The organism is Rhodoferax sp. TS-BS-61-7, assembly GCF_002943465.1.
GTDB lineage: Bacteria > Pseudomonadota > Gammaproteobacteria > Burkholderiales > Burkholderiaceae_C > Allorhodoferax.
Genome location: NZ_PTQY01000004.1, coordinates 278,608 through 391,808 on the forward strand (window position 1 = coordinate 278,608; position 113,201 = coordinate 391,808).

The window sequence follows — 113,201 nt, forward strand, 5'->3', positions numbered from 1 at the left end:
GTATTACCGTCAATTTGGCCCCAGCGGACCTGCCCAAGGACTCCGGGCGGCTGGATTTGCCGATTGCCTTGGGCATTCTGGCGGCCAGCGGTCAGATCGACGGAGCTGCCTTGGCCCAGTACGAGTTTGCCGGCGAGCTGTCCTTGTCTGGCGCACTACGGCCGGTGCGCGGCGCCCTGGCCATGGCACTGGCCTTGCGAACCGCCCAAGTAAGCACCCGTTTGGTGCTTCCGCCCGAGAGTGCGGAAGAAGCGGCGCTGGTGCCAGACTCCCATGTGGTGCGCGCACGCCACCTGCTCGACGTGGTGCGCCACTTTGCCCCGCCGCCCACCGGCGATGCGCCAGCCCTGCCAGAAGACCCCGAGGGCTGGGTGCGCATCCAGGGTGCGCCACCCGGCCTGCAGCTGCGCGGCCCCGACATGGCCGACGTGAAAGGCCAGGCCGGCGCCAAACGCGCCCTGGAAATTGCCGCCGCTGGCGGCCATTCATTGTTGTTGGTAGGTCCGCCAGGCTCGGGCAAGTCCATGCTGGCGCAGCGGTTTGCCGGGCTTTTGCCCAACATGGACACCGACGAGGCCCTGCAAAGCGCCGCCATTGGCAGCCTGTGCGGCCGTTTTGCCATGGAGCGCTGGGGCCAGCGGCCCACCTGCAGCCCGCATCACACCGCCAGTGCCGTGGCCCTGGTGGGCGGTGGTTCACCACCGCGCCCGGGTGAAATTTCGCTGGCCCATCACGGGGTCCTGTTTTTGGACGAGTTACCCGAATTTCCGAGAGCAGCATTGGAAGCCCTGCGTGAACCGCTGGAGACCGGCAGCATCACCATCGCCCGGGCGGCGCGGCGGGCCGAGTTCCCCGCACGTTTTCAGCTGATTGCGGCCATGAACCCCTGCCCCTGCGGCTACCAGGGCTCGCCCAGCCACAGCTGCCGCTGCACACCCGACCAGGTGCACCGTTACCAGGCCAAGCTCAGCGGCCCCTTGATGGACCGCATCGACCTGCACATCGAGGTGCCCGCCCTGCCCGCCCACGAGTTGCTGGGCAGTCCGGCTGGCGAGTCGACCGACCGCATTCGCGCCCGCAGCAGCGACGCACGCCAACGCGCGGTGGCACGCCAAGGCGTCCCCAACCAGGCCCTGAACGGTCAAGCCATCGACACCCACACCCAGCTCGATGCGGCGGCCAGCAAATTCCTACAGGCCGCGGCCGCCCAACTGGGCTGGTCGGCCCGCAGCACCCACCGCACGCTGAAGATCGCCCGCACCATTGCCGACCTGGCCGGCGCCGACAGCACGGGCCTAGCCCATGTGGCCGAGGCCATGCAGTACCGCCGGGTGTTGCGTGCAAGCAGTTAGCTGGGTCGCATAAACGCTATCTTATTGATAGCTGTTTGCGCAGCATCCATGCGGGCTAGATGCCTATTTTTCTTGCATTTTGTGCCGCGCAAGAATTTTGGCATACGTGCCGTTCTTCTGGATGCGGGCCAGGCCGCTGTTGAAACGCGCCAGCCACTGCTGCGCCTGCGGCAGCTGGCGCGAAATGATGAGGTACAGCTCCACCGGGTACTCCAGCCCTAAGGTCAGGGGCTTGAAACGCAGCCCCTCGCGGCGCAGGTCGCGGGTCACAAATTCGGCCACCGTTTCGCTGCTCCACACCGCTTGCACCCGCCCACGCTGCAGCATCTGGAAGCAGTTGAGCATGTCTGGTGGACGCTCCACGCGGGCTTGCTGGCTCTCGATAAAAGGCGCCACACGCGCCATGTTGTAGCCCTGGGGCACGCAGATGGACTTGCCGGACCAGTCCATCGGCACTTCGGCTTCAGACGGTACAAAGATACGCACCACGTCGGGATACAGGGGCTGGGAAAACCAGAAGTCGCGCTGGCGTTCTTCGTTCTTGACGTAGGGGAAGGTGGCGGTGTGCAGGCCGTTGCGGGTTTCCATATAGCCGCGCTGCCAGGGCATGAAACGCAGCTGGGCGGCAACACCCTGCTCCTTGAACGCCGCCACCACGACTTCAGACAAGACCCCCATGGCAGGGGCCTCTTCACTGGAAAACGGTGGGTAGTCACCCGTCACCAGTTCCACGCTGGCGGTTTGGGCCTGCACTGGCAGCGCCAGGCCCCAAGCAGTGGCACAGAGCGCAAGAAACCGGGCCCCGGCAAACAGGCAATGGCGCATCGCAAACCTCACGGTCGGTCGGTCAACGGTACTCCCTGTTGGCGCAAGTATGCCAGCACCTCGCGGCTCACAGGGCCAACGGCGCGGGCCTTGTCGGCCATCTCGGCCGCGGGTGCGGTTTGACCCAACGCGGCCAATGACACCGCCGCCCCCAGAAGCCAACGCTGCTCGCTGGGGCGCGATTGCAAGGCCGTGGTGTAGGCAAACACACTGTCCTGGTGGCGGCCCAGACGTTGGGCCGCATTGGCCCGCAGCGCCCATAATTCAGGCTGGTTGGCCAGCAAAGGCTCCAGGCGCAACAACATGTCCCACACCGCGGCGGGCCGGCCCTCGGCCAGCTCCATGCGGGCGAGTTCACGGACCATGGGTACCAGCGTATTGGCAATACCGCCACCCTGGTTGCTGCGCTCTGCCGTCGCCACCGCCTCCTGCAGGGTGCTGATGGCGGTGTCGCGAGAGCCACTCGCCCACAAGGCTTGGGCTTGGGCCAGCGCCTCTCGCCCGGCCTGCTGTTGGCGTGCACCCGCAGGCACAGCCTCGGCCACAGGCAGCGGGGGCTTGGCTGGTATCTGGGCGGCCACAGGAGCCACGAGGGTGGGTGGCACTGCGGCACTGGCGCTCGCCACCGCCGCTTTGACCGCAGAAGCTGCGGGCAGGGTCACCGGTGTTGCCTGCGGCAGCGCGGAGGACGGGCTGGACAAGGTCGCATCCATGCGCAAACCCACACTGAGTGGCGCCTTGGCAGAGGCTGGTGCGGTAGGCAAAGGTGGTACGGTGCTCACGGCCACGGGCGCAGGCATCGGGGAGGCAAGTGCAGCGGGCTCCGGTGCGGGGGGCACAGGCTCCACTACAGGAGCAACAGCAGGAGCCGGGCTAGGCGCTTGAACGACAGGTGCGGGCACGGACGGTGCGGCCGGGAGCTGCTGCTGAAAACTCCACCAAACCAAGCCGCCAGCCAACATGGCAGCCACAGGCAACAACGCGGTGGCCCAGCGCAGGGCGGGTGAGCGGCGACGCACCGTGGGCGGTGTGGCCACGCTGGTGGTGTCACGGCGCAACAGATCGGCAGCGCCTGCGGCCGGGGTCTGGCGCTGGTCCAGGTCGCGCAGCATTTTGTTGATCACACTCATTCCGACTCTCCTTGTGCGCTACGCAGCCCACGCGCTCCAGCTCCGGGCCACAGGCTGCGCCACCAAGGGCGGCGCAGCAGCACACCCGGTGTGTCCCGCGCAGCCAAACGCGCGTGCGCAGCGCTGACCCGGTGCTGGTCCTCCCCATATGCCAGCATCAGGCATTTGTGCGCGAGGATATTGATCAGCCGCGGCACACCACCGCTGGCTTGCGCAATCGCGCGAGCCGCCGCTGGCGTGAACACCTGGGTGTCGGTGGACTCGCCCAAGGCGGCCCGCTGCAAGCGGTGCGCCAAGTAGCCCGGCACGCGCTGGGCTTGCATGGGGCCCAGGTACTCGCTGAAAGTAATGCGCTGCAGTAGCTGGCGAATTTCGGGCCGCGCCAGCTTGTCGTCCAGGTCTGGCTGGCCCAGCAGCACCAGCTGCAGCAGCTTGCGTTTTTCGGTCTCCAGGTTGGAAAGCAGGCGCAGGCTCTCGACGGTACGCACCGGTATGGCCTGCGCCTCGTCGATACACACCACCACCCGGCGCCCCTGTGCGGCCTGCTCCAGCAGGCACTGGTTCAGCGTGGCCATGATCTGGTGGCGTTGGGGCGGTGAGGTGATGGGAAGCTTGAGCTCGGTGGCCAGGGCCAGCAAGAGCTCGTCCGGGCCCATATTCGGGTTGGGGATGTAGGCCGTCAGGCACTCGCCCTGCAGGGTCTTGAGCAGTTGGCGGCACAGCACGGTTTTGCCACAGCCCAGCTCGCCCACCACCTTAAGAAAGCCCTCACCGCTGCGCAAGGCCACCAGCAGCATGTTGAGTGAGGCCTGCGCGCCCTCGTGGGCGAAGAAAAAATCCGTATCCGGTGTGATGGAAAACGGGGCCTCCCGCAGCGAAAAGTGCCCCAGGTACATTATTTGGCTTGGTTGCCGTCGATCTGGATCACCCGGGCACGGGTGGCGTCCATGTCGTCCAGCGCGGCACGGGCGCGGCGGCCCTGAGCGTCCCAGTCGGCCGCGGTGCGGATGATGGTGGGCTTGATCAGCACGATCACTTCTTTCTTGCGGCCTTGCGTGGCGCGGTTGCCAAACAGGGCGCCCAGGCCCGGCATGCCGGTGGTACCCGGAATGCCCGATGCGTTGCGGCTGGACTCCAGTTGCATCAGACCACCAATCGCCACAATGTTGCCGTCCTGGATACGCACCAGCGTGTCGGTTTCATTCACCGCGCTCGACGCCAGCGGCAGGCGGTAGTTGCCCACACTGCCCAGGTCCACCTGTTTGGTTTTTTCGGTCACTGTGGTGAGTGAGGGATGCACGTGCAGGGTCACATTCACACCGTCGTCAATTTGGGGGGTCACGTCCAGCGAGATGCCTGAGAAAAACGGCGTCAGAGTGACCGTGGGCATGGTCGTCGTCGTGCCCGAACTGGAAGAACCGCTGCTGGAGGTGCTGCCACTGGTGACGGCGGTCACATAAAAATCGTCCGACCCCACCTTGAGCACAGCCTTCTGGTTGTTCATCGTCGCCAAGCGCGGGCTGGACAGGGTCTGCACATCGCCCTGGGTTTCCAGGAAACCCAGCACTGCACCAAACTGGCTGGTGGCCAGTGCCAAGCCGAACAGGCCACCACCGCTGGCAACGGCCGGAAAAGCCACTGCACCGTTGATGGTGGTGGTTCCCTGCACAAACGCGTTGGTGCTGGAAACACCGCTGCCAATGACGCCCACGGCGGCCTGCCCGTTCACATCACTGCCCATGGCGCCCCAGTTCACACCGCTCTGGTAACCATCGCGCAACTCCACCTCCACCACTTTGGCTTCGAGCATGACCTGCCGCTCCACCGAAGCCTGGGTAGCTTTCAGAAACTTGTCGACCTGGCGCAGCTCTTCTGGCATGGCGCGCACGGCCAAAATGCCGGCCTGCGGGCTGGAGACCACATTGCGTCCTTCGCCGGTACCCACCAGGCTGCGTACGGAGGCGGCCAGCTCACCCCAAAAATCGGAACGCGAGGTGGTGGAGACGCGGCTGTTCTCGGGCTGCTGTGCTGCTGTGCCGGCATTGCTGCTGGAGGCCGTGGTACCGGTCGCAGAGCTTTGCAGTGCGGCGCCCGAAGACACACGCAGCTCACTGCTGCCCGAGCGCAAGGAGGTCGGGTAGTTGATGGTGAAAATTCGTGTTTGCAAGGTCGGTGCATACACAGTGATGCGACGGCCATCGACTTTGAAGTCATAACCATAAACATCGCGAATCGCCTCCAACGCCTCGGTCACCGTGACACCACGTAGCGTGACCGACAGCGTGCCCGACACGTCAGGGTGCATCAGCATGCTGTAGCGGGTGTCGGCCACGATGGCCAAAAACACCTCACGCGCCTGCGCATTGTTTACCAGCAAGTCCAAACGGGGTTCGGGTGGCAGGGCCACGGGAGGCGCTGCGGGCTCGGCTAGCGCGTCGGATACCTTGGCTGGCACGACCGTCGTAGGCATGGGAGCCGGAAGCTCGGCACGCACCGCGGCACTCACATCAGGGGTCCGCAAAGGGCGGTCCAGCGCCGCGCAGCCGCTAAGCAGGCTCACCCCCAGCAGGGACCACAGAGCCAGCGGGGGGCGGAGCACGGGTGTCAGGGTGGACGTGTCAAATTCATTCATGGGGCGGGACTTCACGGTTGCACTCCTTCGCAGGGAGCTGCGGGTGTCACGGCTTGCTTGGCGGTCGCAGACGATGATTTGGTTCGGATGCCGGATTTGGCGACGGGTGTTTTGCAGGGGCCCAAGGGCTTGGCAACGCTGCGCTGGATGCCGCTGAAGCGTGATTGTTTGGTGATCTGTTTGCCCTCACGCAACCAGATTTCAGTTTCAGTAATGCGCTCCAGCCTCGCATTGCCAACTTTTTGACCAACCGCCACCAGCCGCGTGCCCACCACCAAATAGGGTTTCCCATCCTGTACCACCACGGCCGTTGCAGGGGCTGGGGCCACTTTGCCAGGCTCATCGGGAAGCGTGTTGGCCTCGGGCGGTGCCAGCGTGGGGTCGCGCAACTCTTGGGCAGACACCAGACACGCCAGCCACAGCATGCAAGCACCCGCTAACATGCGCGCTGCACCGCGCCCCATCCGCGTCATGGCTGCACCTCCAGTACAAACACTTGCAGGGTCAGCTCGGGCGGCTGCTTTTCGCTACGCAGTTGCATGGGGCCCCAGCGCAAATTGGGCAAGGCCTGTTCCAGGCTCGTTACATACTTCACCAGCTCCGTATAGGGGCCAGACACCTTGAGTTCGACACCGCGGCGGACGACGCCAGTGACCGCAGCGTCTTTGCCCGCGGCAGCATCGGCGGCCAGCGTGGCAGTGGACACTAGACTCAGCCCGGGGCGACGGCGCAAAAACTCCGCCAGTACGGGTTCCAGGGCCGGACTGCTGCCACCCGCGGCCGCGGCCACCTGGCTCTGTATTTCAGCCAATTGTTGCTGCAGCGCCGCCAGCTCGGTGCGCAGGGGCAAGTTCACATCGATCGGCGTAGGCGTGCTTTGCAACTCGGTACGCAAGCGCTGCAATTCGGCGTTTTGTGCCGCATGCTGCTGGGCTTGCAGTTGGTGTGCCCCCATGGCGGGCGACAACCAGAGCGCATCGGCCAGGGCCAGGCAAAGAGCGATGAGCGAGACAAATATGAACGCCCGTTCGCGCAAGCTCAGCGCATTGATGCGCGTACTTTGCTGCAACCACCACTGCTTCATGGGGTACTCCCTTTGGCAGGTGCAGCCTTGGCCGTCGGCTGGGCACTCACCAGGGTGAAGGACCAGACCTCACGCCCAGCAGGCGCGGTGCCAGCAGCTACCGGCAGCAGACGCGCACTTTGCACTTTCACAGTTGCCAGGCGCAGTCCCTGCATCAAGGGACTGAAGGACAAGCGGTTGACCCATTCGTTCAGGGCAGAAGGCTCCAACGTGTAGCCAGCTACTTCGAAACGCGTTGCGTCCGCCTCCACACCGGTGACCCAGACTTGCCCGGGAATACTGCGCGACACCAGGACCAGACGGTCTGAGTGCGCGGAGCCGGATGTCATGCGACCGTCTTGCAGTGCCAGCAGCACCTTTTGCTGGGCTTGCACCTGGGCGCGCACGTCTTGCACTTGGGTTTGCAGCTCCGGACTCAAGGGGGCAGCGCTGACCGCATGGGCTTGCAATGCAGCCTTGAGATCCGTCAGCTCCTTGGCCTGGGTTTGCATGAGCTGCTGCAGCCCGGTGGCCGCACGGTTCAGGTTCCAGACCCAGGCACCGCACAGCACACCACCAACCACCACGAAGATGGTGAGGGCTTGCACCATGGTTTGCGCAGAGAAATAGCGCTTGGGCGCCAACAGGAGCGGGGTACACAGATTGATTTGCTGCGGCATGGCGGGCTCTACAGAGTACGGCCTTCGGTGCGCAACAGCACGCCAGCCAAAGGCAAGCAGTACGCGGCATCGGCTGTGTCAGCGGGCGTCAGCCCCTTGAGGTGGGGGGTGGCGTCCAGCACGCCTACGGTTTGGCCAATTTCACGGCTCAGCCATTCAGCCAGTTCTTGCGAACGCGCACCAGCAAAAACACGCACGCCAGCGAGGGGCAGTTGGGTCCAGGAACGCTCCCACAGGTCCAGCGAGCGCTGCACTTCAACCACCAGCCGTTGGGCGCGCTCGTAGTCCGCTTGCGCGCCACTGTTGGCAGCAGCACCGCCCACAGCAGACGCACCGCGCGCATCGGAGTAGTCGTTTCCGTAGGCCACGCCACCCACGCTGTAGTCGGGCACGTACTCACTGACCGGGGTGTAACTCTCGGTGGGAGCAGCAGCATCGCCCTGCCCCCAGGCCATGGTCATAAAGCCTTCCTGCAACTCCAGGCGGCGGGTGTAATACAGCTCCTCGTTGGCACTGATGGTCAACATCGCCTGCTTGTTATCGGTTAGCACCAGCGCCGCCGTAGCCCGCTCCAAGCGGCCTTCACTCTGGGCCACCAGGCTCTGCAGGTTGCGCTGTGCGGTTTCCTGCACATCAATGACGCTCACATCCCAATGCAGTGCCTCGGCCAGCGCCATGGCGTCGCGCACCACGGCACTTTTGGCAGCCACCACAAACAGGTGTGCCTGGCCTTTTTCCTGGCCATCACCCAGGCGCATCACGTCCAGAGTGATGTCGTCCAGGTGGGCATCGACCAGCTCTCTCACTTGGTAGCGGGCGGCGGAGCGCAGTTCCTCCGGCGGAACGGCGGGGGCATCAATCTGCAGGAATTGGTACTGCTCTGGGCGCAGCATGATGTGGGTACGCAAGCCCTTGAGCCCCAGGGCCTGTAGGCGGTGCACCAAGTCTTCGCGACTGTCGATGCCTTGGCGCTCGACCCCCACGCGGGTGACCTCATATCCTTTGCCGGCAGGGCGTGCCTGCAGATACGCCAGGGTTTGGTCGGCCCACGACACGATCAACAGGTCACCGGAAGACTTGCGTTGCCACGGCCAGCGCATGGTTAGCGGGCCCTCCGGGCGGGAGCAGGCAGTGTGTGGTGGAGCGTTGCTTCGATCATGTGAGGTGACAGGCAGAGCGACTTGCTCTCATTTTAATGAGCTGGTTGCGCAATCATGACAGCCTTCGGAGGCAGTATTTCACATGAATTGAGAAATACTGGACCAGATTCAATAGTTCTCCCGGCGATACAGCAAGGGACTGCGATAGACGCCAAAAGTAGCGCGCCCTTTGGGGTTGGCAACCGTACCGGTCCAATTGAACTGCAACCAGGCCGGCACGGTGGCCGTGACATCCACGGAGCCTGCGATCCCCGCACCCGGGGCTTTGAGCCAAAGATTGAAGTCGCCCGCAAAACCAGCCACCCCACCCTCAAGATAACTGCGGCCGGCCACCGAAGGGGCTGCAGCACAACCAGCGCCACTGTTGTTGCCCGCCTCCATGACACAGGTGTTTGCCACGATGTCGGGGGTCCCCACCGCAGTCAAAGCCAATGCGGCGGTTGTACAGCTGTCTGCCGTGTGGGTAACCCAGCCGCTGGCGGCGCTGGCCCAGTACTCGGCGCGAAAGACCATGGGCAAATCCAGCCGGTCCGAGCCCAGGGCGTTGGCGAGCCGGGCACGTCCGCTACGAATTTCGGTCGTGCCCTCGGTAGCAGTGGCTGCTGTGCCATCGGTCCCCGTGGCAGAAGACACGCCATCCGTGTCAGTCGCACGCAGCTTGAGCGCCCCCGGAGCCGTGGTCTTGCTGGTAAAGGTAAACACAGGCGCCAGGGTTGCCACACCCGCAGTGAAGCTCGATGCAGCCAATGTGGCGGGCACCATGCCCCCCACCAGGCCATTCGCATCAGACAAAGTCACCACCCTGGCAAAAGTGGGGGTGGTATTGGCCGTTCCATCGTAGTTCACGGTCACATTGCCGGCACGGTTACGGGCACGCACGATCGATGCAAAGGGCTGCGCAGAGTAGGAGTAACTTCCTGCTGCGCACCCCTGAGTGACCAGCGTCGCAAAGTGGTCTGGAACAAAGGTGCCCACCGCGCCTGCAGTGCCCGTGTTGCCTGTCGCTGTGATAGCACTCCCCAGGTAGCTGGCACTGCTCAGCGTGGCGCTCAGATCGATGGTGCCCACTTCGCTCCAGTTCAAATTGCTCGCAGTTGCGCTACCCGCGGTGAAGGTGCCCAATGCGCCCGAGAAACTGCCGTTGGACGCCCCCACCCCCGTGGGGGAGGCCTTGGCAAAAGCCAGAACCACGCTCTCTGGGGAAGTTTCTTTGCCAAAGTTCGGGGTCGCAGCGTTCACATTGTTCTGCGCAGACACCGTGGCACTGAAGTTCACCCCGGCTTTGAGCGGTGCCGGGGTGATGCCACTAAAAGCGAATTTGGCCGGGGCTGCAATAAAGATGTCAGAACCGGTCATGGTGACGCCAGCGGTAGTCTCCTGGGCCGACAGGGTGACCCGCCCCACATCAGCGTATTGCACGCTGGTGGTAGCCACACCCGTGGCATTGAATGCCAAACTCACCGCCTGCCCCGTGGCATCGCAGGCGGAGGTGGCTGAGTTTGCGGCATTCAAGGCACTGCCGCCCACCCGCACTGGCAGGGTGCCGGTGGTCGGGTTGGTGTAGGCACAGGTAAAGCTCAAGCTGCGGCTGGTGTTGGCATAGGCCGGCACACAGGCAGCGCTGCTGTCTGACTTTTTGACCGCTCTTACCGTCACAGACTGGCTGATTTCAGCGACATGGTTGGGTACGTCAAACAGGTACCCAGCCTCGACAAAGTTCAGGTTGGCATCGCAGCTGGTGCCCACGGTGTAGTCCTGCGACACACACACGGCGGCAGTTCCCGAACTCTCGGTGATGCCGCCGGAGTTGAGGTTGATGTTGAGGCTTTCTAAAAAAGTATTGGACAAGCCCAGTACCACGGTGGACTCGTTGCTGAAGGTGTAGCTGCCATTGCCGCTGCCGGAGTTCACCACCGGGTTGATCGTGGAGACACTGGACCAGTTGCCATGCCCGGTGTTGGTGGACATCTGCATGGTGGTACCCGCCAGGCTGATCAGACCGTGCGTGGCATCGTGGGCCTCCACGGTGATACTGGCCACTGCACCGCCGCAACCCACCTGCTCCCCCGTATGCACGATGTGAAAGTGATCCAGCGAGGTGCACACAGGGCGTGTCAGCGCCATGTCGGCCGCGGCCTGGGTGGCATTGATGTCGATGGGGTAGATATACACCTCGTCAATCGTGCCGTTGGCACCATTGGCTGACCCGGTGTTGGGCAGTACGCCCGAGGTACGGTTGTCTCCGATATAGAGCGTGCCAGGGGTTGCAATGGCGCCGGTGGTGGTGGTGCGGTAGGGCGTGGTGCCGGTCGTGTTGGCCAGCACCCCATCGACAATGATTTGTTGCACCGTCTGGTTGGTACCCGGCGTAAAGGCCCAGCTCACGGCAATGTGGTGCCAAGTGCCCGCGCCAAAAGTGTACGCCGTGGAGGTCTCCGCCGTGCGCACCGTTCCGCCACTGTCTGTGACCGCAAAACGCAGGGCACCGGTAGAACGCTTCATGAGGAAAAAAGGCTGCGCCGCCGTGGTGGTTGCATCCAACAGCATGGCGTTTGCGGAGTTCCACGCCGCATTCGATTTAAACCAAAAACTGACCGCCCCACGGTTGACCGGAACGATGGGCGTGGATACGGCATCCACCGTCAGGTTCAGGGTGTTGTTGGTAAAACTACCGCCCCGGCACAACCTGCCCGCCGCGACACTGGAACTGAGCCCAACTTTGCTGGCGTGCTGCGCATTGCCGGAGGTGTCTTTGATCTCCCCCGCCACACCCAACCACACCCCTTCGTCAAAACGGTATTCGGCGCTCTTGCCCGCCAGCTGATTGGCCGGATACCAAAGAATGGCCGTCCCCACCGCTGTATCAATGAAGTTTTGGTTATAGGCGTATTGCGTGTAGTCGGTGGTACTGAGCTGCACACCTACCGCCGCCCCCACCCCGGTGGTGGAGCCGGTGGTGTACTGGTAGCGGAAATTCCCATTCACGCCGCTGAGACTGGAATACAAAGCGATCTGAAAGCTGTAACGAGTGCCCGCATTGCCGTACAGGGCTACGTTGTTCCAGGTGATCACAAATCGCTTTTGCCCCGACCCATCGGTGAGAAGCTCATGCTTGACGGACGCATTGGTAATGCCGCTGGCCGTGCCGGCAATGATGTCGACCCAATACCCAATCATGAGTTTGCTGGGAACGGCATTGGCACAGCCGGTGAAAGCGGCACCGGCAGCGGTGATGGGCAGGGCCTGCGGCGTGTAATCCCGGTGAAAACCCGACACATCGGCGCCAAAAGCCAATATGCCGTTGGAATAGGCCCTCACACTGGAGTAGTTGACACCGCCAAACGTAAAAGTGAATCCGGCCGGGAAAGTAATGTCGGCCCAATCGTCATCCCCGTTCGGATAGGAGGTACAGGCTGGTGAAGCTCCGCTGGCATGCCAGGCCACACTGGCCGCGGTGCCCGAGGGCGTGTCGTACGCAAACGTGTCCGAGCGGTAGGCGTAGGTTGAGGTCTGCGCCACGGCACCTAGCCCCAGCATAAGCATCACCGCCCCAACGCCCAGATGCCGGAGCCCGCGACCGATCAAACCCGCAAGTGTCGGAATGTGCATCTCATCGCTCCATGGCAGCGGAAACACTGCGTTCTATATTGCCGGCTGCCGCAGTGGCCCGGAACTGGTAAATCACCCGATTGCCGCTGTCGACATAAGTATCAGAGGTGCAGGTGACCGCCACATTGAATCCTTCAATCGTCAGATTATTGATAGCCGCCGGACAGGCGTTGTTCTGCATCACGATGCCAACGCCCCACTCCAACCCGGCACGGGCCGCCCAGTAGGCACGCGTGCCCTGCACATCCTGGGCGTGGGTGAGGTGCTGTGCATTGGAAAAGCTGACCATAAATCCACCCAGAGCCGCCAGCACCACCAGCAAAAACAATGCGGCCATGGCGGCAAACCCCTGCTGAAACCGCGATGTGGTCATGGCGTGCTGCTCACATGGACTTCGCTTTGTAGCGATACAGTTTCCGCCGAGTCAGTAATCTGCACACTCAGCGAAATCAGTGCGTTGCGCTGCAGGTCCACCGCCGCGGCCACAAAGCTGCAGGCCGTGACATTGCGCGCTAGGCTTGGCGATGCGGCTAGCGCCGCGGCGGTCGGACACGCCGCAGGTGCCGGGTACGGCAGGTTGCGCACGTAGCGGCGCAGCGTGCCGTCGCCAGGGCAGGCATAGCCCACCACTGGCTCTGCAGCGGGCACCACATGGAAGCGGTTGCTGGCAGAGGCCAGGGGAAATTTTTTGGCGCTGATCGGAATCGAGGTTTCAGGCGGTGTGCCCGCCACCACCGGTGCCCCCGACACGGTGGCCGTATTGTCATTGGCATATGCTGTGGCACCGGCCACGTCCAGGTTGTACACCACCACCAGATCGCCCGCTGCAATGCGCTGGTCCGCAGGCAAGGCGCTATTGCTGCCTAGCAGGTTGAACGCGGTGTCCGCCGTTGAAAAGTCCAGGCTTGTGTTGTCCCCCGCCACCAGCTCCTCGGTACGGTAGCGGCCTCCGGTTTTGGTGGGAATGAACTCGATGCACTGCGCTGCAGGGGTACGAATGCTGTTGGGCAAGGCCACGCGCAAATCACGTGACACGCGCCGCAAGGTGGTGTCCGCCACATCCGTGAGACCGGCGCGGCGGCCGCTGGCCAGATACGCTTCGATGGGGTTGCGCATAAACACCGCCACCATCCCCCCCACCACGCCCATGATCACAATCACCATAATCAATTCGATCAGGGTGAACCCCTGTGCACGATGGAATGGTCGAGACCGGGGGATCAATTGTTGCTCCTGTAGCCGACCAGGGATACCGTGCCCCCAGGACCGGTGATCGACACCGTGACGCGCAAGGCCGGTATGCCATTCCAGTTGGCCACGGCCAGCACAGCCACCGCAGGTGAGGCGTTGTAGCTTGCCAACGCAGCAATCGCAGTGCCTTGGGCATCCACCATGCCGGCAGCAGTGGTGTAGCCGTTGTAGTCGGCCACGTCATCGAACAGGGCACGATTGGCACCTCCATAGCCGCCCACTGGATTGGCGAAATCTTTTTGCAGAATCTCTTCCATCAGCGACTCGGCCAACGCCACGGACTGCTTGGTGAGCATGGGGTCGGCACTGGTGCGTACGACCTGGTCCGACACCGCCAGAATGCCGGCCAAACCGGTGCCCACCACCACAATGAAGAAGATCAGCTCAAGCAGGGTAAAGCCTCGATGCGAGCGCTTAGTCATGCACATAACCGGTCACCTCTTCCACCGTGATGGTGCGGCCCGCATTCACCACCTGCATGCTGCGCACCAAAGGAAGCGCGATTGCCGGCAGCGCCTGGCCCAGGCCATCAAAACGAAAAGCGGCAGGCGCGGCCGTAAACGCTACATTCACCGGCGCCTGCAGCACCAGCTCTCCAGCCGGCCCCGCCACTGCGGTGTCACAAACATTGCTGGCCTCCACCGAGGCACGCGTCAGGGTCACCGTGTTGATAGTGAAGGCCACGCAAACCACTCGGCGCTGCGCAATCGCGGTCTTCTGCGCAAAGCGCAGGGCCGCCAGGGTCTGGTCATGAAACCCGCGAGCCTCAAAGTCACTGCGGTTGAACACGCGCGGCGCCGCAAACACCGCCAGTACCCCCAGCATCACCATCACCATCACCAGCTCCACGAGGGTGAAGCCGCCTTGGAATAGGCCGCGCTGTCGCACCGCGGGTGCGGCCAACCATCGGGTAATCACAGGCTGGAAGTTCATTTGTTTGCTATGTTTTTACTAGCTGTTCGCGCAATATCCACGCTGCGCAGAGCCCTATTTAATCACTTTTTTGGCGGACAATGTGCGGTCCAACGCAGCAGGCGCACAGCTTAACCAATCCATGACCCCCGTGCCGAATTCTTCACCCCCCGCACCGCCAGCCAGCCTTGTGACTCCTGCAGACTCGGGTGGTTCCCGCGCGGTCACTGGGGTGCTGGCCGTCATGCTGGCACTGGTACCCATAGCGGGCATGCCCTCAGAGCTGGTGCTGCAAGACACACTGAAGTCCGCCATCGTCAGCACCGGCACGCTGGCGGGCCTGTGGGTATGGTGGTGGGCGCAGCGCAAGCAGGACTATCTGACCATTCAGTGGCACGGCATTTTGCTGCTGCCACTGGCCTTGATGGCCTATGCCTTGGGCAGCATGCTGTGGTCGCACACCTACCTGGCGGGCGTGGAGGCGGCGCGCTGGGCTGTGCTGGGACTGCTGATGTGGCTGGTAGTGCAGGCCGCGCATCCCGGCCACTGGATGCGCCTGGTCTGGGGCATCCACTGGGGGGCAGTGGGTGCGAGTACCTGGGCAGCCGCGCAGTTTTGGGGCAATTTGGAGTGGTTTCCGCAGGCGGCAGCACCCGCGTCCACATTCGCCAACAGGAACTTCTTTGCGGAGTATGCGGTATGCGCGCTTCCATTCTCCGTGTTGGCACTGGGGCAGACCTCCAAGCCCGCTTGGCGCCAACCCATGGCCTTGCTCGTGGCATTCCAAGTGGTTGCACTGATGGCAACCGGCACCCGCTCCGCGCTCCTGGCCTTGTTGTGCATCACACCAGCACTCCTGTTGGTGTTGTGGCGCTACCGCAGCCAGCTCGCGTGGGGGCAATGGAGCAAGAGATCATTGGTCGCTGTGCTGATCGTGGGGGTGATTGACGTGCTGGCCCTGGGCAGCCTTCACTCCCAGCATCCAGAGAGCCTGGGACAAAACGCCTTGAACCGCAGCTGGATGCGCGCAGCCAGCATGGCCGAAAAGACGGAGTACGTCGAGGGATCTTTTTCCTACCGCAGCATGATGTGGAAGGGCACCGCCCGCATGCTCATGGGCGAACCCTGGCTGGGTGTAGGAGCTGGCGCATGGGAGGTCTACATACCGCTGTTCCAAGGGCCGTCTGCAGACGAAGAGCCCGATTACTACGCCCACAATGAATACCTGCAACTGCTGGCCGAGTACGGATTGCCGGTTGGCGGAGGCGTACTCGCTGTGCTACTGGCCTATCTTTTGGCGGCGGCGCGCAACACTTGGCGGCTGCCCCTGAGCACCCCGGACGCCCCCTTGCGTGCAATTGCACTAACCAGCTTGCTGGCGCTGTTGGTCGTCAGCTTGGCGGGATTCCCCTGGCGACTGGCGGGCACAGGGGCCTTGCTGGCAATCTGCCTGGGGTTGCTGGCTTGCACAGACCGACGCTTGGTGTTGCCCGATTCGCTAGGAGGCGGCACACGCCACTTGGCGTTTGGCGCACGCACCTTGATGGGTGCGGGCTTGGTGGGTGCCAGCCTGCTGACCCTTAGCATTGCGGTGCAAGCCATGCGCGCTGAAACACTGATCATGCGCAGCATTTATGCCCTCAACCAGGCGGAACGGCGCAAGACCAGCGACCCCTCAGTCTCCGAACACTGGCACACGCAGGGCGTCGCTCTGTTGCAGTCCGGCCTGGCCATCAACAGCGACTACCGCAAGCTGATATCCATTCCCGCGGAGCAGTTGGCCAGCCTGGGAGATTGGCGAACGACTGCCGCGGTTTTGGAAAGCATTGCTCACTCGCGGCCCCATATTGCCAATGTGTGGAGCAATCTGGTGCGGGCGCATGCAGAGCTCGGACAGGCAGAGCCCGCTTTGGCGGCATGGCGAGAACTGGAAAGATTGCAACCCAACACCCCGCGTACGCGGGCCATGGAGCTGGTGGCGCTAAGCCGCACGGGACACGAGGAAGAAGCCGTCAATAAGTTGGCGGCGTATCTGGACCAGGGTGTGGTGGAGCCCGACCTGGTTTTGCTGGCCTACAGCCTGGGGCAGCGGAAGCGCCAATGGGCGCTGGTCGAGCAGGGCCTCACCTTGCGTGCAAACACCTGGCCGGACACGGCGGCGGACAGTTACTTCCGGCTTGGGAAAGTGTTTGCAGACGCTGGCAAAGGTTTTGAGGACCGTGCGCTGGCGGCATTCCAACGCGGTCTGCAGGCGGCGCCCCAGGGGGAGGTGTCCAACTACCGAAGGCAGGTCCCTTCCCCCTACCGCGAACAGCTATAAAAAAACCGCCCAACGGGGCGGTTTTGGGAGGCCATTCAAAGAAATCAGTTGATACCGATTGCCGAGAACGACGCGGTAACGTTCGGTGACACAGAGGTGTTTCTCAATTCACAGTTGACCGTGGCACCGGCAGCAACAACGGCAGCGGTAACTTGATAGTCCGCCGGCAAAGCGCCCTGGAGTGCATTTGGAACACTCGTGCAATTGCTGATTGCAACCCCAGTCGCAGTTCCTTTAGCACTACGTGCTGCATAGTTCACTGCAGATGCAGAAGAGAGTCCACCAGCAACGCCCTGCGTGGATGCAATCACGGCATCACCCTTCAAATCCACAAACTTCGGAATAGCCACGGCGGCCAGCACGCCCAAAATCACAATGACCATCACCAATTCAATCAGCGTAAAGCCGCGTTGTACTTGTTTCATGTTGTCCGCCTTTCGTTTGAAAAATCTTGCAGCGCTGCCGGTTGGCAGGGCCCCCAACGTCATCTCGATCGTTGCATGACGAATTAATTCTATTGCAATGAACTATTGTTGTGCATGAAGTTTGCGGCCTAAGTGTGTGAGCTAACTCACCATTTCCGCGTTTTTGTTCCGTTTGCAGGCATGGACTGTCTCTCAGTCAACCGTATGCCCCATCCACACATAGGGCTGCTGGGCGGTGATCTGCAGAGGCCCGTTGAGGGATGCCACGCGGAACCACATGGCCCCCACGCCCTCGGGGGACTGTAGCCAGGCGGCCTCGGTAGGGCGGTAGCCAATGCAGCTGCACTCGGGGTCAAACACCCAACTGCCGCCCGGCAGAGCGGCCAACGCGTCCGGACTGGCCAGTCCCGCGTAATTGGGGGGCAGCTGCTGCAGCGCAGCAAAAGGATTGCGTTGTGCTTGCACCACAAGTGCTCTCTTTGCACGGGTGCTGTTCACGGCTTCTTCCAGGTGCGCCACCACCATCGCGGTGCGCAAGGCTCCCAAGGTGCTTTTGATCTGTGCCAGCTCGGCTTGCCCGCGCACCTCGCGCGCTTGGTGGGCAAACACCGCGCCCAAAATAATCACCAGCGCCACCATCACCCCCCATTCGGTGAGGCGCGCACTCCACACCGGCGACGGCTGGGCAGCGGGGCGCAGCGCGGCCACGGCCTAGCCGCCGCCTCGGCCCATGGCGGCCTGGCCCATGTTCCACAAAGGCAGGAACACGCCCAGCGCGAGCAGGAGCACCAGCACCCCAATCACGGCCAGCAATATGGGCTCAATGGAGGCCGACAGGCCCTTGATGCTGTAGTCGGTGTCGCGCTCGTACATGGCGGCAATCTCGAACAGCAGGTTGTCCAGCTCGCCAGTCTCTTCACCCACATTGATCATCTGCAGCACCACGGGTGTGAACACGCCCGTGGCTGCCGCGCAGCGCGAGATGCTTTCGCCGCGCTCGATGCCATCGCGCATCTGCTCAATACGGCTGCCAATGAAGGCGTTGTCCACCGTTTGTGCCACCACGGTGAGGGCCTGCACCAGCGGCACACCGCTCTGGCTAGAGAGCGCAAAGCTGCGCGCAAAACGCGCCAGCGTGGCCTTCAGAATGATGTCGCCCACGATGGGCAGCTTGAGCTTGCGGGAGTCCCAGCGGTAACGCCCCTCGGGCGTACGCAGGTAGGCGCGCACGCCCACTACCGAGCCCGCCACCAGCACCAACAACATCGGCCACCAGGCAATCATCCAGCCAGAGAAGGCCAGCAGCCCGCGCGTGATCAGTGGCAGCTGGGTGTTGAAGCCGGCAAACACCTTGGCGAACACCGGGATCACAAAAATGTTCAGGATCACGACGGCAATCGCCATGGCAATCATCACAAACAGGGGGTAACGCATGGCCTGCTTGATGCGCTCACGCACATCGCGTTCAAACTCCATGTGCTCAGTCAGGCGCAAGAACACCTCGGTCAGCCGCCCGGTCATCTCGCCGACACGGATCATGGAAATGTAAAACCCGCCAAACAAGTCGCTATGGCGCGCCAGTGCGGCAGACAGCTCGCGCCCCTGGTCCAGACTGGCACGGATGTCCTTGAGCATGTCCACCATGGCGGGTTTGGTGGCCGAGGCTTCCAGCCCGGCAAAGGCGCGCAGGATGGGCACGCCCGCCTTGTTCAAGGTGTACATCTGGCGCGAGAAGATCAGCAGGTCTTCCACCACCACGGGTTTGCGGTTGAGCCAGGCCAGTACCGAACCGGTGGACTTCTCATCCTTGACCTCGGCCAGCGCAATGTGCACGGGGGAGACACCGATGGACAGCAGCTGATCCGCCACACCGCCCTCGGTCAAGGCTTCGAGCTGGCCGTTGACGGCCTCGCCCCGGTTGTTGCGGCCGCGCCAGGAATAAACGGCCATGCTCAGGCGCCCTGGGGCTCTTCGTCATCGTCCGCATCAAAACCGATGCGCAAGGCCTCGGCCAGCGATGTGCGGCCCTGGCGCACCAGCTCCAGCGCATGGTGGGCCATGGTGTGGCCCTTCATGCGGTCGCGTGCCGTGCGCATAAAACTGGCGGGATCGGAATGCGAGGCCGCGTGTGTGAGCACTGCGTCCATCTCCAGCAATTCATACACACCCTGGCGCCCGGCATAACCCGTGCCGTTGCAAGAAGAGCAACCCAAACCGCGCTTGGGGGTGAGCGTGCTCCCGGGCTCCAACATCGAGTCCAGCCAAGACTGCTCTTGGGGCGTGGGCGCGTGCGGTGCCGAACACTCGGAACAATTCATGCGCACCAAACGCTGGGCAATCACCGCCTGCAGGCTGGTGGCCACCATGAAAGGGGGCACCCCCATGTCGAGCAAGCGGAATGGGGTGCTGATGGCATCGCGCGTGTGCAAGGTGGACAACACCAAATGCCCGGTAATGGCGGCGCGCAGGCCAATCTCGGCCGTCTCTGCGTCGCGCATTTCGCCCACCAAAATCACGTCCGGATCTTGGCGCAAACAGGCACGCAGCACGCGGGCAAAGGTCAGCTCAATCTTGTCATTGACCTGCACCTGGGTGATGGCGGGCAGGCGGTATTCCACCGGGTCTTCCACGGTAATAACTTTGAGCTCGGCGGCATTGATTTCGGCCAGCGCCGCATACAGCGTGGTGGTTTTGCCCGAGCCCGTGGGGCCGGTGACCAGCACCATGCCGGAGGTACGCGCCAACACTTCCCGAAAACGCTTGAGCATCTCGGCGGGCATGCCAATGCTGTCCAGTCGGCGCATGCCGGCACCCTGGTTTAGCAAGCGCATAACCGCCGACTCGCCATAGGTCGTGGGCAAGGTGGAGAGCCGCACATCAATGGTGTTGTCCTTCAGGCGCACGCTGAAACGGCCGTCCTGGGGCAGGCGTTTTTCGGAAATATCCAACCCCGCCATGAGCTTGAGGCGCTGGGCCAGGGCACCGCCAATGCGTTTATCGGCCTGCGTCTGGGTCTGCAGCACCCCGTCCACGCGCACCCGGATTTGCAAAAACCCCTCTTGCGGCTCGATGTGCACGTCCGACGCGCCGACCTGCATGGCGTCTTCAAACAGCGACTGCAGCAGGCGCACCACGGGTGCGCCTTCAATGCCTACCGTGGCGGTCAGCTCGCCAAAGTCCACCGCGTCGCCCAGGTCTTTTTCCAGGGCGCGGGCCAGTCCGCTGATTTCTTCAGTGCGGCGGTACAGGCGGTCAAACGCCAGCGCCAACTGGCTCTCGGGCACCGCAGCGATGCCAATGTTGCGCTTGAGCAGGCGGGTCAGCTCGTCGTAGGCAAACAGGTCCAGCGGGTCGCCCAGCGCCACCAAGAGACTGTCGCCCTTGTCTTCCAGCACCAGCGCCCGAAAACGCCGTGCTGCGCTTTCGGGCAACAGTTTGGTAACTTCCGCACGAAACGGAAAGGTCTTGAGGTTGACGAAGGGGATGCGCAGCTGGCGTGCTAGGCCATTGGCCAGCAGCTCTTCGGTGATGACACCGGTCTCGATCAGCAGGCGCCCCACCTTTTTGCCGGTGGTGCGCTGCAACTCCAGGGTTTGCTGCAGTTGCTCTTGGGAAATCAGGCGCTGCTGGACCAGCACGTCACCCAGCCGCAGTTTCTCAGGGCGGCCCGGTGGCGGAGGCGGGGACGGGCGAGACCCGTCGGGCGCACCGGGCGCTGCCGTTGCCATGTTCATGCGCTATTCCTTTTGCGGTTTGCAAAAATAATAGCACGCAAGGCACGTCAGGTGGCGGTACGCGCGCCTGGCAAGGGTGTTGGTGCAGGCGCTGCAGCCGGATTCAGGGTGTTGCCCTCCACCGTCACCCGGGCGCCCACGGCCACCGGGCTGCTCTGCTCCAGGCGGCGCAAGGAGCCGTCTTCCATGCGCACGCCCACCTGGTAGACGGTTTCTTTCTTCATGTTCTTCTCCACCGCGTTCCCGGCGATACCACCGCCAAAAATGCCGGCAATGGTGGCCAAGGTCTTGCCATCCCCGCCACCCACCTGGTTGCCCAGCAGCCCACCCAGCACGGCACCCACGGCGGCGCCCGCACCACTGGGGGCAGCCTCGCGCTGGACCGGCGTCACGGTTTCTACGGTGCCACAGCTGGCGCACACCACTTTGGGGGCGGGCAGGGGCGCCGCAGCCACGGGCTCCCAGGACTGGTCGCGGCCAGGCAGGCTGTCTACCACTGCCGGTTCCACAGCAGTCGTTGTTTTTGCTACTGTTTTAGGAGCTGCTTGCGCATATTTCACGGGGGGTTTGGCTATTTTTTGCACCTTTTCTGGTGCTGGAGTAATCGGTTTGGCTGGTGCCGCTTGCACCACGGGCAACTCGGGCACAGGCAAAACCGCAGCCACCGTGGCGGCGGGGGTCAGTGGTGTGGCGGGCGCCACCTCGTCCGCACTGCGGTGGTTAACCTGCACCAGCGCGGCCCCCAGGGCCAGCGTGGTGGCGCCCAAGGCGCCGACCGAGGCCCACAAGAAACGGTTGGTAGACGAAACGGCGGCCGGCACGGCACCGGGCATAGACATGGCACTGCTCATAGATCACTCCTTTGGCAAGGGACGGAATCGCCCTTTCACACCTTGGTCGCCTTACAACGACCAGGGCAGGCCAAAGGTACACAGCGCAGGGCTCGCCAAGGTGTCTGATTTGTAACGCTGGGTAAAGCAGCGCCCAGCCGGACCCCAGGCCCGGCGACGGTTTACAAATTAGGCGCCAGCAGGCGCTCCAGCTCGGCCTGATTCAGGTTGCGGCGCTGGGCCAAGTCGTGCACCTGGTCGTCGCTGATCTTGCCGACGTTGAAGTAGGTCGCGTCCGGATGCCCGATGTAGAAGCCGCTCACGCTGGCCGCCGGCGTCATCGCCAGGCTTTCGGTCACCGCCATGCCAATTTCTGCGCACTGCAGCAGGTCAAACATGTCTTTCTTGACGCTGTGGTCCGGGCAGGCCGGGTAACCGGGCGCGGGGCGGATGCCTTTGTACTGCTCGGCAATCAGGGCCTCGTTGCTCAGCGCCTCGTCGGCCGCGTAGCCCCACAGGTCGGTGCGCACGCGGTGGTGCAGCGCCTCGGCAAAGGCTTCAGCCAGGCGGTCGGCAATCGACTTGAGCATGATGGCCGAGTAGTCGTCCAGGTCGTCCAGAAAGTATTTTTCCTTTTTGTCCACGCCAATGCCCGCGGTCACTGCGAACAGGCCCGCGTAGTCCGCCTTCACCCCCTTGGGCGCGACAAAGTCGGCCAGGCAGCGGCTGGGGCGCATCACGCCGTCAATCTCTTGCTTCTCGGTCTGCTGGCGCAGGCCGTACCAGGTCATGGCGACCTCGCTGCGGCTCTCGTCGGTATAGAACTCGATGTCATCGTCGTTCACCGTGTTGGCCGGGTACAGCGCCACCACCGCGTTAGCGGTCAGCCAACGGCCCTCGATCAGGCGCTTGAGCATGCGCTGGCCGTCGGCATACACACGCACGGCCTCGGTGCCCACCACCTCGTCCTTCAGGATGGCGGGGAACGGTCCTGCCAAGTCCCAGGTCTGGAAGAACGGGCCCCAGTCGATGTATTTGGCCAGCTCGCCAAGGTCAAAGTTCTTGAAAACACGGCGACCAATGAACTTCGGCACCGTGGGCTGGTGGGCGGCCCAGTCGATCCGCGTCTTGTTGGCACGCGCCTTGGCCAGCGGCCACATCGGTGTCTGCTTCTTGTTAGCGTGTTGGTGGCGCACCTTGTCGTAGTCGGTGTTGAGCTCGTCGATGTACTTGGCCGCCTGCTCGCTCAGCAGGCTCTGCGCCACGCTCACGCTGCGCGAGGCATCGGGCACATAGACCACCGGGCCTTCGTAATGCGGGGAAATCTTCACCGCCGTGTGCACGCGGCTGCAGGTAGCGCCACCGATGAGCAGCGGGATTTTCTTGATGCGAAAGTAGTCGTCCTTTTGCATCTCGCCGGCCACGTACTGCATCTCTTCCAAGCTGGGGGTGATCAGGCCGGACAGGCCAATGATGTCCGCCCCTTCAATCTTGGCGCGCGCCAAAATCTCATGGCAAGGCACCATCACACCCATGTTGACCACGTCAAAGTTGTTGCACTGCAAAACCACGGTCACGATGTTTTTGCCAATGTCGTGCACATCGCCTTTGACGGTAGCGATGACGATCTTGCCCTTGGCCTTGGCTTCGCCACCGGCCTCCACCATCGCCAGCTTTTCGGCCTCGATGTACGGCAGCAAATGCGCCACGGCGCTTTTCATCACGCGCGCGCTTTTCACCACCTGGGGCAGGAACATCTTGCCCTGGCCAAACAGATCACCCACCACGTTCATGCCGTCCATCAGCGGGCCTTCGATCACATGCAGCGGGCGCCCGCCCTTGGCCAACACATCCTGGTAGGCCTCTTCAGTGTCCTGGGTGATGAAGTCAGTGATGCCGTGCACCAGCGCGTGGCTCAGGCGCGCTCCTACCGACGCGGGGGCCTCGGCTGTACCGCGCCACTCCAGCTTCTTGCTTTCGTCCTTGGCGCCGCTCTTGGCGGTCTCGGCAATCTCCACCAGGCGTTCGCCCGCGTCGTCGCGGCGATTCAGCACCACGTCTTCCACGCGCTCGCGCAACACCGGCTCCAGGTCGTCGTACACGCCCACCATGCCGGCGTTCACAATGCCCATGTCCATACCCGCCTGGATGGCGTGGTACAGGAACACGGTGTGGATAGCCTCGCGCACCGGGTCGTTGCCGCGGAAGCTAAAGGACACGTTACTCACACCACCGCTCACCTTGGCGCCGGGCAGGTTCTGCTTGATCCAGCGGGTGGCGTTGATGAAGTCCACCGCGTAGTTGTTGTGCTCTTCAATGCCGGTGGCGATAGCGAAGATGTTGGGGTCGAAGATGATGTCCTCAGGCGGAAAATCCACCTCGTCCACCAGAATGCGGTAGGCGCGCTCGCAAATCTCGACCTTGCGCTCGTAGGTGTCGGCCTGGCCCTTTTCGTCAAAGGCCATGACCACGGCGGCCGCGCCATACCGGCGCAGCAGCTTGGCCTGGTGCTTGAAGGCGTCCACGCCCTCTTTCATGCTGATGGAGTTCACCACCGCCTTGCCCTGCACGCAGCGCAGGCCGGCCTCGATCACGCTCCACTTGGAGCTGTCGATCATGATGGGCACGCGGGAAATATCGGGCTCGGAGGCGATCAGGTTCAGGAAGCGCACCATGGCGGCCTGGCTGTCCAGCATGGCCTCGTCCATGTTGATATCGATGATCTGCGCGCCGTTTTCCACCTGCTGGCGTGCTACGGCCAAGGCTTCCTCGAACTGCCCGTTCAGAATCATGCGGGCAAAGGCTTTGGAACCGGTGACGTTGGTGCGCTCACCCACGTTGACGAACAGGCTGCTGCTGTCGATCAACACCGGCTCCAGGCCGGACAACATCATGGGCGCTACGTTTTTAATAGCTGCTTGCGCAGTATTCGCGGGTGCTTGGGGCATAAAAGACCTCTAATGGTGTGTATGGCGGCCTAGACCGATTCCCAGCGGCCGCTGGCCTGCGAGGCAAACAGCGCGTCGATGATGCGCATGTTCTGGATGGCGTCTTCCACGCCGTACTGCAGGGGGTGCGTGCCGCGGATGGCCAGCGAGAAAGCATCGCCCTCCAGGCTGTACTGGTCGCAGGCGGCAAAGGTTTCGGTAACGGCCGAACCACCACCTGGCACCTTGCCGTCGTCCACAAGAATACGGGTTTCCTGGCCCTGGGGCGCGTTGAACGGAATTTCGATCTCCACCCGCTTCTCGGTGCCTATGGCCTGCACGCGCTGGTAGGGCGTGGTTTGCATGGAAACTGTGAAATCCAGGCGGCGACCATTGCCAAAGTCCAGCAGGGCACTGAACCCACGGTCCACGCCAAAGTCGGGGTCCATATCTGCCAATGCCATCACACGCAGCGGCTCTGCCCCAAACAAAAAGCGCCCTGCGACGATGGGGTAACAGCCGATGTCCATCAAGGCGCCGCCGCCTTTGCTCGCATCGTTGCGGATGTTGGCCGCATTGCGGTTGAAGTAGGAGAACCACACCTGCACGGTACGCAAATCCCCCAAGGCGCCACTTTGCACCAGCTCGCGCGTGCGCAACCACTGCGGGTGAAAGCGCACCATGAAGGCTTCCATGATGTGCACTTTGCCCGCCACCTCGCGCAGCTGCGCGGCCTCATTCGCGTTGAGCGCAATCGGCTTCTCGCACAACACATGTTTGCCCGCGCGCGCAGCGGCCAGCGTCATGGGCACATGCAGGTCGTTGGGCAAGGGGTTGTAGATCGCCTCAATGGTCGGATCCGTCAGTAACTCTTCGTAGGAACCATAGGCCTTGGGAATGCCCAGCTTGCCTGCCGCAGCCTGCGCACTCTCCAGCGAGCGAGACGCAATCGCCTGCACATCACACCACTGGCTGCGCATAAGCGCGGGGGTGACCTTTTCCATACCAATCTTGGCGGTGCTCAGCACGCCCCAGGTGACTTTTTTCATGGCTGTGTTCTCGCTTCAGGCGGCTTCTTTGTAGAAGAAATTGCGCTGCACGTTGCGCGCAGCCACCGGATTCACCGCATGGGCGATGGCGCCAATGTGGTCGGGCGTGGTGCCGCAGCAGCCGCCCACGATGTTGACCAGGCCCTCTTCGGCGAACTCGCGCACCAGGCGGCTGGTCACGTCGGGGGTTTCGTCAAAGCCGGTGTCACTCATGGGGTTGGGCAGGCCGGCGTTGGGGTAGCAGCTGATAAAGGTGTCGGGCGCCACCTTGTTCAGCTCCTGGATGTAGGGGCGCATCAGCGCGGCACCTAGTGCGCAGTTCAGGCCAATCGCCAGGGGCTGCGCGTGGCGCACGCTGTGCCAGAAGGCTGTCACCGTCTGACCACTCAGGATGCGGCCCGACGCATCGGTCACCGTGCCGCTGATGATGATGGGTAGGCGCTCGCCGCTGGCCTCGAAGTACTCGTCCACGGCAAACAGGGCGGCCTTGGCATTGAGCGTGTCAAAGATGGTTTCCACCAAAATTACGTCGCTGCCGCCTTCCACCAGCGCCTTGGTCTGGTCGTAGTAGGCGGCGCGCAGTTCCTCGAACGTCACATTGCGGGCGCCAGGGTCGTTTACATCGGGGCTGATGCTGGCGGTCTTGGGCGTGGGCCCCAGGGCGCCGCACACAAAGCGGGGCTTGTCGGGCGTGCTGTATTTGTCGCAGGCGGCGCGTGCCAGTTGGGCGGACACCAAGTTCATCTCGATGGCCAGGTCGGCCATGTCGTAGTCGGCCTGGGCCACGGTGGTAGCGCCAAAGGTGTTGGTCTCAATCAGGTCGGCACCCGCAGCCAGGTAACGCTCATGGATGTCGCTGATCACGTCGGGCCGCGTCAGGCTCAGCAACTCGTTGTTGCCTTTCACGTCTTTATGGAAGCCCTTGAAACGGTCGCCCTGGCTGCCGGGGCCGCTGTAACCCTCGCCGCGGTACTGCGCCTCGCCCAGCTTGAAACGCTGGATCATGGTGCCCATGGCGCCGTCCAAAATGGCGATGCGCTGCGCCAGAATGCCTGGCAAGGCTTGTGCACGGGTGTAGGTGATGGGCTTCATTCGGCGGCTCACTGTGTGGTTTTAAACAAGTGAGCGCGGTTGGAGTCCCCAAGCCTGACTGGAGGCCTGCCTGCACACGATGAACCGGTGAAGACAGGCGCCAGCTGCAGCGCCCCTTGGGAAGCCGTGATTTTAGTCGACAAGCGCCATCGCTGCTGCTGCACCATCTCGCTTGCACGACAATAGAGCGCACCTCCGTCGGCACAAATATTGGTCTTTTAGTGCCCTAGCCCTTATAGATATTGCGCAAGCAGCTCTCATTTTTATAGCATTCCCGTGCCCCAATTGCAGATCCTCCGCGATGTATTCGGCTACGAGCAGTTCCGTGGCCCCCAAGCGGCCATCGTGGAGCACGTCATTGCCGGTGGTGACGCGCTGGTGCTCATGCCCACAGGCGGCGGCAAATCGCTGTGTTACCAGATCCCCGCAATTGCGCGACAACAGAGCGGGCTGGGCGCCACGCTGGTCATTTCGCCACTGATTGCGCTGATGCACGACCAGGTGGGTGCGCTGCACGAGGCGGGCGTGAGCGCCGCCTTCCTGAACTCCACGTTGAGTGGCGACGAGGCCTACCAGATCGAGCAACAACTGCTGCGCGGCGAAATCACCATGCTCTACGCCGCGCCCGAGCGGGTCAACAACGCACGTTTTTTAGCGCTGCTGGATTCGCTGTTCGAGCGCGGCAAGCTCAGCCTGTTCGCGATTGACGAAGCGCATTGCGTGAGCCAGTGGGGCCATGACTTCCGGCCCGACTACCGCAACCTCACGGTGCTGCACGAGCGTTACCCCGGCATTCCGCGCATCGCGCTCACCGCCACCGCCGACGACCTGACGCGCGCCGACATTCTGGAGCGGCTGCAGCTCGAAGACGCGCGCGCCTTTGTCAGCAGCTTTGACCGCCCCAACATCCGTTACACCATCGTCGAGAAGAAAGACTCCACCACCCAGCTGCTGCGTTTTATTGAGCGCGAACACGAGGGAGAGGCCGGCATCGTCTACTGCCAGAGCCGCAAAAAGGTGGAAGACATGGCGCAGACCCTGGTGGATGCAGGCATCAAGGCCTTGCCTTACCACGCCGGGCTGGACCAGAAGGTGCGCCAGACCAACCAGGACCGCTTTCTGCGCGAGGAAGGCATCGTGATGGTGGCCACCATTGCGTTTGGCATGGGCATCGACAAGCCCGATGTGCGTTTTGTAGCCCACCGCGACATGCCCAAGAACATCGAAGGCTACTACCAGGAGACCGGCCGCGCCGGGCGCGACGGCCAGGCCGCCGACGCCTGGATGGCCTATGGCCTGCAAGACGTCGTGAACCAGCGCCGCATGATTGACGAGAGCCCGGCCAGCGAGGAATTCAAACAAGTCATGCGCGGCAAGCTGGATGCTTTGCTGGGCCTGGCCGAGGCCACCGACTGCCGCCGTGTGCGGCTGCTAAGTTACTTTGGCGAAGCCAGTCAGCCCTGTGGCAACTGCGACAACTGCCTGAACCCACCCGCCGTGTGGGACGGCACGGATGCGGCCCGCAAGCTGCTGTCCACCATCTACCGCATTCAGCAGATGAATGGTGTCAGTTTTGGCGCCGGCCACCTGATGGACATCGTACGTGGCAAGACCACGGAAAAAGTCACCCAGTACGGCCACACCAGCCTCAGCACTTTTGGATTGGGCGCCGATTTTTCGGAACTGCAATTACGCGGCGTGCTGCGCCAGCTGATTGCCATGGGCGCGGTGGCGGTACAAGGGGGGGAGTTCAGCACGCTGCAACTGACGGCCGAATCGCGTGCGGTGCTCAAAGGCGAGGTGCCGGTGATGTTGCGCGAGTCGGTCTCGGCCCCGGCCGACCGCAAGAGCCGGCGCAACCCGCGCCTGGGTGCGGTGGTCAAGGCGCCCATCAACCTGGACAGCGAAGGCCTGCTGCGTTATTCGGCCCTCAAGGCCTGGCGGGCCGAGGTGGCCAAAGAGCACAACCTGCCCGCCTATGTGATTTTTCATGACGCCACGCTGGCGGCCATTGCCCAGCGTGCGCCCCAGAGCCTGGATGACCTGCAGGGCATCAGCGGCATAGGCGCCAAAAAACTGGAAGCCTATGCCAGCGATGTGCTGCGGGTGGTGGCGCTGGAATAAGGGACAGAGCCAAGGCCAGTCCTTTGGGGCCGGCCCAGCGCAGGGGCTCAATGGCGGTGAAAACCGCTCTCGTAGGCCATGGCCGCGCCGGACATGGTGTTTTGCAAGCGTTCCATCGCACGCATGTGGCGGGCGGCACAGGCCGTATCGGCAGCCTTGGCGCGGTGGTGCTGCATCAGCGCCTGGAATTTGGTGCGGCAGGCCTCCAGGGCACCGGCAAAGTTCAGGGCGATATAGGCCGAATGGTCCGCATGGGTTTGGCGGAATTCACCAGACCAGTAGTTAAACAGCTGCCACTTGTAGGTGCCTTTTTCAGGCACTTGAATCGTGTCTCGGTGCATAGTTGCCGCGCTAAGAGAATGAAATAGACGCCGGTGCGGCCCCTGTATGTCCAACGTGGGCTGCGGTTTGGCGTCCGCATGAGCCTTTCACGCACCAAGGGGGGGATTGGTTGACAGCAGGTTCAAATAATTACAAATGGGTTACCAAAACCGTGCATTTGCACCCTGGCGCGCGGCTGGGCGGGCCCGCCCGCGCTTGTTTTAGTGCACAAACCCCATGGACCGGCGCTCGCGTACCTCGGGTTTGATCCGGTGTTCCGCCTCCAGCTGCTCCAAGAATTCTTCGGGCCCCAACACGGTGCCCAGAATGTCGGCCTGGCGCCGCACCGCGGCCACATCGCCCAGGCACAGCTGGTCCAAAGCCCCCAAACGGCTGGCCCAAGCCGGTGGCAAACTGTCTTGCCCCGGGCAGGCCTCGGCCAAAAACACCGACTCGCGCTGGGCCGGGCTTAGCGGCAAAAACTCAATCTTGAAGGTGAACCGGCGCAGCGCGGCTGGGTCCAGCCGGTCCATCAGGTTGGTGGTGCAGATAAAAACACCCCGGTAACGCTCCATGCCCTGCAGCATCTCGTTGACCTCACTCACCTCGTAATTGCGCTGGGCGCCGCGGCGATCCTGCAAAAAGCTGTCGGCTTCGTCCAGCAGCAGCACCGCCCCTTCGGATTCGGCCTCGCGGAACATGGCAGCCATGGCCTGCTCGGTTTCACCAATATATTTACTCAGCAGGTCGCTGGCCTGGCGCACCAGCAGCGGGCGACCCAGCGCCAGGGCCATGTGTTCGGCCAGCGCAGTTTTGCCGCTGCCGGGCGGGCCATAAAAACACAGGGTGCCGTGGCCACGGGTTTTCAGGGCCTGCACCACACGGGCAATGTCGTAGCGGCTTTGCAGGTGCAGCAGCTCCAGCCGGTAGGCGCTGAGTGCGGTCGGCGTGGCCAGCACCGGGGCGGCATTGCCCAGTGCCAAATCGGCGTTTTTTAGTTGCCGCTCAATCAGGGCCTCCAAAGCCGGGCCGGCCGTTAAGGTGTCTGCGGTGTCGGTAGCCAGCGTCGCAAAACGGGCGGCGGTGCGAATTTGTGCCGGCGTCAGGCCCTTGCGGCTGCTCAGGCGGGCCACAAAACCTTCGGACACCGGTACCTCTGCCAGGGTCTTGCGCACCAAACTTTCGCGGGCACCCGGAGGTGGGGACTTGAGTTCCAGGTGGTAGGCAAACCGGCGGCGAAACGCGGGGTCGATCTGCTCGATGCGGTTGGTCACCCACAGCGTGGGCACGGCGTTGGACTCCAGAATCTGGTTCACCCAGGCCTTGCCACTCACGCTGCCGCTGGCGGGTGTGGGCGAAGCATCGGCACGTGCAATCAGATGCGCCGCCTCGCTGGACAGGGGCGGGAACACGTCCTCCACCTCGTCAAACAGCAGCGCCGCCTGGGCGCTGCCCTTGAGGAATACCTGGGCGATTTGCAGCGAACGGTAGCGGTCGCGCCCGCTCAGCGAGTTGCCGTCGCGGTCCGCGTACTCCACCTCAAACAGCTCTAGCCCCGCGTGCTGAGCCACCACCTTGGCGAGTTCGGTCTTGCCGGTCCCGGGCGGGCCGTAAAGCAAAACGTTAATGCCGGCTTCCTTGCGGGCCACTGCGTTGGCCAGCAGGCTGCACAACACGGCGGCGTCCTCCGCCACAAAACTGAAATCCTGCAGGCCCAGCTGGCTTTTGGTGGACAGGCGGGTGAACACCGCCATCAGCTCGGCCTGGTCGCGGTACTGGCGCATCAGCACTGGGGGTAGCTTTTCACTCACCTTCATCAGGTCGGCCAGGTCGGTGATGTTGTGTTCGGAGATCAGGTTTTCCACCAAGCCAATACGCTCCAGGCGCGAGCCCGCACGCAGCGCCTCGCCCAGCTCCTGCGCGCTCACACCCGCCACTTCGGCAATCGCGGCATACGCCTCGGGGGCGTTGTTGACCTTGAACTCCACCAGAATGCTGCGCATGTCGCGCTGGTACCGGGCCAGCGTGCCGTAAAGCAGCAGCGCGCGTTCGGCCTTGTTGAGCTGCAACAGGCCGGCCAGGGCGTTGATGTTTTTTTCTACCAGCGTGGACTGCTTTTTGAGTGCATGGCGCAACCACTCGCCGGTGACCGAGAGCACCGAAATCAGGTCTTTGGGTTGGTCTTTGGCGTATTCGTCCAGAAAGAAGAACAGGGTGGCTTCGTCATACGGGCCGCACCACACACCGTAACGTGCCAGAAACTCGGTCGCCTCCAGCGCCTCGTGGCCCCGCCAAAGCTCGTTGCCCTGGCAGCGGCGCGCCAGAAACTCGCGCAAGCGGCCCAGCACCGACACCGGCCAGACCAAATGCCGCCCGGCCAGGCCCACCACGCCATTGAAATCGCGGCGCACATTGAAGTTGGCCCCCTGGCGCGCGGCCAGGGTGAGCACAAAGTGGGAGCACATCAGGTCCAGCACCGGCGCCTCTTGCAGGCCCGGTGAGGGAATGAGATGCCCACCCAGAGGATGGAACAGCGTACGCTTGACCATTCAAACGCCTCCAGCACAGTGACGTGCTGAAATGACGATAGCGCAGTCTGGGCCAAGATGGAAGACATGGGCCCAGATTTCCATACCGGCACGCCCAAGTGACCAAGTGAGGGCCCAACCGCGGGTGGTGTGGGTAAAATTCGCGTTTTGCAATCGAAGAACCCAAGGATTCCGCCATGTCCGCACCTGACAACCACACCGACCACCATGCCGCAGACCCCGTGGACGACGTGGTGCCTTTGATGCCCATCGTGTTGCCTATCGTGGGCGGCGTGCTGATGTTCCTGCTGGCATTTATTGCAGTGTCCATGGCCTAAACCCCACCCGTCCGCACGCCCAGCCCTGCACCGGGGCAAGCATCCATTGCGGACGTGGTCGCGTCTGGCGCCACGGCGCGTCGGACGTCTGTATCTGGCCCCTGCCGCGCTGCAGGCTGCCGCTTTCTCCCCTCTCCTATTTTTTGTCATGGCCCGGCCCCATGTGCTGCGGCCCTGCGACGCACACAGCCCTATCATTCCGCATTGCAACAAACAATGGTGTTTTGAGCATTTTGTGATGTTATTTATGCATAGTTATTCGATGTAATCGCTTCGTAACTTCGGTACCAGTTCTTAGAATTCGGGAGAAGCGCTTCAGTGGGCGTGCGCATCGCACACCTTCCGGAGCCGTCTTCTCAAAGCTGCAGGCTGCCGGCCCCGTGGACCCTGGTTTTGAAAAGACGATTTTCAAACTTAGGAGCTTTTCATGAACTCACCGGTAATGCAGGGGTTGAACCTCAACACCCCCAGCTACGTTAAGAACGCCCGCCTAATCGCATGGGTCGCCGACATGGTGGCCCTGTGCAAACCCAAAGATGTGGTCTGGTGCGATGGCTCCGAAGAGGAATACCAGCGTCTCTGCCAGCAACTGGTGGACGCCGGCACCTTCAAAAAGCTCAATCCTGCCAAGCGCCCCAACAGCTTTTTGGCCTGCTCCGACCCCAGCGATGTGGCCCGTGTGGAAGACCGCACCTATATCTGCTCCGAGAAAAAAGAAAACGCCGGCCCCACCAACAACTGGATGGCCCCCGCCGAGATGCGCACGCTGCTGCAAACCGGCAAAGCGGGCGAAAAGGCCCTGTTCGACGGCTGCATGAAAGGCCGCACCATGTATGTCGTGCCCTTCTCCATGGGCCCGCTGGGTTCGCACATTGCGCACATTGGCATCGAGCTGTCGGACAGTGCGTACGTGGCGGTGAACCAGCGCATCATGACGCGCATGGGCAAAGCCGTTTACGACGTATTGGGTGTGGACGGGGCTTTTGTGCCCTGCGTGCACACCGTCGGGGCGCCGTTAGAGGCGGGCCAGGCCGATGTGAAATGGCCTTGCAGCAAAACCAAATACATCGTGCATTACCCCGAGACGCGCGAGATCTGGAGCTACGGCTCGGGTTACGGCGGCAACGCGCTGCTGGGCAAGAAGTGTTTTGCGCTGCGTATCGCCTCCAACATGGGCCGCGACCAAGGCTGGCTGGCCGAACACATGCTCATCTTGGGCGTGACAAATCCCGAAGGCAAGAAGTACCACGTGGCAGCCGCTTTCCCCAGCGCCTGTGGCAAGACCAACTTCTCGATGCTGGTACCGCCCGCCGGTTTTGAAGGCTGGAAGGTCACCACGATTGGTGACGACATCGCCTGGATCAAACCCGGTACCGACGGCAAGCTGTACGCCATCAACCCCGAAGCGGGTTATTTTGGTGTAGCCCCCGGCACGAACTTCCATACCAACCCCAACTGCATGGCCAGCCTGGACAAAAACGTGATCTTCACGAACGTGGCACTGACCGACGATGGCGACGTGTGGTGGGAAGGCATGGAAAAAGACACTGGTGGCCTGCCCGACCATTTGATCGACTGGCAAGGCAAGAACTGGACACCCGCGATTGCCAAGGAAACCGGAGCCAAGGCCGCACACCCCAACGCCCGCTTTACTGTGGCCGCTGGCAACAACCCCGCGCTGGACAGCCAGTGGGACGACGCCAATGGCGTGCCGATCGACGCCTTCATCTTCGGTGGCCGCCGCTCCACCACGGTGCCGCTGGTGACCGAAGCCCGCAGCTGGACAGAAGGTGTCTACATGGCCGCGACCATGGGGTCGGAAACCACCGCCGCCGCCGTGGGGCAAATGGGTGTGGTGCGCCGCGACCCGTTCGCCATGCTGCCCTTCATGGGCTACAACATGAGCGACTACTTCCAGCACTGGCTCAACATCGGCAACAAGCTGGGTACCTCCGGCGCCAAACAGCCCAAGATCTTCACGACCAACTGGTTCCGCAAGGGTGAGGACGGCAAGTTCGTCTGGCCCGGCTACGGCGAAAACATGCGTGTGTTGAAGTGGATGATCGACCGCCTGGAAGGCAAGGCCACCGGCACCGAGACCGGTTTTGGCGTCGCACCCCAGTATTCCGAGATCAACTGGACCGGCCTGGACTTCAGCCAGGCCCAGTTTGACTCTGTGACCAGCCTGAACAAGGACGACTGGAAGGCCGAATTTGCCCTGCACACCGAGCTGTTCACCCAGCTCGCCTACCATTTGCCGAAGGAACTCGAAGAGACCCAAGCCCAACTGGCGCAGCGTTTGGCTGCCTGAAGGGCGATACAAGACCTGGCCCGGCGCACCCCGCCGAGGCCAGGCGTCGGCTCGCCAACCACCCGTTTGCGGCCGCACAACGCAAAAAGCCACCGAACCGGTGGCTTTTTTTTGCCCGCCTGCATGGCGGGCTTGCGACGAAAACCGTTTAGGCTTCGTTGCGGCTGCGCATCACAGCGTGTTGCAGTTCGGCCATGATGCGGGGGTCGCGGTGGGCGTATTCCCACATTTTTTCTTCCATGCGGCGCTCTTGGGCAGCGTGCACCCAACCCATGATCACGGCAGATGCGGTAGCCGACATTTTGCGCAGGGGAGGTGCCAACAAGGCCAGGGCAGCAAAGGCCACGGTCCACAAAGCAACCCAACCCACCAACAAGTGGCCGTCGACCCAGGTATCGATCACCTGGTCTGCCACCACCAACAGGGCGGACAACACCGCGGCGAGCAACATGCCCGCCAGAGTGCGCGAGCCCTCGGCCTTGGGGGCCGACAACACGGCGGGGGCAGAAGCAAAATACGAGGAAGAGAGTACGGTGGTCATGGTCAACTCCTTAAAAAGGTTGAAGCTCACTGGGTTAAATCTTTTGGATGGACGAATCATAGGGTTTTCCCTTATGCGATTCAACTTTTGGTTGGTGATGTTTGGTATTCACCAAAGTTATGATTGGCCATGTCGCCCCCAGCCCTCAACCTGCGCACCTTTGACCTGAACCTACTCAAGGTGTTTGACACGGTCATGGCCGAGCGCAGCCTGACCAAGGCCGCCGAACAGCTGGCGCTGACCCAGCCGGCGGTGAGCAACGCCCTGCGCCGCCTGCGCGATGCCCTCGGTGACGAGCTGCTGGTGCGCAAGGGCCGCAGCCTGGAGCCCACACCGCGTGGCCAGGAACTCTGGCCTGCCGTGCGCGAAACCCTGCAAAAACTGCAGGCCTCGCTGGCGCCCAGTGTGTTTGACCCCGCCACCGCCACCAACACCTTTGTGCTGACCATGGCCGACGCCACAGCGGCCGAACTCATGCCGCCGCTGGTGGAAGTGTTGGCGCGTGACGCACCCGGTGTCTCGCTGCGTGTGGTGCCACTCACCACCCGCGACCCGCGCCGCGTACTGGACGAAGGAGCGGCCGACCTGGCCATTGGCCACTTCCCGGCCGTGCTGACCGACCTCACCGCGCGCGCGCAGGCCGGCGCGGGCGAGTCCTTCCGCCACCACCGCCTGTTTGTAGGCGACTATGTGTGTGTGATGCGCAAGGACCACGCGATGACCCAGGGCAAGTTCACGCTGGACCGCTTTTGTGAGGCCCACCACATGCTGGTGAGTTTTTCGGGCCGGGCCTTTGGGTTTATTGACGAATCGCTGGTCAGCCTCAAACGCACGCGGCGTGTGGTGCTGACGGTGAACCAGTTTTTCACCGCGGGCCGCGTGGTGGTGCACTCCGACCTGCTCACCGTGCTGCCACGCCACTTTGTGCATGTGACGGGTTATGCCGACCAACTGGTGATTCGCGAGCTGCCGTTTAATGTGCCGCCCATCCAGGTGGATGCGCTGTGGCACCAGCGCCTGGACGCGGCCGCCCCACATGCCTGGCTGCGCCAGCAAATTGCCCTGCTGGGTGACCGCCTGTTTTCCGCATGAAGATCCAGCTGCTGTCCGACCTGCACCTCGAAGGCAACCCGCACTGGCAGGCCCAGCCGATACCCGGTGCCGACCTGCTGGTGCTGGCCGGCGATGTGGGCTCGTACCAAACCGGCTCGCAGCTGACGGACGAGGACTTTGGCCTGGGCCGCTTTTCCCCCTTGCAGGGCTGGCCCACACCCGTGGTGTTTGTGCCTGGCAACCACGAGTACGACACGTTTGACTTTGACACCGCCCACGCCCGGCTGCGCGCCACCTGCGAGCGGCTGGGCATTCTCTGGCTGGAGCGTGAAACCCTGGTGATACACGGCGTGCGCCTGGTGGGCACCACACTGTGGACCGACTTTGACGCGCTGGCCATGCATGCGCCCGAGGCCCAGCGCCTGAAGGCGCGCGACAAGGCCTACCGCGCCGCCAACTACTACCTGAAGAAAACCCTGACCACACGCCACGGCGAGCCCTGGCTGGCCGAGGGCCTGCGCGCCCAGGCACTGGAATGCCAGGCCTGGCTGCGTGCCGCGTTGGCCACGCCGTTTGACGGACCGACGGTGGTCATCACCCACTTTGCGCCCAGCCTGCACAGCGCCGACCCGCGCTACGGCCTGGTACCCGGCACGGCAGGCTTTTGCAATGGCCTGGACGAACTGCTGCCCTACGCACAGCTGTGGCTGCACGGCCACCTGCACGCGCCCAGCGACTACCGCGTGGGCCACTGCCGCGTGGTGGCCAACCCGCTGGGGTATGCGCGCAAAAACGAACAGCTGGGCTACCGGGCCGACTTTTTGATCGAAATCAGCCCCTAGCCCCCGTGGATATTGCGCAAGCAGCTATCTATTTAATAGCGACCTGCGGCCTACCACCGCCGGTTGTTGCCGCTTGTCAGAGGCCAGGCTCGGGCGCCACCCGCACAAAACTGGCAAAACGGGGCACACCTTTGTCGGTCAACCCACGGTAGCGGTAAGTCACCCAGCTGCCCACAGACGGTGGGGCAGCACGCTCGGCATCGCTGAACCCCGTGCCGAGTTTGAAGCGCTGCGCGGGCTGCCCGGCCTGCGCCGGCAACTCCAGCCACAAGGCGCCCAGGCGGCCCACATGTTTGCCCTGCCCCGGCACATGGGCCAGCACACGGGCTTCGGCGTCGGCATGGGGTTTGAGTTTGCGCAGCGCCTCGCTACGCTGCGGCGTGTAACGTGCGTCGCCTTGGTGCAGCATCAGGCCCTCGCCACCGGCACGCACGGTGTCGTCGAGCAAACGCTGCAGGGCCCGGGCATCGGGGGCCGGAGTTTGCGCCACCGCTTGCACCCAGGGCTGGGCAATCTGCTGCACGGTGGTTTGCAGGGCGGGCAGGCGTTCGTCAAAAGTGCCTCCATGGGCCGGCAGGTCAAACACCATGTACCGCACGGCGCGCCAGGCCGCCTCGTCGGGGCGCTGGTCGCGCACCGTGGCCACGGCCCGGGCAAACTGCCCGCGCCCGGCCCACAACTCGCCGTCCATCGGCTGCGCGGGCCAGCCTGCGGTAAACCAGGGCGGCGCGGCAATGGCATGGCCGCCGCGTGTGCGCAGGTGTTGGCCATCCCAGTAGCCGCGCACACCGTCGTATTTTTCGCTCACCCACACACCGGCCAGCGGCTGGCCAGCCTCGTGCAACCGGGCCAGCATCAGCGCAGGCGGCAGGGTTTGCGCGTCGCTGCGCCGCGAGGCGGCTCCCAGCGCCAGGCACACCGCACTGACTTTGAGCAGCACCCGGCGCGTGACATTTTTCTGCATGGGCATGCGTGTCTCCTCCCTGTTGTGCGCGGAGTTTGATATACCGCACGCACTTGCGCAATAGCACCACTACACTGGCGTTTTTACCGAGGAGCTCTCCATGAAAATTCTGTTGGCCGTTGACGGCAGTGCGTACAGCAAAAAAATGCTCGCTTACCTGAGCACCCACCCAGCCCTGCTGTCGGCCGACCACGACTACACCGTGTTCACCGCCCAGCCCGACTTGCCACCCCGCGCCAAAGCGGCGGTGGGCAAAGAGGTGGTCAAGAGTTACCAGTCGGAAGAGGCAGAAAAAGTGCTGGCCCCCGTCAGCAAATTCCTGCTGCGCCACGGTATCAATGCCAAGACGGACTGGAAAATCGGCCATGCCGGCGCCCTGATTGCCAAGACCGCTGACAGCGGCAAGTTCGACCTGCTGGTGATGGGCAGCCACGGCCATGGCGCGCTGGCCAAACTGGTGATGGGCTCGGTCACCACGCAGGTGTTGGCACACTGCGGGGTGCCCGTACTGCTAGTCCGCTAAGGCTACGCGGCCCCCCCTGCGTTGGGTTTACCAGCGCTGGTGCACCAGCGGCTTGGCGTAACGGGCGTACACGTCGGCCAGGGCCTGCATGGTGGCGTCGCTCAGCGGCGGTAAGTCTGCCGCAGCCACGTTGTCTGCCACCTGCGTGGGGGTTTTGCCGCCGGGGATGGTGCAGGTCACGGCCGGGTGCATCTGGATCCAGCGCAGCGCCATTTGCGCCATGCTCTGGCCAGCCGGCACCAGGGGGCGCATGGCCTCCACCGCCTGCAGACCCACGTGGTAGTCCAGCCCCGAAAACGTCTCACCCTTGTCAAAGGCCGCACCTTCGCGGTTGAAGCCGCGGTGGTCGTCTGCGCCAAAGGTGCTTTGCGCCGTCATCTTGCCGCTGAGCAGCCCGCTGGACAGCGGCAGGCGCGCCAGAATGCCCACGCCGCGTTTTTGGGTTTGCTCAAACAACAGCTCGGCCGGGCGTTGGCGGAACAGGTTGTAGATGATCTGCACACTTTGCACGCCGGGGTACTCGATGGCCTTGAGCGCCTCTTCCACCTTCTCCACACTCACACCGTAGTGGCGCAGCTTGCCGGCCGCCACCAGGTCATCCAACACGCCAAACACTTCGGGCATGTAAAACACCTCGGTAGGTGGGCAGTGCAGCTGCAGCAGGTCGATGGCTTCGGTGTTGAGGTTCTGCAGGCTGCGCTCCACAAATGCCGTCAGATTGGCACGCGTGAAGCCCGCGGCTACGTGCGGGTCGAGCCGACGGCCGGCCTTGGTGGCCACATAGAAGGGTTCGCTGCGCTCCTGGCGCAGGCGCGCCAGCAGGCGCTCGCTGCGGCCGTCGCCATACACATCGGCCGTGTCAAAGAAGTTGACGCCCAGGTCCAGCGCGCGGTGCAGCGCGGCCATGGAGTCGGCATCGTCCACGGCGCCCCAGGTGCCGCCAATAGCCCAGGCGCCGAAGCTGACGGTCGAGATGTTCCAGCCAGTGCGGCCGAGGGGACGGTATTGCATGTGTTGCCTTCGTTTAAATTGCTATGATTTCAGGAGCTGCTTGCGCAACATCCACGGGCGCTAGAGGCCTATTTGATCCCAAACTCTAAGCCCCTGGCTTGCGCCCGGCTTCAAACACCCGTTGCAGCACGCAGAACACAAACAGCAGTGCGCCAATCACGATGCGTGTCCACCAGGAGCTCAAGCTGCCGTCAAACATGATGAGCGTCTGGATCACACCCAGGGTGAGTACGCCGAACAAGGTGCCTGCCATATAACCCACACCACCACTGAGCAGGGTTCCGCCAATCACCACGGCGGCGATGGCGTCCAGCTCCAGCCCCACGGCATGCAGGCCATAACCCGACAGCATGTAGAAGGTGAACACCACGCCGCCCAGCGCCGCGCAGAAACCACTCAGCGCATACACCGCCACATTGGTGCGCGCCACCGGCAGGCCCATCAGCACGGCCGAATGCTCGGACCCGCCAATGGCATACACGGTGCGGCCAAACTGGGTGCAATGCGCGATGAACACCGCACCCGCCAGGACCAGCAGCGCCAGAACCGCGCTGATGGACACCATGGGGCCTTCGGGCCAGAGGTGGATACGCGTCTGCGCCAGCACGGTGTAGGCCTCGTCGGTGATGCTGATGGAGTCGATGCTGATGAGGTAACACAGGCCGCGTGCCAAAAACATGCCCGCCAGCGTGACGATGAAGGGTTGCAGGCGGAAACGCTGGATCAGCCAACCCATGAAGGCGCCAAACAGCGTGCCCATACACAACACCAGCGGAATCGCCACCATCAGGTCCCAGTGCAGATGCTGCACCAGCTTGGCCAGCACAATCGTGCTGAGCGCCACCACCGAGCCCACCGACAGGTCGATGCCGCCGGACAGGATCACAAAGGTCATGCCCACCGCCACGATGACCAGGAAGGCGTTGTCGATCAGCAGGTTGAGAAACACCTGGGCCGAGAAAAATCCGGTGTACGACACCGAACCAAACACCGACATGGCCGTGAACAGCGACACGGTGGCCGCCAGGGGAATAAATTTGCTTTGCAGCTTCATGCTTGGCTCCCTGCGTTGGGACGCACCACCCAGCCGCGCACCGCACGGCGAAACTCCGCCGATTGCATCAGCATGACCACAAACACCACCGCGGCCTTGACCACGAGGTTGATTTCCGGCGGCACACCAATCGAATAAATGGTGGAAGTCAGCGTCTGGATGATGAGCGCACCAATCATGCTGCCGGCCAGGCTGAAACGCCCACCGGTGAGCAGGGTGCCACCCAGAGTCACCGCCAAGATGGCGTCCAGCTCCAGCAGGTTGCCGGCGTTGTTGCCGTCCGCACTCTTCACGTTGGAGCTGATGATCAGCCCGGCAATGCCCGCGGTGAGGCCGCAGAATGCGTAGACACAGATGCTGATAAGCCGCTCGCGTACACCGGCCACACGGGCCGCCGCGGGGTTGATGCCAATGGCCTGGATGAACAAGCCCAGCGCCGTGCGTGTGACGGCCAGGTGCATCAACAGGTAAACAAAGGCCGCAATGAACAGCGCAAATGGCAAGCCCCACAGGTAACCGCTGCCAATGTAGAAGTAGGGCGGGTAATACACCGTGACAATTTGCCCGTCGGTGAGCAGCTGCGCCACGCCCCGGCCGGCCACCATCAGGATCAACGTGGCAATGATGGGCTGCAGGCCGATTTTGGCCACCAGCACCCCGTTCCACAACCCACACGCCAGCGCGGTGAGCAGTGCACACACAATCGCCAGCCACATGGGGAAACGGCTGATGTGTTGTGCCACACCGTCGGTGATGACCAGCTTGCCGCCCACCATCAGGGCGGCCACGGCCGCGCTGATGGCCACGGTGGCACCGACCGAGATGTCAATCCCGCGCGTCGCAATCACCAGCGTCATGCCCAGCGACACCAGCATCAGCGGTGCGGCACGGTTCAGGATGTCGATGATGCTGCCGTACAGGTGGCCATCGCGCCACTGCAGCATCCAGAAGCCGGGGTTCAGGCTGGCGTTGACCATCAGGATCAGCACCAGCGTGACCACCGGCCACAACAAATGGTGCGTCTGCACCCGCTTCCACAAAGAAGGCGTCGTAGAGGTACTCATGCCTGCCCCGCAATCATGGCGTAGACCGCCTGGTCGCTCGTGCCGCCGGGCAGCTCGCCCACCTTGGCGCGATCGCGCAGTACCACGATGCGGTCAGAGACGCGCACCACCTCGTCCATCTCGGAGGAGATGAACAGCACGGCCATCCCCTGTTTGGCCAGTGCCAGTATCTCGTTCATGATTTCCTGCTTGGCGGCAATGTCGATGCCGCGGGTGGGTTCGTCCAATATCAACAAGCTGGGCTGCGTGGCCAGCCAGCGCGCCAGCACGGCTTTTTGCTGGTTGCCGCCCGACAGCTGCCCGATGGGAGTGTCCACATCGGCGGTTTTGATGCCCAGGGCTTTCACGTAGCCCTCGGCCAGCGTGGTTTGCTGCACCCGGCCGATGGCGGGCCACAGGCCTTGGCGGGCCTGCAAGGCCAGCACAATGTTTTCGCGCACCGAAAGCTCGGCGATGATGCCCTCGGCCTTGCGGTCCTCCGGGCACAGGGCCAGCCCCAGCTGGATGGCGGTGGCGGGTGAATCCATGCGCACGGCCTTGCCGCCCAGCAGAATTTCGCCCGCATCGCTGCGGTCCAGCCCAAACAGCAGGCGCGCCAGCTCGGTACGGCCCGAGCCCAGCAGGCCGCCCAGCCCCACCACCTCGCCGCGGCGGATGCCGAGGTCTACCGCTTTCACATGGCCGCGGCGGTTTAGCGCCTTGGTTTGCAGCCATTCCGGTTCCGCCGCACGGGCCTCGCCATCGGCAGCCTCTGCACTGTGGGCGGCCACCAGCTCGCGGCCCACCATGGCCGCGATCAGGGCGTTGTGACCCAGCTCGGCGGCCGGGTATTCACCCACCAGCTCGCCATTGCGCAGCACGGTGATGCGGTCGCACAAGGCATACACCTGGTCCAGAAAGTGGGTGACAAACAAAATCGCCATGCCCTGGTCGCGCAGCTGGCGCAGCACGCCGTACAGGCGCTCCACCTCTTCATCGTCCAGGCTCGATGTGGGCTCGTCCAATATGAGCACCTGGGCCGAGATGCTCAGGCCGCGCGCAATCGCCACCATCTGCTGCACAGCGACCGAGTAGCTGGAGAGTGTCTGGGTGACGTCAATGTCCAGATTCAGGCGGGCCAGCAGTTCGCGCGCCTCGCGGTGCATGCGGGTCCAGTCGATCGACCATGCGCCGGTCAGGCCCCTGCGCGGGTAACGGCCGGCAAAAATGTTCTCGGCCACCGACAGGTTGGGGCAGAGGTTCACTTCCTGGTAGACGGTGCTGATGCCCAGGCGCTGCGCGTCTAGCGTGGACGTGGCGCGGATGGACTGGCCGTTCAGGCGCATATCGCCCTGGTCGGCCGGGTAGACGCCGGTCAGGACCTTGATGAGCGTGGACTTGCCCGCGCCGTTCTGGCCCATGAGGGCGTGGACTTCGCCGGCAAACAAGCGCAAGTTCACGCCCGAGAGGGCCCGCACGGCGCCGAACTGCTTGGCCACGCCGGAAAGCTCCAGCACGGGCGCAGCGGCATCGCGGGCCGGTGGTGTGTGTGTCATGGTGTCGTGTAAAAAAGGCCTGCAGCGCGAGCCGCAGGCCAAGACCTGGTAACTAAATGGAGAAGTCGTCGCGATCAGTACTGGCGGCTGGGGAACTCTTTGGCCGCAGTTTCCATGGGGTACACACCGTCTTTGCCGATGATGCGGCGAGGCACGGTTTTACCTGCAGCGATGTCTTTGGCGGTGGCCATGACCAGCGGTCCCAGCAGGGGGCTGCATTCCACGCTGACATTCAGTTTGCCGGCGATCATGGCTTCAAACGCGCCCTTCACACCGTCCACCGAAATGACCAAGATGTCTTTAGCGGGCTTGAGACCGGCTTCCTCGATGGCCTGGATGGCACCAATCGCCATGTCGTCGTTGTGTGCGTAGAGCACATTGATCTTCTTGCCTTCCGCCTTCAGGAAGGCTTCCATGACTTCCTTGCCCTTGGCACGGGTGAAGTCACCAGTTTGCGAACGGATGATCTTGATGTTGGCATTGCCCTTGATGGCAGTCTCGAAACCCTTCTTGCGGTCAATGGCGGGCGCAGAACCCACGGTGCCTTGCAGCTCGACCACATTGATGTCGCCCTTCATGGTCTTGGCTTTTTCCACCAACCACTGGCCCGCCATTTCACCTTGTTTGACAAAGTCAAAACCGATGTGGGTGGCGTACAAAGACGTGTCTTTGGAGTCCACCGAACGGTCCATCAGGATCAAAGGAATCTTGGCATCCTTGATTTCCTTCAGCACGGTGTCCCAGCCGGACTCGACCACGGGCGTCAGGGCAATCACGTCCACTTTTTGGGCGATGAAGGAGCGCAGGGCCTTGATCTGGTTTTCCTGCTTTTGTTGCGCGTCGGAAAACTTCAGCTCAATGCCGGCGGCCGCAGCGGCAGACTTCATGGAGTTGGTGTTGGCAGTGCGCCATTCACTCTCGGCACCAATCTGGCTGAAGCCGACCACAATTTTCTTTTGTGCGAATGCGCTCAGGGGCATGGCCATGGCCAGGGATGCGGCGGCCGCAGTGGCCAGCAGGGTACGTCGGTTGTTTTTCATGTCTGTGTCTCCTCGTTTTGTAAGTGGATGCGGGCCCACGGATGTCAGAAGGGCCACCCGCGTCCGGCCTGCTTCTGTGCCTCTTGTGCCTCACCAGAAATTCCCTGAAATCGGTACCAAGAAGTGAGCGGATAGTAAGCAGCGAATTGATATTGATCTAATAGAGATTTGCGTATCTCACATACAGAACTTCGGATTCAGGTTAACCCTAGGCCCTTGTAATTCAACGTTTGTTTAGTCTGGTTGTGTGATTTAGTCTGCGCAGTGTCGTAAGCATCTATTGCAAAAGAGATAAGTCAGACGGCGAACTTTCTATTTCTCAAGCGCCTGCCACGTCCTTAGCATGCGAGACCTGCCGCCCTTTGTGGCTGCGTTTCTGACCTCCTGCACCGGACCCCCATGACACCCACTGCCCCCCCCACCATCCATTGGCTGCAACACGCCGGCCAACGCCTGGGCTTGCTGCCCACCCTGGGCGGCAGCGTCGCCAGCTGGCAACGCGACACGGCGCAAGGCGCACTGGACCTGTGGCGCCCCTGGGGCGGTGTGGCCGACCTCTACACCACGGCCTCCTTCCCGCTGGTGCCCTGGTCCAACCGCATTGGCCACGGTGGCTTTACCCACCAAGGCGTGACCCACCCCATGCGCCCCAACCGCGAGGGCGAGCCTTATCCCATCCATGGCGACGGCTGGCTGCAGCCCTGGGCGATCCGCCAGCCGCGGCTGGACACGCTGGAGATGGCGCTCGAATCCAAAGGCTTTGATGGCAACCCCTATCACTACCGCGCGTTGCAGCGTTTTGTGCTGCGCGAGGACGGCATGGACCAGCTGCTGGAAGTCACCCACCTGGGCGCGGACAGCCTGCCCTACGGCCTGGGCCAGCACCCGGCGTTTTTGCGTACGCCGAATGCGCGTTTGCATGGGGCGGTGCAGGGCGTGTGGCTCAGCGGGGCCGACCCCATGCCCACGGTCCACACCAGCGACTTTCCGCCCAGCTGGGACCCACGCCAAGGCATGGGCGTGAGTGGCAGCCTGATCGACAACGCCTACACCGGCTGGAGCGGCCAGTCCCACATCGACTGGCCCGAGCACGGCCTGCGCCTGCACATGCGCGACCCAGCCGTGGTGGCGCGCGGCAAGAACGATGGGTTTTGCCTGCTGTACCGCCCGCCGCAAGGCCAGCACTTTTGTTTTGAACCGGTGACCCACCCGATCGACGCCTTCCACGCCGAAGGTCAGCCGGGCTTGCAGGTACTGCAGACCAGGCAGACATTGGCGCTGCAGGTGGAATGGCGGTTTGAAGTATTGACTTAAAACGCTATCAATTCAGGAGCTGCTTGCGCAATAGCTATAAGGGCTAGCGGGCATTTAGGCCATCAAAACAGGTGGACAATACGAGCTCGATAATTTCATCGTCCGTCTGCAGTTCACCCATCTTGAGGAATTCCAGCACCGGGTCGCACGCGCGTGCGTACAAGGTGTAGAGCACCGCAATGGCCGGCAGTTTGGGGTTGATCAGGCCTTGCGCCTGCGCCGCCACAATCCAGGCGCCCAGGCGGTCGCTCACGTCCATCAGCCCGTCCATATAGGCCTTGTGGCCCATGAGGGTGGCGCGCAGCGTGGAGTTCTGGCTCGGCAGCGACGGCATCTCGCCGCCCAGCTTCAGGCCCATGGTCCAGCGCACCACGGCGCGCAGCTTGTCCAGCGGCGCTTGATCCTCAGGCAAGGTGTCCAGAAAGGCCTGGGCCTGGCCCATGAGGTGGGCCATGGCGGCAGCGGCCAGGTCTTCTTTGCTGGGAAAGTGTTTGTACAGGCTGGCCTTGGCAATGCCCACATTGGCGGCCACCTCGTCCACCGTCATCGCCTCAAACCCCTTCTCGGCCAGTAACAGGTTCACGGCGCGGATGATGGCGTCCTCCCGCGCCTGCAGCATCTGCTGTTTGAAAGAGATTTTGGCGGGGGCGGCGGTGTTCATGCGGCCATTCTATTCGGCGGCGTCAAATTGCAGAGAGGCCGCCCAGTTTGTGACTAAGCAGTCTTCTCCACCAGAATGCGCCCCGCCGCTTGCGACAGCGCGGCCGTCAGCCGGTCAATCACCTCGGAATTCAGGTTCCAGCAGTGCCAGTACAGGTTCACCGGCAGCGTGACCGTGGGTACCAGGTTCACCAGTTGGCCGTTGTCGATCAGGCCGCGCACCAGCAGCTCCGGCACCACGCTGGCGCCCCAGCCGGCCAACACGGCGCGTACCATGCCCTCGGAGCTGGGCACAAACCGCTGGCTGACCGAGACGCGGCGCAGGTTCAGTGCCCGGCCCACAAATTCAGACGGCAAGTCGTCCTTGCGGTTGAAGGCTACGAACGGAATGCTGCGGAAGTTGTGCGGCGTAAGGCCTTGTGGGCAGTGCGCCTGCGCATAGGCCTGGCTCACCACCGCCACGTAGTGCATGGCACCCAGTGGCAGCACCTTGCAGCCGCGCAGCGCCTGTTTGAGCGTGGTCACACAGCCCAGCACCTGGCCTTCGCGCAGCCATTCGTGGGTGAAATCCTGGTCGTCGGTAATGATTTCCAGCGGCAGTCCGGCGTGCACCAGCGGGTCCAGCGCCGACAGCGCCCAGGTGGCAATGCTGTCGGCGTTCACCGCAATCGAGATGCGTTCGTCCTCGCGCGTCGCGCCTGTGTTGGGGGCCAGCTCCTGCAGATCACCCTCCAGGTCGGCGCGCAGCAGGCGCATCTGCATGGCATGTTTGATCAGCAGGCGGCCCGCTGTGGTGGCCTTGACCGGGCGGCTGCGCACCAACAGCACGGTGCCCACCTGCGCCTCCAGCGCGCGCAGGCGCTGCGACACGGCAGACTGGGTGATGGACAGGCGCACGGCGGCGCGCTCAAAACCGCCCTCTTCCACAATGGCGGCCAGGCATTCCAGGGCATCGGTATCAAAGGTTCGCATGGCCCACATTATTAGCGCTGCTAATGTTTTCGCAAACGCTTTCATTTCGCTTTTGCAGGCGCGCCCCTTGCATCACACTGGCACTATGAAAATCATTGTTCTCGGCGCCGGCACCATCGGCATTTGCACCGCCTGGCACCTGTTGGAGCTGGGCCACGAGGTGACTGTGGTGGAGCGCCAGCCTGACGCCGCCATGGAAACCAGCTTTGCCAACGGCGCGCAAATTTCGGTGAGCTACTGCGAACCCTGGGCGAATAAGGAAGCCCCGCTGAAGGCCCTGAAATGGATGCTGAGCAAGGAAGCGCCGCTGCTGTTCCGCCCGCAAAACCCGTTTGGCCCCGGCCTGCACCAGTACACCTGGGGCCTGCAGTTCCTGGCCAACTGCAACGACACCGCGTTTGAGCGCAATGTGCAGCAGCTCGTCGCCCTGGGCGCCTACAGCCACGCGGCACTGAAAGACGTGGTGGCCGCCACCGGCATCGAATACAACCGGCTGGAGCGTGGCATTGCCCACTACTACTGCGACCAAAAGTCCTTCGACACGGCAGGCGACGCCGCCGCGCTGATGCGCAAATACGGCGTGAACCGCCAGGTCATCAGCAAGGAAGAGCTGCTGAAGATCGAGCCCGCGTTCACGTCGTTCAGCAGCAACATCGTGGGCGGCACCATCACCCCCAGCGACGAGTCGGGCGACTGCCGCGTGTTCACCCAGGAACTGGCCAAGTTGTGTGAAGCGCGCGGCGCCGAGTTTTTGTACGAACACAGCGTGGATGGTTTGAACGTCAGCCTGGGCGCTATCAAATCAGCAGCTGTTCGCGCACTATCCACCGGCCCAAAAGGCAAAAAAGTGCCTGGATCGCTGCGCACACTGCAAGCCGACCACATCGTGGTGGCGGCCGGTTCGTACACCGCACCGCTTTTGCGCACCGTGGGTGTGGACCTGCCCATCTACCCCGGCAAGGGCTACAGCGCCACCTTCAAGATCCTGAAGCCCGAACTGGCCCCCTTGGTCTCCACCATCGACGACGCCAAGAAGATCGCCATCAGCCGCCTGGGCGACCAGCTGCGCGTGGCCGGCACCATCGAGGTAGGCGGGTTCGACCTGTCACTGGACACTCCCGTGGCCCAGGCGCGCTGCAACATGCTGGCACGCCGCATTGAGGAAGTGTTGCCCGGCGTGTGCGACACCCGCAGCGAGGCCGAAGGCGGCCAGCCCAACTACTGGACTGGCCTGCGCCCCGCCACCCCCACCAACATCCCCTACATCGGCCAAAGCCCGGTGCGCGGCCTGTGGGTCAACGCCGGCCATGGCACGCTTGGGTGGACGCATGGCGCGGGGTCGGGCAAGGCGATTGCCGAGCTGATCCATGGCGAGAAGCCGGCGATGGATTTCAGGTTTTATGGTGTCTGAAGCGGCGCGTAGCCTAGTGCACTCCTGCCGGATGCGCCACGCCAAATCGCTGTGCCAGGCCTGCCAAGCGCTTGTCCAGCGTCCATAAGGTTGCACCAGGCGTGATGCGGGTGGATGCCAGCAGCACCAAGTCCACCAGGCCACACCCCAGACCAAACAGCTTGTCACGCTCGATCATGGCGACGACCTCCTCCAAACCTGCTTGATTGGCGACTCGCAACAGGCCAATGTCTCCCAGTGTTCGCTCTCGCGGGGCAGGTGGGGTCCCGCACGCCAGCTCGGCAACGACCATCGGATGCGTCAGCGCTTGGTCCAGCACCACCAAGTCGACCAAGGCTGCATTGCCTTGGCGAAAGTGGTCTACCCATACCGAGGTGTCAATAAGAACGCTCACTGCGACAGCGGCTCTACACTGCGACGGGGCACGTCCGGCATCTGCGGCACACTGCCGCCCAGTGCGGCAAGACGCTTAGCCGCTTGAACGCGCACAAAGGTCTTCATGGCCTCACGAAAAATGTCGGCCTTGTCCACGGACGGGTCTGCGACCCGGAGCGCCTGCTCGTACAACGCATCGTCGATAGTGACTGTAGTTCTCATTAAAAGACGGCTCCTTATTTGATGCAAATTATCATCAAAATTTACATCAATGCAAGACCCATCGTCAGACCGGGGGATGCGCCAAGGCTAAACACGCCTGAAACGCCCGCGTCGCCCGGCTCGGCTGTGGTGATTTCCGTGTAATAGCGAAAAACTGGCAGGCATAGTTCAGCAGGTCCGGCCGCACGGCCTGCATCAGGCCGCGGCGCACAAAACTCTCCGCATAGTGGTCGGGCAGAAAGCCTAAAAACTGGCCCGAGAGGATCAGCGTGGCGATCGACTCCTGGTCAAAGCCCGTGGCGCGGCGCGGCAGGCGCATGCGCTGGCTCAGCTCCATATTCGGCGAGTGGTAGCCCAGCCCTGCGAACGCATGCTTGGGCAAGGTGTCCCAGGCCAGGGTGCGGTGGTCGGCGTTCCACAGCGGGTGGCGCGTGCCACAGTACAGCAGCATGTGTTCATCAAACAGTGGGGTGTATTCCAATACGTCAGAGGCACGGTGGCCAGGGATGATGCCCACGTGGAACTGCCCGTCGAGTACGCCGCGCTCAATGGCGGTAAGGGTGGCCACATGCAGGTTGAGCCCCACGTCCGGCGCCTCTAGATGAAAGTGAGCGATAGCTTCGGCAATGTGGCTGGCCGGGTTGCTGGCGGTTTTGTCAAACACCGCCATCTGCAGCTGCCCGCCCATGCGCTGGTGGATTTCGTCCACGCTGCTCCGAAACGCGTCAGTAGCAGCCAGCAGCTGGCTGGTCTGGGCGTAGATCTTTTCGCCCTCGGGCGTGAGCGCAAAGCCGGCCCGGCCGCGCCGGCACAGGGTCAGGCCCAGCCGGGTTTCCAGATCTTTGATGTGGCGGCTGACCGTGGATGTGCCTATATTGAGCTCGAGCTCGGCCGCAGCCATGCCACCGCAGTCGACCACGGCCTTGAACACGCGCAACAGGCGCAGGTCCATGTCGCCGATCTGGCCCAGAACGGCCTTGTTTTTAGAGGGCGAAGCTTTCATCGCCGGGCCGCCCCAAGATGGGGATTTGGGGTTTTGCCAAAGGCGCCCCCTTGGGGGGCAGCGACCCACATGCAATGGGGGAGCGTGGGGGCAAAAGTTACTTTCATAGTTTGCGAAGTAAATAGTGATATTTGTGACTTTATAAGAGTAACAGAGCTACCCACAATGCACCATCGCCCCTAAGGCTTAACAACCTCATCCCCTGGAGTTCCCCATGAAGCTCAACGACACCAGCAGCCCCGCCATTGGCGAAGCCGTCACCAGCGCATCCACCTTCCCCATGAGCCGTGAATGGATGGAGTCGCACTGGATGGCCTTTACCGGCAACCGCGATTTCAAAGCCAACCCGCGCATGATGGTGAGCGCCCAAGGCGCCTACTTCACCGACTCCAACGGCAAGAAGATTTTTGACGGCCTCTCCGGCCTGTGGTGTGCGGGCCTGGGCCACGGCCGCCGCGAGATCACCGAGGCGGTGAGCAAACAAATGGCGACCATGGACTACTCGCCCGCTTTCCAGTTTGGCCACCCGCTGTCGTTTGAGCTGGCTAACAAGATTGTGGAACTGACCCCCGAAGGCCTGGACTATGTGTTCTACACCGGCTCCGGCTCCGAGTCCGCGGACACCGCGCTGAAGATGGCCCGCGCTTACTGGCGCGCCAAAGGTATGGGTAGCAAGACCCGACTGATCGGCCGCGAGAAGGGTTACCATGGTGTGAACTTTGGCGGCATCTCGGTGGGCGGCCTGCCCGCCAACCGCAAGACCTTCGGCCAGGGCATTGAGGCCGACCACCTGGCCCACACCCAGCTGGCATCCAACGCCTTCAGCAAGGGCCTGCCTGAAAAAGGCGGTGACATGGCCGACGAGCTGCTGCGCCTGATTGCTCTGCACGACGCCTCCAACATTGCCGCTGTCATCGTGGAGCCCATGTCCGGCTCTGCCGGCATTGTGGTGCCGCCCGTGGGCTACCTGCAGCGCCTGCGCGAGATCTGCACCCAGAACAACATCCTGCTGATTTTTGACGAAGTGATCACCGGCTTTGGCCGCCTGGGTGCCTACACCGGTGCGGCCTACTTTGGCGTGGTGCCGGACATCCTGAACGCCGCCAAACAAATCACCAACGGCGCACAGCCCCTGGGCGTGACGGTGGCCAAGAAAGAGATTTACGACACCTTCATCAACCAGGGCGGCCCGGACTACATGCTGGAATTCCCCCACGGCTACACCTACTCCGCCCACCCCGTGGCCTGCGCGGCCGGCATTGCGGCGCTGGACCTGCTGGTCAAGGAAAACATGATTGAGCGGGTGAACGCTTTGGCCCCCTACTTCGAAAAAGCGGTGCACAGCCTGCGCGGCACCAAACACATCACCGACATCCGCAACCTGGGCTTGTCGGCCGGCTTCACGCTGGCCGCCGTGCCCGGCGAACCCGCCAAGCGCCCCTACGAAGTGGCTATGCGCTGCCTGGACAAGGGCTTTTACGTGCGTTACGCCGGCGACTGCATTGCGCTGGCACCCCCCTTTATCAGCACCGAGGCCGAGATCGACAGCTTGGTCAACGCGCTGGGTGAGGCCATCAACGAGACGGCATAAGCCGATTGACGTTAGTTTCAAGCGCATCCACTTACTATTATTTTTATAGCTGCTTGCGAACACCCCATAAGCGCTAGCGGCATTTTTGGCACTTAAACCACTCCCATGTCCCAACTCCCCACCGTAGGCCACCTCATCGGCGGCAAGATCATCACCACCAGCGAACGCGCCCAGGACGTCTTCAACCCCGCCACCGGCCGCGCCGAGAAACGTGTACTGCTGGCCCCCAAAGCCACCGTAGAAGACGCCATCGCCAATGCGCAGGCTGCCTTCCCAGCCTGGCGCAACACGCCGCCGCTCAAGCGCGCCCGCGTGATGGGCAACCTGAAGGTGCTGCTGGAGAAACATGCCGAAGAACTCTGCGCTTTGATCACCGCCGAACACGGCAAGGTGCTGAGCGACGCGCTGGGTGAACTGCAGCGCGGCATTGAAAACGTGGAATACGCGTCTTACGCGCCCGAACTGCTCAAGGGCGAGCACAGCAAAAACGTAGGCCCGGCCATCGACAGCTGGTCCGAATTCCAGGCGCTGGGCGTCACCGCCGGCATCACCCCCTTCAACTTCCCTGCCATGGTGCCCCTGTGGATGTGGCCCATGGCCGTGGCCTGCGGCAACACCTTCATCCTGAAGCCGTCAGAGCGCGACCCCAGCTCCACGCTGCGTATTGCCGAGTTAGCACTGGAAGCCGGCCTGCCACCCGGCGTGCTGAACGTGGTCAACGGCGACAAGGAAGCCGTGGACACGCTGCTGACCGACCCACGCGTGAAAGCCGTGAGTTTTGTGGGCTCCACACCGATTGCCGAATACATCTACGCCACAGGCTGCGCACACGGCAAGCGCGTGCAGGCGCTGGGTGGCGCCAAGAACCACGCCGTGGTGATGCCCGATGCCGACGTGGCCAACGCGGTGAGCGCACTCATGGGCGCGGCCTATGGCTCGTGCGGCGAGCGCTGCATGGCGATTCCGCTGGTGGTGGCCGTGGGCGACGCCACGGCGGACGCCGTGATTGCCGGCCTGAAGGTTGAGATCGCCAAGATGAAAGTCGGCCCCGGCACTGCGCCCGGCATGGACATGGGTCCACTGGTGACCAAGCCGCACTTCGAGAAGGTGAAGGGCTATGTGGACCAGGGCGTGAAGGAAGGCGCCACACTGGTGGTGGATGGCCGCGGCCTGACGGTGGCCGGCCACGAAGACGGCTACTACCTGGGCCCCTGCCTATTTGACAACGTGAAGCCCGGCATGGTGATCTACCAAGAAGAAATTTTTGGCCCGGTATTGGGCGTGGTGCGCGTCAAAACCTTGCAAGAGGCCATGGACATGATCGACGCGCATGAATACGGCAACGGCACCTGCATCTTCACGCGGGATGGTGAAGCGGCCCGTTACTTCAGCGACAACATCTTGGTTGGCATGGTGGGGGTCAACGTGCCGTTGCCCGTACCCGTGGCCTACCACTCGTTTGGCGGCTGGAAGCGCAGCCTGTTTGGCGACCTGCACGCCTACGGCCCGGATGCCGTGCGCTTTTACACCAAGCGCAAGACGATCACGCAGCGCTGGCCTTCGGCCGGCGTGCGCGAAGGCGCGGTGTTCAGCTTCCCCAGCAGCCGCTAATCTTTAGCCGACCGCCAAAACAAAAGGGCTTGCCAACTGGCAAGCCCTTTTTGCTGGGGTGAACCGGGAATCAGGCTTCGGCCGAGGCTTTCATGCGGCGGCGGGCGATGGTGCCCACCAGACCCAGACCCGCCAGCAACAGCGCGTAGGACTCGGGCTCTGGCACCGGAGTAACGGTGTAGTTGGCGGCTACCAGAGACACGCCGGGCAGCTGGCCGCCCGTCACGTAACCACTGGCTTTGACAATGTAATTGCCGATGGCCACGTTTTTGAACGAGAAACCGGCCGCACTGGCGTCCAGGTCAGTTCCCAGGGTGCCAACGGTGCCGCTGGTGAAAGTCACCGAACCCAGAGTCAGGGTAATGGGCCCATAAGCCACCGAGCTGGCGCCAAAAAAACTGCCCACCAGGTCGGACAGGGTTGCAATGTAAATGCTCCCGACCTCCAGATCGGAGAACGACGCACCTGCAGGAGGTGCGTAAATGGTGCCCGTCGCCGCATTGGCGCCCAGGGATGCACCGGCCAACACGGCTGCGGTAGCGGCAGTGCCAAGAATGGACTTGAGTTTCATAAAACACCTCTAAAGGTTGGAAAGGTGGACTCAGTATTAACCCTGTGCTGCATTGCAACAATAGTTCCATCGGACTAGCGGGAGCAAGGTTTTAGGGTTCTTATGACAATTGCTTACATGAATGCTCTGAAAAACACCCGTTTGTCGCTGTTGGACCTGGTTGCCGTGCGTGAAGGCGGCACGGTGGCGGAAGCCCTGCAAATTGCCCTGCGCACCGCGCAACATGCCGAAAAACTGGGTTTTAGCCGCTATTGGCTGGCCGAACACCACAACATGCCCGGCATTGCCAGCTCGGCCACGGCGGTGCTGGTGGGCCACATTGCGGGCGGCACCGAGCGCATCCGCGTGGGGTCGGGCGGCATCATGCTGCCCAACCATGCGCCGCTGGTGGTGGCCGAGGCCTTTGGCACGCTGGCCGAGCTGTACCCCGGCCGCATCGACCTGGGCCTGGGCCGCGCGCCTGGCACCGACCAGGCCACCATGCGCGCCCTGCGCCGCAGCAAGGTGGAGAACGAGGAAGACTTTCCGCGCGATGTGATGGAGCTGCAAACCCTGTTGGGCCCACTTCAGCCGGGGCAAAAGCTGGTGGCCATGCCGGGTGCGGACACCAACGTACCCATCTGGTTGCTAGGCTCCAGCCTGTACTCAGCCCAGCTGGCCGCGCACATGGGACTGCCCTACGCGTTTGCCTCGCACTTTGCGCCGCGCTTTTTGCACCAGGCCGTCAGCATGTACCGCAGCCTGTTCAAGCCCTCGGCCACGCTGGCCAAGCCCTATGTGATGGTGGGCGTGCCGCTGGTGGCGGCGCCTACGGATGAGGAGGCCGAATTGCTGGCCAGCAGCATTTACCAGCGCGTGCTGGGAATCCTGACCGGCCAGCGCAAGGCCTTGCCAGCCCCGGTACCGAACTTTTTGGCCCAGTGCCCGGCCGACGCGCGTGCCGCGATTGCCGACTTTTTGGGTGAGGCCGTGATTGGCGGGCCCGATACCGTGCGCGACGGCCTGCTTGCCATGGCCGAGGCCACGCAGGCCGACGAACTGATGCTGGTGTGTGATGTGTATGACCCTGCGCTGCGCCTGCGTTCGCTGGACATTGCCGCCCAGGCATTGAAGGACGCGCAGGCCGATGCGGCTAAGGGCGCCGTGCTGGCAGCGGGATAAATTCGGTCTCGCCGGGCACGGTGGGAAAACGCTGCGCCTCCCAGTCGTCCTGCGCCTGCACGATGCGCTCTTTGCGGCTGGAGACAAAGTTCCACACCATGTGGCGGTGCCCCAGCGGCGCGCCACCCACCAGCATCACGCGCGTGGTCTCGCGGGCGCACAGCGTGGGGGTGCTGCCCGCCTCCAGCACCAGCATCTCACCGGGCTCCAGCAGTTCTCCGTCCACTTCCAGCGGGCCGTCCACGCTGTAAATGCCGCGCTCCTGCGCCGCATCGGGAATAGTGACTAGTGCACCCGCCTGCAACTCCAGCGCCAGGTACAGCGTGGGCGAGAGCGTGGCCACGGGCGAGGTGGCGCCAAACGCCGTACCGATCAGCACACGCACCGTGGCACCCGGCAGTTGCACTTCAGGGATCGCGCTGGCCGGTGTGTGGGCAAACGACGGCGCGTCCTCTTCACGCTCGGCCGGCAACGCCGACCAGAGCTGGAAGCCATGGCTGCGGCGGGTGATGCTGCGCAAATCATCAGGCGTGCGTTCGGAGTGCACGATGCCGCGGCCCGCCGTCATCCAGTTGATGGCGCCGGGCTCGATACGCTGCACCACGCCCGTGGAGTCACGGTGCATCATCGCGCCCTCCAGCAAATAGGTCACCGTAGCCAGGCCGATATGGGGGTGCGGACGCACATCGTGGTTATCGGTGGGTTGCGCGGTCACCGGGCCGAAATGGTCAAAGAACACAAAGGGGCCGATGGCCTGGCGTTGCATGGCGGGCAGCACGCGCCGTACGGTGAAGCCGCCGCCCAGATCGTGGGCGCGGGGGATGATGCGTTCCGGCATGGTTGTCCTTGCGGTTGGTGGGATGCGGGCATCCTACCAATCCTGCGGGGCTGGAGGCAGTTTTGTCACACCGTGGCTGCTACAGTCTTTGGTTCAGCCATGGACCAAATCTTCCTATATTCCCTGCGAAAGACGACTGCGCGCTGGCGCGCCGAAGATGCCCAGGTCGCAGACGACGCCACCGGCGTCAATCTGTTCCGGCTGCGCATGCTGTGGCCCGTGGCCGCCGGGTTCAACGGCTTGTTCCTGATCGGATTTTTGTGGCGCCTGCTGGACGCGTCGCTCCCGCCAGCCGTGGCGGCATGGAACCTGCGGCTCGTCTGGGCCCATGCCTTCATTGTCAGTGCCGCACTGGCCATGGGCTGGCTGGTTCACCGGGCAGGGCAAATCCGCCACACGCGCACAGCCCGCTGGCTGGCCACGGCCAATGCCGCACTCATCATGGTCGACGGCCTGATTCTGGTGGCGGTAGACCAGCCCATCACGCCCAACATCACGGCTTACCTCATCGCCTGCCTAGTGGCGGGTGGTGCTGTGTACCTGCAACCCCGCATGGCAGCAGCGGTGTATGCCCTGTCTTATCTGGCCTTTTTCAAGCTCATGGGGTGGGCCCAGGTCCACCCCGAGCTGCTGCTGTCCAACCGCCTCAATGGTTTCGCGGCCTGTGTGCTGGGTTGCCTGTGTTCTTGCTTCATGTGGCGCCAGTTCTGCACCCTCACCCTGCAACAACGGCAGCTGGAAAAAGCCAACGCCGAGCTCAGCCAAAAGCAGCGTGACCTGGAGCGCCTGACGCGGCAAGACGGCCTCACCGGCCTGTTCAACCGCAACACCTTTGTCGAACTGAGCCGCAGCGAGCTCAAGCGCGCCCAGCGCCAGGGCAGTGCCACCACCATCCTGCTGCTGGACCTGGACCACTTCAAGCGGGTGAACGACACCTGGGGCCACCCTGCGGGCGATGCCGTGCTGCGCCATGTGGCCACGCTGGCCAGCACCACCGTGCGCAGTACCGACCTGGTGGGCCGTCTGGGAGGCGAAGAATTCATCGTGCTGCTGCCCAACACCTCGGCCGAGGCTGGGCGCAAGCTGGCCGAAAAGCTGCGTTTCCGGCTGGAAAGCACGCCCGTGCAATGGGAGAAGACCACCATTGCCGTCACCGCCAGCTTTGGCCTGGCCAGCACCACGGCGCAAGAGAAGCGCGACTTCGACACGCTCTATACCGAGGCGGACAAGGCCCTCTACCTGGCCAAGCAGCGCGGGCGTAATAGAGTGGTCTGAACCTCCGCAGCGGAGGGGCAAACAGCCCACAAGGGATAATCGGGGGCTACACCGGATCCTTATGGCACTTATTACCCTTCTCGACGCCCAGCTGGCATTTGGGCACGTCCCCCTGCTCGACCACGCTGACTTTTCCCTTGAAACGCAGGAGCGCGTGGGCCTGATCGGCCGCAACGGCGCGGGTAAATCCTCCATGCTCAAGATTTTGGGCGGTATGGAACGGCCCGACGATGGCACCCTGCAGGTACAAGGCGGCACCCGCATTTCTTACGTGGCCCAAGAGCCGCAGCTGGATGGCGACGCTACGGTTTTCATAGCTGTTCGCGCAGGTTTGGAGCGGGTTATTGGCCTGATTGAGCAGTATTGCGCGGGCGAAGGTGACCTGGACGCGATGCAAAGCGAGATCGAAACCCTGGACGGCTGGAACTGGGAACAGCGCGTGAATGAAACGCTGCAGCGCCTGCACCTGAACCCCGACGCTATCGTTAGCACCTTGTCCGGCGGTACCAAAAAGCGTGTGGCCCTGGCCCAGGCATTGGTGGCCCAGCCCGATGTGCTGCTGCTCGACGAGCCGACCAACCATTTGGACTTGGACTCCATCGAATGGCTGGAAGGCCTGCTGGTCGATTTCAAAGGCTCCATCATCACCATCACCCACGACCGGTCCTTCCTCGATAACGTGGCCACGCGCATCGTTGAGCTGGACCGCGGCAAGCTGATGAGTTACCCCGGCAACTTTGCCGCCTACCTGCTGCAAAAAGAAGAACAGCTGGCGCAAGAAGCCGTCATCAATGCCAAGGCAGACAAGCTGCTGGCGCAAGAAGAAGTGTGGATTCGCAAGGGCGTCGAAGCGCGCCGCACCCGTGCCACCGCGCGCATCGTGCGCCTGGACGAGCTGCGCAGCAAACGCGAAGCGCGCCGCGATGTGGTTGGCAGCGTGAACATGGATGTGAACACCGGCGACAAGAGCGGCAAGCTGGTGGCTGAACTCACGCACGTGTCCAAAACTTTTGGCGACCGCAAGATCGTCGACAACTTCACCGCCACGATTCTGCGCGGCGACAAGATTGGCCTGCTAGGCCCCAACGGCGCGGGCAAGACCACGCTGCTCAAACTCATTCTGGGCGACCACAAGGCTGACCCGGCACCGGCCAATTCCCCCAAGCCCGAACCCGGCCACAGCCCCTGGGGCACGGTGCGCCAGGGTGCGAACATCACCGTCGCCTACTTCGACCAGATGCGCAACGCGCTGGACCTGGACGCCACGCTGGAAGACTTCATCAGTCCCGGCAGTGAGTGGATCGAGATTGGCAACCAGAAGAAGCACCGCAAGAGTTACCTGGGCGACTTTTTGTTCTCGCCGGCCCGCGCCACCTCACCTGTACGCAGCTTGAGCGGTGGCGAACGCAACCGCCTGCTGCTGGCCCGCCTGTTCGCCCGCCCGGCCAACGTGCTGGTGCTGGACGAGCCGACCAACGATCTGGACATCGACACACTGGAACTGCTGGAAGACCTGCTGCAAAACTACGACGGCACGGTGTTCCTGGTCAGCCACGACCGGACCTTCTTGGACAACGTCGTCACCAGCACCATTGCCTACGAAGGCGACGCCAAGTGGCGCGAATACGAAGGCGGCGTCAGCGACTGGTTGATACAGACCAAACGGGCCAACGCCATCAATGCAGCGCAAGGCAAAACCACGGCCAAGCCCTTTAACTACGAGCGCGAGCAGCTACAAAAACAGGAGCAAGCCACCGCCCAAGTGAGTGCGGCTGCGCCGGCGGCGCCCGCGCCCACGAAGGCCAAAAAGCTCAGCTTCAAGGAACAACGCGAGCTGGACGCCCTGCCCGAGCAGATTGCGGCGCTGGAAGCCGAGCAGAAAGACATCACCGAGGCCCTGGCCGACGGCAGCCTCTACGCCAGCGACAACGCGCGCGCCATCGCCCTGTCCGAGCGCAATGCGCAGATCGACGAAGAACTGATGAACGCGCTGGAGCGTTGGGAAGTGCTGGGCAAGGCCTAAGGCGGTTTCGGCGCAAGGTCGGCTAGACCACCTTGGCTGCGCGCAGCGCGGCAATGGCTGCCGCGTCCAGCCCCAGCCCCGCCAACACGTCGTCGGTGTGCTCGCCCAGCGCGGGCGGCGCATGGCGCAGCTGTACTGGTGCGTCGCCCAGGCGTAGCGGGCTGGCCACGGTTGCTATGCTTTCAATAGCTGTTTGCGCAGTAGCTACGGGCGCTAGGGCCTGTTTTTGCACCAAACCACGGGCCTGCACCTGGGCGTCGGCAAAGGCCTGGTCCACGGTGTTGATGGGGCCACAGGGCACGGCCTTGTCCTCCAGCAGCGTTATCCACTCGGCCGTGGTGCGCCAGCGCGTGACCTCCCGCAAGATCGGAATCAGCGTGGCGCGGTGCGCCACACGTTCGGTGTTGGTGCCAAAGCGCGGGTCTTGCGCCCACTCGGGGTGGCCCGCCGCCGCGCTGAAACGGGCAAACTGCCCGTCGTTGCCGATAGCCAGCAGCATGGCGCCATCCGCCGTGGGGAAGTCCTGGTAGGGCACCAGGCTGGGGTGGGCGTTGCCCATGCGCTGCGGCACCTGGCCGGTGTTCAAAAAGCCCGCGGCCTGGTTGGCCAAGATGGCCATGCCCACGTCTAACAGCGCCATGTCGATGTGCTGGCCCTGCCCCGTGCGGTGCCGCATTTCCACCGCTGCCAGGATGGCGCTGGTGGCATAGATGCCGGTGAACACATCGGTAATGGCCACGCCCGCGCGCTGCGGGCCGCCACCGGGTTCACCATCGGCTCGGCCGGTGATGCTCATCATGCCGCTCATGGCCTGCACCATGAGGTCGTAACCCGCGCGCTCGGCGTAGGGGCCTGTCTGGCCAAAGCCCGTGATGGAGCAATAAATCAGGCGCGGGTTCACTTCTTTGAGGCTGGCGTAATCCAACCCGTAATGCGCGAGGCCTCCCACCTTGAAGTTCTCCACCAGGATGTCGCTCTGCAGCGCCATCTGGCGGATCAGCGCCTGGCCCTCGGGCTTGGCGATGTCGATGGTGATGGAGCGTTTGTTGCGGTTGCAAGCCGTGAAGTAACTGGCGTGCGCCGTGTCGTGGCCGCGCGCGTCCTGCAAAAAGGGCGGACCCCAGTGGCGGGTGTCATCGCCCACCTCGGGCCGCTCCACCTTCACCACATCGGCGCCCAGGTCGGCCAGCATTTGTGTGCACCAGGGGCCGGCCAGCACGCGGGACAGGTCCAGCACCTTGAGGTGGCTCAGGGCACCGGTGGGCACAGGGCTTGGGGGGGAAGTGGCTTGCATGGTGAAGAACTCGCGAAAGGCGGAAAAGCCCATGTTACCCGCCCAAAACGCTCGGTGTTTTCCCTGAGTTTGGCAACCGGAAGCGGTTTTGGCGTTGACAGGTAACTGCATAAATTCTTTAATTTCTATCTTGAAAACGTTTTCAAGCGTTCTTTTTGCCGATTGGCAACGATTTCATGTGGTCCCGTGTTTTCGTACCCAACAACTTTTCAGGAGACAGCGATGCGCACTTTCAAACACAGCACCCTGGCCGTATTGGCCGCCAGCATGGGCCTGGCCGGTAGCGCCATGGCCCAAACTGCCGAAGTGATCCACTGGTGGACCTCGGGCGGCGAATCTGCCGCCGTGCAAGAGCTGGCAGCCGCCTACAAGGCCGCTGGCGGCACCTGGGTAGACACCGCCATTGCCGGCGGCGACAACGCCCGCAACACCACGCTGAACCGTATTGCTGGCGGCAAGCCGCCCACCGTGGCCCAGTTCAACACCTCCAAGCAGTACCACGAAGTGGTGGCCGAAGGCCTGTTGAACGATATCGACGCCGTGGCCGTGAAAGAGGGCTGGGACAAGATCTTTCCCGAGCCATTGAAGAAGTTCGTCAAGATCAACGGCAAGTACTTCGCCATGCCGGTGAACATCCACAACCCCTCGTGGTTCTGGTACTCCAAGGCGGTGCTGGCCAAGGCCGGCGTTACCGCCGAGCCACAGAGCATGGAGCAGTTTTTCGCCGCGCTGGACAAGATCAAGGCCTCGGGTGCTATTCCCTTGGCTCTGGGTGGCCAGACTTGGCAAGAAGGCATTCTGTTCAACGCCATCTTGCACACTGCTGGTGGCGCCGACCTGTACCGCAAGTTCTACGCTAGCACCGACGGTGCCGTGGCCACCTCGGCCGAGTTCAAGAAGATCCTGAGCGACTTCAAGCGCCTCAAGGGTTATGTGGATGCAGGCTCCCCCAACCGCGACTGGAACGTGGCCACCGCCATGGTGATCTCCAACAAGGCCGGTTTCCAAGTCATGGGTGACTGGGCCAAGGGCGAATTCGCCGTGGCCAAACAAACCGCCGGCAAGGACTTTGGCTGCTTCCCCGGCTGGGGTGCCAAGGCGCCCTACATGATTGAAGGCGATGTGTTTGTGTTCCCCAAGACCAAAGACGCCAACGCCATCAAAGCCCAGCAACTGTTCGCCACCGTGGCCACATCGCCAGCCGTGCAAGTGGCCTTCAACGCCAAGAAGGGCTCCATCCCCATCCGTACCGATGTGGACATGGGCAAGCTCGACATCTGCAGCCAGCAGGGTGTAACCGCGCTGAAAGACCCCGCACGCCATCTCGCGTCGCCCAACCAGTCAGTAGCCCCCGAAAAGAAGGGCCAGATTGACGACGCCATCACCAAGTTCTGGAACACCGACCAGTCTGTGGACGACGCAGCCAAGGCCTTTGCGGCCATCCTGAAGGGCTAAACCCCTCACCTTCACCGCAGTGCGCTGCCCCGGTGGTGCACTGCGGTGTGTTTTGACTTTGACTCTGTAGGTTCTCTGTATATGCACAAGCTCAAGCGGGGGCGACCACCGAACTGGTGGCTCATGGTGGCCCTGCTGCCCATGGCCGTGACGGCCCTGGTTGGCTACCTGACCACCGTGGTGTGGTCCATCGGTATTTCGTTTACCAGTTCCCGGATGTTTCCCAAGGCCGAGTTCGTCGGCCTGCTGCAGTACAACAAGCTCTTTGCCAATGAGCGCTGGCTCATCTCGGTGAACAACCTGGTGGTGTACGGCGTGCTGGCCATCAGCCTGTGCATGGTGCTGGGCTTTTTGATGGCGGTCTTCATCGACCAGAAAATCCGGGCCGAGAGCCTGTTTCGCAGCATTTTTCTCTACCCCTACGCCATGTCCTTTGTGGTCACCGGCCTGGTCTGGCAGTGGATGCTGAACCCGACCATGGGCCTGCAGTCCGCTCTGCGCAGCCTGGGCTTTGCCAATGCCACGGTCGACTGGATCGTGAGCCAAGACAAGGTGATGTACTGCATCGTTATCGCCGCCGTCTGGCAGGCCTCGGGCCTGGTCATGGCCATTTTGCTGGCCGGCCTGCGCGGGGTGGATGCCGAAATCTGGAAGGCCAGCCGGCTGGACGGCATTCCCACTTGGCGCGTCTACGTGAGCATCGTGCTACCCATGATCCGCGGCGCCGTGGCCACCGCTTTCATCTTGCAAGCCATTGCGGCCATCAAGGTCTACGACACCGTCAACTCCATGACCGGCGGCGGCCCCGGCCTGGCCAGCGAGGTGCCGGCCAAATTCATCCTGGACCACCTGTTCCAACGCGGCGCCATTGGCCTGGCATCCGCCGCCTCGGTGGTGATGCTGGCCACGGTGCTCGCGCTGCTAGTGCCCTACTATTTTGTGCGCAAGCACCAGGCCCAGGGAGGCCGCGCATGACCACTACAAAAACCATAGCACATCGCGCACGTTCCACCTGGACTCCGGCCCGAATTGGCACTTATGCCTTCTTGCTGAGCGCAGCTGCGTTTTTCTTGCTGCCGCTATACGTGATGCTGGTCACGTCGTTCAAGACGATGCCCGAAATCCAGGACAGCTCCATCTTCGCCCTGCCCATGGCCCCCACGCTGGACGCCTGGGTCACCGCCTGGTCCAGCGCCTGCACCGGGCTGGAATGCAAAGGCCTGCAAGTGGGCTTCTGGAACTCGGTGCAAATCGTGGTGCCCAGCACCATCGTCTCCATCCTGATTGGTGCCATCAACGGCTACGCACTCTCGTTCTGGAAATCACGCTATGCCAACGCCCTGTTTGCCATCCTGCTGATTGCGGTGTTTGTGCCCTACCAGGTCATCCTCTACCCGCTGGTGCGCATGCTGTCGGCGGTAGGCCTGTTTGGCTCCTTGCCCGCCATCGTGGTCATCCACACCATCTTTGGCATGCCAGTCATGACGCTGCTGTTCCGCAACTACTACAGCGCCATCCCGGACGAGTTGTTCAAGGCCGCCCGCATTGATGGTGGTGGTTTTTGGCGCATTTTTCTGGAGCTGATGTTGCCCATGTCGGCCCCGATCGCCATCGTGGCCACCATCATGCAGGTCACCAACATCTGGAACGACTACCTGCTGGGCCTCACCTTCGGCGGCACCGAGTTTTCGCCTATGACGGTGCAGCTCAACAACATCGTCAACAGCACGTTTGGCGAGCGCACCTACAACGTCAACATGGCCGCCACCATCCTCACCTCGGCGGTTCCTCTCCTCATTTACCTCGTCTCCGGGCGCTGGTTTGTTCGCGGCATTGCCTCCGGCGCCGTCAAAGGTTGATTTCTCCATGGCTTCCATTTCCATCCAATCCCTCGACATCACGCTGGGCCACAACCCTGTCATCAGCCAGCTCAACCTGGAGGTGCAGGAAGGCGAGTTCCTGGTGCTGCTGGGCCCTTCAGGCTGCGGCAAGTCCACCCTGCTGCACAGCATTGCAGGGCTGATTGACGTGACCGACGGCAGCATTGCCATTGGTGGCCAGGACGTGACTTGGGCCGACCCCAAGGACCGTGGCATCGGCATGGTGTTCCAGAGTTACGCGCTCTACCCCACCATGACGGTGGAGAAAAACATGGCCTTCGGCCCCCGCATCAGTGGCGTGCCCAAGGCCGAGATCGCCAAACGCGTGGAGCGCGCCGCCAGCATGCTGCACCTGACCGAGCTGCTGCAGCGCAAGCCCGCCAACCTCTCGGGCGGCCAGCGCCAGCGCGTGGCCATTGGTCGGGCCTTGGTGCGCGAGGCCGCGGTGTTTCTGTTTGACGAACCGCTCTCCAACCTGGACGCCAAGCTGCGCTCCGAATTGCGCCGCGAGCTCAAGGAACTACACGCCAGCCTGGGCGCCACCATGGTCTACGTGACCCACGACCAGGTGGAAGCCATGACACTGGCCAGCCGCATTGCGGTGATGCGCGGCGGCAAGATCCAGCAGATCGACGCCCCCGCCGTGGTCTACGGCAAACCGGCCAATATGTACGTGGCCGGCTTCCTGGGTTCGCCCAGCATGAACTTCATCGAAGGCCGCCTGCACAACGGCGACCAGGGCGTGCGCTTTGTCAACGACACGGTGAGCCTGGATGTGTCGGCCTACGCCTTTGCGCAGGTCCCCCTGGACGGCCAGGCCGTGGTGCTGGGCATCCGCCCGGAGGACCTGAGCGCGGCCACGCAGCCCGGCAACCACCACCTACAGGCGCGCGTGCGCTTGGTCGAACCCATGGGCCCCAACCAGGTGTTGTGGCTGCAGGTCGGTGCACAGCAGCTGGGCCTGACCACCGACAGCACGCTGGCAGCGCCCGCTGGCGCCGAGGTGTACGTGACGCTGGCAGCGCACCGCGTCTCGCTGTTTGACCCCAGCACCCAGGACCGCCTGTGATGCCAGCACACACCCTGCCAGACCCACAGGCCTTTCCGAAGGAATTCCTCTTCGGCGCGGCCACCAGCGCCTACCAGATCGAGGGCGCTGTGCATGCCGACGGCCGTGGCTTGAGCATGTGGGACAGCTTTGCCCACAACAGCGGCCGCATTGCCGATGGCAGCACCGGCGACGTGGCCTGCGACCACTACCACCGCATGGAAAGTGATGTGGCGCTCATCCAGTCGCTGGGCCACACGGCCTACCGCTTCTCGGTAGCCTGGCCACGTGTGCTGCCCACCGGGCGCGGCACCGTCAACACCCCGGGCCTGGACTTTTACGACCGCCTGGTGGACCAACTGCTGGCACGTGGCATCACGCCCTACGCCACGCTGTACCACTGGGACCTGCCGTTGGCCCTGCACGCGCAGGGCGGCTGGCTGCGCCGTGATACCTGCCACGCCTTTGCCGAATTTGCCGAGGTGGTGGCGCGCCGCCTGGGCGACCGGGTGCACAGCTATGCCACGCTAAACGAGCCACGCTGCAGCGCCACCGTGGGTTACCAAGAGGGCCGCCACGCGCCCGGCCTGCAAGACCGCGGCATGGCCCTGCAGGCCGCCCACCACCTGATGCTGGCGCACGGCCTGGCAGTGCCCGCCCTGCGCGCCCACACCCGTACGGCGCAAGTCGGCGTGGTGCTGGACGTGAAGCCCTACTACGCGGCTGACACCCGCACTGAGACCACCCACGCCGTGCAGATGGCCGATGGGGTGTTCAACCGCTGGTTTCTGGACCCGATCTTCCACGGCCACTACCCGCAGGACGTGTGGCAAGCCCATGGCGACCTGGTGCCCGTGGTGCACGCCGATGACCTGCAGACTATCTGCCAGCCGCTGGACGCACTGGGCATCAACTACTACACGCGTGGCCATGTCGTGCACGACGGCGCCCTGCCTTTCCCCCATGCGCGCGAGGTGCCGGTGGACGGTGCCACCTACACCACCATGGGTTGGGAGGTGTTTCCCGAAGGCCTGCGCCAGATGCTGGTGCGCATCCACCGCGAATACGCGCCTGCCAACCTGTACGTGGCCGAGAACGGTGCCGCGCTGGACGACCACGTGCACGCAGGCCGCGTGCACGATCCGGTGCGTGTGCGTTACCTGCAAGAACATCTGGAGGCTTGCGCCCAGGCTCTGGCCCAGGGTGTTCCGTTGCAGGCCTGGTTGGGCTGGAGCCTGATGGACAACTACGAATGGGGCAAGGGCTACACCCAACGCTTTGGCCTGTGCCATGTGGACTACGCCACCCAGACCCGAACCCCCAAAGACAGTGCCCTCTGGCTGCGTGAGTTCATTACGCGCCACCGGGCAATCTGATACCTTTCAACTTCACCACTTGGTTTACCTATGAGCACTCTGAACTTTCCCTCTACCTTCCACTGGGGCGTGGCCACCAGTGCCTACCAAATCGAGGGCGCCGCCAACGAAGGCGGCCGTGGCCCGTCGATCTGGGACACCTATTCGCACACCCCCGGCAAAGTGCTGAACGGCGACACCGGCGATGTGGCCTGCGACCACTACCACCGCCTGGAAGAAGACCTGAACCTGATCCAGAGCTTGGGCGTGGACAGCTACCGCTTCTCCATTGCCTGGCCACGCGTGCAGCCCCTGGGCTACGGCGCCTGGAACCCTGAAGGCCTGGCTTTTTACGACCGCCTGGTCGACGGCCTGCTGGCACGTGGCATTGCGCCCCACATCACGCTTTACCACTGGGACCTGCCCCAGGGCCTGCAAGACCGCGGTGGTTGGGAGTCGCGCGAAACAGCGCTGCACTTTGCCGAATACGCCCGCGTGATGGGCGAGCGCCTGGGCGACCGCGCCGCCAGCATCTGCACCCACAACGAACCCTGGTGCACCGCGGTGCTGGGCAACGAGTTGGGCCGCTTTGCACCGGGTATCCAAGACCAGAAGGTCATGCTGCGCGTGGCGCACCACCTGCTGCTTTCACACGGCCTGGCACTGCAGGCCATGCGCGGCGCGGGTGTGAAAGCGCCGCTGGGCATTGTGCTGAACCAGTCGCCCGCCACCCCAGCCACCGACAGTGCCGCCGACAAAGCCCTGGCCGCCAAGGAATACGCCATGTTTGTGCGCTGGTACATGGACCCGCTGTTCAAGAAGGCCTACCCCGAAGGCGCCGACCTGCCGGTATGCGACGTGGTGCAGGCCGGTGACATGGACACCATTGCGCAACCCATGGATTTCCTGGGCATCAATTACTACACCCGCATCTGGAGCTCCGCGGCAACCCCCCCCGTGCCTGCGCCCAATGCCCACGGCGTGTCTGACATGGGCTGGGAAAACTACGCCCAGGGCCTGCGCGATCTGCTCGTGCAAATCCACACCGACTACACCCTGCCCCCCATCTTCATCACCGAGAACGGCTTTGCATCCCCCGATGCGGTGGTAGACGGCACAGTGGCTGACCCACGCCGCATTGACTACATGCGCACCCATTTGCAAGCGCTGTTGGACGCCATGGCTGCGGGTGTCAACGTGCAAGGCTTCTTTTACTGGAGCCTGATGGACAACTTCGAGTGGGATTCGGGTTACGACAAGCGTTTTGGCCTGTTTTATGTGGACTATGCCACCCAGGTGCGCACCGCCAAGGACAGCGCACACTGGTACCGCGCCCTGATTGCGCAGCACCGCGCCGCATAAAGGTATTCGCACAGGGCCGCCCCATGCCGGGGGGCCTTTATGTGGTGGGCAGGGCCCGCGTGGTCTGGCGAACCATCAGCTCCAGTGGCGGCACCTGCACCGCCTCGCTGGGGTAACCCATCATCTCCAGCAGGGTGTGGGCCGCGTACAGGCCCACCTCGTACACCGGCTGGCGCACGCTGGTCAGCGGTGGCGTCATGTAGTTGCACATGGGCAGATCGTCAAACCCCACCAGCGATACGTCTTCGGGCACCCGGATGCCGCGCTGGTACAGCGCCAAGCGCGCGCCCAGGGCAGACTCGTCGTTGGCACAAAAAATGGCGGTAAAGGACTCACCGCTGTCCAGCAGCTTTTGCGCGGCCAGGTAACCCCCCTTGTCGGTGAAGTTGCCACGCACCACACAGCGGGGGTTGGGCGTTACACCCGCTTCCTCGTGCGCCTGCAGGTAACCCAAGTAGCGTTGCTGGGCATCAGGCCGGTCTTCTACGCCAGCCAGGTGGGCAATGCGGGTGTGGCCCAGGGCCAGCAGGTGCTGCGTCGCCAGGTAACCGCCACGCTGTTGGTCCAGGTTGATGGAGCGCACATTCGGGCCTTCCAGCTGCCGCTCGGTAATCACCACCGGCTGCTGCTGTGCCACCGCCAGCACCTCGCTGTCTGCAATGTTGCCGGTCAGGATGATCACACCGTCCACACGGCGCGAGGTCAGCAGCTTTAGACTGGCCACGTCGGCCTCGGCATTCCAGTGGCCGCTCACAATGATGGACGAATGGCCACTCTCGGCCAGCCCCATCTCGATACCCTTGAGCGCACGCGAGTAAAACTGGCTTTCGATGGCCTGCGTGAGCACACCCACCGTCATGGTGATGCCGGTCTTCAGGCTGCGTGCAAACAGATTGGGTTTGAAGTGGAGGCGGCGGATGGCCTCTTCCACCGCTTCACGCTTGGCTGGCGCTACTTTGGCCGTGCCATTGAGAATGCGCGACACCGTGCTGGCCGACACTCCCGCCGCGCGGGCCACATCCAGCAAGGTGACCGGCTCAGGAGCGATGGGAAACGTATCGGAAGGAGAGGCCATAACTCTGGCGAGTTTATGCGATGCGCATGGCCATGCGCAGCCCCACCCTCTCAGTTGGCAAAGGCTGCAATCCCCGTCTGTGCCCGTCCCAAAATCAGCGCATGGATGTCGTGTGTGCCCTCGTAGGTGTTCACCACTTCCAGGTTCACCAGATGGCGTGCCACGCCAAACTCGTCGCTAATGCCATTGCCGCCCATCATGTCGCGCGCCAGGCGCGCAATGTCCAGCGCCTTGCCGCAGCTGTTGCGCTTGAGAATGGAGGTAATCTCCACCGACGCTGTGCCCTCGTCCTTCATGCGGCCCAGGCGCAGACAGCCTTGCAGACCCAGCGCGATTTCGGTTTGCATGTCGGCCAGCTTCTTTTGGATGAGTTGGTTGGCGGCAAGTGGGCGGCCAAACTGTTTGCGGTCCAGCGTGTACTGGCGGGAGCGAAACCAGCAGTCTTCTGCCGCGCCCAGTGCACCCCAGGCAATGCCGTAGCGCGCACTGTTCAGGCAGGTGAACGGACCTTTAAGGCCCTGCACTTCAGGGAAGGCGTTCTCTTCGGGGCAAAACACACCGTCCATCACGATCTCGCCGGTAATGCTGGCGCGCAGGCCCACCTTGCCATGGATGGCGGGTGCAGAGAGGCCAGCCATGCCTTTTTCGAGTACAAAGCCGCGGATGGGACCGACCTTGCCGCCCTCACTCACCTCTTTGGCCCAGACCACAAACACATCGGCAATCGGGCTGTTGCTGATCCACATCTTGCTGCCGCTGAGCTTGTAGCCACCGGCCACCTTGTGGGCGCGCGTGGCCATGCTGCCGGGGTCGGAGCCGTGGTCGGGTTCGGTCAGGCCGAAGCAGCCGATGTATTCGCCGGTGGCCAGCTTGGGCAGGTACTTTTGTTTTTGCGCCTCGGTGCCAAATTCAAAAATCGGCACCATCACCAAGCTGCTCTGCACGCTCATCATGCTGCGGTAGCCGCTGTCCACGCGCTCCACTTCACGGGCAATCAGGCCATAGGCCACGTAGTTGAGGCCGGGGCCGCCGTATTGCTCGGGGATGGTGGGGCCCAAGAGGCCCAGCTCGCCCATCTCTCTAAAAATAGCCGGATCCGTGCTGCCATCGCGAAATGCCTGCGTCACGCGCGGTAGCAGCTTGTCCTGGCAATAGGCCGCAGCGGCGTCCCGCACCATGCGTTCGTCATCGCTGAGCTGGCTGTCCAGCAGAAAGGGGTCTTGCCAGTTAAAAGCGGCGTGCGGCATAGGGGGCTCCAGGCGATCATCGGGATGGCTATGGTAGCCCGTGGGCCCGGTTCACACAATCAAGGCTTTTGCACTTAGGTATGCATTAATGACATTTTTAACCCTTGAACACGCATTGCTGTACCAATACACCCCATCAACAATCTTGCGATTCACGCATGCCTATGCCATAGTGTGTTTTTGTTTCGGGGCTTCTTGCCATGGGCAACACCACTCAGACCACTACGACCGAAAAACGCCCACCGGTCACTATTTTTGGGCCGGACTTCCCCTTCGCGTTCGACGACTGGATTGCCCACCCCGCGGGTCTTGGCCAGCTGCCTGCCGCGCGCCTGGGCGAAGAGGTCGCCATTGTGGGCGCAGGCATGGCCGGCATGGTGGCGGCCTACGAGCTCATGAAGCTGGGCCTCAAGCCCGTGATCTACGAAGCCTCGAAGATGGGCGGCCGCCTGCGTTCTCAGGTCTTTGAAGGCACAAAGGCCACGGTGGCCGAGCTGGGTGGTATGCGCTTCCCGGTGTCGGGCACGGCCTTCTACCATTACGTGAATCAACTGGGCCTGCAGACACGCCCCTTTCCCAACCCACTAACACCCGCATCGGGCAGCACGGTGATTGATCTGGAAGGCGAAACCCATTACGCGGAGTCGCTGGCCGATTTGCCGGCCGTGTTCCGCGAGGTGGCCGAGGCCTGGGCCCAGGCGCTGGAAGACGATGCCCGCTTTTCGGACATGCAGAACGCCATCCGTACGCGCGACGTGCCCACCCTCAAACGCCTGTGGAACACGCTGGTGCCGCTGTGGGACGACCGCACGTTTTACGACTTCATCGCCAGCTCCCAGGCGTTCTCCAAGCTGTCGTTCCGCCACCGCGAGATTTTTGGCCAGGTGGGTTTTGGCACGGGTGGCTGGGATTCGGACTTTCCCAACTCCATGCTCGAAATCTTGCGCGTGGTGCTGACCAACTGTGACGACGAGCAGCGCCTGATTGTCGGTGGGGCTGACCAAGTGCCCCACGGCCTGTGGCGCCATGCGCCCACGCAGCTGGCGCACTGGCCACAGGGCACTACGCTGGCCAGCCTGCACGCGGGCGCCACCCGTGCCGGGGTGGCCGGCATTGCGCGCACCGCCGATGGCCGCCTGGCCGTCACCGACTGCTGGGGCGACACACGCCACTACAGCGCCGTGCTGACCACCTGCCAAAGCTGGCTGCTCACCACGCAAATTGCGGTGGAAGAGTCGCTGTTCTCGCAAAAGATGTGGATGGCGCTGGACCGCACGCGCTACATGCAATCCAGCAAGACCTTTGTCATGGTGGACCGCCCGTTCTGGAAAGACAAAGACCCCGAAACCGGCCGCGATGTGATGAGCATGACACTGACCGACCGGCTCACGCGCGGCACTTATCTGTTTGACAACGGGCCGGACCAACCTGCCGTCATCTGCCTGTCGTATGCGTGGATGGGTGATGCGCTCAAGATGCTGCCCCAGTCGCCCGAGAAGCGCGTGAAGCTTGCGCTACAAGCGCTCAAGAAGATCTACCCCAAGGTGGACATAACCAGCCACATCATTGGCGATCCCATTTGTGTGTCGTGGGAGGCGGACCCGTATTTTCTGGGCGCCTTCAAGGGCGCGTTGCCCGGCCACTACCGCTACAACCAGCGCATGTACGCCCACTTCATGCAGGACGCGTTTCCGGCCGAACAGAAAGGCCTGTTCATCGCGGGTGACGATGTGTCGTGGACGCCGGCTTGGGTGGAGGGCGCAGTACAGACCTCGCTGAACGCGGTATGGGGCATCGTCCACCACCTGGGCGGCCGCACGCACGCCAGCAACCCAGGCCCCGGCGATGTGTTTGCCGAACTGGGCCCCATGGCCCTGCCGGACTAATGGCCATGCGCACGCCCCTGACCCTGGCCCTGCTGCAATGCGCACCTGCCCCGCTGGACGTGGCCGGCAACCTGCAACGCCTGGACCAAGCCGCGCAGCAAGCCGCCGCAGCCGGCGCCCAAGTGCTGGTATGCCCCGAGATGTTTATCAGCGGCTACGCCATTGGGGCCGCGGCGGTGCAACAGTTGGCCCAGCCGGCCGATGGCGCCTGGGCCCAGGCCGTGGCTGCCATTGCACAACGTCACCACATTGCCGTGGTCTATGGCTACCCGGAGCAGGACGCCAGTGGCGCGGTATTCAACGCCGCACAGTGGATCAGCGCGCAAGGCCAGCGCTGCCTCAGTTACCGCAAGACCTATCTGTTTGGTGACTTGGACAGTAACCAGTTTGCAGCGGGCGCGCCCAGCGCCGCCACCTTCATGTTGCAGGGCTGGACCATTGGCTTGCTGATTTGTTACGACGTGGAGTTTCCCGAGGCTACGCGGCGCTTGGCGCTGGCCGGTGCCGACCTCATCGTGGTGCCCACGGCCAATATGCCGGCATACGACTTTGTGGCCCAAGCGCTGGTGCCCGTGCGCGCTTACGAGAACCAGATGTATGTGGCCTACGCCAACTACATGGGCGCCGAAGGTGATGTGCACTACGGCGGCCTGAGCCTGCTGGCCGCACCCGATGGTCAGGCCGTGGCGCAGGCGGACCGGCAGCCTACGCTGCTGATTGCCACGCTGGACGATGCGCGCCTGAGCACCGCCCGCGCGGCAAACCGCCATGTGCGAGACGCCGCTGCACTGCCACCCCACACCCTCTGACACCAATACATGCGCCGCAAAATCCCCGCCACCCAGGCCCTGCTGTGTTTTGACGCCGCGGCCCGCCACGAAAGTTTTACCCGCGCCGCGCAAGAGCTGGCGCTGACGCAGAGCGCCGTCTCGCGCCAGATCACCGCGCTGGAAGAGCTGGTGGGCACGCCGCTGTTTCGCCGCACGCGCCATGGCGTGGCGCTGACCACGGCCGGCGCGCGCTACGCCCAACAGGTGGCGCTGCGCCTGCGCGGGCTGGAGCAGGACACGCTGGACCTGATGTCCACCCAAGGGCGCGGCGGCACCGTGCAACTGGCCAGCGTGCCTACGTTTGCGGCGCGCTGGCTGATTCCGCGCTTGCAGGCCTTTCAGGCACTGCACCCGGACAGCACGGTGCACATCGAAACGCGCACCCGCCCTTTTTTGTTTGCCGACACGCCGTTCGACGCGGCCATCTTTGCGGGTACCGAGGCCCAGGTGCAGCACTGGGCGGGCACCCACGCCATGCCGCTGATGGCAGAAGAAGTGGTGGCGGTGTGCAGCCCCGTGCTATTGGCAGGCCGCAAAAGCCTGAGCGCCAAGGCCCTGGCCACCCTGCCCTTGCTGCAGCAAAGCACTCGGCCCGACAGCTGGCAGGCCTGGTTTGCCGCGCAAGAGGTGGAGGCGCCGCTGGCCTTGTCCGGCCCACGTTACGAGCAGTTCTCCATGACCACGGCCGCCGCCGCCCAGGGCATGGGCGTGGCGTTGGTTCCACGCCTGTTGATAGAGGCCGAGCTGGCACGGGGCGAACTGGTGCTGGCCCACCCGGCCCCGCTCCCCGGCGCACGCCACTATTACCTGGTGCTGCCGGAAGGCAGCGACGACAAACCCGCCTTGCAACACTTCAGCACCTGGCTGCAACAGGCCAGCCAAGCTTAGTCAAGACGCTTTTTTTGGGTCAATTTGCAATTTCGCACAATTGTGCTAAATTTGCGCCATGGACGCCAAGACCCATAAAAGTGAACTGACCCGCGCCGCCATCGTGGATGCGGCGCTGCACCTGGCTGCAGACGAAGGGCTGGAGGCCATCAACCTGCAGGTGGTAGCAGACCGCGCCGGTTTGTCCAAGAGCGGGGTGTTCTCCCGCGTGGGTTCGCGCGAGGCGCTGCAGAAGGCCGTGATCGAAGAGTACGGCCGCCGCTTCCTGGCCGATGTGTTTGTGCCAGCCATGCAAGCCCCCAAGGGCCTGCCGCGACTGGACGGCATTGTGCAGCGCTGGATTGTGCGCATGCGCGATGTGGAGGTGCACACCGGCTGCCTGTACACCGCGGGCGCCTTTGAGTTGGACGACCGCGAAGGCGAGCTGCGCGACCTGCTGTTCCAGGAAGTGACCCGCTGGCGCGCTGCGCTGCGCCGCACCGTGCTGCAGGCCGTGGACGCCGGCCACCTGCGCCCCGACACCGACCCCGGCCAACTGGTGGCCGAACTCAACGGCATGGCCATGGCCCTGCTGCACGATGCGCGCTTTCTGCGCGACAACCACGCCGCCCAGCACGCCCAAGCCACTTGGCAGCGCATGCTGGCCAGCTACCGCACCTGAGGTTTTTCTGCATGCCCACCTGTTCCCTTGGTTTGTTTTAATTTCGCACGACTGTGCGAAGAAAGGAAGTTCCATGCTGATCGTTGCCCTGCTTGCCGCCGTCACCGCCGCGGTGTTTTACCTGGGCTTGCGCCTGTGCCGGCTGTTGGATGGATTGCCCCGCAGCAATGCGGATTGGATTTACTACTGACACGAAACGGAGCCCACCATGTCCACGACAACCACCGCCCTGCAAGCCACCTCTGACTTCTATTCCAGCAACCCCGCCACCCGCGTGTTGCGCCTGGCCCTGGGCACCTCCCAGCGGCTGTGGCCGGCGCTGGGCCTGCGCCTGGCCTACCGCCTGTTTGGCACACCGCTGCCCCCGCGCTGGCTGCGCCGCGACCGCCCCTGGCCCGGCCACTGGACCCAGGAACGCTGGGCCTTTGAAGACGCCAGCCTGACCTTGCACCACCCTTTGCGCCATCCCGCAGCACCCGCCAGTAGCGCACCAGCCGAGGGCGCGTGCGTGCTGTTGGTGCACGGCTGGGGTGGCCATGCGGGCCAAATGCTGCCGCTGGCCCAGGCGCTGATCGTGCGGGGCCTTCGCCCGGTACTGCTGGATTTGCCGGCCCACGGCAAGAATGCCGGCCGGGTGAGCAACCTGCCACAGTTCGCCCGAGCTATGGAGTACACGCTGGCTAGGCTCGCCCAGCAGGGCCACACCGTACAAGGCGTGGTGGCCCATTCGCTGGCGGCCAACGGCCTGGCTTTTGCCGCGGCGCGCGGCCTACCAACCCAGCGCCTGGTGTTGCTGGCGCCCCCTGCCTCCCCACGTGAATACACGCGCCTGTTTGCCCAGGTATTTGGTCTGCACGAACCTATGCGCGCCGCTCTGCAGCGCCGCATCGAGGCGCGCGAAGGCATTGTGATGGCCCAGTTTGAGCCCGATGCCAGCGGCCCGCGCATCACCCAGCCCACGCTGGTGGTGCATGACCGGGGCGACCGCATCAACCCCTTTGCCGATGGTGCCGCCTTTGCCGAGGCCATTCCCGGTGCGCAGCTGCTAGCCACCGACGGCCTGGGCCACACCCGCTTGCTGCGCGATGCCCTGGTGGCGCAGGCTGTGGTTAATTTTTTGGCCTGACCGGCCAACCGGCCCGCAACCCCGGTGCCACGGGGTTGCGGGGTTGCGGGCAAACCCCTAGTTACAGCGTGGCACGTGGATTGCTAGCATGCACTTCATGACTTGACCAAACGGTCAGTTTTTAAAGGAGTTGCCAGCGTGTCCACCCCCTCACCCTCTCCCGCCGACGTTCGTGCAGGCCGCCTCGCCAGCGAGGAATACGCCAAAGCGTTTGCCGACGCCACCCCGCGTTTCACCAATACACAAGCCCTGCTGGAAGCCGAGCGCTGTCTGTATTGCTATGACGCGCCCTGCGCCACGGCCTGCCCCACCAGCATTGATGTGCCGTCCTTCATCAAGCGCATTGCCGACGGCAACCTGCGCGGCTCGGCCAAGGCGATTCTGGAGAGCAACCCCCTGGGCGGCATGTGCGCCCGTGTCTGCCCCACCGAGAACCTGTGCGAAGCCGTCTGCGTGCGCAACACACAAGAAGACCGCCCCGTGGCCATTGGCCGCCTGCAGCGCCACGCCGTGGACGCACTGATGGAGAGCGACAAGCCCCAAATCTTTACCCGCGCCCCATCCACCGGCAAAAAGGTGGCCGTGGTGGGCGCTGGCCCCGCGGGCCTGGCCTGTGCCTACACGCTGGCGCGTGAAGGGCACGACGTAGTGGTGTTTGACGCCAAGCCCAAGGCCGGTGGCCTGAACGAATACGGCCTGGCCAGCTACAAAACGCCCGGCGACTTTGCCCAGCGCGAAGTGCAATGGCTGCTGGACATTGGCGGCATCACCATCCAGACCGGCTGGAAACTGGAAACCGTGGCGCAACTGGAAGCGCTGCGCAAAGACTTTGGCGCCGTATTTTTGGGCATGGGCCTGGCCACCACGCACCAGCTTGGCGTGCCCGGTGAAGACCTGGAGGGTGTGCAAGACGCGGTGGACTTTATTGCCACGCTGCGCCAGACCGAAGACAAGGCCACCCTGCCCGTGGGCCGCCGCGTGGTGGTGATTGGCGGCGGCATGACTGCGGTGGACGCCGCGGTGCAAAGCAAGCTGCTGGGCGCCAAGGTGGTGCACATGGTGTACCGCCGCGGGCGCGACGCCATGGGCGCGTCGCAGGCCGAACAAGACTGGGCGCAAACCAATGGCGTGGTGCTGCACCAATGGCTGGCGCCGGTAGAAATTGTGGGCCGTGACGGCCACGTGGCTGGCGTGCGCTTTGCCGACCAGGCGCTGGTGGGCGGCAAGCTGCAGCCCACAGGCCGCGAGATCACCTTTGAGGCCGACACCGTGCTCAAGGCCATTGGCCAGAAGCTGGGCAACCCCGTGCTGCTGGACGCCGGCCTGACGCTGAGCGGTGGAAAGATTGGCACCGATGCCGAGGGCACCACCAACCTAAAGGGCGTGTGGGCCGGCGGCGACTGCCGTGCTGGCGGACTGGACCTGACCGTGGAGGCCGTGGAGCACGGCAAGCAATCGGCCAAAGCCATCCACGCGTACCTCAAGGCCTGAGCGGCCATCCCCACAGAACATCGGAGTCACACCATGGCCAATCTGCAAACCACTTTCGCTGGCATCAAAAGCCCCAACCCCTTCTGGCTCGCCTCTGCCCCGCCCACCGACAAGGCCTACAACGTCAACCGCGCATTCGAAGCCGGCTGGGGCGGCGTGGTCTGGAAGACGCTGGGCGAGGCCGGCCCTCCCGTCGTCAACGTGAACGGCCCGCGCTACGGCGCCCTGCTCTCGCCCGACCGCCGTCTCATGGGCTTCAACAACATTGAGCTCATCACCGACCGCGACCTGGAGCTGAACCTGCGCGAGATCACCGAGGTGAAGCGCAATTGGGCCGACCGCGCGATGATCGTCTCGCTGATGGTGCCGTGCGAGGAGAAGAGCTGGAAGGCTATCTTGCCGCGCGTGGAAGACACGGGCGCCGATGGCATTGAGCTGAACTTTGGCTGCCCCCACGGCATGAGCGAACGCGGCATGGGCGCCGCCGTGGGCCAGGTGCCCGAGTACATCCAGATGGTGACCGAGTGGTGCAAGCAGTACAGCAAGCTGCCCGTCATCGTGAAGCTCACGCCCAACATCACCGACATCCGCAACCCCGCCCGCGCCGCAAAAAAAGGCGGGGCCGATGCCGTGTCCCTCATCAACACCATCAACTCCATCATGGGCGTAGACCCCTACACGCTGACCATGTCGCCCTCCACCGGCGGCAAGGGTTCGCACGGCGGTTACTGCGGCCCGGCCGTGAAGCCGATTGCGCTGAACATGGTGGCCGAGATTGCGCGTGACCCGCAGACGGCCGGCATCCCCATCAGCGGCATTGGCGGTATTGGCAACTGGCGCGACGCGCTGGACTTCATCGCGCTGGGCAGTGGCACCGTGCAGGTGTGCACCGCCGCCATGGTCTATGGCTTCAAGATCGTGCAGGAGATGAGCGACGGCCTGTCCAACTACATGGACGAGATGGGCTTCACCAGCGTGGACCAGATCGTCGGCAAGGCCGTGCCGACAGTGTCCGACTGGCGCTACCTGAACCTGAACCACATCAGCAAGGCCGTCATCAACCAGGACAGCTGCATCCAGTGCGGACGCTGCCACATTGCCTGTGAAGACACCAGCCACCAGGCCATCACCTTCATGAAAGACGGCAAGCGCCACTTCGAGGTGAAGGAAGACGAATGCGTGGGCTGCAACCTGTGCGTGACTGTGTGCCCCGTGCCAGACACCATCACCCTGCGCGACGTGCCGGCCGGCGAAAAAGACTTGCGCACCGGCCTGCAAGTAAGCGATAAACATGCGGACTGGACCACCCACCCCAACAACCCCATGCGCCAGGCGGCCTGAGCCGGGGTTTATGCATCCAATCGACCTCTAGCCCACGTATTCATTGCGCAAGCAGCTACTAATTTAGGAGCATTTATGACAAGCATTCTGATCAAAGGCGGCACCGTGGTGAACGCCGACCGCGCCTTCCGCGCCGATGTGCTGACGCAGGACGGCAAGATTGTGGCCGTGGGCGAGAACCTGACGGCGCCCGCCGGTACCACCACGGTGGACGCGGGCGGCCAGTATGTGATGCCCGGCGGCATTGACCCACACACCCACATGCAGCTGCCCTTCATGGGCACCACCACGATGGACGACTTCTACACCGGCACCGCAGCAGGCCTGGCCGGTGGCAACACCACCATCATCGACTTCGTCATCCCCGACCCGCAAGAAAACATCCTGGACGCCTACCGCAAGTGGCGCGGCTGGGCCGAGAAGTCGGCGTCAGACTATTCCTTCCACGTCGCCATCACCTGGTGGAGCGAACAGGTGCGCCAGGACATGGGCACGCTGGTAAAAGAGGAAGGTATCAACAGCTTCAAGCACTTCATGGCCTACAAAAACGCCATCATGTGCGACGACGAAACACTGGTGAACAGCTTCAAACGTTCGCTGGAACTGGGCGCCATGCCCACCGTGCACGCCGAGAACGGCGAGCTGGTCTACCTGCTGCAGAAAACCGTGGCCGAGATGGGCATCAAGGGACCTGAGGGCCACCCGCTCTCGCGCCCCCCCATGGTGGAGGCCGAAGCCGCCAACCGCGCCATCGCCATTGCCGATGTGCTGAACGTGCCCATCTACGTGGTGCACGTGAGCTGTGTGGAAGCGGCCGAGGCCATTGCCCGCGCCCGTGCCCGCGGCCAGCGTGTGTACGGTGAAGTGCTGGCCGGCCACCTGGTGCTGGACGACAGCGTCTACCGCCACCCCGACTTTGCCACCGCCGCGGCCCACGTGATGAGCCCGCCCTTCCGCCCCAAGGGCAACAGCGAATTCCTGTGGCGCGGCCTGCAGAGCGGCAACCTGCACACCACCGCCACCGACCACTGCACCTTCTGCGCAGCGCAAAAGGCTGCGGGCAAAGACGACTTCAGCAAGATCCCCAACGGCTGCGGCGGCGTGGAAGAGCGCCTGGCCGTGATCTGGGACGAAGGCGTGAACACCGGCCGCCTGACGCCATCCGAGTTTGTAGCGGTCACATCCGCCAACACCGCCAAGCTGTTCAACATCTACCCGCAAAAGGGCAGCGTCAGCGTGGGCGCCGATGCCGACCTGGTGGTGTGGGACCCCGCAGGCACCAAGACCCTGTCGGCCAAGACGCAGCACAGCAAGGGCGACTTCAACATCTTTGAAGGCCGCACCGTCAAGGGCATCCCCAGCCACACCGTGAGCCAGGGCGAGCTGGTGTTTGTGCAGGGCGACCTGCGCGCCGTGAAGGGCAAGGGCCGCTACATCAAGCGCCCCGCCTTCAGCGACAACTTTGCCGCCAACAAGCTGCGGGCCGACACGCTGGCCCCCACTGCCGTTAAGCGTTAAACCCAAAGCTAAGACCCAAGGACACCACCATGACCACCGCAACAGCCATCGACATCGACAAAGTCCGCATCAACGGCGATCGCCTCTGGGCTTCGCTCATGGAACTGGCCAAGATTGGCGCCACGCCCAAGGGCGGCGTGTGCCGCCTGACGCTGACCGACCTGGACAAGCAAGGCCGCGACCTGGTGCTGGGCTGGGCCAAAGAGGCCGGCATGACCATCACCATCGACAAGATCGGCAACGGCTTCATGCGCCGCGCCGGGCGCAACAACAGCCTGCCGCCCATCATGACCGGCAGCCACATCGACACCCAGCCCACCGGCGGCAAGTTCGACGGCAACTACGGCGTGTTGGCGGGTATCGAAGTGGTGCGCACCCTGAACGACCTGGGCATTGAAACCGAAGCGCCCATCGAAGTGGCCTTTTGGACCAACGAAGAAGGCTCGCGTTTTGTGCCGGTGATGATGGGCTCGGGCGTGTTCGCCAAAGCCTTCACGCTGGAGCATGCGTATGCGGCCACGGACACCGAAGGCAAGAGCGTGAAGGGCGAGCTGGAACGCATTGGCTACATCGGCGAGCAAGAGCCCGGCGACCACCCGATTGGCGCGTACTTTGAGACGCACATCGAACAAGGCCCGGTGCTCGAAGACAACGACGTGACCATTGGCGTGGTCAGCGGCGTGCTGGGCATTCGCTGGTTTGACTGCACTGTGACCGGCATGGAAGCCCACGCCGGCCCCACGCCCATGGCGCTGCGCAAAGACTCACTCTTGGCCGCCACACGCATCATGCAAGACGTGGTGGCCGCCGCGCACCGCCATCCGCCGCATGGCCGTGGCACCGTGGGCATGGTGCAGGTGTTCCCCAACAGCCGCAACGTCATCCCCGGCCGCGTGAAGTTCAGCATTGACCTGCGCAACGCCACCGACGCGCTGGTGGACCAGATGGCCGACGAGGTGAAAGCCTTTGCCGCCAAGGTGGGCCAGGAGCATGGCGTGGACGTAAAGATTGAAATGGTGTCCAGCTACAACGCCATCCAGTTCCACGAGAACTGCGTTGACGCCGTGGGCCGCGCCGCCAAGAAGCTGGGCTATTCCAACATGCCCGCCGTCTCAGGCGCCGGCCACGATGCCGTCTACATGGCCAAGCTGGCCCCCGCCGGCATGATCTTCATCCCCTGCAAGGACGGCATCAGCCACAACGAGATTGAAGACGCGAAGCCGGAGCACATTACGGCGGGGTGCAATGTGCTGTTGCATGCGATGTTGGAGCGGGCTGGGGTGGTTTGAGTGCCGAATAGCAAATTAGTCGCATCGGGCGTCAAGAGGAAAAGCGGCCTCTGACGCCCTTTTCATTCCAGAATGAATCACCAAAAGCCAAAACTACTCGTCAATTTCGGCAAAAACCGCACATATTTGCAAGTCAGGGATGCATCCCGGATATCGCAGTTCAAGTACTCAAAGACAGATCAAGCGCAGAAATAACGAGTCACAAAAGGGAAGATTGAAATGAGCGAAGGAGGAGATCTGTACTTTCCAAACTTGGAGATGACGACATCCGATCATCGACTTACGTTTTCCATGCACGCGCACCTCACCTATTCGAAGGTCATTGGTGAAACAGATTTTGGAAAGCAAGTACTGCAGAAGTTAGAACGAGATCCCCGCATAGCGGAGTTCCAGGGCAAATTACTTTCAAAAGGCTCAAGCGCGGGCGCAGTCCAAACACAACACTTTGCCATGTGGCTAGCTTGGTGCACTAGCAAAATTGGGGAAGAAAATGCATGGAAGATCCTCGACAAATGGCTAGAGGCCGAGCAAATAGAAGTCCTCAGCTCCCTATGGGTCTTGGGGTTGGAAGCCGATTCCTCAATTCGATTGAGTGGGGGATTGAGCATTCAAAAAGTTGAAGATATGCCGGACTCAAACGAAAAGGAGAAGTACCTCACCGTAGGCAGGGACAGTTTTGGAATTGGTGCGGCTTCTTTACCCAAATGCGCCATTACAAAGGCAATCAAGATTCCAAAATTTTGGGCAACCACACCACAAAAGGAAATAGAAGCACAGAAATACTGGAACCAAAGCCAAAGCCTATACGACCTAGCGTCGCTGCTAAATACGATTCCAAATTTGTTTTGTGTACCTCACTTCCACACCAACTACACAGTCGGGCTAGAACCAATTGGGCCGTTCGGCGGCAGCGGGGGGGGTGCGCCCTTATTTGATGTCGGGACAAGTACCGTAAGCAAAATCTCTAGTGACCATTCCGAACTTGTTGATTTGCTGCTCTCAAAGTTCGTGTCAAAGGATGATTCCGAAAAAGATCGGTTGCGCCTCATTCTTAGTCGACTTTCACAAGCTAAACGCCGCATTCAAATTGAAGACAAGATCCTAGATTTAGGGATCGCTCTAGAGATGCTATTACTCAACGACAACGAGAAGGATCAACTTGCATTGCAATTCAGACTGAGAGGAAGTTGGTTAGTAGGGGAAACCGCATTGGAAAGGATTGAGATCTATGACCTTCTAAAAGAAATTTATGAAGCAAGAAGTTCGGTCGCGCACACCGGGTCTCTGCATAGGAAGAATTACAGGAAAGCGGAAAAAACAAAAGCAAATATTCCAAGGTACGAGAATCTTGCTGAAAGTGCACTACAGCAGATCATCCTTGGCGGAGTTCCTGAGTGGCGTGATCTGGTTCTTGGAGTGAAGGTCAGCTAGTGCAAGTTATTTCTGTCAATCTCACCAAATCTCCAACGGCCCAAGCAACCCCGCCTTCACGTCCTCGCTCGCAAAACTAGCCTCAATCGAAGTCCGCGCCACCTCCCGCATCACTTCATCCGTCCACCCAAACGCCTGCCGACACAGCGCGTACTCCCCCACCAGACTCGCCCCCAACAGCGCCGGGTCATCGGTATTGACGGAAACACGCACACCGGCCAACCGCAGCCGCTCGATGGGGTGCGCCTCGATAGACGGATACACCCCCAGCACCAGATTTGACGTGGGGCATACGCCCAGCGGGATCTGCCGGTCGGCCAGCATCTGCACCAGCACGGGGTCTTCAATGGCGCGTACGCCGTGGTCGATGCGGTCGGCGCCCAACAGGTCCACCGCGTCCCACACACCTTCGGGGCCGCTGGATTCGCCTGCGTGCACGGTGCGGCGCAGGCCGGCGCTGCCAGCCTTGCGGAAGGCCTCTGCAAACCGGGGGCCGGTGCGGCCGGCGGTGGCTTCGTTGCCGTCTACCGACAGGGCCACCACGCGCGGGTGGCGCAGCGTGGTGAGCGTGTCCACCAGCTCGATGGCCGCGTCGGCCGACTGCGTGCGCAGCAGGCTGACGCACAGGCCTACGCCGGGCAGGCCGTCTTGCTCCGCCGCGCTAAAGCCCGCATGGATGGCATCGAGCATGGCGCCCAGGCGGCCGTGCCATGCGTGCCAGTGGGTGGGGTTGAAGATGACGTCGGCATAACCGGTGCCGTTGGCCGCCAGCCGCTGGCTGAGGCCGTAGCTCAGCTCCACCAGCCGGTCTTGGGTGCGGGCCAGGCCGCAGGCCAGGTCCAGGAAGCCCAGAAAGTCCGCCAGGCCCGAGAACTTGAACAAGTCTTCTTGCGGCCGGGGCAAGGGCACGCCTTCGGTGTGGGCCCACTGGGCGATCAGCGCGGCTTCAAAGCAGCCTTCCAGGTGCAGGTGCACCTCGGCCTTGGGCAGCGCCTTCAGACGCGCATCTTCTGCAGATGGCAAAGGCAGGCTCATGGTTTGGCCTGGGCCAGGCAGTGCGCCACCACCGCATTCGCGTGGCCGTGGCCCATGCCGTGTTCGGCCTTCAGCCAGTTGACGATCTCCATCTGCTTCTTGCCCTGCTGTTGCTTCACCAAGTCAAACCAGTGGGCCATGGGCTGGCCGTAGGTTTTTTCGATGGAGGGGAAGTAGGACACGGGGCCTTTGACTTTCTCAGGGGCTGCCATGGAAACTCCTTGCTGGTGTGGCAATACAGCTCAATTGTTGTCGCAATAGCGGTCTTGTTCGCGGGACATGATTGCCATATACTTTGGTACATACCACCTCCAATTCTCTCTCAACAGGAGGTCAACATGACCACCACCGCCAAAATCTTCACCACTGGCCGAAGCCAAGCCGTGCGCCTTCCGCTGGAATTTCGCTTCGATAGCAATGAGGTCTACATCCGTCGTGACCCAACGACCGGGGATGTGATCCTGTCCCGCCGCCCAGATGCCTGGGACGGTTTCTTTGCCCTGTACCAAAGCACTGATGTGCCCGCTGACTTCATGTCAGAGGCCGACCGGCAACAGGGCGAGCATGCGCGCGATCCCTTTGCGGACACCGCAGCATGAGCCTGTATCTGCTGGATACCAACATTGCCAGCCACATCATCAAAGGTGACATTCCCGCGGTGGTGGAGCGCCTGAGGCAAGTGCCCATGCATTCGGTAGCCGTGTCCGTGGTTACGCAGGCAGAGTTGCTGTATGGCGTGGCCAAGCGTGGGCACCCCACAGGGCTGAGCACGCGCGTGCACGAATTTCTGGTGCGGGTGGAGGTGTTGCCTTGGACGCCCGATGTGGCCCAGGTGTACGGTGATCTGCGCGCAGCCTGTGAAGCGGCTGGTGTGCCGCTGGCTCCCATGGACATGATGATCGCGGCACACGCCAAGGCGGTCGCGGCCGTTTTGGTGACGCGAGACCGCGCGTTCAGCCGCGTGCAGCAAGGTTTGTCGCTGGAAGACTGGACGCAGGCGGCCCACTAAAGGCCTAAGACAGACTCGCGACCCAGCCATTTTGCGCAGAAGACGGGCTAACCAAACACCCCATCCCGTCCAACGCCGCCTCCACCGCCTCGTCCAGCGGCGTGTGTGGCTCGTGCCCCAGCGCGGCCAGCAGCTTGGTGTTGTCCATGGTCAGCGGCGTGCGCCACAGGTAACGCATCTCGCGGAGTTCGCGAATGGTGGGCACAAACGGTGCGATCAATGCCATCAGCCACCAGGGGAATGCGCTGACTTTGGGCTGGGCACCACCACGCTTGACGACCACGCGGCGGATGGTTGCGGCCATCTGCATGCCATCGGCGTCCCAGTGGCCTTGCATATGAAAGACGGCAAACGGTTCCAGCACTTCGCGGCGCTGCACCAGTTCCACCATGGTGCGGGCCACGTCGGGCAGATACGACCACTGGTGGCCCACGCCGGGCGCGCCAGGCAGGCTGACGGCCTTGATGGGCAGACCCGGTTTGATGAGCCCTTGCGAGAACCAGCTGTTGCCGGGCTTGGGGCCAAAGAAATCGCCCGCGCGCACCACGATGACCTTGCAGCCCTGGCGGCTGGCGGCGTGCAGGTGCTGTTCCATCTGCACACGGATGGCGCCCTTGCTCGTGAGCGGCTCCTGGGGCGAATCTTCCCGCAGCATGGGGAAGGCGCTGGGGCCGAAGTTGTAAACCGTGCCCGGCAGCACGATGGTGGCGCCAACGGCCTGTGCGGCGGCAATGGTGTTGTCCACCATGGGCAGCACCAGCTCGGCCCAGCGGCGGTAGCCCGGTGGGTTGACGGCGTGCACGATGACGGCGCAGCCCTGGGCGGCGGCCAGCACATCGGCACGGTTCATGGCGTCGCCCTGCACCCATTCGATGCCGCCCTGTTGATCGGTGGCTTGCGCGGCGCGGCGGCGCAGGGCGCGCACGGCCCAGCCCGCGGCCACCAGTTGCCGGGCCACTTCGCCCCCAATGCCGCCGGTGGCGCCCAAGACCAATGCCGTATGTGCCAATGCTGTGGTGTTGCTCATTGCATAACTCCTTCAAAACGTGTTGCGATGGATGAAGTTTGGAAGGGCGGGGGCTATTAAGCAATTGACCAACATGTGCCAGCCGCCATACATTTCTGTATGACTACCGACAACCACACCGAGATTGGCTGGGAGCTGTACCGCTCGTATTTGGGCGTGCTGGAAGAGGGTTCACTCTCGGGCGCGGCGCGCGCCATGGGCATTGCCCAGCCCACCGTGGGCCGGCACATTGACGCACTGGAAAAGGCGCTGGGCGTGGCGCTGTTCACCCGTTCCCAAACCGGGCTGCTGCCCACCGACGCGGCGCTGGCGCTGCAGCCGTTTGCCCAGGCCATGAGCACCTCTGCCGCCGCGCTAAAGCGTGCGGCCGAGAGCCAGGGCTCGGGCATCAAGGGCACGGTGCGCATTACCGCCAGCGAGGTGATGGGCGTGGAAGTGCTGCCACCCATCATTGCGCAGCTGCAAAGTGCTTACCCCGACCTGAAGGTGGAGCTGGTGCTGAGCAACCGCGTGCAAGACCTGCTGCAACGCGAGGCCGACATTGCCGTGCGCATGACACAACCCAAACAAGAGCAGCTGATTGCCCGCCGTGTGGGCCAGGTGGACCTGGGTTTTCATGCGCACCGCGCTTACCTGGAGCGGCGTGGCACACCCCAAACCCTGGACGAACTGGCGCAACACGCGCTGATTGGCTTTGACGAAGAGACCGCGTTTGTGCGCGCGGCGCGCAAGGGCTTTGCGCTGTGGCAGCGTGATGCCTTTGCGCTGCGCACCGACAGCGATGTGGCGCAGCTGGCGCTGATTCGCGCGGGCTGCGGCATTGGCATTTGCCAAAACGCGCTGGCCGCCCGTGACCCGCAACTGGTGCACCTGCTGCCTGACAGCTTGACGCTGGGCCTGGAAACCTGGCTCACCATGCACGAAGACCTGCGCAACACCCCGCGCTGCAAGGTGGCGTTTGACGCGCTGTTGCAGGGGCTGCAGGCCTACATGGGACATGAGGCGGCTGCAGCCCCGGCGGGCTAAAGGCCTTAGTACTTCTGCAACAGGTATTCGCTCACTTTGGGCGCATCCTTGTTGAGCAAGGTGTCCAGGCGCGAGTTCAGCACATAAACGTCTGCACCCACCTGCGCCGCGGTGGTGGGGAACGAGTAGGCGGTCTTGCGTGCGGGCTGCAGCGTGGCGGTTTTCCAGCCGTCTTTGGACACCAGCTCCACCACCTGGTCGTTGCCTGCGTTTTGCACCACCACCAAATGCGTCTTGTCGCGCAGCAGCATGCCGTCGGCCCCCTTCACGGCCTCGGGCAGGCTTACGCGTTGAATGTCCGCCCCGTTGCGGGTGCTGATGCGGAAGACCTCGCCGCTGTTGTATTTGTTGACCAGCAGGTAGCCGTCCGGATGGGCCACGATGCCGTTCAAATTAAAGCCCTCGCCCTTGAACAGATCGCTTTGCGCAAACACGCTGGCCTGGCCTTTGGCGTCCACGCGGTAGATGACGGGCGAGAAGCTGTCGGTGATGTAGACATTGCCCGCAGCGTCCACGGCCAGGTCGTTGGCCATGTGGCCACCCTGCACCAGCCCGCTCAGGTCGTGGTACGCGCGGCGCTCGCCGGTCGTGGCGTCATACGCGGCCACTGCCGCCAGCTTGTAAGCAGTGGTGGCGCTGCTGCGGGTGGAGGCGCCCAGGTCGGCCACTGCAACCCAGAGCAGGTTGCGTTTCGCATCCAGCGCCAGGCCCACGCTGGCAATCAGTTGGTCGTCTTGAATGAACGGTGTGTACACGCCCTGGGGGCTGACCTTGCCGATGGTGCCCGTGTGCACGGAGCTGACGAAGAACACCTTTTGCGCAGGGTGCCAGGCAATGCCTTCGGGGTAGGCCTGTTCGGCGGTGAAGGTGATGCCTTGGGCAGACACGCCATCGGCGTGCGCCACGCTTGCGCCCAGCAGAGGGGTAGCCAGCAATGCAGCCAAAGTGAGGCTGCGAACGAGTTGGGAAGTTTTGAATTTGGTCATCGTGAGCTTTCGGTTTAAGGGGTTAGACAGTGGTTGGTTGGGTGTGGGGGTACATCGCGGCCATGGCGGCTTGGTCCATCTCGGCTTTGAAGGTGTGGGCGTCGGCCAAGGCCTCGGCACGTGCGGCAGCCGGACGAGCGCTGACCTGATCCAGGAAACGTTTGACGTGCGGTAGCTCGTCCCAGGCGTTGTCGCCCAATACAAAAGGCACGGCGCGCGCCCAGGCCCACAGTGCCATGTCGACGATGGTGAATTCCTCACCCACCATCCAGGTGCGGGTGGCCAGGTGGTTGTTGACGATGCGCCAGTGGCGCCAGGCTTCAAAGTCGTAACGCTGCTGCGCGTAGGCTTTGGGCTCGGGGGCAAAGTGGCGAAAGTGCACCGCCTGGCCTGAGAACGGCCCGATGCCGGTGGCCACAAACATGAGCCAGGAATACATCTGCGCGCGCACCCCGGGCACATTGCGTGGCAAGAACTGCCCGGTTTTGACGGCCAGGTAAAGCAGGATGGCATTGCTGTCAAAAACGACCGCATCGCCATCCACCAGCGTGGGGGTTTTAGCGTTGGGGTTGATGGCCAGGTAGGCAGGCAGGTGCTGCTCGCCTTTGCGCACATCTACCGGCACCAACGTGTAAGGCAGGCCGGACTCTTCCAGAAACAAAGCCACCTTGGCCGGGTTGGGCGAGGGGTGGTAGTAGAACTTCAACATGGGGTGTCGCTTTCGTAAGGGTGGGTGACGGAGTGGATTGTGTTTTTTAGCGACAATCACAACAATCACCAGAAAAGCTAACGTTCTTTGCGTTATTCGCTAACAACACGAGGCAGCCAAGCCATGCTCGACAACATCCAGGCCTTTCTCGACGTGCACAAGGCGGGCACGTTTTCCGCCGCGGCCAAGCTGCACAACGTGGCGGTGTCTTCCGTGTCGCGGCAGGTGGATGCGCTGGAGCAGTCGCTGGGCGTGGCGCTGTTTCAGCGCAGCTCGCGCCGCCTGCTGCTCACCGATGCAGGGGAGCAGTTTTTGCCACGTGCGCAGCTCATCGTGTCGGAAATGGTGGATGCCAAGGCCGCGCTGCTGGACGCGCAGGCCGAGCCACGTGGCTTGCTGTCGGTGACTGCCACCTCGGTCTTCTGGCGCATGCACATTGCACCCACCGTGGCGTCGTTCATGCGGCAGTACCCGCTGATTGAGCTGGACTTGCAGCTCAGCGACCACTGGGTCGACCTGGCCGCGCAGCGGGCTGATGTGGCGATTCGCATTGGCACCCTGCCCGATAGCGACCTGTTGGCCACGCGCCTGGCGCCCATGCTGCGCGTGGCCTGCGCCAGCCCCGCGTACATCCGGGAGCACGGCCGCCCTGCCAGGCCCGAAGACCTGCTGCACCACCGCTGCCTGTGCCTGCCCACCGCCCCCACGGGTTTGTGGACGTTTCCGGGTGTGAACCAGGGCAAGCCTTTGGCGGTGCAGGGGCGTTTTCGCAGTGGCGATGTGGATTCGCTGCTGGACGCCGCCGCGGCCGGGCTGGGCGTGGCGCACCTGGCAAGTTGGCTGGTCTACCAAAAGGTGGCGTCGGGCGAGCTGGTCAACCTGTTCCCTGACTCGGTGACGGCTACCGCGGCCGCGGTGGCCACGGCCAAGGGCCAGACGCCGGCCATCCATGCAGTGCGGCTCCAGGGGCGCTCCCACTCGGCCAAGGCGCAGCTGTTTATCCAGCACCTGAAGCAGGCCTTTGGCACACCGCCCTACTGGGACCGCGCGGTAGGCGCCGCACCCAACGCAGGGCCGGCGGCGTGATGAGCACCCCACGCCGCCGCCTTCTCTGCGCACAGTGCCTGCGCCCGCAAGCCACCTGCATCTGCCGCTTTGTCACGCCCACACTGCCCGTGTGTGAGGTGCTGATCCTGCAGCACCCGCTGGAAGCACAACACGCCAAGAACAGTGCACGCCTGCTGCACCTGAGCTTGCCCGGCAGCCGCTTGGTGGTGGGCGAGGCGTTTGACGATGCGGCGCTGCAAGTGCTGATGCCCGATGACAAGACCACCGTGCTGCTGTACCCGCCCACCGACTACGCGGGCCATGCGGCGCCCGCGCCGCTGGACCCCGCGCAGCTTGCCGACCCACAAAAGCTAAGGCTGGTGGTGCTGGACGCCACCTGGCGCAAGAGCCGCAAGATGCTGCACCAAAGCCCCGCGCTGCAGCGCCTGCCGCGGCTGGCCCTGGACGATGCGCCCGCAGGCCGCTACGCGATTCGCAAGGCGCACGCGCCAGGGCAGCTGTCTACGCTGGAGGCCACCTGCGCCGCGCTGGCACAGCTGGAGGGAGATGCCGCGCGCTGGCAGCCGCTGCTGGCGGCGTTTGACGGCTTTGTGGCCCAGCAGCTCAATTTGGTGCCAAATTAGCCTCTATCCCAGGCGGAATATGCGCGAGCAGCTATCAATTCAGGAGCTACTGGCGTCGGCGCAACCAGCCAAACCACACCCCCACGGCCACGGGAACGGACAGCACCACACCGGCCAGGATGTCGCCAAAACCACCGTCGCTGAACAGGGCGGACACCAGGCCGATGCTGGTGAGGGCCCCAATGGCAATAGGCGCACCCCACATGGCGGCAAAACGCGTGTGGCGGTGGCGGCTCATGGGGCGGCCTGCGCCGGTGTGGGTTCAGGGGAGGAGTTTTGTTGCACTGTTTTGCCTTTGTTGAGCCAGAGGTAGAGGCCGCTGCCCAGCACGATGATGGAAGCGATGTCCAGCAAGGCCCAAAGGATTTGCATGGGCATGCCGCCGTAGTCACCAAAGTGCAGAGGCTGCGACACCAGCAGCGCGGTCACGTACCACGGTAACTTGGGGGCGGCGGTGACCTCGGCGCTTTTGGCATCCACCAGCACGGGCTGTAGCAGCCGTGCTGTGAGGGGCTCATTGCCCCGCAAAAACACCGTGTGGTGGTGCGGGCTAGAGAAGGCCGTGCCTGGAAACGCGATGAACGAGAGCTTGGAGTCGGGGACCAGGTTTTGCGCGACGGTCAAGGTGCGCTGCACCGATGCCCGCTCCGCCATGGGCACGGTGGCCTGACCTTTGTAGGGCGCCAGCACCGCGCTCAGCTGGTCGTACTGCCAGTACTTGATCAACAAGTCGGCCCAGGTGTTGATCATGCCAGTGGCGCCCACCACCAGCAGCCACACCAGCGTCACGATGCCCAGCAGGTTATGCAGGTCCAGCCATTTCAGGCGTGGCTTGCGTTCGCGGCGCACGGTGCCAAATTCCAGCTTGCGCATGAACGGGCTGTAAAGCACCACCCCGCTGACGATGGCGACCAGCAGCAGCAGCCCCATAAAGCCCAAAAACAGCTTGCCCGGCAGCCCGGCAAACAAGTCCACGTGCAGCTTGAACATGACCCACATGAAGCCTTCGTCAAAACGCGGCTGCGCCAGCACTTCTGCAGTGCGTGCATCCACCGCCACCGAGCGGAAGTCGTCAGTCGGGTCGGGTGTGGGGGTAAGGGTGACGAACCACAGGTCGTCACTGTCCTCGGCCTGCGACACAAACTGCACCACCCGGTCCGGGTGCTGCGCACGCGCCACGTCCAGCACCTTGTCCAAGCTGGCCCGGGGCGTGTCTGCAGGCATGGGGGGTGCCTCTACCTCGGTGCCCAGCAGATGCCCGATTTCGTGGTGAAAAATCAGCGGGAGCCCGGTGATGCACAGCAAGAGCATGAACACGGTGCAGACCAGACTGCTCCATTTGTGGATCCACGACCAGGTTTTGACGGTCTTGTTGTGCATGGCAGGTTTTAGAACTTGTACTTCAGCGTCGCCGTGGTGCTACGCGGGGCGCCATAGGTGAGTTGGTTGTAGGCGTCAAACATGGCGAAATAGGTGGTGTCCAACAGGTTGTTGATGTTGATCTGGCCCGAGAGCTTTTTGCTGAAGTCGTAACGCACCATCAAGTTCACCAGTGCGTAAGCACCTTGCTCGATCCGCTCCGATACGTTCTGCGGATTGGTGGCATAGGTGTAGGTCGCGTCTTGCCAGTTCACGCCACCACCCAGGGTCAGGCCACTCAGGGCGCCGGGCAGGCGGTAGCTGGTAAACACCCGCAGCAGGCGGCGGGGGTTGATGGTGTTGACATCGGCACCGGCGGCATCGCTCATCCTGAACTGGGTGTAGCCCGCACTGAGGTTCCAGCCCGGGGACAGTTCGCCGGCCACATCCAGCTCAAACCCTTCGCTGGTGGCGCCCTTGGACGCACGGTAGGCGGTTTCAGCGGGGGTGGTGTTCGGGATGTTCACGCCCGTGCTCTGCGCCAGGTTGTCCTGGGTGATTTGGAAGATGGCGGCGGATGCATTCACACGCCCGTCCAGAAACTCGCCTTTCACACCCAGCTCTGTGCTCTTGCCCAAAATGGGGTCCAGGTACTTGCCGTTGATGTCGCGCTTTTGCTGCGGCTGGAAGATGTCGGTGTAGCTGCCATACAGGGAGTAGCTGTCGCTCAGGTCGTAGACCAGGCCCGCGTAGGGCGTTACCTGTTGGCTCACCGTCATGGTGAATGGGTTGGTGGTTGCCGTGTCACCCGCGCGCTCGTAGTTGCTCAGGCGCGCGCCCACCACCAGTTTCAGCGGGTCCGTGACGTTGAAGCGTGCCGCACCGTAGACCGCCTCTTGTTTGACGGTGCCCATGCTGTAGTACGACAACGCGCCCCAGGCTGGCTCGGCGTAGGAGCCGTCCCAGGTGTTGAAGTTGGGTGCCGAGCCGCCCGATGCGGAGCGGCTGTCGGCATTGAAGTTTTGCTTGGACTGCACGTAGCCCATGGACATCTCATGGGTGCGCCCCATCAGATCGAAAGGGCCGCTGGCTTGCAGGCTGATGTCTTCCTGTTTGGTCTTGACTTTGTAGGCGCCTGGCCAGGTGGACATGCCCAGACCGGTGCTGACATTGGGGGTGCCGTAGACGTACAGCAGGTAGGAGTCGGCGAGCCGATCGCTCGTGGTGTAGCTGGCTTTGAGCTTCCAGTCGTTGTCCAGCTTGTGCTCCAGCGTGGCGAAGTAGTCCTCGTACACCGAGGCATAACGCGTCCAGTCAGCTGCCGTGGTTTTGGAGCGGTCCCAGTTGGTACGCGCGCCGTTGCTGTACCAGACGGGCAAACCGCCCCACATGGCGCCGCGCTGGTTGTTTTCCTGGTGGCTAAAGCCCGCCGACAACAGCGTGTGGGTGCCCAGGTCAGCTTCGATGGTGGCGTACACCGTTTGGCGCTTGTTCTTGAGGTCTTCCACCCAGCTGTCACGCTCCGAGTGTTCACCCACCACGCGAGCGCGCAAAGTCTTGGCCTCGTTCACAGGCGTGGACAGGTCGACGGCGGCGCGGCGTTCGTTCCAGCTGCCGAGGCCGAGTTCGGCAGTGCCGGTCAGCGCTTTGTTATTGGCGCGCTTGCGCACCATATTGATGGCCGCCGATGGGTCACCCGCACCGGTCGTCAATCCGGTCGAACCACGAACCACTTCCACGCGGTCGTACAGCGCCAGGCTGGTCATCACTTCGCCAGAGCTCCAGGCCTGGTCCCAGGTGGTCGGCACACCGTCAATCATCAGCGCATTGATGTCAAACCCGCGGGAGATGAACTGGGCGCGGTTGGTTTCGTACTGGCGCACAGAAACCCCCGTGGTGTTGTTGATCGCGTCGGTGATGTTCTGCAGACCCTGGTCTTCCATGCGTTGCTGGGTCACCACCGACACCGATTGCGGCGTATCGCGCAAGGACATGCTCAGCGGTGTGGCAGTTTTGGCCTTGCCGCTGGTGTAGGAGCCCGTGCCTTGCGTGACTTCGCCCTGGGTTTGGGCCTTGATGGTGACCTCTGGCAGCGCAACCGCGCTGGCGGGCGATTGCTGGGCATGCACAAACCCCGGAAGGGCCATGGCAATACACAGGCTGAGTTGCGAGACGTTGAATGGACCCGTGGCGCGGGCCGGCGCTATAGCGTGTTTCACTATTGTTTCCTGCAGATAAAACCAACGAACTGGCTGGCTTTCTGCGTAGCGCACCTGGTGCGGCTAGAAACAAATGGCTGGCTATAACTAAATCTAATTGTAAATCATTCTCATCTACAACGTTTTCAGGAGGGGCCATTCGGGCCGGGATTGACCGCACCCCACAGCCATGCGAGGTGACTAAATTTGTCGCATGAATTTAAAAATCAAGATCCAGAAGCTCAGGATCAGCGAGGCCACCGGGAACTGCAGCGCGGTGGGCATGAAGTAGATGACCAGCACGCCGGGGCCCCACACACACCACACGGCAATGATGACGGGCAGGTAGCGCCGGCTCCAAAAGTCACCCGACGCCAAGGTGCGCAGGGTGCTGGTGCGAAAACCCTCGTCCTTCCAGAGGAAGACGGCCACCATGACGAAGTTGGACACCGGCGAGTAGACGAACTGGTCGAACAGCATCTTCTTGACGATGGTGGCCGCGTCGTTGCCGCTGCCAAACAGCGCCACCTGCACCGAATACAACACGTCCACCGAGATGCCGATGAGCCCGAACACCACAATGGCAAAGGCCATGTCGCGGGCTATGGTGCGGGGTACCGGCTGGCGCAGCACCGCCCAGGCCAGCAGCTCGGGCACCAGCACGGCAAACGCGGCGTAGGTGACGAAGGAGCCCGGATAACCCCAGGCCTGCTTGAGCATGCCCCACTGCGTGAGGCCGCTCTGCACGGCCGGGCTCCAAAGGTAGGCCAGCAAGAGCAACACCAGCCCGCTCCACAGCACCAGCCCCGGCCGCATATTGGCCAGCACCGCCGTGCGGACCTGGTGCAGGGCCGTGGGTTTGGGGGTTGCCCGCATCAGGCGGCAGCGGCCATGCGGGTCGCCAGCGCCAGCTCGGCCATCTGCACGGCGCCCTCAAAGCTGCGCGCGCCGCCGATGAACAGGTTCAGGTGGCAGAACACGCTGTCCGCCACGCCGTTCACCGCGGCCAGCTCGCCGTCGCGCAGGCCGGCCCAGGCATCGGGCAGGTCCATGCGCGCAGTGAAGGAGCCTGACTCCACGGGCACGGTTTTGATCTGGTACTGGTTGCCATCAGAGTCGGGGTAGATGACAAACATCACCTCGGGCATCTCGTGCACCACCACATGCGTCCAGGGCATGCCGCCCTCTTGCAGGTGCAGCACGCGGCCACCCAGCAGGCGTGGCGCGTTGCGCACGGTGTCCATGGCGCGCAGCTGCGCCACTTTTTTACTGATGGCGTGGTCCAGAAACTTGCGGGTGATGGCAATGGCTTCGCGGAAACGCGTTTCCAGCAGCGCGGCCTTGGCGGTGTGGTCCAGGCCCTGCTCTTCCAGCCAATGGGTGTTGAGCTGGGCGATGAGGCTGGACAGGCCAAAGATGCCGGGCGACACATCGCCCTGGCCGGTGTCCACAATGTCCAGGTACTGCACCAGCGAGTGGTCGATGGAGTTGACCACGCTGGCCACGGCCGCGTCGTCCAGCGTGTGGCCGTGGGTGGTGGCCCAGGCCTGCACATAGGCCGTACCAAAGGCCGACCACACCAGGCCCGCGCTGGCGTAGCCCACGCCAGGCACGACCACGCCGTCCACCTCGTGCGCGGGGCGCGCGCCGTCAAAGCCGCGCTGGTGGTGGTCAAAGCGGCCGGTGGCCGCATCCCAGGTGCCACCCACGTCGACCACAAAGTCAGCGGTCTCAATCAGCTCTTGTTTGCGGGTGCGAATGAGGGTGTGCGATGGGAACACGCCCATCAGGATGCCCACGCCAAATACGTCGTCGGCATGGAAGGTGCCACTGTGCGTGGCGATGGTGGTGGTAGCAAGGGTCATGGGTCGATTTTAGATGCCAAACAGGCCTCTAGCCCCCGATGAATATGCGCAAACAGCTACTGATTTGATAGCAAATTAACAACCGCACGGCGCCCTAGCGCAGCTTGAACACCGACACCGCCTGCACCAGCTCACGCGCCTGGCCGCTCAGGCTGCTGGCGGCGGCGGCCATTTCTTCCACCAGCGCGGCGTTTTGCTGGGTGGCCTGGTCCATCTGGGTCACGGCTTCGCCCACCTGGCTGACCCCGGCGCTTTGCTCGCTGCTGGCGGCGCTGATCTCGCCCATGATGTCGGTCACCCGGCGGATGCTGGTCACCACCTCGTTCATGGTGCTGCCAGCTTTGTCCACCAAGGCCGTGCCCTGGTCCACACGGGTCACGCTGTCGTTGATCAGGGTTTTGATTTCTTTGGCGGCATCGGCACTGCGGCCGGCCAGGCTGCGCACCTCGCTGGCCACCACGGCAAACCCACGGCCCTGCTCACCGGCCCGCGCGGCTTCTACCGCGGCGTTGAGCGCCAGGATGTTGGTCTGGAAAGCGATGCCGTCGATGACGTTGATGATGTCGGCAATACGCTTGGAGCTGTCGCTGATGCCCTTCATGGTGTCCACCACTTGCGACACCACGGCGCCACCCTCCATGGCCACGGTGGAGGCACTTTGCGCCAGCTGATTGGCCTGGCGCGCGTTGTCGGCGTTTTGTTTCACGGTGGAAGATAGCTCTTCCATGCTGGCGGCGGTTTCTTCCAGCGCGCTAGCTTGGCTTTCGGTGCGGGCGCTCAGGTCGTTATTGCCCTGCGCGATCTCTGCGCTGGCGGTGGCCACCGACTCGGACCCGGTGCGCACGGTGGACACCACCTTGACCAAGCCGTCCTGCATGGACGACAGGGTTTGCAACAGCTGGGCGATTTCGTCTTTACCTTGCGCGTGGATGGTGTGGGACAAGTCCCCCTCGGCCACCGCACGGGCGGTTTCCATGGCCATGCCCAGCGGCCGCGTGACACTGCGGCTGATGACCACGCCCAGCGTGATGCCGATCAGCACACACACCACAATCAGGCCCAGCGTGATGTTGCGGCTGCGCTCGTACAGCGTAGTGTTGTCGTCGGACACACGCTGCGCCCCGGTTTCAAACACCTTGGTCAGGTCGGACATGGCCACCCCCACCTTGATGCTGGGTTGCACCACGCTGCCCCCCAGAAACTGCAGCACGGGGGAGTCGAGCTGCATCTCTGCGCTGGTCAACAATTTAAGGATGCCGTCCAGCGCCGCCTGGTCCGCCTTCCAGGCTTCGTCCACCTTGGCAAAACCTGCCAGGGCCTCGGGGTCGGTGACCTTGGCGCGCGCCTCGTTCAGCAGCTCCAGGCTCTTGGCGCGGCCCGCGTCAATGCGTTTGAGCGCACCGTTGCGGCCTTCCATATTGGTGGCAATGATGGCGTCGCGCAGCGCCACCACCGCCGCGTAGCGCTGCACGTTGGCCTCTTTGACCAGCGAGAGGCCTACCGTTTGTTTTTCGTAGAGCTCGGTGTCGGCGTCGTTGAGCACGCCCATGTTGCGAATGGCAAACAGGCCCAGGGCCGCGCCAATCAGAGACACCAGAATGAAGGCCAAGACCAGCTTGGTCGAGATCTTGTAGTCAGACAGAGACATGCCGTCTCCTTTCGAAGGGATGGATTCCGGGCAGACTGCGCAACGACGCGAAAAGATTCTAGCCAGTAGCCGCCCAGGAAAGATAGCAATTTCTGCAGCCCCAGACGTGACCACGCCCCCAGGGCCGGGGTCGGCGCTGGGGGCGTGGGGCGGGTGGGGGTCAATTACTTGGGCAACAGCACCTTGTCGATGACGTGGATCACGCCGTTGGATTGGTAGACATCGGCAATCGTCACCGTGGCGGTGCCGCCTTTTTCATCGGTCAGCATCACTTTGGCGCCGCTGGCCTTGGCGGTCAGGGTGCCACCGCTCACGGTCTTGATGGTGGCCATACCCTTGCCGTCCATGATCATCTTGCTCAGTGCTGCAGCGTCCCACTTGCCGGCCACCACGTGGTAGGTCAGGACGGTGGTGAGCATGCCTTTGTTCTCAGGCTTCAGCAGGGTGTCCACGGTGCCGGCGGGCAGCGCAGCAAAGGCCGCATTCACCGGGGCGAACACGGTGAAGGGGCCGGGGCTCTTCAGCGTATCCACCAGGCCTGCCGCTTTCACCGCAGCCACCAGCGTGGTGTGGTCTTTGGAGTTGACGGCGTTGTCGATGATGTCCTTGGACGCCAGCATGGGCGCTCCGCCCACCATGACGTCGGCCATAGCGGCCACGGACACGGCGGACATGGCGAGCGCCAGGCTGAAAGAGGCGAGCTTGCGGGTGGTGATAACAGATGCCATGGAAATACTCCTGTGGGTTGGTAAGTAACAAGCCGAAATGTCGCGGCTGTACTGAATACGCGGCCCTGCAGGTATTGGATTCAACCGCGCCACGGGTGGGGTGAAAAAAATGGACGCCGGGCAGCCAAGGCCCCGCAAAAGCTGGGGTAAAGCGGCCCCGGGATTCGTCAAAAACCGGCCCAGGCCCTACCATCGCCCGCCCAACGGAAGAAAAGGACCGCGCCATGAAATGCCCCCAATGCACCGACGTGACTCTGGTGATGACCGAGCGCCAAGGTGTGGAAATTGACTACTGCCCCACCTGCCGCGGTGTGTGGCTGGACCGTGGTGAACTCGACAAGCTAATTGAACGTGGCGCCAGCGTGCCAGCGGTGGTACAACCCGCTTACCAGCCGCCCCCGCGCCGCCCCGACTTTGCCGACTCCGACTACCACCAGAACCAAAGTGGTTACGGCAAGCGCAAGCACAAGTCGTGGCTCAGCGAGATTTTTGACTGACCTTTTGAACTGAGAACCTGACCATGGAATTTTTGACCGACCCCAATGTGTGGATTGCCTTTGGGATGTTGACCGCCCTGGAAATCGTGCTGGGCATTGACAACATCATCTTCATTTCCATCCTGGTGGGCCGGCTGCCCCCCGAGCTGCGCGACAAGGCGCGCCGCCTGGGCCTGGGTTTTGCCATGGTCTCGCGCCTGTTGCTGCTGTTCTCGCTGAGCTGGGTCATGGGCCTGACCAACGACCTGTTCACGGTCGCCAACCACGGCTTCAGTGGCCGCGACCTGGTGCTGCTGCTGGGTGGCATCTTCCTGCTCTACAAGGCCTCGCACGAGATTTTTGTGGAAGTGGAAGCGCGTGAACAACACGCCCCTGCCGCCACCGACTCGGCTGCCGTCAAGGCCGCGGGCACCAAGCTGTTCTGGGCCATCATCGGCCAGATCGCCATCATCGACATCGTGTTCTCGCTGGACTCGGTCATCACGGCCGTGGGCATGGTGGACCAGATCAGCGTGATGGTGGCTGCCGTGGTGACATCGGTGGGTGTGATGCTGGTGGCCGCCAAGCCGATTGGCGAGTTTGTGGACAAACACCCCTCGGTCAAGGTGCTGGCCCTGGCCTTCCTGGTGATGGTGGGCATGGCGCTGACTGCCGAAGCCTTTGACCAGGAAATCCCCAAGGGTTACATCTACGCCGCCATGGCCTTCTCGCTGGGGGTGGAAGCCCTCAACATCCGCGCCCGCAGCAAACGCCAGGCGCTCAACAAATAAGCGTCAAATCGGCCTTTGAAGCCGTGGATACTGCGCCAACAGCTCCTGATTTCATAGCGAATCAGGGGCTGTTTTTTTGTGCAGCGGCGCCAGCAGCTGCGTCACCCAGCTGCCCCCGCTGACCAGCACAATGCCCAGCAGCACGGGCACCGCGCCCAGCACAAAGCTGGCCTCAATGGGTTCGTCCAGCAGCCAGGCGCCGAGCACGATGCCAAACAGCGGCGTCATGAACGAGAACACACCCAGGCGCGAGGCCAGGTAGTGGCGCAGCAGCCAGAACCAGACCAGAAAACTGGCAAACGACACCACCAGCGTGTGAAACGCCAGGTTGGCCCAGAGCCAGGGCGTGGGGGTGAAGTGGGCCTGACCCGTGAGCAGCGCTGCCACCAAGAGCAACACAAAGGCACACACCAGTTGGTAGAGCAGGGTTTGGGTGGCCGGCGCGCTGGACAGGCGCGAGCAGCGCACCACCATGGTGGTAGCGCCCCAGGCCATGCCGGCCAGCAGGCCCAAAAAGTCGCCCCACAACATATTGCCGGGCACCGCGGCAGACGGCTGGCTGCGGCCAAAAAAAGCGATGGAAATACCGCCAAACGCGAGCGCAATGCCCAGCCACTGCACCGCACCCAGCCGCTCGGCCGGCAAGCGCCAGTGCAGGCCCAGCGCCGCGAAGATGGGTGCGGTGTACAAAAACACCACCATGTGTGAGGCACTGGTGTGGCGCAGCCCCTCGCCCACCAGCAAAAACTCCAATCCAAACAAGCCGCCCACCACCAACCCCGGGCGCCAACTGCCATCGCGCAGGCCCCAGCTCTCGCCACGCACCAGCATCACCAAGCCCACCAGCACCGCGGCGGCGCCAGAGCGCAGGGCAATCAGGAAGATGGGCGCAATGTCGGCGGCCGTGGCCTTGAGAGCAACCTGCTGCAAGGCCCACAGCACACACAGCACCAACATGCAGCCGATGGCTGGGGAATCGAGGGGTTTTCGGGTGTCCATGGCTGCATTATTGAAGTGACGGCTTTCATTGATATAGTGAAAACCAGACAAGCCATACGCCGAAGCCGCCAAACGTCACCCGCGCCACCGCCATGCCCATCCTCAAACCCAAACTGGAGGTCCCGCTCTCCAGCCCCAACCTGCCCGCGCCCATCATGTTCCGCAGCGCAGTGGCGCCGGCCGAGGGCATTTACCCGTTGCACCAGCACGCCTGGGGCGAGTTTGTGTATTCCTTTAGCGGCGTGATGGAAGTGAAGGTGGCAGACCACCACTACCTGGCGCCACCGCAGTACGGCGTGTGGCTGCCGCCCAAGCTCCAACACGTGGGGCTGAACCGCTACGAGGCTTACCACTGCTCCTTGTATGTAGGCCCGCAGCTGTGTAGTGCCATGCCCGCCACGCCCTGCGCGGTGACCGTGAGCCCGCTGGTGCGTGCGCTGCTGGAGCACCTGCGCCAACAGCCGCCCGGGCAAGACGCGACGCCCCAGCACCTGCGCCTGCTGCAGGTGCTGCTGGACCAGCTGGTGGTAGCGCCGCGCGCTGGCAGCTACCTGCCCAGCTCCGAAGACCCGCTGCTCAGCGCCGTGTTGCGCCTGCTGGAGGCCAACCCCGGCGATAACCGCTCCTTGCCAGCGCTGGCCCACGCCGCCCACACCACCGAGCGCACGCTCACACGGCGCTGCCAGCGCGACCTGGGCATGTCATTGGCGGAGTGGCGGCAGCGCCTGCGGGTGGTGCGCGCCATGCCGCTGCTGGAGGCGGGGCAGACGGTGGAGACGATTGCGCTGGACCTGGGCTATGGCAGTGCTTCGGCCTTCATCACCATGTTCAAGCGGCTCATGGGCAGCACGCCCGATGAGTACCGCCGAGCGGCGTTGGCCTAGGCTGCGACCTGCGTCGGCGCGCCGCCAAAGCGACTTTCAGCCTGCTTGCGGAACTCCGAGGGCGTCATGCCCTTGAGCTCCAGAAAGCGGCGGTTGAAGTTGGCCACGTTGTTGAAGCCCACGTCGTAACAAATGTTGGTCACATACCGGTCCGAGCTCATGAGCAGCTGGCAGGCGCGGTTGATGCGCACGCGGTTCACAAAGTCGGTGTAGGTGTTGCCCGTGGCACGGCGGAAGAAACGCGAAAACCGGCTCTCGCTCATGGCCAGCTCAGCCGCCACCTCGGCCGCGGTCTGCGAGTGCGAGGGGTTCTCGGTGATGCGGTTGACGATGGTGTTGATCTGGTCGAGCTCGGCATCGTTTTCCACACCACGCATTTGCACGTTGGAGAGCAGGCGGTAGTCGGTGCAGCGGGACAGGTCGGTCATGAATTCGCAAAAGGCCGCCAGGCGTTTGAGGCCGCGCGAGGTCTTGACCGCATGCCAGTGTGCCTCGGCCTGGGCCGACAGGCCAAAAAACTCGATGCCGTGGCGCGCCCGCTCCAACAGCGGCAACACCTCGGCAAACTCGGGAATGCTCTGGCAGGCCTGCTCCAGCGGTTCGTGGCGGAACTGGATCACCAGGTCGCGCTTGTCCACGCCCTCTTCGGGCACATCCAACGAGATCCAGTTGTGCGGCAGGCGCGGGCCACACAGAATCAACTGACCGGGCTCAAAGGGTCCAATCCAGTCGCCCACAAACACCTTGCCCGAGGTGGCGGTGATGAGGTGCAGCTCGTACTCGTCATGGCAGTGCCAGCGCGCCAGCGGCGTAGGGTAACCATGGCCCAGGCAACGGATAAAGCCCACCTCGTCGGTGGGCTCGTAACCCAGCGACGGGTTGCGGTTGTAGTCCGCCTCCAGCTCGGGGGCACGGCGGCGGCTGACTGGGCTGCCCAGCTGCGCAAGCGATTGGTGGGTAGCGACCATGGCAACCTCCATCAGAGTAACTTCAACACATCACATTACCAGTATTCGCCGCCCTGCTCAGCCCAGGTGGTTTTCCACAAAACGCAATACGCGTGCATGGGCCACCCGCAGCGCATCGACCAGCGGTGGGCGTGACGCCAGCGGCCCCCACAACACGGGGTCGGCGGCAAACGCGGCCACCGGGTCGGCAGACTCGCAGATGGCGTGTGCCGCGGCCGGATCCATGGCCTGGTCCTGGTAGGTGTAGGCAATTTGCCCCGCATGCCAGCGCTGCAGGTAGGCCAAAAACAGGGCCGGCAACATGGCCACGCTCTGGATGGACTCGCCGCGCGCCAGGCGCTCGCGGATGGTGGGCGCAATAAAACCCGGAATCTTGGAATACCCGTCCATGGCCACGCGCTGGTTGGTGTCCTGGATGGCGGGGTTGCCAAAGCGGTCCAACACCACGTCGCGGTACTGGCGCAGGTCCAGCGGGCTGGGGTTCTCGGGGGTGTCCAGCACCGGGATGGTGTCGTCCGTTACATAGTCATACGCCATGCGGCGGATGGCGGCGTCGTGGGTGCCTTCGTGGATGTACTGGTAGCCCACCAGCGTGCCGGCCCAGGCGATGCAGCTGTGGGTGGCGTTGAGCAGACGGATCTTGGCCTCTTCATACGCGTCCACCGAAGCCACCATTTCCACGCCTACGGTTTCCCATGCGGGGCGGCCGGCAATGAAGTGGTCTTCGATCACCCACTGGATAAAACTCTCGCCCATCAGCGCGGCGCGGTCGTCCCAGCCGGTGGCCGCTTTCACACGCTCGGCCACATCGGGCGTGGGGCGCGGCGTGATGCGGTCCACCATGGCGTTGGGGCTGCTGGTGTTGGCTTCCACCCAAACTTTAAGTGCCACATCACCGAGCGCATCAATGAACTGCAGCAGGCCGCTACGCGAGCGCTCTCCGTTGTGGCGCAGGTTGTCGCAGTTCATCAGTGTCACCGCGCCCGCACCGGTTTGCATACGTGCGCGCAGGATGCTGACCAGACCACCGTAAATGGTGTGGCCGGCTTGGCCCGCCTTCACCGCCGCCAGGTCGGCGCGCAGGTCGGCAAAGGTGGTCCAGTCGAGCTGGTTCTTGGCGTCCAGGTAATAGCCGGCTTCGGTCACCGTGAAAGAGATGATGCGGGTGGCCGGTTCTGCGCCCACCGCGATCAGCGGTGCCAGATCGTCCTGGTAGGGAATGACCTTCTGGATGGACTCGATGCGGGTGTAACTGCGCTCGCCCTGGGGGGTGACGGTTTCCAGCGTGTAGGCACCGCCCTGGGCCTGCAAAGCGGCCATGGTTTCGGCCATGTCCGGGCGCAGGTTGCCACCGGCGATGGACCAGGTGGTGTCGCCCTGCTGGCGCAGTTCGTGGATGTAAAGCGCTTGGTGTGCGCGGTGGAACGAACCCAGTCCGAGGTGAAGAATCGTGTGCATGGTCAGGCGTGAAAAAGGAAAAGGTCAGAGCTCGCGCAAAGGTCGCTCAGAGATCAAACTGGGTGGGCATCATCACGACGTCGCGGATGGTCATGCCACGGGGGCGGGTGAGCATGAACAACACCACATCGGCCACCTCAGACGCCTCCAGCAAACTGCCCTTGGCCTTGGCTTCTTCCAGCTTTTCGGCGGGCCAGTCGGCCAGCAGCGAGGTGATGACAGGCCCCGGCGAAATGGAGCCCACGCGGATGCCGTGTTTGAACACTTGGCGGCGCACGGTCTGCACAAAACAGTTGATGGCCCATTTGGAAGACGCATAGACCGGCTCCCAGGGCGTGGGAAAGTGCGCGGCCAGCGAGCTGGTGACGATGATGTCGCCCACGCCGCGTTCGATCATGTGGGGCAACACGTTGTGCACGTTTTTCATCACCACATTCACATTCAGGTTGAGCATGCGGTCGATGGCGTCGGGGTCGGCGTCCACCAAGTCGCCGCCCACATAAAGGCCGGCGTTGGCGTGGAACACATCGAGCCGGCCTGCCAGTTCCAGCACCCGTGCGAGCAGCGTGGCGCATTGTTTGGCATCGAGCAGGTCCAGCACCAGCGGCAAGGCCTGGGGGCCCAGGGCTGCGCAGGCTTTGTCCAGCGCCGCCTGGTCCCGGTCGACCAGCACCACACGGGCGCCGGCTTCCACCATGGCGCGAGCGCTGGCCAGGCCGATGCCAGAGGCGGCACCGGTGACCGCGGCCACTTGGCCTTGCAAGGGAAATGGGGTGTTCTGAGTCATGGTGTGGGGCAATACGTTCGGGTCAGTGTTTGCCGGCCGCGACCACACGGCCGTTGGCGTCAAACAGGTGGGCGGAGTCACCGTCAATCTGCACGCCCACGGCCGAGCCCACCTGCAGGTCGGTGCGGGTGTTGAGGCGGGCCACGAGTTGGGCGCCCAGGTCGGTGCTCACGTAGATCAGGGTCTCGGCGCCCAGCGCCTCGATCAGCTCCACCTTGGCTTGTGCCTGGCCCTGGCCGGGTGCGACCAGCGCAATGCTCTCGGGCCGCAGGCCAATGGAGCCCAGTGCGGGCACGGCCACACCGGCCACGGTGGTGAGCTGGGGCAGCTTGGCGGCTTCGACCACGTTCATCTGCGGTGTGCCAATGAACTGCGCCACAAACTGGTTGGCCGGGCGGTCGTACAGCTCCAGCGGCGTGCCGACCTGCTCGATATTGCCATCGCGCAGCACCACCACACGGTCAGCCAGGGTCATGGCTTCTACCTGGTCGTGCGTGACGTAGATGGTGGTGGCGCCCAGGTCGCGGTGCAGCTTGGCAATCTCGATACGGGTCTGGCCACGCAGCGCGGCGTCCAGGTTGGACAAAGGCTCGTCAAACAAAAACACCTTGGGGGCACGCACGATGGCGCGGCCAATAGCCACACGCTGGCGCTGGCCACCCGACAGCTCTTTGGGTGTGCGCTGCAGGTAGTCGGTCAGATTCAGGATCTTGGCGGCGCGATCGACCTTGTCCTTGATGATGGCCGGATCCACGTTGGCGAGTTTGAGCGCGAAGCTCATGTTTTCGAACACGCTCATGTGCGGGTACAGGGCGTAACTCTGGAACACCATGGCCAAGTCGCGCTTGCTGGACGGCAGGTGGGTGATATCGCGGCCGTCGAGCTGCAGGCTGCCGTTGTCGATGGCTTCCAGGCCGGCGATGAGGCGCAACAGTGTGGACTTGCCGCAGCCCGAAGGGCCCACAAACACCACAAATTCGCCCTGCTGGATAGCCAGGTCAATGCCCTTGATGACACGGTGTTCGCCGAACAGTTTTTCAACGCCGCTGAGTTGGAGGTAAGACATGAAGAAGGTCTCCGCTTATGTTGTGTTGTTACTTGACGGCGCCGAAGGTCAGGCCTTGCACCAGTTGTTTTTGGCTGAACCAGCCGAACACCACGATGGGTGCAATGGCCATGAAGGAGGCGGCGGACAGCTTGGCCCAGAAGAGGCCTTCGGGGCTGGAGTAGGAGGCGATCAGCGTGGCCAGCGTGCCGGCCTTGGCCGCGCTCAGGTTGAGCGACCAGAAGGCCTCGTTCCAGCTCAGCACCAGGGTGAGCAAACCAGTGGAGGCCAGGCCACCCATGGTGAGCGGCAGCAGCACGTAGCGGAACTCGTTCCACAGCGTGGCGCCGTCCATGCGCGAGGCTTCCAGAATCTCGGCCGGAATCTCCTTGAGGTAGGAGTACAACATCCACACCATGATGGGCAGGTTGGACAGCGTGAACACAATCACCAGGCCAGTACGCGTATCCAGCAGGCCACTGGTCTGCGCCATCACATACACCGGCACCAGTGCACCCACGGCGGGCATCATCTTGGTGGACAACATCCACATCAGGATGTCCTTGGTGTACTTGCCCTTGAAGAAGGCCATGGCGTACGCAGCTGGGAAAGCCAGCATCAAACCCAGAATGGTGGAGGCCACGCTGGTGATCAGCGAGTTGGTGGCGTAGAGCATGTAATCACTGCGCTCTTGCACGATCTCGAAGTTCTCCAGCGTGGGCGTGAAGAACACCAGCGGCGGCACCGAGATGGCTTGCAACTCGGTTTTGAAAGCCGTGAGTACCAGCCAGCCCAGGGGGAAGAACAGCATGAAGGTGACCACCCACGCGGTGAGCGTGCGCAGCCAGAACAGCCAGGAAAAAGTTTTGCGTTGTGTCATGGGGATGTGCTCACTTGTCCAGGTTTTTGCCAACCATGCGGATCAAAAAGACCGCGGCAATATTGGCCAGCACCACCGCAAACAGGGCACCGGCCGAGGCCACACCGGCGTCAAAGTTCAGCAGCGCCTGCTTGAAGATCAGGAAGGCCACGTTGGTGCTCGCGTCGCCCGGGCCGCCACCGGTGGTGGTGTAGATCTCGGCAAACACGCTGAGCAAAAAGATCATTTCAATCATCACCACGATGGCCACCGAACGTGCCAGGTGCGGCAGGTACAGGTAACGCAGCTGCTGCAGGTAGTTGGCGCCGTCCATGCGCGAGGCTTCGAGCTGCTCGCGGTTCATGCTTTGCAGCGAGGTGATGAAAATCAGCGTGGCAAATGGCAGCCACTGCCAGGACACGATGATGATGACGCTGAACAGCGGGAAGTCGGTGAGCCAGTCCACCGGCGTACCGCCAAAGAAGATCCACACCTGCGCCAGCACGCCGTAGATGGGGTTCATCATCATGTGTTTCCACAGCAGCGCATTCACCGTGGGCATCACAAAGAAGGGCGAGATGAGCAGGATGCGCACCAGACCGCGGCCCGGAAAGGGCTCGTCGATCAGCAGCGCAATCAGCGTGCCCAGCACCACGGTGATGAGGATCACGCTGCCCAGCAGCAGCAAGGTGTTCATGACGGCCGTGCCAAAGGACGGGTCGGTCATGAAGTATTCGAAATTCTCCAGACCGATAAAGCCCGTCTGTTCCGGCTGCATCAGGTTGAAGCGAATGACCGAGAAATAAATGGTCATCACCAGAGGCACGATCATCCACAGGAAAAGTGAGATGACGGCCGGTGCCATGAGGGCACGGGGTATGAAGCGGTTCATGGGGAGCCTCGCGGGCAAATTTGCGGAAAAGGGCGCGCGGGTTGCCCCGCGCGCCTAAAGTCAAGCTACCGGAGAGAGATGCTTACTTGTAGTAGCCAGCCTTCTTCATTTCGCGGTCTGCCGCGACTTGAGAAGCCTTCAGGGCCGCGTCCACCGAGGTCTTGCCAGCCAGGGCTGCGCTCATTTGCTGACCCACGGTCGCGCCAATCGCCTGGAACTCGGGGATGGCAGCAAACTGCACACCGACGTACGGGCTCTTGGGCAAGGTGCTGTCATTGGGGTTGGCAGAGTCAATCGCGGCTTTTTCAGCAGCGGCAAACTTGGCAGCCTTCATGAACTCGGGGTTGGCGTAGGTGCTCTTGCGGGTACCGGTGGGCACGTGGGCCCAGCCATTGGTCTTGGCCACCAGCTCGATGTATTCCTTGGAGGTTGCCCAGGTCACAAACTTGGTGGCTGCGTCCACTTTCTTGGTGCCCGAAGGAATGGCCAACGCCCAGGCCCACAACCAGTTGGCACCCTTGGGTGTCACGGCCGTTGGTGCTTGTGCAAATGCCACCTTGTCAGCCACCTTGGACTGCTTGGGGTCGGTGATGAAAGACGCTGCGATGGTCGCGTCGATCCACATGCCGCACTTGCCTTCGTTGTACAGAGCCAAAATTTCGTTGAAGCTGTTGGCAGAAGAGCCGGGAGGGCCGTAGTTCTTCAGCAGGTCCACGTAGAAGTTGATGGAATCCTTCCAGGGCTTGCTTTCCAGTTGGGGCTTCCAGCTGGTGTCAAACCACTGGCCGCCGTTGGTGTTCACCAGCGTGGTCAGGAAGGCCATGTTGTCGCCCCAGCCTGGCTTGCCGCGCAGGCAGATGCCGTACACGCCGTTTTTGGGATCGTGGATCTTGGCGGCTAGGGCCTTGATGTCGGTCCAGGTGGGCTTGTCAGCCACTTTGATGCCAGCCTTGTCTGCCAAGTCCTTGCGGTACATCAGCATGGAGGATTCGCCGTAGAAAGGCACGGCAAACATCTTGCCGTCGACCGACAGGCCGTTGCGCATGGCGGGCAGGATGTCGTCTGCATCGTACTTGGCGTCGGTCTTCAGCTCTTGCAGCCAACCCTTTTTGCCCCAGATCGGGGTTTCGTACATGCCGATGGTCATCACATCGAACTGGCCGCCCTTGGTGGCGATGTCGGTGGTCACGCGCTGGCGCAGCACGCCTTCTTCCAGGGTCACCCACTTCAGTTTGATGTCGGGGTTGGCGGTTTCGAAGTTCTTGCTGAGCTTCTGCATTTCGATCATGTGGCCGTTGTTCACGGTGGCCACGACGAGTTCTGTCTGCGCGAAGGCGGCGCCAGCCACCAAACCAAAGGCCAAAGCGAGAGATGCTTTGAGTTTCATGAATCTGTCTCCTGTTGTTGAAAGTCCGGGGTCATCAGCCAATGCCTAGCGATGCATCGACAGGGCTGAATAGTAGAAGTCACCCCCCTGGGGGGTTGATACTTTTGGCACGATTGCATGTATTTCCATGCGCCAACTAGCTAGGGTTTTCCCACATACACGCCAGAACGTATTGATATTGGGAAATTTTGGCGAAGTTCGGCCTGAGGGTTTTACCCCAGCCCACGGGCTGCAGCAAGCCGGCGCAGCCCTTGGTCAAAAGGGGCTTGGACACCCCATCTACAGATGTTTAGGTAATTAAGAACTGAAAAAACAGTAGTTCCTGTTTTAACGACGCACTTCCAGAATCCACCCCATCGCACTGTTGCGTTGCTTTTTTGGAGTGTTGTTATGGCCCACCGCCGTCTTGTTTTGAACCTGGCCCTTGCCACCGGCCTGCTGGCCGCTGCCGCCAGCAGCTTTGCCCAAAAGTCGGTCGAGCTGCTCAATGTGTCCTACGACCCGACGCGGGAGCTGTACGTGGAATTCAACGCCGCCTTTGCCAAACACTGGAAAGCCAAGACCGGCCAGGACGTGAGCATCAAACAAAGCCATGGTGGCTCGGGCAAACAGGCACGCTCCATCATCGACGGCCTGGAGGCCGATGTGGCCACGCTGGCCCTGGCCGGCGACACCGACGCCGTGGCCAAAAACGGCGGCTGGATCAACAAGGACTGGCAAAAGCGCCTGCCGCACAACGCCTCGCCTTACACCTCCACCATCGTGCTGGCCGTGCGTGAAGGCAACCCCAAGGGCATCAAGGACTGGGACGACCTGATCCGCCCTGATGTGAAGGTGATTACGCCCAACCCCAAAACCAGCGGTGGCGCACGCTGGAACTACCTGGCGGCCTGGGAATTTGCCAAACGCAAGTTCGGCTCTGACGCCAAGGCCAAGGAATTTGTGACCAAGCTGTTTGCCAACGTGCCGATTCTGGACACCGGCGCGCGCGGCTCCACCATCACCTTTGCCCAGCGCAACCAGGGCGACGTGCTGATCGCCTGGGAAAACGAGGCCTATTTGCTGGAAAAGGAATTTGGCGCCAAGTTTGACGTCGTCGCCCCCAGCCTGAGCATCCTGGCCGAACCCGCGGTGGCCGTGGTGGACAAAAACGTGGACAAAAAGGGCACCCGTGCCGTGGCCACCGCCTACCTGGAGTACCTGTACACCGAAGAAGGCCAGGACATTGCGGGCAAAAACTTCTACCGCCCCGCCGTCTCGGCCAAGGCCCAGGCCAAGTACGCCAAGCAGTTCCCCAAGATCAACCTGTTCACCATCGACCAGGCCTTTGGTGGCTGGGACAAGGCAGACAAAGAGCACTTTGCCGACGGTGGCAGCTTTGACCAGATCTACACCAAAAAGTAAGCAAATTGGCCTCTAGCCCATATGGATCCTGCGCAAGCAGCTCCTAATTTCATAGCAAAATCACCTCAGGGAGCGTTTTTCATGTCGGTTCTTTTGATTGCAGGCAGCCCCTCGGAGCGCTCGCGCACCGCCGCCCTGCTGGAGGCTACGGGCCAACGGCTGGAGGCGCGTGGTGTGCAGGTGGACCGGCTGCGCGTGCGGGACCTTTCCCCCCAGGCGCTGCTGCTGGCCGATTTTGGCCACCCTTCCATTAGCCAGGCTGCGGGCCAGGTGGCGCGGGCGGACGTGGTCATCGTCGCCACGCCGGTCTACAAGGCGGCTTACAGCGGCGTGCTCAAGGTGTTTTTGGACCTGCTGCCGCAGGACGGTTTTAAAAACAAGGTGGTGTTGCCCCTGGCCACCGGCGGCAGCCCGCACCACATGCTGGCGCTGGACTACTCGCTGCGCCCAGTGCTGCAGTCGCTGGGGGCCAAACACATCCTGCCCGGCATCTACGCCACCGATGCGCAGGTTGCAGTGTCGGAAAGCGGCATTTACCAGGTGGGCACCGACATCGGGCGCCGGCTGGACGACGCCGTGAACACCCTGGTGACCGAAACCCTGCAGCCCGGCCTGGCCATCGCCGCCCGGTTTGCGCCAGTGGCGTTTTCGCAGGTGCAGTACAGCTCCTAGGCCCAACCTCTTATTTACTTTTTTCAGGAATCCCCATGTCCATCCAAGCCATCAACGTACGCAACCAGTTCAAAGGCAAAGTCCGCGAAATCATCCGTGGCGACGTCGTCTCCGAGATCGACGTCGAAACCCCCTGGGGCATCGTCACCTCGGTCATCACCACCCGCTCGGTCGACGACCTGCAACTGCAGATCGGCTCCGACGTCGTGGCCCTGGTCAAATCCACCGAAGTGTCCATCGCCAAGCTGTGATCTGAGGGGGGCTGCGCGAGCCGCTAAGCTAGGCCGGTTGTCAACCACCGCGCCCGCCCAGCATCGCCCCCCATGTCCAAGATCGGCTTTCTCGTCATCGCCTTCACCGCGCTGGTGCTCATGGTGTTATCGGTATGGCGCGAACGCCGCAGCGAGGGGTGGCGCAGCCGAGGCCTGTGCCACCAATGTGGTGCCCACCTGGGAGCGGACGCCAAGTCCGTTCCACTTCGCATCATGAGCCGCGGCAATACGGTGCGTATCTGCGGCGGCTGCGCCAAAGAGCGACACATTCAGCGCTGGATGTTGGCCAGCTTCGCGCTGGTGGCGCTCATCGCACTGGCCATTTGGTGGTCGCTGCAACGCAGCTAATCCGTCTACACCACCGACTGGGGCCGTTCGATCATGTGTTGGTAGACCATGCTCTGCAGCAGCATCTGGTCGTTGGGGTCCAGCGCTACAAACTGCAGGCCAAAGTGGGCCAACGAGGTGCCGCTTTGTTTGAGCGTCTCATCGTCAAACACCGTGCGCACCATAGCCGCCACAGACAGTTCGGCCTCTATGTTGTGGAGCTTGAGCTTGAAGCTGAGCCGCAGGGTGTCACCGGTCTCGGCCATGGTGCGCCGCCCGTCCAGCAAGGCGCCATTGGCACTTAAATTGGAAATCACGGCGGTGTGTTCGGTCGTGTCGCCCTGTTCGGCGCGAACCTTCACGATGATTTTGGTTTTGACACGGGCGGCCTTGCGGATCACGGTGCCCTGGATTTTTTTGGGGAAGGAAATGTGCAGGTAGCTGTAGGGCACCCGGCACACCCGCTGCACATCGCAGGCAAAACCAAACGCGTTCTGGCCCGAGAAGACCCGCATGATGAGCTGGTCGCCAGGCATCACCTGCATGGGCACACTGCCGCCCGTGGTGGGCGCCGTGATCAGCAAACTCTGGTCTTGCAGGTACCCAATCAGCTTGACCGGGCTGCGCTCGGTAGAAACCGTGGCGGGGGGCTGCACCTGCAGGCGGTCGCCCACCTTCAGGTTCATGGCGTCAAAAGGGAAGGTTTCCTGTGGCGTGCTGCCCGCGGCTTCTGCCGTGGTCTGGCCCTCATCGCGACTCTCAGACGGTGCGTCTGCCCCCCAATCGCGCGGCTCAACTTGCAAGCTATTCATCGTGTGTGGTGTGAAGTGGGTCTACACAACCACTGTACGCGAGGAATAGCCTCCGCGTTTACGCCGCCTTTTGTTTGCGCACGGTGAACTGGTTCACCGGCCGCTCCAGCCCCAGGTTCTCGCGCAGCGTGCTGCCTTCGTATTCGGTGCGGAACAGGCCGCGGCGCTGCAGCTCGGGGATGACGAGGTCCACAAAATCGTCCAGCGATTCGGGCAACACGGGCGGCATGACGTTGAAGCCATCGGCCGCGCCGTTCTCAAACCAGCTTTGGATCTCGTCGGCAATCTTCTCGGGCGTGCCCACCACCACCCAGTGGCCACGCGCACCGGCCAAATATTCGTAGAGCTGGCGCACGGTGAGCTTGTCGCGGCGGGCCAGTTCCAGCACCACATGGGCGCGGCTGTTGCGTCCAATGGGGGGCTGAGGAATATAGGGTGGCGGTGCGTCCAGGTCCCATTTCGATAGGTCTTCACCCGGCCAGAACGGCGCAATGGTGCTCAGGCCTACGCTGGGGTGAATCAGCTTTTGCAATGCTGCCCACTTGGCATCGGCCTCTTCCTGCGTGCGGCCCACCACGGGCGAGATGCCGGGCAGCACCAGCAATTGTTCGGGCCGGCGGCCGTACTTGGCCAGGCGGCCTTTCACGTCGCTGTAGAACGCTTTCGCCTCGGCCAAGCTGGTCCACGCGGTAAAGATGGCTTCGGCGGTGGCGGCAGCCAGTTCTTTGCCGGGCTCGGACGAGCCGGCCTGCACGATGACGGGGTAACCCTGGGGCGAACGTTCGATGTTGAGCGGGCCTTTGACCTTCAGGTGTTTGCCCACGTGGTTCAGCGTGTGCAGCTTGGCAGGGTCAAAGTACACGCCGCTGGCCGGGTCGCGGCTGAAGGCGTCGTCTTCAAAACTGTCCCACAGACCCTTCACCACATCGACAAACTCGTGGGAGCGTTCGTAGCGGGTTTCGGGGTCGGGGTGTTTGTCCAGGCCAAAGTTGCCGTGCACGTTTTCGGCGCTGGTGGTCACCACGTTCCAGGCTGCACGGCCCTTGCTGATGTGGTCCAGCGAGGCAAACTTGCGTGCCAGCAAATACGGGTCTTCGTAGGTGGTGGAGGCGGTGGCCACAAAACCAATGTGTTTGGTCACCGCGGCCAGCGCGGCCCATAGCGTCACCGGCTCAAAGTGCGAGACCCGGCCCTGGCGGCTGAAGGCCTCGTCATCGCCCTCAAACCAGAGGCCCGGGCTGTCGGCTACAAACACCTGGTCGAACAGACCGCGCTCGGCGGTTTTGGCGACTTCGATGTAGTGGTCAATGTTGGTGCCGGAGTCGATTTGTGACCCGGGGTGGCGCCAGGCGGCGATGTGGTGGCCCGTGGCCATGATGAATGCGCCCAGGCGCAGTTGGCGTTGTGACATGACAGTTCCTTGTAGGTATGAAGATGTGAAAA

Annotated in this window: 105 protein-coding genes and 1 riboswitch (1 of these 106 running past the window's edge); of the genes, 43 read left to right on the plus strand and 62 right to left on the minus strand. The window is 63.0% G+C overall.

The window, feature by feature from the left end; all coding sequences use genetic code 11:
• Positions 1 to 1,352 carry the 3' portion of a YifB family Mg chelatase-like AAA ATPase gene (locus C5F53_RS12970; protein WP_105261780.1) on the plus strand. Its footprint begins 193 nt before the window's first position, so only the last 1,352 of its 1,545 coding nucleotides appear in the window; its start codon lies off the left edge, out of view; it ends in the stop codon at positions 1,350 to 1,352.
• A gap of 63 nt (positions 1,353 to 1,415) precedes the next feature.
• Here the strand turns inward: C5F53_RS12970 and C5F53_RS12975 are convergent, their stop codons facing one another.
• From C5F53_RS12975 to C5F53_RS13030, 13 genes are all read right to left on the minus strand, one after another.
• On the minus strand, positions 1,416 to 2,177 hold the full coding sequence (locus C5F53_RS12975; protein WP_161499928.1) for an ABC transporter substrate-binding protein: 762 nt from the start codon (positions 2,175 to 2,177) through the stop codon (positions 1,416 to 1,418).
• An 8-nt stretch (positions 2,178 to 2,185) separates the two neighbouring features.
• A complete protein-coding gene (locus C5F53_RS20270) occupies positions 2,186 to 3,307 on the minus strand; it encodes a hypothetical protein (protein WP_161499929.1) in 1,122 nt (373 codons plus the stop codon).
• On the minus strand, positions 3,304 to 4,203 hold the full coding sequence (locus tag C5F53_RS12980) for an ExeA family protein (RefSeq protein WP_105261782.1): 900 nt from the start codon (positions 4,201 to 4,203) through the stop codon (positions 3,304 to 3,306). Before C5F53_RS12980 ends, C5F53_RS20270 begins: the two co-directional genes overlap by 4 nt.
• A complete protein-coding gene (locus C5F53_RS12985) occupies positions 4,203 to 5,954 on the minus strand; it encodes a pilus (MSHA type) biogenesis protein MshL (protein WP_146097354.1) in 1,752 nt (583 codons plus the stop codon). Before C5F53_RS12985 ends, C5F53_RS12980 begins: the two co-directional genes overlap by 1 nt.
• On the minus strand, positions 5,951 to 6,382 hold the full coding sequence (locus C5F53_RS12990; RefSeq protein WP_161499930.1) for a hypothetical protein: 432 nt from the start codon (positions 6,380 to 6,382) through the stop codon (positions 5,951 to 5,953). Before C5F53_RS12990 ends, C5F53_RS12985 begins: the two co-directional genes overlap by 4 nt.
• 26 nt (positions 6,383 to 6,408) lie before the next feature.
• A complete protein-coding gene (locus C5F53_RS12995; protein WP_105261785.1) occupies positions 6,409 to 7,023 on the minus strand; it encodes a hypothetical protein in 615 nt (204 codons plus the stop codon).
• Positions 7,020 to 7,682, minus strand: a complete 663-nt coding sequence (locus C5F53_RS13000; RefSeq protein WP_105261786.1) for a PilN domain-containing protein — start codon at positions 7,680 to 7,682, stop codon at positions 7,020 to 7,022. Before C5F53_RS13000 ends, C5F53_RS12995 begins: the two co-directional genes overlap by 4 nt.
• 8 nt (positions 7,683 to 7,690) lie before the next feature.
• Entirely contained in the window at positions 7,691 to 8,782 is a 1,092-nt protein-coding gene (locus tag C5F53_RS13005) for a pilus assembly protein PilM (protein WP_105261787.1), read from the minus strand.
• A gap of 168 nt (positions 8,783 to 8,950) precedes the next feature.
• Complete coding sequence (locus C5F53_RS13010) at positions 8,951 to 12,451, minus strand: LamG domain-containing protein (RefSeq protein ID WP_201740846.1); 3,501 nt, start codon at positions 12,449 to 12,451, stop codon at positions 8,951 to 8,953.
• A 1-nt stretch (position 12,452) separates the two neighbouring features.
• Complete coding sequence (locus C5F53_RS13015) at positions 12,453 to 12,824, minus strand: hypothetical protein (protein ID WP_105261788.1); 372 nt, start codon at positions 12,822 to 12,824, stop codon at positions 12,453 to 12,455.
• Positions 12,821 to 13,675 carry a prepilin-type N-terminal cleavage/methylation domain-containing protein gene (locus C5F53_RS13020; protein ID WP_255413709.1) on the minus strand — a complete coding sequence of 285 codons (855 nt, stop codon included), beginning with the start codon at positions 13,673 to 13,675 and terminating at the stop codon, positions 12,821 to 12,823. The genes C5F53_RS13015 and C5F53_RS13020 overlap by 4 nt, the downstream gene beginning before the upstream one ends.
• The gene (locus C5F53_RS13025) at positions 13,672 to 14,124 is read right to left on the minus strand and encodes a prepilin-type N-terminal cleavage/methylation domain-containing protein (RefSeq protein WP_105261790.1); all 453 of its coding nucleotides are present in this window, start codon (positions 14,122 to 14,124) and stop codon (positions 13,672 to 13,674) included. Before C5F53_RS13025 ends, C5F53_RS13020 begins: the two co-directional genes overlap by 4 nt.
• Complete coding sequence (locus C5F53_RS13030; RefSeq protein ID WP_105261791.1) at positions 14,117 to 14,635, minus strand: Tfp pilus assembly protein FimT/FimU; 519 nt, start codon at positions 14,633 to 14,635, stop codon at positions 14,117 to 14,119. The genes C5F53_RS13025 and C5F53_RS13030 overlap by 8 nt, the downstream gene beginning before the upstream one ends.
• A gap of 169 nt (positions 14,636 to 14,804) precedes the next feature.
• Between C5F53_RS13030 and C5F53_RS13035 the strand changes: the two genes are divergently transcribed.
• Positions 14,805 to 16,934: an O-antigen ligase family protein gene (locus C5F53_RS13035; protein WP_161499932.1), complete on the plus strand. Its 2,130-nt coding sequence runs from the start codon at positions 14,805 to 14,807 to the stop codon at positions 16,932 to 16,934.
• Between the two features lie 44 nt (positions 16,935 to 16,978).
• On the opposite strand, the gene C5F53_RS20705 is transcribed toward C5F53_RS13035, so the two are convergent.
• The 8 genes from C5F53_RS20705 to C5F53_RS13075 all read right to left on the minus strand — a co-directional run bounded on the left by C5F53_RS20705 (position 16,979) and on the right by C5F53_RS13075 (position 26,991).
• Entirely contained in the window at positions 16,979 to 17,359 is a 381-nt protein-coding gene (locus C5F53_RS20705) for a prepilin-type N-terminal cleavage/methylation domain-containing protein (protein WP_105261948.1), read from the minus strand.
• Positions 17,360 to 17,551: 192 nt separating this feature from the next.
• A complete protein-coding gene (locus C5F53_RS13045) occupies positions 17,552 to 18,067 on the minus strand; it encodes a hypothetical protein (RefSeq protein ID WP_105261793.1) in 516 nt (171 codons plus the stop codon).
• 3 nt (positions 18,068 to 18,070) lie between these two features.
• Positions 18,071 to 19,309: a type II secretion system F family protein gene (locus tag C5F53_RS13050; RefSeq protein ID WP_105261794.1), complete on the minus strand. Its 1,239-nt coding sequence runs from the start codon at positions 19,307 to 19,309 to the stop codon at positions 18,071 to 18,073.
• Between the two features lie 2 nt (positions 19,310 to 19,311).
• A complete protein-coding gene (locus C5F53_RS13055) occupies positions 19,312 to 21,087 on the minus strand; it encodes a GspE/PulE family protein (RefSeq protein WP_105261949.1) in 1,776 nt (591 codons plus the stop codon).
• A gap of 53 nt (positions 21,088 to 21,140) precedes the next feature.
• A complete protein-coding gene (locus C5F53_RS13060; RefSeq protein ID WP_105261795.1) occupies positions 21,141 to 21,944 on the minus strand; it encodes a glycine zipper 2TM domain-containing protein in 804 nt (267 codons plus the stop codon).
• A gap of 161 nt (positions 21,945 to 22,105) precedes the next feature.
• On the minus strand, positions 22,106 to 24,871 hold the full coding sequence (gene metH / locus C5F53_RS13065) for a methionine synthase (protein WP_370446731.1): 2,766 nt from the start codon (positions 24,869 to 24,871) through the stop codon (positions 22,106 to 22,108).
• A gap of 29 nt (positions 24,872 to 24,900) precedes the next feature.
• Complete coding sequence (locus tag C5F53_RS13070) at positions 24,901 to 25,899, minus strand: Gfo/Idh/MocA family protein (protein ID WP_105261797.1); 999 nt, start codon at positions 25,897 to 25,899, stop codon at positions 24,901 to 24,903.
• Positions 25,900 to 25,914: 15 nt separating this feature from the next.
• A complete protein-coding gene (locus C5F53_RS13075; protein ID WP_105261798.1) occupies positions 25,915 to 26,991 on the minus strand; it encodes a homocysteine S-methyltransferase family protein in 1,077 nt (358 codons plus the stop codon).
• Positions 26,992 to 27,015: 24 nt separating this feature from the next.
• Positions 27,016 to 27,115: riboswitch (S-adenosyl-L-homocysteine riboswitch) on the minus strand.
• Between the two features lie 152 nt (positions 27,116 to 27,267).
• On the opposite strand from C5F53_RS13075, the gene recQ reads away from it, so the two are divergent.
• A complete protein-coding gene (gene recQ, locus C5F53_RS13080) occupies positions 27,268 to 29,115 on the plus strand; it encodes a DNA helicase RecQ (protein WP_105261799.1) in 1,848 nt (615 codons plus the stop codon).
• A 47-nt stretch (positions 29,116 to 29,162) separates the two neighbouring features.
• On the opposite strand, the gene C5F53_RS13085 is transcribed toward recQ, so the two are convergent.
• Both C5F53_RS13085 and C5F53_RS13090 read right to left on the minus strand, forming a co-directional pair.
• Complete coding sequence (locus C5F53_RS13085; protein ID WP_105261800.1) at positions 29,163 to 29,456, minus strand: hypothetical protein; 294 nt, start codon at positions 29,454 to 29,456, stop codon at positions 29,163 to 29,165.
• Positions 29,457 to 29,657: 201 nt separating this feature from the next.
• A complete protein-coding gene (locus C5F53_RS13090) occupies positions 29,658 to 31,985 on the minus strand; it encodes an ATP-binding protein (protein WP_105261801.1) in 2,328 nt (775 codons plus the stop codon).
• Positions 31,986 to 32,161: 176 nt separating this feature from the next.
• Between C5F53_RS13090 and C5F53_RS20350 the strand changes: the two genes are divergently transcribed.
• Both C5F53_RS20350 and C5F53_RS13095 read left to right on the plus strand, forming a co-directional pair.
• On the plus strand, positions 32,162 to 32,302 hold the full coding sequence (locus C5F53_RS20350; protein ID WP_201740847.1) for a hypothetical protein: 141 nt from the start codon (positions 32,162 to 32,164) through the stop codon (positions 32,300 to 32,302).
• Between the two features lie 427 nt (positions 32,303 to 32,729).
• Positions 32,730 to 34,613 carry a phosphoenolpyruvate carboxykinase (GTP) gene (locus C5F53_RS13095; protein WP_105261802.1) on the plus strand — a complete coding sequence of 628 codons (1,884 nt, stop codon included), beginning with the start codon at positions 32,730 to 32,732 and terminating at the stop codon, positions 34,611 to 34,613.
• Positions 34,614 to 34,761: 148 nt separating this feature from the next.
• Here the strand turns inward: C5F53_RS13095 and C5F53_RS13100 are convergent, their stop codons facing one another.
• Entirely contained in the window at positions 34,762 to 35,154 is a 393-nt protein-coding gene (locus C5F53_RS13100) for a hypothetical protein (protein WP_105261803.1), read from the minus strand.
• Between the two features lie 129 nt (positions 35,155 to 35,283).
• Between C5F53_RS13100 and C5F53_RS13105 the strand changes: the two genes are divergently transcribed.
• The gene (locus tag C5F53_RS13105) at positions 35,284 to 36,246 is read left to right on the plus strand and encodes a LysR family transcriptional regulator (RefSeq protein ID WP_105261804.1); all 963 of its coding nucleotides are present in this window, start codon (positions 35,284 to 35,286) and stop codon (positions 36,244 to 36,246) included.
• The gene (locus C5F53_RS13110) at positions 36,243 to 37,049 is read left to right on the plus strand and encodes a metallophosphoesterase (RefSeq protein WP_105261805.1); all 807 of its coding nucleotides are present in this window, start codon (positions 36,243 to 36,245) and stop codon (positions 37,047 to 37,049) included. Before C5F53_RS13105 ends, C5F53_RS13110 begins: the two co-directional genes overlap by 4 nt.
• Before the next feature lie 76 nt (positions 37,050 to 37,125).
• Here the strand turns inward: C5F53_RS13110 and C5F53_RS13115 are convergent, their stop codons facing one another.
• Positions 37,126 to 38,019, minus strand: coding sequence for a DNA ligase (locus tag C5F53_RS13115; protein WP_105261806.1), 894 nt, complete (start codon positions 38,017 to 38,019; stop codon positions 37,126 to 37,128).
• A gap of 94 nt (positions 38,020 to 38,113) precedes the next feature.
• Between C5F53_RS13115 and C5F53_RS13120 the strand changes: the two genes are divergently transcribed.
• Complete coding sequence (locus C5F53_RS13120; protein WP_105261807.1) at positions 38,114 to 38,536, plus strand: universal stress protein; 423 nt, start codon at positions 38,114 to 38,116, stop codon at positions 38,534 to 38,536.
• 27 nt (positions 38,537 to 38,563) lie between these two features.
• Here the strand turns inward: C5F53_RS13120 and C5F53_RS13125 are convergent, their stop codons facing one another.
• The 5 genes from C5F53_RS13125 to C5F53_RS13145 form a co-directional block, all read right to left on the minus strand.
• Positions 38,564 to 39,547, minus strand: coding sequence for an aldo/keto reductase (locus C5F53_RS13125; protein WP_105261808.1), 984 nt, complete (start codon positions 39,545 to 39,547; stop codon positions 38,564 to 38,566).
• A gap of 85 nt (positions 39,548 to 39,632) precedes the next feature.
• A complete protein-coding gene (gene yjfF, locus C5F53_RS13130) occupies positions 39,633 to 40,601 on the minus strand; it encodes a galactofuranose ABC transporter, permease protein YjfF (protein ID WP_105261809.1) in 969 nt (322 codons plus the stop codon).
• A complete protein-coding gene (locus C5F53_RS13135; protein ID WP_105261810.1) occupies positions 40,598 to 41,665 on the minus strand; it encodes an ABC transporter permease in 1,068 nt (355 codons plus the stop codon). Before C5F53_RS13135 ends, yjfF begins: the two co-directional genes overlap by 4 nt.
• Positions 41,662 to 43,200: a sugar ABC transporter ATP-binding protein gene (locus C5F53_RS13140; protein WP_105261811.1), complete on the minus strand. Its 1,539-nt coding sequence runs from the start codon at positions 43,198 to 43,200 to the stop codon at positions 41,662 to 41,664. Before C5F53_RS13140 ends, C5F53_RS13135 begins: the two co-directional genes overlap by 4 nt.
• Before the next feature lie 74 nt (positions 43,201 to 43,274).
• Entirely contained in the window at positions 43,275 to 44,240 is a 966-nt protein-coding gene (locus tag C5F53_RS13145; RefSeq protein WP_105261812.1) for an ABC transporter substrate-binding protein, read from the minus strand.
• A gap of 399 nt (positions 44,241 to 44,639) precedes the next feature.
• On the opposite strand from C5F53_RS13145, the gene C5F53_RS13150 reads away from it, so the two are divergent.
• Positions 44,640 to 45,554 carry an aldose 1-epimerase gene (locus C5F53_RS13150; RefSeq protein ID WP_105261813.1) on the plus strand — a complete coding sequence of 305 codons (915 nt, stop codon included), beginning with the start codon at positions 44,640 to 44,642 and terminating at the stop codon, positions 45,552 to 45,554.
• Positions 45,555 to 45,597: 43 nt separating this feature from the next.
• Here the strand turns inward: C5F53_RS13150 and C5F53_RS13155 are convergent, their stop codons facing one another.
• Positions 45,598 to 46,215, minus strand: a complete 618-nt coding sequence (locus tag C5F53_RS13155; RefSeq protein ID WP_105261814.1) for a TetR/AcrR family transcriptional regulator — start codon at positions 46,213 to 46,215, stop codon at positions 45,598 to 45,600.
• A 53-nt stretch (positions 46,216 to 46,268) separates the two neighbouring features.
• Positions 46,269 to 47,186 carry a LysR family transcriptional regulator ArgP gene (locus C5F53_RS13160; RefSeq protein WP_105261950.1) on the minus strand — a complete coding sequence of 306 codons (918 nt, stop codon included), beginning with the start codon at positions 47,184 to 47,186 and terminating at the stop codon, positions 46,269 to 46,271.
• Positions 47,187 to 47,271: 85 nt separating this feature from the next.
• Here C5F53_RS13160 and C5F53_RS13165 point away from each other — a divergent pair, with 85 nt between their 5' ends.
• Positions 47,272 to 48,597, plus strand: a complete 1,326-nt coding sequence (locus C5F53_RS13165) for a D-amino acid dehydrogenase (protein WP_105261815.1) — start codon at positions 47,272 to 47,274, stop codon at positions 48,595 to 48,597.
• A gap of 13 nt (positions 48,598 to 48,610) precedes the next feature.
• Here the strand turns inward: C5F53_RS13165 and C5F53_RS13170 are convergent, their stop codons facing one another.
• The 3 genes from C5F53_RS13170 to C5F53_RS13180 form a co-directional block, all read right to left on the minus strand.
• Positions 48,611 to 48,991, minus strand: coding sequence for a type II toxin-antitoxin system VapC family toxin (locus tag C5F53_RS13170; protein ID WP_105261816.1), 381 nt, complete (start codon positions 48,989 to 48,991; stop codon positions 48,611 to 48,613).
• Positions 48,988 to 49,194: a type II toxin-antitoxin system VapB family antitoxin gene (locus tag C5F53_RS13175; protein WP_105261817.1), complete on the minus strand. Its 207-nt coding sequence runs from the start codon at positions 49,192 to 49,194 to the stop codon at positions 48,988 to 48,990. Before C5F53_RS13175 ends, C5F53_RS13170 begins: the two co-directional genes overlap by 4 nt.
• 64 nt (positions 49,195 to 49,258) lie before the next feature.
• Positions 49,259 to 50,197 carry a LysR family transcriptional regulator gene (locus C5F53_RS13180; protein WP_105261818.1) on the minus strand — a complete coding sequence of 313 codons (939 nt, stop codon included), beginning with the start codon at positions 50,195 to 50,197 and terminating at the stop codon, positions 49,259 to 49,261.
• A gap of 214 nt (positions 50,198 to 50,411) precedes the next feature.
• On the opposite strand from C5F53_RS13180, the gene C5F53_RS13185 reads away from it, so the two are divergent.
• Both C5F53_RS13185 and C5F53_RS13190 read left to right on the plus strand, forming a co-directional pair.
• Positions 50,412 to 51,788, plus strand: a complete 1,377-nt coding sequence (locus C5F53_RS13185) for an aspartate aminotransferase family protein (RefSeq protein ID WP_370446732.1) — start codon at positions 50,412 to 50,414, stop codon at positions 51,786 to 51,788.
• A gap of 105 nt (positions 51,789 to 51,893) precedes the next feature.
• Positions 51,894 to 53,399 carry a CoA-acylating methylmalonate-semialdehyde dehydrogenase gene (locus C5F53_RS13190; RefSeq protein ID WP_105261819.1) on the plus strand — a complete coding sequence of 502 codons (1,506 nt, stop codon included), beginning with the start codon at positions 51,894 to 51,896 and terminating at the stop codon, positions 53,397 to 53,399.
• 70 nt (positions 53,400 to 53,469) lie between these two features.
• Here C5F53_RS13190 and C5F53_RS13195 read toward each other — a convergent pair whose 3' ends face one another.
• A complete protein-coding gene (locus C5F53_RS13195; RefSeq protein ID WP_105261820.1) occupies positions 53,470 to 53,970 on the minus strand; it encodes an FxDxF family PEP-CTERM protein in 501 nt (166 codons plus the stop codon).
• Positions 53,971 to 54,072: 102 nt separating this feature from the next.
• On the opposite strand from C5F53_RS13195, the gene C5F53_RS13200 reads away from it, so the two are divergent.
• A complete protein-coding gene (locus C5F53_RS13200; RefSeq protein ID WP_370446733.1) occupies positions 54,073 to 55,131 on the plus strand; it encodes an LLM class flavin-dependent oxidoreductase in 1,059 nt (352 codons plus the stop codon).
• Here the strand turns inward: C5F53_RS13200 and C5F53_RS13205 are convergent.
• The gene (locus C5F53_RS13205) at positions 55,103 to 55,969 is read right to left on the minus strand and encodes a pirin family protein (protein WP_105261822.1); all 867 of its coding nucleotides are present in this window, start codon (positions 55,967 to 55,969) and stop codon (positions 55,103 to 55,105) included. The genes C5F53_RS13200 and C5F53_RS13205 overlap by 29 nt on opposite strands.
• Before the next feature lie 99 nt (positions 55,970 to 56,068).
• On the opposite strand from C5F53_RS13205, the gene C5F53_RS13210 reads away from it, so the two are divergent.
• Complete coding sequence (locus tag C5F53_RS13210) at positions 56,069 to 57,244, plus strand: GGDEF domain-containing protein (protein WP_161499933.1); 1,176 nt, start codon at positions 56,069 to 56,071, stop codon at positions 57,242 to 57,244.
• A 61-nt stretch (positions 57,245 to 57,305) separates the two neighbouring features.
• Positions 57,306 to 59,267 carry an ATP-binding cassette domain-containing protein gene (locus C5F53_RS13215; protein WP_105261824.1) on the plus strand — a complete coding sequence of 654 codons (1,962 nt, stop codon included), beginning with the start codon at positions 57,306 to 57,308 and terminating at the stop codon, positions 59,265 to 59,267.
• A 22-nt stretch (positions 59,268 to 59,289) separates the two neighbouring features.
• Here the strand turns inward: C5F53_RS13215 and C5F53_RS13220 are convergent, their stop codons facing one another.
• Positions 59,290 to 60,561 (minus strand): CaiB/BaiF CoA-transferase family protein, encoded by a 1,272-nt coding sequence (locus C5F53_RS13220; RefSeq protein WP_105261952.1) that lies wholly within the window; start codon positions 60,559 to 60,561, stop codon positions 59,290 to 59,292.
• Between the two features lie 222 nt (positions 60,562 to 60,783).
• Here C5F53_RS13220 and C5F53_RS13225 point away from each other — a divergent pair, with 222 nt between their 5' ends.
• The 6 genes from C5F53_RS13225 (at position 60,784) to C5F53_RS13250 (ending at position 67,661) form a co-directional block, all read left to right on the plus strand.
• Complete coding sequence (locus C5F53_RS13225) at positions 60,784 to 62,016, plus strand: ABC transporter substrate-binding protein (RefSeq protein WP_105261825.1); 1,233 nt, start codon at positions 60,784 to 60,786, stop codon at positions 62,014 to 62,016.
• A gap of 81 nt (positions 62,017 to 62,097) precedes the next feature.
• A complete protein-coding gene (locus C5F53_RS13230; protein WP_105261826.1) occupies positions 62,098 to 62,991 on the plus strand; it encodes a carbohydrate ABC transporter permease in 894 nt (297 codons plus the stop codon).
• On the plus strand, positions 62,988 to 63,875 hold the full coding sequence (locus tag C5F53_RS13235) for a carbohydrate ABC transporter permease (protein WP_105261827.1): 888 nt from the start codon (positions 62,988 to 62,990) through the stop codon (positions 63,873 to 63,875). Before C5F53_RS13230 ends, C5F53_RS13235 begins: the two co-directional genes overlap by 4 nt.
• A gap of 7 nt (positions 63,876 to 63,882) precedes the next feature.
• The gene (locus C5F53_RS13240; protein WP_105261828.1) at positions 63,883 to 64,965 is read left to right on the plus strand and encodes an ABC transporter ATP-binding protein; all 1,083 of its coding nucleotides are present in this window, start codon (positions 63,883 to 63,885) and stop codon (positions 64,963 to 64,965) included.
• Positions 64,965 to 66,320, plus strand: coding sequence for a GH1 family beta-glucosidase (locus C5F53_RS13245; RefSeq protein WP_105261829.1), 1,356 nt, complete (start codon positions 64,965 to 64,967; stop codon positions 66,318 to 66,320). The genes C5F53_RS13240 and C5F53_RS13245 overlap by 1 nt, the downstream gene beginning before the upstream one ends.
• A 30-nt stretch (positions 66,321 to 66,350) precedes the next feature.
• Positions 66,351 to 67,661: a GH1 family beta-glucosidase gene (locus C5F53_RS13250; protein ID WP_105261830.1), complete on the plus strand. Its 1,311-nt coding sequence runs from the start codon at positions 66,351 to 66,353 to the stop codon at positions 67,659 to 67,661.
• 37 nt (positions 67,662 to 67,698) lie between these two features.
• Here C5F53_RS13250 and C5F53_RS13255 read toward each other — a convergent pair whose 3' ends face one another.
• Positions 67,699 to 68,736, minus strand: a complete 1,038-nt coding sequence (locus C5F53_RS13255) for a LacI family DNA-binding transcriptional regulator (RefSeq protein WP_105261831.1) — start codon at positions 68,734 to 68,736, stop codon at positions 67,699 to 67,701.
• A 50-nt stretch (positions 68,737 to 68,786) separates the two neighbouring features.
• A complete protein-coding gene (locus C5F53_RS13260) occupies positions 68,787 to 69,983 on the minus strand; it encodes an acyl-CoA dehydrogenase (RefSeq protein ID WP_105261832.1) in 1,197 nt (398 codons plus the stop codon).
• Between the two features lie 200 nt (positions 69,984 to 70,183).
• On the opposite strand from C5F53_RS13260, the gene C5F53_RS13265 reads away from it, so the two are divergent.
• The 10 genes from C5F53_RS13265 to C5F53_RS13310 all read left to right on the plus strand — a co-directional run bounded on the left by C5F53_RS13265 (position 70,184) and on the right by C5F53_RS13310 (position 82,444).
• Positions 70,184 to 71,869 (plus strand): NAD(P)/FAD-dependent oxidoreductase, encoded by a 1,686-nt coding sequence (locus C5F53_RS13265; RefSeq protein ID WP_105261833.1) that lies wholly within the window; start codon positions 70,184 to 70,186, stop codon positions 71,867 to 71,869.
• A gap of 5 nt (positions 71,870 to 71,874) precedes the next feature.
• A complete protein-coding gene (locus C5F53_RS13270; protein WP_201740848.1) occupies positions 71,875 to 72,678 on the plus strand; it encodes a carbon-nitrogen hydrolase family protein in 804 nt (267 codons plus the stop codon).
• Positions 72,679 to 72,687: 9 nt separating this feature from the next.
• Positions 72,688 to 73,587, plus strand: coding sequence for a LysR substrate-binding domain-containing protein (locus C5F53_RS13275; protein WP_105261834.1), 900 nt, complete (start codon positions 72,688 to 72,690; stop codon positions 73,585 to 73,587).
• A gap of 58 nt (positions 73,588 to 73,645) precedes the next feature.
• Positions 73,646 to 74,248 (plus strand): TetR/AcrR family transcriptional regulator, encoded by a 603-nt coding sequence (locus tag C5F53_RS13280; RefSeq protein WP_105261835.1) that lies wholly within the window; start codon positions 73,646 to 73,648, stop codon positions 74,246 to 74,248.
• A gap of 208 nt (positions 74,249 to 74,456) precedes the next feature.
• Complete coding sequence (locus tag C5F53_RS13285) at positions 74,457 to 75,374, plus strand: alpha/beta hydrolase (RefSeq protein WP_105261836.1); 918 nt, start codon at positions 74,457 to 74,459, stop codon at positions 75,372 to 75,374.
• Positions 75,375 to 75,512: 138 nt separating this feature from the next.
• On the plus strand, positions 75,513 to 76,865 hold the full coding sequence (locus C5F53_RS13290) for an NAD(P)-dependent oxidoreductase (RefSeq protein ID WP_105261837.1): 1,353 nt from the start codon (positions 75,513 to 75,515) through the stop codon (positions 76,863 to 76,865).
• 33 nt (positions 76,866 to 76,898) lie between these two features.
• Positions 76,899 to 78,206, plus strand: coding sequence for an NAD-dependent dihydropyrimidine dehydrogenase subunit PreA (gene preA / locus C5F53_RS13295; protein WP_105261838.1), 1,308 nt, complete (start codon positions 76,899 to 76,901; stop codon positions 78,204 to 78,206).
• Positions 78,207 to 78,281: 75 nt separating this feature from the next.
• Positions 78,282 to 79,724 carry a dihydropyrimidinase gene (gene hydA / locus C5F53_RS13300; RefSeq protein WP_105261839.1) on the plus strand — a complete coding sequence of 481 codons (1,443 nt, stop codon included), beginning with the start codon at positions 78,282 to 78,284 and terminating at the stop codon, positions 79,722 to 79,724.
• Between the two features lie 29 nt (positions 79,725 to 79,753).
• Positions 79,754 to 81,013 (plus strand): Zn-dependent hydrolase, encoded by a 1,260-nt coding sequence (locus C5F53_RS13305; RefSeq protein ID WP_105261840.1) that lies wholly within the window; start codon positions 79,754 to 79,756, stop codon positions 81,011 to 81,013.
• A gap of 219 nt (positions 81,014 to 81,232) precedes the next feature.
• Entirely contained in the window at positions 81,233 to 82,444 is a 1,212-nt protein-coding gene (locus tag C5F53_RS13310; protein ID WP_105261841.1) for a HEPN domain-containing protein, read from the plus strand.
• Between the two features lie 21 nt (positions 82,445 to 82,465).
• On the opposite strand, the gene add is transcribed toward C5F53_RS13310, so the two are convergent.
• Together add and C5F53_RS13320 are read right to left on the minus strand one after the other, a co-directional pair.
• Positions 82,466 to 83,479 carry an adenosine deaminase gene (gene add / locus C5F53_RS13315; protein ID WP_105261842.1) on the minus strand — a complete coding sequence of 338 codons (1,014 nt, stop codon included), beginning with the start codon at positions 83,477 to 83,479 and terminating at the stop codon, positions 82,466 to 82,468.
• A complete protein-coding gene (locus C5F53_RS13320; protein WP_105261843.1) occupies positions 83,476 to 83,691 on the minus strand; it encodes a DUF4287 domain-containing protein in 216 nt (71 codons plus the stop codon). The genes add and C5F53_RS13320 overlap by 4 nt, the downstream gene beginning before the upstream one ends.
• Positions 83,692 to 83,817: 126 nt before the next feature.
• Between C5F53_RS13320 and C5F53_RS13325 the strand changes: the two genes are divergently transcribed.
• Both C5F53_RS13325 and C5F53_RS13330 read left to right on the plus strand, forming a co-directional pair.
• Positions 83,818 to 84,078, plus strand: coding sequence for an antitoxin (locus tag C5F53_RS13325; RefSeq protein ID WP_105261844.1), 261 nt, complete (start codon positions 83,818 to 83,820; stop codon positions 84,076 to 84,078).
• Complete coding sequence (locus C5F53_RS13330) at positions 84,075 to 84,488, plus strand: type II toxin-antitoxin system VapC family toxin (protein ID WP_105261845.1); 414 nt, start codon at positions 84,075 to 84,077, stop codon at positions 84,486 to 84,488. The genes C5F53_RS13325 and C5F53_RS13330 overlap by 4 nt, the downstream gene beginning before the upstream one ends.
• Positions 84,489 to 84,492: 4 nt before the next feature.
• Here C5F53_RS13330 and C5F53_RS13335 read toward each other — a convergent pair whose 3' ends face one another.
• A complete protein-coding gene (locus C5F53_RS13335) occupies positions 84,493 to 85,515 on the minus strand; it encodes an NAD(P)H-binding protein (protein WP_105261846.1) in 1,023 nt (340 codons plus the stop codon).
• A 99-nt stretch (positions 85,516 to 85,614) separates the two neighbouring features.
• On the opposite strand from C5F53_RS13335, the gene C5F53_RS13340 reads away from it, so the two are divergent.
• Positions 85,615 to 86,541: a LysR family transcriptional regulator gene (locus tag C5F53_RS13340; protein WP_105261847.1), complete on the plus strand. Its 927-nt coding sequence runs from the start codon at positions 85,615 to 85,617 to the stop codon at positions 86,539 to 86,541.
• Between the two features lie 5 nt (positions 86,542 to 86,546).
• Here C5F53_RS13340 and C5F53_RS13345 read toward each other — a convergent pair whose 3' ends face one another.
• Both C5F53_RS13345 and C5F53_RS13350 read right to left on the minus strand, forming a co-directional pair.
• Positions 86,547 to 87,527, minus strand: coding sequence for a gluconolaconase (locus tag C5F53_RS13345; protein WP_105261848.1), 981 nt, complete (start codon positions 87,525 to 87,527; stop codon positions 86,547 to 86,549).
• Positions 87,528 to 87,549: 22 nt separating this feature from the next.
• Complete coding sequence (locus C5F53_RS13350) at positions 87,550 to 88,236, minus strand: glutathione S-transferase family protein (RefSeq protein ID WP_105261849.1); 687 nt, start codon at positions 88,234 to 88,236, stop codon at positions 87,550 to 87,552.
• Between the two features lie 123 nt (positions 88,237 to 88,359).
• On the opposite strand from C5F53_RS13350, the gene C5F53_RS13355 reads away from it, so the two are divergent.
• Positions 88,360 to 89,322, plus strand: coding sequence for a LysR family transcriptional regulator (locus C5F53_RS13355; protein ID WP_105261850.1), 963 nt, complete (start codon positions 88,360 to 88,362; stop codon positions 89,320 to 89,322).
• Positions 89,322 to 89,927, plus strand: coding sequence for a tRNA-uridine aminocarboxypropyltransferase (locus C5F53_RS13360; protein WP_105261851.1), 606 nt, complete (start codon positions 89,322 to 89,324; stop codon positions 89,925 to 89,927). Before C5F53_RS13355 ends, C5F53_RS13360 begins: the two co-directional genes overlap by 1 nt.
• Before the next feature lie 46 nt (positions 89,928 to 89,973).
• Here the strand turns inward: C5F53_RS13360 and C5F53_RS13365 are convergent, their stop codons facing one another.
• The 7 genes from C5F53_RS13365 to C5F53_RS13395 form a co-directional block, all read right to left on the minus strand.
• A complete protein-coding gene (locus C5F53_RS13365; protein ID WP_105261852.1) occupies positions 89,974 to 90,165 on the minus strand; it encodes a hypothetical protein in 192 nt (63 codons plus the stop codon).
• Complete coding sequence (locus C5F53_RS13370; protein WP_105261853.1) at positions 90,162 to 91,307, minus strand: PepSY domain-containing protein; 1,146 nt, start codon at positions 91,305 to 91,307, stop codon at positions 90,162 to 90,164. Before C5F53_RS13370 ends, C5F53_RS13365 begins: the two co-directional genes overlap by 4 nt.
• Positions 91,308 to 91,315: 8 nt before the next feature.
• Positions 91,316 to 93,505 carry a TonB-dependent siderophore receptor gene (locus C5F53_RS13375; RefSeq protein ID WP_236635366.1) on the minus strand — a complete coding sequence of 730 codons (2,190 nt, stop codon included), beginning with the start codon at positions 93,503 to 93,505 and terminating at the stop codon, positions 91,316 to 91,318.
• A 180-nt stretch (positions 93,506 to 93,685) separates the two neighbouring features.
• Positions 93,686 to 94,360, minus strand: a complete 675-nt coding sequence (locus C5F53_RS13380; protein ID WP_105261855.1) for a hypothetical protein — start codon at positions 94,358 to 94,360, stop codon at positions 93,686 to 93,688.
• Complete coding sequence (locus C5F53_RS13385; protein ID WP_105261856.1) at positions 94,360 to 95,349, minus strand: MYG1 family protein; 990 nt, start codon at positions 95,347 to 95,349, stop codon at positions 94,360 to 94,362. Before C5F53_RS13385 ends, C5F53_RS13380 begins: the two co-directional genes overlap by 1 nt.
• Before the next feature lie 94 nt (positions 95,350 to 95,443).
• The gene (locus C5F53_RS20710) at positions 95,444 to 96,997 is read right to left on the minus strand and encodes a methyl-accepting chemotaxis protein (RefSeq protein WP_105261857.1); all 1,554 of its coding nucleotides are present in this window, start codon (positions 96,995 to 96,997) and stop codon (positions 95,444 to 95,446) included.
• Between the two features lie 164 nt (positions 96,998 to 97,161).
• Positions 97,162 to 97,725: a fasciclin domain-containing protein gene (locus C5F53_RS13395; RefSeq protein WP_105261858.1), complete on the minus strand. Its 564-nt coding sequence runs from the start codon at positions 97,723 to 97,725 to the stop codon at positions 97,162 to 97,164.
• A 224-nt stretch (positions 97,726 to 97,949) separates the two neighbouring features.
• Here C5F53_RS13395 and C5F53_RS13400 point away from each other — a divergent pair, with 224 nt between their 5' ends.
• Positions 97,950 to 98,222: a zf-TFIIB domain-containing protein gene (locus C5F53_RS13400; protein WP_105261859.1), complete on the plus strand. Its 273-nt coding sequence runs from the start codon at positions 97,950 to 97,952 to the stop codon at positions 98,220 to 98,222.
• 23 nt (positions 98,223 to 98,245) lie between these two features.
• Positions 98,246 to 98,992: a TerC family protein gene (locus tag C5F53_RS13405; protein WP_105261860.1), complete on the plus strand. Its 747-nt coding sequence runs from the start codon at positions 98,246 to 98,248 to the stop codon at positions 98,990 to 98,992.
• 51 nt (positions 98,993 to 99,043) lie between these two features.
• Here the strand turns inward: C5F53_RS13405 and C5F53_RS13410 are convergent, their stop codons facing one another.
• Positions 99,044 to 99,991: a DMT family transporter gene (locus C5F53_RS13410; RefSeq protein ID WP_105261861.1), complete on the minus strand. Its 948-nt coding sequence runs from the start codon at positions 99,989 to 99,991 to the stop codon at positions 99,044 to 99,046.
• Between the two features lie 92 nt (positions 99,992 to 100,083).
• Here C5F53_RS13410 and C5F53_RS13415 point away from each other — a divergent pair, with 92 nt between their 5' ends.
• Entirely contained in the window at positions 100,084 to 100,875 is a 792-nt protein-coding gene (locus C5F53_RS13415) for a helix-turn-helix domain-containing protein (protein WP_105261862.1), read from the plus strand.
• Here the strand turns inward: C5F53_RS13415 and C5F53_RS13420 are convergent.
• From C5F53_RS13420 to C5F53_RS13450, 7 genes are all read right to left on the minus strand, one after another.
• A complete protein-coding gene (locus C5F53_RS13420) occupies positions 100,872 to 101,843 on the minus strand; it encodes an AraC family transcriptional regulator (protein ID WP_201740849.1) in 972 nt (323 codons plus the stop codon). The genes C5F53_RS13415 and C5F53_RS13420 overlap by 4 nt on opposite strands.
• Positions 101,844 to 101,900: 57 nt before the next feature.
• Positions 101,901 to 103,301: a D-arabinitol 4-dehydrogenase gene (dalD, locus tag C5F53_RS13425; protein WP_105261864.1), complete on the minus strand. Its 1,401-nt coding sequence runs from the start codon at positions 103,299 to 103,301 to the stop codon at positions 101,901 to 101,903.
• A gap of 46 nt (positions 103,302 to 103,347) precedes the next feature.
• Complete coding sequence (locus C5F53_RS13430; protein ID WP_105261865.1) at positions 103,348 to 104,088, minus strand: SDR family oxidoreductase; 741 nt, start codon at positions 104,086 to 104,088, stop codon at positions 103,348 to 103,350.
• Between the two features lie 22 nt (positions 104,089 to 104,110).
• Positions 104,111 to 105,154 (minus strand): ABC transporter ATP-binding protein, encoded by a 1,044-nt coding sequence (locus C5F53_RS13435; RefSeq protein WP_105261866.1) that lies wholly within the window; start codon positions 105,152 to 105,154, stop codon positions 104,111 to 104,113.
• Between the two features lie 28 nt (positions 105,155 to 105,182).
• A complete protein-coding gene (locus C5F53_RS13440; RefSeq protein ID WP_105261867.1) occupies positions 105,183 to 106,013 on the minus strand; it encodes a carbohydrate ABC transporter permease in 831 nt (276 codons plus the stop codon).
• Positions 106,014 to 106,023: 10 nt separating this feature from the next.
• Positions 106,024 to 106,884 carry a carbohydrate ABC transporter permease gene (locus C5F53_RS13445; RefSeq protein WP_105261868.1) on the minus strand — a complete coding sequence of 287 codons (861 nt, stop codon included), beginning with the start codon at positions 106,882 to 106,884 and terminating at the stop codon, positions 106,024 to 106,026.
• 82 nt (positions 106,885 to 106,966) lie between these two features.
• Positions 106,967 to 108,271, minus strand: coding sequence for a sugar ABC transporter substrate-binding protein (locus C5F53_RS13450; protein ID WP_105261869.1), 1,305 nt, complete (start codon positions 108,269 to 108,271; stop codon positions 106,967 to 106,969).
• A 390-nt stretch (positions 108,272 to 108,661) separates the two neighbouring features.
• Here C5F53_RS13450 and C5F53_RS13455 point away from each other — a divergent pair, with 390 nt between their 5' ends.
• The 4 genes from C5F53_RS13455 (at position 108,662) to C5F53_RS13470 (ending at position 110,967) form a co-directional block, all read left to right on the plus strand.
• The gene (locus C5F53_RS13455) at positions 108,662 to 109,675 is read left to right on the plus strand and encodes a sulfate ABC transporter substrate-binding protein (RefSeq protein WP_105261870.1); all 1,014 of its coding nucleotides are present in this window, start codon (positions 108,662 to 108,664) and stop codon (positions 109,673 to 109,675) included.
• Between the two features lie 81 nt (positions 109,676 to 109,756).
• Positions 109,757 to 110,347, plus strand: coding sequence for an NADPH-dependent FMN reductase (ssuE, locus tag C5F53_RS13460; protein WP_105261871.1), 591 nt, complete (start codon positions 109,757 to 109,759; stop codon positions 110,345 to 110,347).
• A 35-nt stretch (positions 110,348 to 110,382) separates the two neighbouring features.
• On the plus strand, positions 110,383 to 110,598 hold the full coding sequence (locus tag C5F53_RS13465; RefSeq protein ID WP_105261872.1) for a molybdopterin-binding protein: 216 nt from the start codon (positions 110,383 to 110,385) through the stop codon (positions 110,596 to 110,598).
• 72 nt (positions 110,599 to 110,670) lie between these two features.
• Positions 110,671 to 110,967 (plus strand): hypothetical protein, encoded by a 297-nt coding sequence (locus C5F53_RS13470; protein ID WP_105261873.1) that lies wholly within the window; start codon positions 110,671 to 110,673, stop codon positions 110,965 to 110,967.
• A 5-nt stretch (positions 110,968 to 110,972) separates the two neighbouring features.
• On the opposite strand, the gene C5F53_RS13475 is transcribed toward C5F53_RS13470, so the two are convergent.
• Both C5F53_RS13475 and C5F53_RS13480 read right to left on the minus strand, forming a co-directional pair.
• Positions 110,973 to 111,758: a flagellar brake protein gene (locus C5F53_RS13475; protein ID WP_105261874.1), complete on the minus strand. Its 786-nt coding sequence runs from the start codon at positions 111,756 to 111,758 to the stop codon at positions 110,973 to 110,975.
• A gap of 58 nt (positions 111,759 to 111,816) precedes the next feature.
• On the minus strand, positions 111,817 to 113,169 hold the full coding sequence (locus C5F53_RS13480; protein WP_105261875.1) for an LLM class flavin-dependent oxidoreductase: 1,353 nt from the start codon (positions 113,167 to 113,169) through the stop codon (positions 111,817 to 111,819).
• Positions 113,170 to 113,201: the final 32 nt, after the last annotated feature.

Coding starts and splice junctions, on each gene's coding strand:
- C5F53_RS13175 (WP_105261817.1), bottom strand. CDS start 49,194: ATGAGAACTACAGTCACTATCGACGATGCGTTGTACGAGCAGGCGCTC.
- C5F53_RS13145 (WP_105261812.1), bottom strand. CDS start 44,240: ATGAAAAACAACCGACGTACCCTGCTGGCCACTGCGGCCGCCGCATCC.
- C5F53_RS13270 (WP_201740848.1), top strand. CDS start 71,875: ATGCGCACGCCCCTGACCCTGGCCCTGCTGCAATGCGCACCTGCCCCG.
- C5F53_RS13210 (WP_161499933.1), top strand. CDS start 56,069: ATGGACCAAATCTTCCTATATTCCCTGCGAAAGACGACTGCGCGCTGG.
- C5F53_RS13220 (WP_105261952.1), bottom strand. CDS start 60,561: ATGCAAGCCACTTCCCCCCCAAGCCCTGTGCCCACCGGTGCCCTGAGC.
- C5F53_RS12995 (WP_105261785.1), bottom strand. CDS start 7,023: ATGAAGCAGTGGTGGTTGCAGCAAAGTACGCGCATCAATGCGCTGAGC.
- C5F53_RS13350 (WP_105261849.1), bottom strand. CDS start 88,236: ATGTTGAAGTTCTACTACCACCCCTCGCCCAACCCGGCCAAGGTGGCT.
- C5F53_RS13135 (WP_105261810.1), bottom strand. CDS start 41,665: ATGAGTACCTCTACGACGCCTTCTTTGTGGAAGCGGGTGCAGACGCAC.
- C5F53_RS13225 (WP_105261825.1), top strand. CDS start 60,784: ATGCGCACTTTCAAACACAGCACCCTGGCCGTATTGGCCGCCAGCATG.
- C5F53_RS13440 (WP_105261867.1), bottom strand. CDS start 106,013: ATGACACAACGCAAAACTTTTTCCTGGCTGTTCTGGCTGCGCACGCTC.
- C5F53_RS13445 (WP_105261868.1), bottom strand. CDS start 106,884: ATGAACCGCTTCATACCCCGTGCCCTCATGGCACCGGCCGTCATCTCA.
- C5F53_RS13335 (WP_105261846.1), bottom strand. CDS start 85,515: ATGAGCAACACCACAGCATTGGCACATACGGCATTGGTCTTGGGCGCC.
- C5F53_RS13160 (WP_105261950.1), bottom strand. CDS start 47,186: ATGCGAACCTTTGATACCGATGCCCTGGAATGCCTGGCCGCCATTGTG.
- C5F53_RS13330 (WP_105261845.1), top strand. CDS start 84,075: ATGAGCCTGTATCTGCTGGATACCAACATTGCCAGCCACATCATCAAA.
- C5F53_RS13240 (WP_105261828.1), top strand. CDS start 63,883: ATGGCTTCCATTTCCATCCAATCCCTCGACATCACGCTGGGCCACAAC.
- C5F53_RS13155 (WP_105261814.1), bottom strand. CDS start 46,215: ATGAACACCGCCGCCCCCGCCAAAATCTCTTTCAAACAGCAGATGCTG.
- C5F53_RS13260 (WP_105261832.1), bottom strand. CDS start 69,983: ATGCCGCACGCCGCTTTTAACTGGCAAGACCCCTTTCTGCTGGACAGC.
- C5F53_RS20710 (WP_105261857.1), bottom strand. CDS start 96,997: ATGTCTCTGTCTGACTACAAGATCTCGACCAAGCTGGTCTTGGCCTTC.
- C5F53_RS13265 (WP_105261833.1), top strand. CDS start 70,184: ATGGGCAACACCACTCAGACCACTACGACCGAAAAACGCCCACCGGTC.
- C5F53_RS20350 (WP_201740847.1), top strand. CDS start 32,162: ATGTCCGCACCTGACAACCACACCGACCACCATGCCGCAGACCCCGTG.
- C5F53_RS13275 (WP_105261834.1), top strand. CDS start 72,688: ATGCGCCGCAAAATCCCCGCCACCCAGGCCCTGCTGTGTTTTGACGCC.
- C5F53_RS13190 (WP_105261819.1), top strand. CDS start 51,894: ATGTCCCAACTCCCCACCGTAGGCCACCTCATCGGCGGCAAGATCATC.
- C5F53_RS13090 (WP_105261801.1), bottom strand. CDS start 31,985: ATGGTCAAGCGTACGCTGTTCCATCCTCTGGGTGGGCATCTCATTCCC.
- C5F53_RS13105 (WP_105261804.1), top strand. CDS start 35,284: ATGTCGCCCCCAGCCCTCAACCTGCGCACCTTTGACCTGAACCTACTC.
- C5F53_RS13185 (WP_370446732.1), top strand. CDS start 50,412: ATGAAGCTCAACGACACCAGCAGCCCCGCCATTGGCGAAGCCGTCACC.
- C5F53_RS13125 (WP_105261808.1), bottom strand. CDS start 39,547: ATGCAATACCGTCCCCTCGGCCGCACTGGCTGGAACATCTCGACCGTC.
- C5F53_RS13205 (WP_105261822.1), bottom strand. CDS start 55,969: ATGCCGGAACGCATCATCCCCCGCGCCCACGATCTGGGCGGCGGCTTC.
- C5F53_RS13410 (WP_105261861.1), bottom strand. CDS start 99,991: ATGGACACCCGAAAACCCCTCGATTCCCCAGCCATCGGCTGCATGTTG.
- C5F53_RS13465 (WP_105261872.1), top strand. CDS start 110,383: ATGTCCATCCAAGCCATCAACGTACGCAACCAGTTCAAAGGCAAAGTC.
- C5F53_RS13470 (WP_105261873.1), top strand. CDS start 110,671: ATGTCCAAGATCGGCTTTCTCGTCATCGCCTTCACCGCGCTGGTGCTC.
- metH (WP_370446731.1), bottom strand. CDS start 24,871: ATGCCCCAAGCACCCGCGAATACTGCGCAAGCAGCTATTAAAAACGTA.
- preA (WP_105261838.1), top strand. CDS start 76,899: ATGGCCAATCTGCAAACCACTTTCGCTGGCATCAAAAGCCCCAACCCC.
- C5F53_RS13280 (WP_105261835.1), top strand. CDS start 73,646: ATGGACGCCAAGACCCATAAAAGTGAACTGACCCGCGCCGCCATCGTG.
- C5F53_RS12990 (WP_161499930.1), bottom strand. CDS start 6,382: ATGTTAGCGGGTGCTTGCATGCTGTGGCTGGCGTGTCTGGTGTCTGCC.
- C5F53_RS13325 (WP_105261844.1), top strand. CDS start 83,818: ATGACCACCACCGCCAAAATCTTCACCACTGGCCGAAGCCAAGCCGTG.
- C5F53_RS13010 (WP_201740846.1), bottom strand. CDS start 12,451: ATGCACATTCCGACACTTGCGGGTTTGATCGGTCGCGGGCTCCGGCAT.
- C5F53_RS13085 (WP_105261800.1), bottom strand. CDS start 29,456: ATGCACCGAGACACGATTCAAGTGCCTGAAAAAGGCACCTACAAGTGG.
- add (WP_105261842.1), bottom strand. CDS start 83,479: ATGAGCCTGCCTTTGCCATCTGCAGAAGATGCGCGTCTGAAGGCGCTG.
- C5F53_RS13475 (WP_105261874.1), bottom strand. CDS start 111,758: ATGAATAGCTTGCAAGTTGAGCCGCGCGATTGGGGGGCAGACGCACCG.
- C5F53_RS13310 (WP_105261841.1), top strand. CDS start 81,233: ATGAGCGAAGGAGGAGATCTGTACTTTCCAAACTTGGAGATGACGACA.
- C5F53_RS13195 (WP_105261820.1), bottom strand. CDS start 53,970: ATGAAACTCAAGTCCATTCTTGGCACTGCCGCTACCGCAGCCGTGTTG.
- C5F53_RS12980 (WP_105261782.1), bottom strand. CDS start 4,203: ATGTACCTGGGGCACTTTTCGCTGCGGGAGGCCCCGTTTTCCATCACA.
- C5F53_RS13285 (WP_105261836.1), top strand. CDS start 74,457: ATGTCCACGACAACCACCGCCCTGCAAGCCACCTCTGACTTCTATTCC.
- C5F53_RS13250 (WP_105261830.1), top strand. CDS start 66,351: ATGAGCACTCTGAACTTTCCCTCTACCTTCCACTGGGGCGTGGCCACC.
- C5F53_RS13450 (WP_105261869.1), bottom strand. CDS start 108,271: ATGAAACTCAAAGCATCTCTCGCTTTGGCCTTTGGTTTGGTGGCTGGC.
- C5F53_RS20270 (WP_161499929.1), bottom strand. CDS start 3,307: ATGAGTGTGATCAACAAAATGCTGCGCGACCTGGACCAGCGCCAGACC.
- C5F53_RS13420 (WP_201740849.1), bottom strand. CDS start 101,843: ATGGTCGCTACCCACCAATCGCTTGCGCAGCTGGGCAGCCCAGTCAGC.
- C5F53_RS13070 (WP_105261797.1), bottom strand. CDS start 25,899: ATGAAAAAAGTCACCTGGGGCGTGCTGAGCACCGCCAAGATTGGTATG.
- C5F53_RS13235 (WP_105261827.1), top strand. CDS start 62,988: ATGACCACTACAAAAACCATAGCACATCGCGCACGTTCCACCTGGACT.
- C5F53_RS13365 (WP_105261852.1), bottom strand. CDS start 90,165: ATGAGCCGCCACCGCCACACGCGTTTTGCCGCCATGTGGGGTGCGCCT.
- C5F53_RS13415 (WP_105261862.1), top strand. CDS start 100,084: ATGCCCATCCTCAAACCCAAACTGGAGGTCCCGCTCTCCAGCCCCAAC.
- C5F53_RS13055 (WP_105261949.1), bottom strand. CDS start 21,087: ATGGCAACGGCAGCGCCCGGTGCGCCCGACGGGTCTCGCCCGTCCCCG.
- hydA (WP_105261839.1), top strand. CDS start 78,282: ATGACAAGCATTCTGATCAAAGGCGGCACCGTGGTGAACGCCGACCGC.
- C5F53_RS13120 (WP_105261807.1), top strand. CDS start 38,114: ATGAAAATTCTGTTGGCCGTTGACGGCAGTGCGTACAGCAAAAAAATG.
- C5F53_RS13200 (WP_370446733.1), top strand. CDS start 54,073: ATGACAATTGCTTACATGAATGCTCTGAAAAACACCCGTTTGTCGCTG.
- C5F53_RS13370 (WP_105261853.1), bottom strand. CDS start 91,307: ATGCACAACAAGACCGTCAAAACCTGGTCGTGGATCCACAAATGGAGC.
- C5F53_RS13360 (WP_105261851.1), top strand. CDS start 89,322: ATGAGCACCCCACGCCGCCGCCTTCTCTGCGCACAGTGCCTGCGCCCG.
- C5F53_RS13165 (WP_105261815.1), top strand. CDS start 47,272: ATGAAAATCATTGTTCTCGGCGCCGGCACCATCGGCATTTGCACCGCC.
- C5F53_RS13255 (WP_105261831.1), bottom strand. CDS start 68,736: ATGGCCTCTCCTTCCGATACGTTTCCCATCGCTCCTGAGCCGGTCACC.
- C5F53_RS13030 (WP_105261791.1), bottom strand. CDS start 14,635: ATGAACTTCCAGCCTGTGATTACCCGATGGTTGGCCGCACCCGCGGTG.
- C5F53_RS13405 (WP_105261860.1), top strand. CDS start 98,246: ATGGAATTTTTGACCGACCCCAATGTGTGGATTGCCTTTGGGATGTTG.
- C5F53_RS13320 (WP_105261843.1), bottom strand. CDS start 83,691: ATGGCAGCCCCTGAGAAAGTCAAAGGCCCCGTGTCCTACTTCCCCTCC.
- ssuE (WP_105261871.1), top strand. CDS start 109,757: ATGTCGGTTCTTTTGATTGCAGGCAGCCCCTCGGAGCGCTCGCGCACC.
- C5F53_RS13075 (WP_105261798.1), bottom strand. CDS start 26,991: ATGAAGCCCATCACCTACACCCGTGCACAAGCCTTGCCAGGCATTCTG.
- C5F53_RS13435 (WP_105261866.1), bottom strand. CDS start 105,154: ATGTCTTACCTCCAACTCAGCGGCGTTGAAAAACTGTTCGGCGAACAC.
- C5F53_RS13060 (WP_105261795.1), bottom strand. CDS start 21,944: ATGAGCAGTGCCATGTCTATGCCCGGTGCCGTGCCGGCCGCCGTTTCG.
- C5F53_RS13345 (WP_105261848.1), bottom strand. CDS start 87,527: ATGACCAAATTCAAAACTTCCCAACTCGTTCGCAGCCTCACTTTGGCT.
- yjfF (WP_105261809.1), bottom strand. CDS start 40,601: ATGAAGCTGCAAAGCAAATTTATTCCCCTGGCGGCCACCGTGTCGCTG.
- C5F53_RS12975 (WP_161499928.1), bottom strand. CDS start 2,177: ATGCGCCATTGCCTGTTTGCCGGGGCCCGGTTTCTTGCGCTCTGTGCC.
- C5F53_RS13110 (WP_105261805.1), top strand. CDS start 36,243: ATGAAGATCCAGCTGCTGTCCGACCTGCACCTCGAAGGCAACCCGCAC.
- C5F53_RS13385 (WP_105261856.1), bottom strand. CDS start 95,349: ATGACCCTTGCTACCACCACCATCGCCACGCACAGTGGCACCTTCCAT.
- C5F53_RS13340 (WP_105261847.1), top strand. CDS start 85,615: ATGACTACCGACAACCACACCGAGATTGGCTGGGAGCTGTACCGCTCG.
- C5F53_RS13215 (WP_105261824.1), top strand. CDS start 57,306: ATGGCACTTATTACCCTTCTCGACGCCCAGCTGGCATTTGGGCACGTC.
- C5F53_RS13455 (WP_105261870.1), top strand. CDS start 108,662: ATGGCCCACCGCCGTCTTGTTTTGAACCTGGCCCTTGCCACCGGCCTG.
- C5F53_RS13245 (WP_105261829.1), top strand. CDS start 64,965: ATGCCAGCACACACCCTGCCAGACCCACAGGCCTTTCCGAAGGAATTC.
- dalD (WP_105261864.1), bottom strand. CDS start 103,301: ATGCACACGATTCTTCACCTCGGACTGGGTTCGTTCCACCGCGCACAC.
- C5F53_RS13430 (WP_105261865.1), bottom strand. CDS start 104,088: ATGACTCAGAACACCCCATTTCCCTTGCAAGGCCAAGTGGCCGCGGTC.
- C5F53_RS13395 (WP_105261858.1), bottom strand. CDS start 97,725: ATGGCATCTGTTATCACCACCCGCAAGCTCGCCTCTTTCAGCCTGGCG.
- C5F53_RS13180 (WP_105261818.1), bottom strand. CDS start 50,197: ATGAAAGCTTCGCCCTCTAAAAACAAGGCCGTTCTGGGCCAGATCGGC.
- C5F53_RS13380 (WP_105261855.1), bottom strand. CDS start 94,360: ATGCGGGCAACCCCCAAACCCACGGCCCTGCACCAGGTCCGCACGGCG.
- C5F53_RS13480 (WP_105261875.1), bottom strand. CDS start 113,169: ATGTCACAACGCCAACTGCGCCTGGGCGCATTCATCATGGCCACGGGC.
- C5F53_RS13150 (WP_105261813.1), top strand. CDS start 44,640: ATGACACCCACTGCCCCCCCCACCATCCATTGGCTGCAACACGCCGGC.
- C5F53_RS13095 (WP_105261802.1), top strand. CDS start 32,730: ATGAACTCACCGGTAATGCAGGGGTTGAACCTCAACACCCCCAGCTAC.
- C5F53_RS13230 (WP_105261826.1), top strand. CDS start 62,098: ATGCACAAGCTCAAGCGGGGGCGACCACCGAACTGGTGGCTCATGGTG.
- C5F53_RS13115 (WP_105261806.1), bottom strand. CDS start 38,019: ATGCCCATGCAGAAAAATGTCACGCGCCGGGTGCTGCTCAAAGTCAGT.
- C5F53_RS20705 (WP_105261948.1), bottom strand. CDS start 17,359: ATGAAACAAGTACAACGCGGCTTTACGCTGATTGAATTGGTGATGGTC.
- C5F53_RS13025 (WP_105261790.1), bottom strand. CDS start 14,124: ATGACTAAGCGCTCGCATCGAGGCTTTACCCTGCTTGAGCTGATCTTC.
- C5F53_RS13015 (WP_105261788.1), bottom strand. CDS start 12,824: ATGACCACATCGCGGTTTCAGCAGGGGTTTGCCGCCATGGCCGCATTG.
- C5F53_RS13050 (WP_105261794.1), bottom strand. CDS start 19,309: ATGGCCGTTTATTCCTGGCGCGGCCGCAACAACCGGGGCGAGGCCGTC.
- C5F53_RS13000 (WP_105261786.1), bottom strand. CDS start 7,682: ATGCCGCAGCAAATCAATCTGTGTACCCCGCTCCTGTTGGCGCCCAAG.
- C5F53_RS13305 (WP_105261840.1), top strand. CDS start 79,754: ATGACCACCGCAACAGCCATCGACATCGACAAAGTCCGCATCAACGGC.
- C5F53_RS13140 (WP_105261811.1), bottom strand. CDS start 43,200: ATGACACACACACCACCGGCCCGCGATGCCGCTGCGCCCGTGCTGGAG.
- C5F53_RS13400 (WP_105261859.1), top strand. CDS start 97,950: ATGAAATGCCCCCAATGCACCGACGTGACTCTGGTGATGACCGAGCGC.
- C5F53_RS13355 (WP_105261850.1), top strand. CDS start 88,360: ATGCTCGACAACATCCAGGCCTTTCTCGACGTGCACAAGGCGGGCACG.
- C5F53_RS13100 (WP_105261803.1), bottom strand. CDS start 35,154: ATGACCACCGTACTCTCTTCCTCGTATTTTGCTTCTGCCCCCGCCGTG.
- C5F53_RS13005 (WP_105261787.1), bottom strand. CDS start 8,782: ATGCGCTGGCCGTGGCAACGCAAGTCTTCCGGTGACCTGTTGATCGTG.